Below are 112465 nucleotides of genomic sequence, written 5' to 3'. Positions count from 1 at the left end.
AAAAGGCCGTGCGCGGCGCCAAGGGCGCGGTCAAGATGGTCAAGATCGACGTCGACGCCAACCCGGCCTATGCGGGCCAGCTGCGGGTCCAGTCGATCCCGACCGTCTACGCCTTCGTCAACGGCCAGCCGGTCGACGGCTTCCAGGGCGCCGTGCCCGAGAGCCAGATCAAGGCCTTCATCGACAAGCTCACCGGCGGCGCCGGCGTCAACACCGACGTCGAGCAACTGCTGTCGCTGGGTGAGGAATCCCTTGGCCTCAACGACTTGGGCGGCGCGGCCCAGGCCTTCGCCCATGTCCTGACCATCGAGCCCGAGAACCCCAAGGCCATCGCCGGCATGGCCCGCGTCTATCTGGCCGAGGGCGACACGGAACAGGCGCGCCAGACCATCGCCATGGCCCCGGCCGACTCCACCGACCCCATGGTGCAGAGCGTCCGCGCCCAGCTGTCGCTGGCCGCCTCGGCCCCGACCGGCGCGACGGCGGAACTGGAAGGCAGGATCGCCGCCGATCCCAACGACCATCAAGCCCGCTACGACCTGTCCCTGGCCCTGGCTTCGGCGGGCGATCTGGGCGGGGCGGTCGATCAGCTGCTGGCCATCGTCAAGGCCGACCGCGAGTGGAACGATCAGGCGGCGCGCAAGCAGCTGCTGGTCGTCTTCGACGCGGCCGGCGGCGCCAGCGAGATCGCCCGCGACGGTCGCCGGCGCCTGTCCTCCATCCTGTTCGCCTGATCGGAGAGCGGCGATGGCCCAGGGCTATATCAAGGCGATTGAACTGCCCCAGGTGATCCCGGTCTTCCCTCTGCCGGGGTCGATCCTGCTGGCGCGCGGCCAGTTGCCGCTGAACGTGTTCGAGCCGCGCTATCTGAACATGGTCGATGACGCCATGGCCGGGGACCGGATCATCGGCCTGATCCAGCCCCTGACCGGGCTGGACAACCCCCAGCCGCCGCTGGCCCGCGTCGGCTGCGCCGGTCGCATCACCAGCTTCAACGAGACCTCGGACGGCCGCTATCTGATCACCCTGACCGGGGTGTGCCGGTTCCGCGTAAGCAGCGAGCTTCCCGTCAAGACGCCCTATCGTCAGGTCCACGCCGACTTCGCCCCGTTCGAGGCCGATCTGCGCGCGCCTGACCCCGCCGCCGACTTCGACCGCGACCACTTCCTCGACGCCCTGCGCCCCTATCTGGAGCATCGCGGCCTGAACGTGGACTGGGACACCGCCGAGATCGCGCCTCAGGAAGCCCTGATCAACAGCCTGGCCATGGCCCTGCCCTTCGAACCGCCCGAAAAGCAGGCCCTGCTGGAGGCCCCTTCGCTGGAAAATCGCGCCGAGGCCCTGACCGCCCTGCTCCGCATCGACGCCGCGGACCCTGGCGACGACGACGGCCCGGCGATGCAGTAGGCGCCGGTGCTCAAGTAGCGCGAAGCGCGATAGCCCCCTAAGAAGCCACTTCCTCAAGCAGCGAGCGCCCGCGGCGCGAGCGATAGGAAACAAAGATGATGAGCGACGCCTTCAACACCCCCGTTTCTGTCGATCCCCGCCTGCTGGAGGTCCTGGTCTGCCCGGTCACGCGCGGTCGCCTGACCCTTGACCGCGAACGCAACGAGCTGATCTCCGCCGGCGCCAAGCTGGCCTTCCCCATCCGCGACGGCGTGCCGATCATGCTGGTCGAGGACGCCCGCCCGCTGGACTGAGGCGAGGGGAACCGAGTTTACGCCGCGCTTAGGCGGGCGCCCGCTTTCCTCATCGCGCCCTTATGCGTTTTGGGCGTCTTCTTCAGCCTCTGAAGGAGACCTCCCATGAGCCGCCGCGCCCTGCTGAACCAGTCCCTCAACCGCGCCGCCCCGCCTGGAGCCACAGCCAGCGTCTGGCGCATGACCCAGACCGTTCTGACCCTCTATCTCGGCTGCACCCCGCGCGACCCCGCCGACCGGAGCCGCTCGCGATGATGAGCGGCTATCCCGACGCCGGCGTCCCTGAAATTCAGGCCGAGGCCGTGCCCCACAGCAGCCGCACCTATGGCGTCGTCGCTCGCGACGGCGGCTGGTGCGTCACCCTGGACAGCTGCGCCACGCGGCCCTTTCCTGACCGCGAGGCGGCGCTGCGCATCGCCCGCCAGCTTCAGCGTCAGGCGGACCGCCTGAACCACGCCGAGCCCAGGTCATGACCGCCCAGCCTTTGGCCTCGCCGCCCCGTCCCGTCCTGTTCGAAATCCAGAGAGCGGGCCGGGTCTGGCGCCTTGCCTCCTCGGACGGCCTCTTCTTCGGCCTGTTCCAGACCCGCGCCTCGGCCCTGCGCTGCGCCGTCGAGGAAGCCGACCGCCGCGACGGCGGCGACGTCCTGCTGCACACTCACGACTGATCATCTGCTGCGCCGACCTGCCCTCAAGCAGCGAGCGCCCGCGGCGCGAGCGATAGGGCCTCTTCGCTTTAGAGGCTCTCGCCTCGCAAGAGGCGAGGCAAATCCCCCGTCGCCCCGCCCGCCTCGTGCATGAAGGCGCGGCGCAGGGGGGCGATGCGGTTGACCGCCGCCATGCCCAGATCGCGCGCCAGCCGCACCGGCGCCAGGTCGTTCGAGAACAGCCGCACGAAGCCGTCGAAGCCTGCCGCAAGCGCCGCATTGTCGAAGCGGCGCCAGCGAGCGTAGCGCTCCAGCACCAGCTCCGAGCCGATGTCTTCGCCGATCCGCACGGCGTCGGTCAGGACCTCGGCCAGGGCGGCGGCGTCCTTCAGCCCCATGTTGAGCCCCTGCCCCGCCACCGGGTGCACCCCGTGGGCGGCGTCGCCCAGGATGGCGATGCGCGGCGCGGTCAGCTTCTCGGCCAGCTGCAAGGACAGCGGATAGACAAAGCGCGGCCCGACGACCTCGACCCCGTCGAGGAACTCGCCGAAGCGCCGCATCAGATGGGCGTGGAAAGCCTCGTCCGAGGCGGCCTTCAGCGCCTCGGCCCGGCGCGTGCTCTCGGTCCAGACCAGGCTGGCGCGCTGCTCCGTCAGGGGCAGGATGGCGAAAGGCCCGTCGGGCAGGAAATATTCATGGGCGACATTGCCGTGGTCGCGACCCAGCCTGACCGTGGCCACCACGCCGCTCTGACCATAGCCCCAGCCGAAGGTGTCGATGCCGGCGGCACGGCGCACGGTCGAGCCGCGCCCCTCGGCGCCGACGACCAGAGGCGCACTGATGGTCGCGCCGTCCTTCAGCGTCACCGTCGCCAGGCCCGGCCCGACCTCGACGCCATCCACCGAAGCCGGCGCCCGGACCTCGATCCCGGCGGCGGTGACGGCCTCGGCCAAGGCCGTACGGATGCGGCGGTTCTCCAGCATATAGCCCAGGGGCTCGCCGCCGTTGCGGTCGCCGATCTCGTCGGCGTCGAAGCGGATATAGGCCGGCGACGGCGGGCGGCTGGCGGCGCCCGGTCGCTTGCCGTCCGTCACCAGAATGCGATCCATGCGGCAGGCGTGGGGCCGCAGGCTCTCGCCCAGGCCAAGCGCATCCAGCATGCGGAAGGTGGAATAGGCGATGGCGGTCGAGCGCCCGTCGAAGGTCGGCGCCAGCTGGGCGTCGAAGGGTTGGGGATCGACCAGCACCGGCTTCAACCCGCCCTGCGCCGCCGCCAGGGCGAAGGTCGCCCCCGCCAGTCCCGCGCCCGCGATGATGATGTCGTAGTCGGTGTCAGCCATGGGTCTTCTGTCGCGCCGATCAGGGCTCGCGTCCAGTGGGACAAAGTGGCGAGTGAGGGGTGGCGGGTGACGAAAAGGTCCCGCCGCGACTGTCGACATCCCTCGCCACTCGTCACTAACCACTCGCCACTAGGCTGCTGGTAAACAGCCCCTTAACCCTGTCGCGCGACAAGGGAGGCCTAGTCTTCTGAGGTTCGCCTTCATGTCCGCCGCCCTCGCGCTCGGCCAACGCGCCTGGTCCACCGCCCGCATCGTCTGGGGCGCGCCCTTCGCCGTGCGTTTCCGCGGCGTGCTGCAAGCCCTGCTGTCGACCCTGTTGCTGGTCGCCATGATCTCGTGGAACCCGGCGGACCCCAGCTGGAACGCCGCCTCGACGCAGGGACCGACCAACTGGCTGGGCGGAACGGGCGCGACCCTGGCCGACCTGATGATGCAGTCTCTGGGCCTGGCCGCCTGGCCCGCCGTCCTGCTGCTGATCGCCTTCGGGCTGGCCACAGCCATCGGCGACGCCCTGCAACACCGACTTCAGCCCACGGCCTTCAAGGTCTTCTGCGCGATCTCCGGCGTCCTGCTGCTGTCGGCGGCGCTGTCGGCCTTGGCCGCGCCCGCCAAGTGGCCGCTGGCCGCCGGTCTGGGCGGCCTGTGGGGCGACGGCGTCTCGGGCCTGTCGGCCCAAGGCCTCGCCGCCCTGCATATTCCCGGCGGACGCTGGATCGCCGGCGGCCTGTTCCTGATCCTGGGCCTCTGGGCCCTGGGCTACGCCGTGGGCCTGCGCCTGCGCGACTTCACCGACACCGCCGGCTGGGCCGCCGAAAAGCACGCCGCCCATCGCGCCGACCGCCCCGCCAAGGTCAAGACGCCTTCAAAAGCCGGCCTCAAGGGCGACGCCCGCATCGTGGCCGAGGCCGCCGCCGCTCCCTCTGCACGCAAGCCTCGCCGCGCGCCTGAGCCGGAAGCCGCACCCGCCGCCTATGCGCCCGAGGACAATCCCTACGCCGCCGATCCCTATGCCGACGACGAGGCGCCCGGAGCCTCGGTCCCGCCGTGGGAGGACGCCGCCCCTGTCGCCCCCATCGCGCCGCCGTCCGCGCGCGGCGCCACCCGCGCCGCCGAGCCCAAGGTCGCCGCCGTCAAGGCGCCCCGTCCCGCCCGCGACGCCGACCAGCAGACCTTCGAGTTCGAACCCAGCGACGGCTTCGACCTGCCCTCGCTCGGCATCCTGTCCAAGCCTCAGCAGCGCGTCGGCGCGGTCGACGAGGAATCGCTGAAGCAGAACGCCAAGATGCTGGAGGGCGTGCTGCAGGAGTTCGGCGTGCGCGGCGCCATCGATCAGATCCGCCCCGGCCCCGTCGTCACCCTGTACGAACTGGTCCCCGCGCCGGGCGTGAAGCATGGCCGCGTCGTGGCCCTGGCCGACGATATCGCCCGCTCCATGTCGGCCCGCGCCTGCCGCATCGCCGTGGTTCAGGGCCGAAACGCCATCGGCATCGAACTGCCCAACGCCAAGCGCGAGACGGTTTACTTACGCGACCTGCTGGCCTCCGGCGAATACGACAAGAAGAGCCATCTGCTGCCGCTCGCCCTTGGCGAAACCATCGGCGGCGAGCCTTACGTGGCCGACCTGGCGCGCATGCCCCACCTGCTGATCGCCGGCACCACCGGCTCGGGCAAGTCAGTCGGGGTCAACGCCATGATCCTGTCGATCCTGTATCGCCACACGCCGGCCGAGTGCCGCTTCATCATGATCGACCCCAAGATGCTGGAGCTGTCGGTCTATGACGGCATCCCGCACCTGCTGGCGCCGGTCGTGACCGATCCCAAGAAGGCGGTCGTGGCCCTGAAGTGGACCGTGCGCGAGATGGAGGACCGCTATCGCCGGATGTCCAAGCTCGGCGTCCGCAACGTCGCCAGCTACAACGAGCGCGCCCGCGAGGCCCAGGAAAAGGGCGAGCATTTCGAGCGCACGGTCCAGACGGGCTTCGACGAGCAGGGCCGTCCGGTTTACGAGAGCGAGAAGATCCGCCCCGAGCCCATGCCCTATCTGGTCGTGGTCATGGACGAGATGGCCGACCTGATGCTGGTCGCCGGCAAGGACGTGGAAGGCGCGGTCCAGCGTCTGGCCCAGATGGCCCGCGCCGCCGGCATCCACCTGATCATGGCGACGCAACGCCCGTCGGTGGACGTCATCACCGGCACCATCAAGGCCAACTTCCCGACCCGGATCTCCTTCCAGGTCACGTCCAAGATCGACAGCCGCACCATCCTGGGCGAGCAGGGCGGCGAGCAGCTGCTGGGTCAGGGCGACATGCTCTACATGGCCGGCGGCGGCCGCATCACCCGCCTGCACGGCCCCTTCGTCACCGACCAGGAAGTCGAGGAGGTGTGCAAGCACCTGCGCAGCCAGGCCGAGCCCGACTATCTGGACCTGATCACCGACGAGCCGGACGGAGACGGCGACGGCGCCTTTGACGAGGACGGCGGCGGGTCCGGGGACGACCTCTACGACCGGGCCCTGGCCGTGGTCACCCGCGACCGCAAGGCCTCGACCTCCTACATCCAGCGCCGCCTGCAGATCGGCTACAACCGCGCCGCCACCCTGATCGAACGCATGGAGCAGGAAGGCGTCGTCAGCCCCGCCAACCACGCCGGGAAGCGGGATATCCTGGCCGGTCCTCCTCCTTGACCTCGTCGGCTGCGCCGAAGCGGCAACTTCGCTGCCGGGCGCTATCGCTCGCGACGCGGTCGCTCGCTGCTTCAGCGCCGAAGTCAGCTCGGTTGAACGGAACTACACGCGACCTACGCCCGTTGAACGCCCTCGTCCTCAAGCAGCGAGCGACCGCGTCGCGAGCGATAGGACCCCTAAGACAATGAACACCGCTTCATCGGAGCGCCGAAATATGGTCAGGCTGGGGTCATGGGGTCGCCGTCTGCCTGCGGCTTGATGACCATCCGAACCCTCATCCCGAACGGGAGAAGACAAGACATGACGATTTCACGCCGCGCTTTCGGTTTCAGCGCCGCCGCATTGGCCATCGTGGCCGCCGCGCCCGCCTCGGCCCAGTCCAACCTGTCCGCCGCGGACCAGGCCACCCTGCGTCAAGCCCAAGCCTATCTGACCGGCCTGACGGCGGCGCAAGGGAACTTCATCGAGACCGGACCGGGCGGCCAGCAACGCACCGGTAAGTTCTGGCTGCAACGCCCCGGCAAGATGCGGTTCGAATATACCGAGCCGGCGGGCCTGCTGGTCGTGGCCGACGGCAACAACGTCAAACGCTATGATCCGCGCCTGAACGTCTTCCGTCAGGTGCCGCTGGCGGCCACGCCGCTGTCGACCTTCCTGGCCCGCGAGGTCCGTCTGGACCAGGGCGTCCGCGTCGACCGCGTCACCCGCATGGCGTCGGGCGCCTTCGCCATCACCGCCCGCGACGCCTCCAAGCCCAACGAGGGTTCGGTCATCCTGGCCTTCGCCGGATCGCCGCTGCGGCTTCAGGAATGGAGCATCACCGACGCGCAAGGGTCGCGCACCCGCATCCAGCTGACCTCGTTGCAGCCGGCCTCGGGTCTGGCCGCCAGCCTGTTCCAGCTGCGCGATCCGACGCGCCGCCCCAGCCGCAACTAAGGCGAGCGTCACGCGGCCTGCACAGCCTTGACGTATTTTGTTGATTTGACTTTTTTCTCGGCTGTGACACTTTAAGCACAGGAACGACGGCGGTCGTTCTGTCCGCCATGGAATCATCCCCTCCCGGCGGCGAGAGAGACGAACTTGTTCAGCGCCCGGACCCGTTCCGGGCGCTTTTTTCTGGTCGCGACCATGCTAAGGCCGGGCCATGAGCCTTCGCATCGTCACCTGGAACATCAACTCGGTCCGCCTGCGCGTCGACCAAGTCGCCCGCTTCGTCGCCGAATACGCGCCCGACGTCCTGTGCCTGCAGGAGATCAAGTGCACTGAGGACCAGTTCCCTCGGGAAGCCTTTGAACAGATGGGTCTGCCCTATCTGAAGATCCGCGGCCAAAAGGGCTGGCACGGCGTCGCCATCGCCAGCAGGCTGCCCATTCTCGACGGTGAAGGCCCTGCGCTCGACGTCTGCCGCGAAGGCCATGGCCGCTGCGTCTCGGGCCTGATCCAGGGCGTCGAGGTGCAGAACTTCTATATCCCCGCCGGCGGCGACATTGCCGACCGCAAGCTGAACCCGAAGTTCGATCACAAGATGGACTTCTATGAGCGGCTGACCGCGGAGATAAAGACCCGCGACCAGCAGCGGCCCCTGATCCTGGCGGGCGACTTCAACATCGCGCCGGGCGACAACGACGTCTTCAATCACAAGTTCATGCTGAAGGTGGTCAGCCACACGCCGGGCGAGATCGAGACCCTGCGTCGTCTGCAAGACGCCGGTGGGTTCGCCGACGTGGTGCGCGATCAGATCCCGGACCCGGTCAAGCTGGCCAGTTGGTGGAGTTATCGCGCCAAGGACTTCCGCGTGTCGAACCGGGGCCTGCGGCTGGATCACCTGTGGACCTCGCCGGGCCTGACGCCCGCCGTGGTCAAGGGCAGCGCCCGCATTCTCGATACGGTGCGCGAATGGGAACGGCCCAGCGACCACGCCCCCGTGGTGATGGACCTGGACGTCTAGAAAAATTCAGATGAGCAGACGACAGGCGGTCGAGGGAGCGACCGCCTGTCGTAAGAGTCTGGCGCGAAGATCTGAGTTCAGATGCGATCGCATCTGAACCGATTTCGCTATACGTCTCAGGCGGCGCCGAGCAGCTTGGCGCCGGCCAAGACGCCCAGCAGGATCAGGGTGACGCTGCCGGTGAAGACGACGACGGCTTCAAACGAGAAGGCGTCGGCGCGGGGGTGCACGAGTTTCATGTCTTGGTCCTTTCGGCGGGGAGATCCGAATGCACCGAACATGGTCCATCGACCCGCTGTGGACAAACCACGGTTAGGCTGGGTCGAGTGAGTTCAGATCAATCGATGGGGCTGGCGTGGGCCTCGGCTTCGATCCAGTTCAGGAAGCGCCGCAGCTTGGGCTCGTCGGCCCGTTCGGGCAGGACCACGGCCCAGTAGGCCAGGTCGTTGGTCAGGGCGTGGTCGACGGGCTGGATCAGCCGCCCCTCCCTCAGGTCGTCAGCGGCCAGGGGCGCCGAGGTCAGGGCCACGCCGCGTCCCGACAGGGCGGCCTCCAGCGCCAGATGACTGTGGCTGAAGACCGGGCCGCGCAGATTGTGGACCCGCGGATCGACGACGCCCGCGCTCTCGAACCAGGCCTTCCAGCCCATGCGGTCGGCGAAGGGCAGGTCGTGCCAGCTTTCATGGATAAGAACGGCGCCCAGCAGGTCCGCCGGGGTGTGCATCGACCGCGCCGCCGCCAGAGAGGGGGCGCAGACGGGGATCAGGCGTTCGCTCATCAACCGACGCGCGACCTGACCGGGATAGGGGCCTTCGCCGTAGCGGAGCGCCACGTCGGCCTCGCCGTTCGACAGGTCGGCGATGCGGTCCTCGGCGAAGACGATCAAATCGAGGTCAGGGTTGTCCTCGCTGAAACGGTGGAGGCGCGGCGACAGCCACTTGCCCGCCAGCGACGGCAGGGCGGAGATCCGCAGCTGGCGGCTTCGGCCCGGTCGCACGGCCTCCAGCGCGCTTTCCAGCCGTTCAAAGGCGTCGGCCACGCCCTGGGCCAGCCGACGGCCGTCTGCGGTCAGAACCACGGAGCGGTTGAAACGGTCGAACAGACGCAGGCCCAGCCGCATCTCCAGCGCCTTGATATGGCGGCTGACGGCGCCGGGCGTGACGCCCAGCTCCTCGGCGGCCTCGCGGAAGCTGCCGAGACGGGCGGCGGCGTCGAAGGCCCGAAGCGCCACCAGAGGCGGGGTCGGACGACGCTCGCTCATCAGTTCGTCAGGCCAAGGTCAGGGCTGGAGGCGGTAGCCGCCCGCGTCGGTCAGCAGCAGCCGCGCCTGACCGGGCTCGGGCTCGATCTTCTGACGCAAGCGATAGATGTGGGTTTCCAGGGTGTGGGTGGTGACGCCGGCGTTGTAGCCCCAGACCTCGGTCAGCAGCTCCTCGCGCGACACGGGCTTGGCCCCGGCGCGATAGAGGTACTTGAGGATATTGGTTTCCTTCTCGGTCAGCCGAACCTTCTTGCCCTTGTCGTCCAGCATCATCTTCGACGCCGGACGGAACTCGTAGGGGCCGATCTGGAAGACGGCGTCCTCGGACTGCTCGTGGCTGCGCAGATGAGCGCGGATGCGGGCCAGCAGGACCGCAAAGCGGAAGGGCTTGGTGACGTAGTCGTTGGCCCCCGAGTCGAGGCCGAGGATGGCGTCAGAGTCCGACGACTGGGCCGTCAGCATGATGACCGGGGTCGAGACCCCCGCCTTGCGGATCAGGCGACAGGCCTCGCGGCCGTCCATGTCGGGCAGGTCGACGTCCAGCAGGATCAGGTCGGCGCGAACCTCGCGCGCCTGACGCACCCCGTCGGTGGCGGTGGAAGCCTGGACGGGACGGAACTCCTCATGCAGGGCCAGTTGCTCGGCCAGCGCCTCGCGCAGGTCGTCGTCGTCGTCGATGATGAGGATCGTCTTGGGGGTCGCCATGACTAGAGAATGGCGAGGCTTGAGGGGTTCGCCAAGGGTGCTCCGCTATTTCATCGCTTTAAGAGGGTTTTAGGGGCGTATTTCGTTCCCCGAACAGGGCCGAACCGACCCGAACGTGGGTCGCGCCGCAGCGAATGGCGGTTTCATAGTCACCGCTCATGCCCATCGACAGCACCGACAGGCCGTTTCGGGCGGCGATTTCGGCCAGAAGATCGAAATGCGGTTCCGGCGTCTCGTCCGCGGGGGGGATGCACATCAAGCCCTCGACGCTGAGGCCGTGAATATCCCGCGCGGCGGCGATCAGGGCGTCGGCCTCGGCAGGCAGGACGCCGGCCTTCTGCGGTTCGGCGCCGGTGTTGACCTGGACGAGGACACGGGGGCGGCGACCCGTCTTCTTCATCGCCGCGGACAGGGCGACCGACAGCTTCTCGCGGTCCAGGGTCTCGATGACGTCAAAGAGTTCGACCGCCTCGACCGCCTTGTTGGTCTGCAAGGGGCCGATCAGGCGCAGTTCGAGGTCGGGCAAGACAGCGCGGCGCTCGGCCCAGTGGCCTTGCGCCTCCTGCACCCGGTTCTCGCCGAAGACGCGTTGGCCGGTGGCCAGGGCCGCCTCCAGCGCCTCGGACGGCTGGGTCTTGGACACGGCGGTCAGGATCACGGACGCCGGGTCGCGCCGGACCTCGACGCAGGTCTGGGCGATCCGCTGGCGCACGGCGGCGAAGCGATCATGGATGGACGGAACGATGGAAGCGGGATTAGAGGCGGTCATGACCCTGTCCGAAGACGCGCGCACGCTGTGGCAGACAGCGACGGCTCTAGCCCGTGCGGCGGCGGCTGTCAGCCCGCCGAAAAGACCCCTGCCCCCGCTGCTCTTCTTCACCGACCCCGCGCGCACGCCCCGGCCGTGGGAGACTGCGGCCTGCCTGCCGGTCGGCGCGGGCGTGGTGTTCCGGCATTTCGGGGCGGCGGATGCGCTGGAGACCGGATTGCGGCTGCGGGCGGCGACCCAGGCGGCGGGCGTCCGCCTGCTGGTCGGACTGGACGCCGATCTGGCGGAGCGGATCGAGGCGGACGGCGTGCATCTGCCCGAACGGGCGCTGTCGGCGGCCTATGCCCTTTCGGGGCGGCGGCCCGATTGGCTGCTGACGGGGGCGGCGCATTCGGCGGCGACTGTGAAGGCGGCGAGGGATCTGGACGCTCTGGTGCTGTCGCCGGTGTTTCCGGCAGGCGGCGCATCGGGGCGCAAGCCGGTTCTGGGCATCGACGGCTTCAAGGCGCTGAGGACCCACGCCCCCTGCCCCGTCTATGCCCTGGGCGGAATCCGGGCGGGCAATGACGCTGATCTGTTGGGATCAGGCGCATGCGGGATCGCGGGCGTGGACGCCGTGCAGACCGCCTTCAGGCCCTAAGGCCAGACGCGATCAGAATTTGAAGATGGTTTCCAGTCGCACGCGCGGCGCGGCGCGGCGGTCGGCGGCGCTTTCAGGCGCTCGGGCCGGATCAACCTCGGGCGAGGCCAGGTTGGCGGCGGCGCCGACGCGCAGACGCGGGCTGAGGCGGTAATAGGCGCCCGCCTCGACGTCGCCCCAGTCGGTCTCACGACCCACGGGCTGGTTGAGGTTGAAGTTCAGACCCCAGCGGCCGCTGTCGTTCCAGCGCAGGCCGCGACGTTGCGGCGAGGGCGTCGAATTCGAGGCCTGGGCGGCTTCGGTCAGGGACACAGCCGGAGCGCGGCCCCGAGCCTGGGATTGGCCTTGAGCCGAGGCGTCATGAGCCGTCCCGGCGATAGCCAGGGCGCCCACAGTCGCAGCGATGATCGCAACGATACGCATCTTCCAACCCTTGAGCCCGACGTTCAGACGCCGACGCTTGTTTCTATCTGGGCGATTAGACACCGCCGTCACGCCCGGTCAACGCAAGCTAACCATCCACAGGCCCTTTCGCTGCATTTTCACGCGACTCTGGCGAGTCCTGTGGCGCTGACACCACGCCAATTGTTCAGCTTCGGCGTTGCGAACAGCGGTTCGCCTTGTCACGGCCCCTTTTCGCCGTGTTATAGAGCGTGACTGCGGCGCAGACGTGCGCGGATCAATGGGCGTGTGCGCTCAACGTTCCGCTCCACGCCTCGGCCTCGAACCTTTACGGAGACCTCGGAATGGCATTTGTTCGCGGCGCTGCGGTCGCCCTTATCGCGTCGGGACTGCTGCTGGGCGGCTGTTCCAGCCTGCCCTTCGTCGGCAGCAAGGATAAGGCCCCCAAGGCTGACGCCCAACTGGGCATCGGCGTGAACGCCTATCTGTGGCGCGCGACGCTGGACACCCTGGCCTTCATGCCCCTGGCCAGCGCCGACCCGTGGGGCGGCGTCGTCAACTATGACTGGTACGTCAATCCGCAAGCGCCGAACGAGCGTTTCAAGGCGACCGTCTTCATCCTGGATCGCCGCCTGCGCGCCGACGCCCTGAACGTGTCCGTCACCAAGGAAGTCAAGGACGCCGCCGGCGCCTGGACCGCCGCCCCGGTCGCGGCCCAGACGGAAACCGATCTGGAGAACGCCATCCTGACCCGCGCGCGTCAGCTTAATCTCGCCAACGCGGCTCGCTAAGAGCCGCTTCCCGCTTCCGCCACCCCAACGCAGACCTCAGGGCCGCCTCAAGCTTCGCGCCTGAGGCGATACCTCAGGATACGCCGTGGCCACTCGTTACGAGTCCAAGACCGCCGAACCCCGCCAGCAAGCCCGCTGGGCGGCTGCTGACGCCTTTTCCGTGTCGAACGAGGACACCGGGCGGCCCAAATACTATGTGCTGGAGATGTTCCCCTATCCGTCGGGCAACATCCACATGGGCCACGCTCGCAACTATGTGATGGGCGACGTGGTGGCGCGTCACAAGCGGGCGCAGGGCTTCGACGTCCTGCACCCCATGGGCTGGGACGCCTTCGGCATGCCGGCCGAGAACGCGGCCATGGAGCGCGGCGTCCACCCCGGCGACTGGACCTGGTCCAACATCGCCACGATGCGCGACCAACTTAAGCTATTGGGTCTGTCGCTGGATTGGAGCCGTGAGTTCGCCACCTGCGACCCGGCCTATTACGGCAAGCAGCAGGCCTGGTTCCTGGAGCTGTACAAACGCGGTTTAGTCTATCGCAAGGACGGCGTGGTCAACTGGGACCCGGTCGACAACACGGTCCTGGCCAACGAACAGGTCATCGACGGACGCGGCTGGCGCTCGGGCGCCCTGGTCGAAAAGCGCAAGCTGAACCAGTGGTTCCTGCGCATTACTCAGTATGCGGACGATCTGATCGACGGCCTGTCGGAACTGGAAGGCCGTTGGCCCGACAAGGTCCGCCTGATGCAGGAAAACTGGATCGGCAGGTCCAGGGGCCTGCAGATGAAGTGGGCCTTCGCCGCTGACGCCGCCCCCGCCGGTCACGACGCGGTCGAGGTCTATACCACCCGCCCCGACACCCTGTTCGGCGCCAGCTTCGTCGGCCTGGCCCCCGATCACCCCATCTCGAAACAGCTGGCCGAGGCCGACCCGCGCGTCGCCGCCTTCGTCGCCGAATGCCGCAAGGGCGGCGCCTCTCAGGCTGAGATCGAACAGGCCGAGAAGATCGGCTGGGACACGGGCCTGAAGGTCGTCCATCCCTTCACCGGGGCCGAGGTTCCGGTCTGGATCGCCAACTTCATCCTGTCGGAATACGGCACGGGGGCCGTCTTCGCCTGCCCGGCCCACGATCAGCGCGACCTCGACTTCGCTCGCAAATACGACCTGCCGGTGATCCCGGTCGTCCGTCCTGAGGGCGCCGGCGACGACTTCGCCGTGGCCACCGAGGCCTATACCGGCCCCGGATCGCTGTTCCATTCCGACTTCCTGAACGGCCTGGACATCGACACCGCCAAGGCCGAGGCCATCGCCCGTATCGAGGCCGCCGGCCAAGGCGAGGCCAAGACCATCTATCGCCTGCGCGACTGGGGCGTCAGCCGCCAGCGCTACTGGGGTTGCCCCATCCCCATCATCCACTGCGAGGCCTGCGGTCCCGTGGCCGTGCCGACCGAGCAACTGCCGGTCGAGCTGCCCAAGGACGTGACCTTCGACGTGCCCGGCAACCCGCTGGATCGTCACCCGACCTGGAAGCATGTGAACTGCCCGTCGTGCGGCGGTAAGGCGCGTCGCGAGACGGATACGCTCGACACCTTCGTCGATTCCAGCTGGTACTTCGCCCGCTTCGCCGATCCCAAGGCCGACGCGCCGATCAACAAGGCCGCCGCATCGAAATGGCTGCCGGTCGATCAGTATATCGGCGGCGTCGAACACGCGGTCCTGCACCTGCTCTACGCCCGCTTCATCACCCGCGCCCTGTCGGACGCCGGCTTGATGGACGTGAAGGAGCCGTTCGCCGGCCTGTTCACCCAAGGCATGGTGGTTCACGAGACCTACTACGAAGGCCTGGAGCCCAGCGGCAAGCCGCGCTGGGTCGAGCCCTCGGACGTGCGCATCGAGACGGTGGACGGCCAGCGCGTGGCCACCCGCCTGTCCACGGGCGCTCCCCTGACGATCGGCGACATCGAAAAGATGTCCAAGTCCAAGAAGAACGTGGTCGCGCCCCAGGACATCATCGAGGCCTACGGCGTCGACGCCGGCCGCCTGTTCGTCCTGTCCGACAGCCCGCCCGAACGCGACGTCCAGTGGTCCGCCGGGGGCGTCGAGGGCGCCAGCCGCTTCGTCCAGCGCGTCTGGACCGAATTCGACGGCTTCGATCCTGAAGCGGCCGCCAACGCCGATGTGGACGCCAGCCTGATCCGCGAGACGCACAAGACCATCAAGGCGGTCAGCGAGGGCGTCGAGGGCTTCCGCTTCAACTCGGCCATCGCCAAGCTCTACGCCTTCCTGGCGACCCTGCGTCAGCACGACAAGGCCGGCGGGGAGGCGAAGAAGACGGCGCTGTCGACCATGGCCCGCCTGATCGCCCCCTTCACCCCCCACCTGGCCGAAGAAGCCTGGGCGCGCCTCGGCCAGGACGGCATGGTTCTGGACGCGCCCTGGCCCGTCTATGACGCGGCTCTGGCCGCCGACGACGCCGTCACCCTGCCCGTCCAGATCGGCGGCAAGCGCCGCGGCGAGGTCGTCCTGCCCCGCGGTTCGGACAACGCCACGGTCGAGGCCGCCGCTCTCGCCAATCCGACGGTTCAGGCCTACCTTGCCGCCAACAACCTCAGCGTCCGCAAGGTGATCGTGGTGCCCGACCGTATCGTCAATCTGGTGGCCGGCTGATGCGTCGTGTCCTCGCCCTGATCGCCGTCGCGGGCGCCGCCCTGCTGTCCGGCTGCGGCTTCACGCCTCTCTATGGCGAGACGGGCGTGGGTGCGGGCCTGTCGCGCATCGCCGTGACCACGCCGGACAACCGCCTCGGCTATCGCCTGCGCGAGCAGCTGGAGGACGCCTTCGGCCGGGACGGCTCGGTCCAGCCCCTCTATCGCCTGACAACCGATGTGAGTCAGGAACGCCGTCCCCTGGGCCGGCGCATCGACGACACGGCCAGCCGCTATGAACTGACGGTCAAGGCGGACTGGACCCTGGCCCCGGTCAGCGGCGGGGAACCGATCAAGGGTTCCCAGACCACGACCACCACCTATGCCGCCGCGGACCAGCCCTATGCCGCCATCGCCGCCCAGCAGGACGGCGAGGACCGGGCCGCCGCCGATCTGGCGCGCCTGATCCGGCTCGACATGATGCGCGCCCTGGCGGGCCAGTGAAGCCTGTTCTGAAGGGCCTAGCCGAGGGAGTGTCCGCGTGATCCTGGCCAAGCGGCCCGAGGTCGACCGCTTCCTCAGGTCGCCGGACGCCCACATCCGCGCCGCCGTGATCCACGGCAAGGACCGCTCGGGCGTCACCGAGCGCGCCCTGACCCTCTACAAGGCCATCACGCCCGACCTGAACGACCCCTTCAACGTCACCTTCCTGACCGAGGCCGACATCGACGGCGACGCGGTCAAGCTGGAGGAGGCGCTGACGGCCCTGAGCATGATCGGCGGGCGACGCCTGGTGCGCATCCGTCTGTCGGACAGCAAGCCCGGCGTCGACAAGGCCATCGCCGCCGCCCTGACCGTCCACGCCGACGGCGGCTACAACCCTGACGCCATGCTGGTGATCGAGGCCGGAGCGCTGGGCCGCGAATCCGCCCTGCGCAAGGCCGCCGAGAAGTCGCCCGGCGCGGTCGGCATCGCCTGCTACGAGGACGAGGTCGGCGACGTCGCCCGCATGACGCGCGAGGCCCTGAGCGCCGACAAGGTCGGCCTGACCGGCGACGCCCTCGACCGCTTTGTCGCCCGCCTGCCTCGCGAACGCGGCCTGATGCGGCAGGAAATCGAACGTCTGGTGCTCTACATCGGCCCTGGTTCGGGCCGCACCATCGACGTGCCGGAACTGGAAGAGCATCTGGGCGTCGAGCCCGACGCCTCGCTGTCGGACGCCGCCCTGCAAGCCTTTGGCGGACGCCCCGGTCCGGCCCAGTCCGGCCTGAGACGCGCCCTGGCCGAGGGCGAAAGCGCCGTCATGGCGGTGCGCATGGCCGCCATCCACCTAGGAAAACTGCGCCGCATCAACGTCCTGCAAGCCTCCGGCGCCGGCGCCAAGGAGGCCGCCAAGTCCGCCGGCGTCTTCTGGAAGCAGGAAGCGGAAATCCTGCGCCAGGCCAGGGCCTGGCGACTGGAGTCGCTCGACGAGGTTCAGGACAGCGTCAACACGGCCGACATCGCCACCAAGACCACGGGCCTGCCCGAGGCCCTGATCGCTGAACGCCTGCTGCTGGAAATCTCCGCCCGCGCCAAGCGCATGGGGCTTTAATTTAGGGGCCTACCGGCCTTCCGCCTACTTGAGGCTCGCATCCTCTTTCCTCCCCACCTTGTGGGGAGGGGGACCGCGTAGCGGTGGAGGGGGCGACGCAAACGTCAGCCCTCAAGCGCCCCTCCCTCACGGCGCTATCGCGCCGCGCCACCTCCCCATTCTCATGGGGAGGAAGGCTCAAATCAGCCCCGCTTCGAAGCCTTTCGGAAAGCCGGTTTGTTCGCCGCCGCCGCCTGACGCTGCATGGCCTTTTCGGGCGCCTTGCCGACCGTCTTCACGCCGGGCTGACCGCCTGGGCCTCCAGCCTTCTTGGCCGCGAGGGCGCGTTTCAGGGATTCGGTGGCGCTGATCTTATCGGTCTGTTCAGTCATGGCCGCACCCTAGCACGGTCTGATGAGAAAGGCCCGTCAGCCGCGCATCAAGCGTCGGCACAGATCGTCCAGCTGTTCCAAGGTGCCGTATTTGATCGTCAGCTCACCCTTGCCGCCCTTGTCGGACAGCAGGACCTTCAGACCCAGGGCGTCGGCGAGATCCTGCTCCAGGGCGGCGACGTCGGCGGCGCCCTCCCCGCTCAGGACCGGCTTGGCCTTCGTCGGCTTGGGACCGTCTGCGGCCCGGCGGGCCAGGGCCTCGGTCTGTCGCACGTTCAAGCCCTTGGACAGAACCTGTTCGGCCAGGGCCTCAGGGTTGGGGGCCGTGATCAGGGCGCGGGCGTGACCAGCGGACAGCCGGTTCTCCATGACGTGGTTCAGCACACTGTCGGGCAGTTGCAGCAGACGCAGGGTGTTGGCCACATGGCTGCGGCTCTTGCCGACCACCCCGGCCAGAGCGTCCTGGGTCCGGCCGAAACGCGAGATCAGCGAGCCATAGGCCATGGCCTCTTCAACCGGGTTCAAATCGGCGCGCTGGACGTTCTCGATGATGGCGACCTCCATCACCTCCACGTCGTCCATCGCACGTTCGATGATGGGCACGAATTTCAGCCGGGCCGCCTGGGCGGCGCGCCAGCGGCGCTCGCCGGCGATGATCTGCCACATGCCGTCCTGGCCGGGCTGGGCCCGCACCAGGATCGGCTGCAAGACCCCCTTGTCGCGGATCGAGGCGGTCAATTCCTCCAGGTGCTCGGCGCCGAACTGCTTGCGCGGCTGGTCGGGATTGGGCTTCAGGCTCTCGATCGGCACGGCGCGCACGCCCGTCGGCTGAGCGCCGCCGTCGACCGGCGCGCTCTCGGCGACGTTTTCTCCCAGAAGGGCCGAAAGACCCCGGCCCAGACCACGTTGACGTTCGGACAAGATGCTGATTCCGTTCTACTTAATCGGTAAAGCCGCCGATCAGGCGGCGAGCGCCTGACGACGCTGGCGTTCACGCGCCACAAGCTCGCGCGCCAGCTTCAGATAGGCCTGGCTGCCGGTGCATTTCAGATCATAGATCAGCACCGGCTTGCCGAAGGACGGCGCCTCCGACACCCGCACATTGCGGGGAATGACGCTGTCATAGACCTTGTCGCCGAAGTGGGCCCGGACGTCGGCCGCCACCTGACCAGACAGGGCGTTGCGGCGATCATACATGGTCAGGACCAGCCCCTGGATCTCCAGCGCCGGGTTGAGGCTCTGCTTGACCATGTCGATGGTCCGCATCAGCTGGGTCAGGCCCTCCAACGCGAAGAACTCGCACTGCAACGGCACCAGAACGGCGTCAGCGGCGGCCATGGCGTTCAGTGTCAGCAGGTTCAGCGAGGGCGGGCAGTCGATCAAGACATAGTCGTACCGGGTATGGCCATTGCCGCCTTGCGCCGCCAGGGCGTCGCGCAGACGATAGGAGCGGCGATCCGCCTGGCTCAGTTCGATCTCGACCCCCGACATGTCCGCGTCGGCGGGGACGATGAACAGGCCTGGCACGGCGGTTTCCACCGCCGACTGGTCGATGGGGCGACCGTCGACGATAACATCATAGATCGTCGCTCGGCGTGTTTCACGTGGAACACCCAGACCCGTCGAGGCATTGCCCTGAGGGTCCATGTCGACGATCAGCACCTTTTCACCGATGGCGGCCAGGGCGGTGCCGAGGTTGATGGCGGTCGTGGTCTTGCCCACTCCGCCCTTCTGGTTGGAGACAGCCAGGACGCGGGTCTGTTTCTCGCGATCAGCGGACACGGCGAAGACTCCGGATGTGGACGATACGGCCGCGCGGGTCGCTGCGCGAGACGGAGAGGTCGCTTCTAAACTGCCAGACCTTGGCCGCCTCTTTCAACTCAGCTTCGGCCTTCTCGCCCTTGAGGAACAGGCCTTGTGCACCGTGCTGGAAGTAAGGCTGTGCATAAGCCAGCAGTTTCTCCATCGGCGCCACGGCGCGAGCGGTGACGATGTCGACCTCGACGTCCTGCTCCTCGGCCCGGCCGTTGATCACGGTCGCCGGCAGATCCAAGGCTTCGACCACCTGTTCCAGGAACCGGCAACGTTTGCCCAAGCTGTCGATCAGCCAGACGTGAGCGTCGGGTCGATCCTTCAGCAGGATGGCGAGCACCACGCCGGGGAAGCCGGCGCCGGCGCCCAGATCGGCCCAGGTCAGCGCCTCGGGCGCGAGGGCCAGAAGTTGGGCGCTGTCCCAGGCGTGGCGATTCCAGAAGTCAGGAATGCTGTCGGGACCCACCAGGTTCATCACCTCGTTGGCCTCGGTCAACATGGCGAGGAAGGCGGTCAGATCGGCGATCTGGGCTTCACTGGCGCCGGCATGGGCTCGGAAGGCGGCGACGGGGTCCAGGCTCACGCGACAATGGTCTCGACTTCTGCGGCGAGCGACGTCGCCTTTTTCACATGGGCCAGCAGGGCCGTCAGGGCGCCAGGGGTCATGCCCTCGATGCGGCCCGCCTGCCCCAGGGTGCGGGGCTGGACCAGGATCAGCTTCTCGCGGACCTCGTTCGACAGGCCGCCGATGGCGGCGTAATCGAGGCCCTCAGGCAGGGAAAGCCCCTCCTCCCGCCGCAGCGCCTCGGCCTCCGAGGCCTGACGGTCCAGATAGCCGGCGTAGACGGCGTCGATCTCGACCTGCTCGCGCACGGCGGGCGACCAGTCGGCGATCTCGGGTCGGACGGCGATGAACTGGTCCAGGGTCGCATTGGGGAAGGACAGCAGATCACGGATCGACCGACGCTGGCCGTCGGCGTTGACGGTGATACCCAGCGCCCCGGCCTCCTTGGGCGTGAACTGCGTTTCACGTGAAACACGGTTCGCCCGGTCCAACTGGTCCGCCTTCTCCAGCCATACTTTCTCGCGGTCAGAACCGACGATCCCCGCGGCGATGCCGAGGGAGGTCAGGCGCACGTCGGCGTTGTCGGCGCGCAGGGTCAGACGATACTCGGCCCGGCTGGTGAACATGCGATAGGGTTCGGTGACGCCGCGCGTCACCAGGTCGTCGATCATGACCCCGATATAGGCCTGGTCGCGGCCCAGAATGATCGGGTCGGAACCGGCGGCGGCGCGGGCGGCGTTCAGCCCCGCGATCAGCCCCTGGGCGCCCGCCTCTTCATAGCCGGTCGTGCCGTTGATCTGACCGGCCAGATAGAGACCGGGCCGTTTCTTAACCTCCAGCGCCGGGGTCAGTTCGCGCGGATCGACATAGTCGTATTCGATGGCATAGCCGAAGCGGAAGACTTCGACGGCTTCCAGGCCTGGCATGGTGCGTAGGAAGGCCATCTGTGTAGCGTCCGACACCGAGGTCGAAATGCCGTTGGGATAAACGGTCGGATCGTCCAGACCTTCGGGTTCGAGGAAGACCTGGTGGCTGGTCTTGTCGGCGAAGCGGACCACCTTGTCCTCGATCGAGGGGCAGTAACGCGGACCGCGCCCCGACAGCTTGCCGCCATAGACGGCGCTCTCGCCCAGGTTCTCGGCGATGATGCGGTGAGTTTCCTCGGTCGTATGAGTGATGCCGCAAGCGATCTGCGGCACTTCAATCTTGTCGGTCAGGAAGCTGAACGGCACGGGCTGGTCATCGGCCGCCTGCATCTCCAACTTATCCCAGGCGATGGTGCGGCCGTCCAGGCGCGCGGGCGTGCCGGTCTTCAGACGCCCCATCATCAGGCCCGCGCCGTAGAGGTCGGCGGCCAGACCGACAGACGGCGCCTCGCCGAAGCGACCGGCGGCGATGCGCTCCTCGCCGCGATGGATGACGCCGTTAAGGAAGGTGCCGGTCGTCAGGACCACGGCCCCGGCGCCAAGCTCAGTCCCCTCGCCCGTCTTCACGCCGACGACGCGGTCGCCGTTCAGGATCAAGGCCTCGGCCGTGCCAGCCATCAGGGAAAGGTTAAGCGTCTGGGCCAGCTCGGCCTGCATGGCCTCCCGGTACAAACGACGGTCGATCTGGCTGCGCGGACCGCGCACGGCGGCGCCCTTGGAGCGGTTCAGCAGGCGGAACTGGATGCCCGAGACGTCGGCCAGACGGCCCATGACGCCGTCGAGAGCATCGATCTCGCGCACCAGATGGCCCTTGCCCAGACCGCCGATGGCCGGGTTGCAGCTCATCTCGCCAATGGTTTCGAGCTTCTGTGTCAGCAGCAGGGTGCGGGCGCCGGCGCGCGCCGAGGCGGCCGCGGCCTCGCAACCGGCGTGACCGCCGCCGATGACGATGACGTCGAAGGTCGTAGAGGGGGAGGAACTCATGGGCGAGGACATAGTCTATCCCGGCCCAAATCGCCACTAGAACGACGCCGATGTTTCACGTGAAACACCGTGGTTTGGCGGCTATTTGCCGATGCAAAAGGTCGAGAAGACCTCGCCGAGGATGTCCTCGACGCCGATGGCGCCGGTGACACGGGCCAGAGCGTCGGCGGCCCGGCGCAGGTCGTCGCCGGCCATCTCTGGCGCCAAGTCCAGCGCGCGACCTCCCGCCTCGACGGCCGCCAAGGCCTCGACCAAGCGGCGACGATGGCGCTCGCGCGTCACCGCCGGGAAATCGGCGCCCGACAGATCGCGGGCCAGACGGGCGGCGATCCAGTCATGGAGATCGGCCAAGCCCTCCCCAGTCGTCGTACTGACGGACAGAGCCTCAAGCCCGTCAACCGGCGTCGCGGCGCCGAGGTCGGCCTTGTTGAGGATCTGCAGATCCTCAGCCTGGGCGAAGGCCGCGGCGGGGTCATCCCCCTGCCCTTTATCTGGCGCGCGAACCCAGAGGCGCAGGTCAGCCTCTTGCGCTCGCAGCCGCGCGCGTCGTATGCCCTCGGCCTCGACAACATCCTGGCTGTCACGCAGCCCGGCGGTGTCGGACAGGGTGACGGCATAGCCGCCGATCATCAGCTCGGCGTCGAGCACGTCGCGGGTGGTACCGGCGATGGGGGTGACGATGGCCGCTTCACGCGCCGTCAGGGCGTTGAACAGCGACGACTTGCCGGCGTTGGTCTCGCCGATCAGGACGATGCGATAGCCCTCTCGCACCCGGCGCCCACGGTCGGAATCCGCGAGAGCCGTGCGCAGATCGGCGGCCAGCTGGTCCAGAACCGGACCGGCGGTCCGGGCCAGATTGTCGGGGACCTCCTCGTCGGGGAAGTCGATCTCGGCCTCGACCAGAGACAGGGCCTTCAGCAGGTCGCGACGGAAACCGGCGTAAGCAGCGCTGAGAGCGCCGTCCAACTGACCCAGGGCCTGAGACTTCTGTGCGGTCGTCTCGGCGTCGATCAGGTCGGCGACGGCCTCGGCCTGGGCCAGGTCCATGCGCCCGTTCTGGAAGGCGCGGCGAGTGAACTCACCCGGTTCGGCGGGACGAACATTCAAGGCGATCAAGGCGCGGCTGGCGGCCTCGACCACGGCCCGACCGCCGTGCAGATGCAGTTCGGCGCTGTCTTCGCCGGTATAGGAATTCGGCCCCGGAAAGCGCAGGACCAGGGCCTGATCCACCGTCTCGCCGTCATGGCGCAGGGTGCGCAAAGCGGCTAGACGCGGCGTCAGCCCCCCTGCCCCCAGCGCGCTCAACGCCGCGTCCACGCCTGGCCCGGACAGGCGCAGGATGGCGATGGCGCCCCGCCCCGGCGGGGTGGCCAGGGCGAAGATGGTGTCGGCGTTGGAACTCAAGTCGTCAGGCCTTGGGCGCGCCCGCTACGGCGGCTTCCATCAGACGGCGGAACTGGTCCTGAGCCTGAACGCCGAAGCTGGTCCAGGTCTTCATCAGCTCATCGGGCTGCATGGAGGCCATATTGGCGTCCATCCGCTTCTGCATCTCGGCCACCAGGTGGTCGTTCAGCCCGGTGACATCGGGCAGGCCGAGGAAGGCGCGCGCCTCAGCCGGGGTGCAATCGATCTCGATATTCAGCTTCATGACGTCCTCGCGCGTTTCACGTGAAACATGACGGCGCCCCTCAAGCAGCCTCGCGCCGCGCGCGAGGCGTTAGGGGCACAAATCAGGTATTCATGGACTGGAAGAAATCGCCGTTGTTCTTGGACTGGCGCATCTTGTCGAGCAGGAACTCGATGGCGTCCTGCGGACCCATCGGGTTGAGGATGCGGCGCAGGACATAGGTCTTGGCCAGCTGATCCTTCGGCGTGATGAGGTCTTCCTTGCGGGTGCCCGACTTGAGCACGTCGATGGCCGGGAAGATGCGCTTGTCGGCGACCTTGCGGTCCAGCACGATTTCCGAGTTGCCCGTGCCCTTGAACTCTTCGAAGATGACCTCGTCCATACGGCTGCCGGTGTCGATCAGGGCCGTGGCGATGATGGTCAGCGAACCGCCCTGTTCGACGTTACGCGCAGCGCCGAAGAAGCGTTTGGGACGTTGCAGGGCGTTGGCGTCGACGCCGCCGGTCAGCACCTTGCCCGACGACGGGACGGTGGCGTTGTAGGCGCGGCCCAGGCGGGTGATGGAGTCCAGCAGGATCACCACGTCCTTCTTGTGCTCGACCAGACGCTTGGCCTTTTCGATGACCATTTCGGCGACGGCGACGTGGCGGGTGGCCGGTTCGTCGAAGGTCGAGGCGACGACCTCGCCCTTCACCGTGCGCTGCATGTCGGTGACTTCTTCCGGGCGTTCGTCGATCAGCAGGACGATCAGGAAGACTTCCGGGTGGTTGCGCTCGATCGACTTGGCGATGTTCTGCAGCATGACCGTCTTACCCACGCGCGGCGGGGCCACGATCAGGCAGCGCTGGCCCTTGCCGAGCGGGGCGACGATGTCGATGATCCGGCCCGAACGGTCCTTCAGCGTCGGGTCCTGGATTTCCATGTGCAGGCGCTCTTCGGGATAGAGCGGCGTCAGGTTGTCGAACAGGACCTTGGTCTTGACCATCTCCGGATCTTCGAAGTTGATCGTATCGACCTTGAGCAGGGCGAAATAGCGCTCGCCCTCACGCGGGCCGCGCACGGCGCCGTGCACCGTGTCGCCCGAGCGCAGGCCGAAGCGGCGGATCTGCGACGGCGAGACATAGACGTCGTCCGGGCCCGGCAGGTAGTTGGCGTCAGGGCTGCGCAGGAAGCCGAAGCCGTCGGGCAGGATCTCGAGCACGCCCGAGGCGATGATCTCGACTTCTTCGTCGGCCAGGGTCTTCAGGATGGCGAACAGCAGGTCCTGTTTGCGCAGGTTGCCGGCGTTCTCGATCTCCAGGCTTTCAGCGAAGGCGACCAGGTCTTCCGGCGTCTTCTCGTTCAGTTCCTGCAGGGTGATGCGACCGTTGGGCACCATCGGTTCGCCGTCGTCATCCTCATCGTCGGCCGTGGTGTCGACGCCGGTGTCGTCGTTGACGATCTGAGTTTCCTCGGCCTCGACTTCGGGCTCCGCAGGCGCCTCAACCGGCGCCTTGGCGCCGCCCAGGGTCAGTGTCTTGCGCGGACGTTCGGCAACGATTTCAACGGCTTCAGCGGACTGGTCGTTGTTTTCAGGCGTATCGGTCATGGCGTGCTCGCTCGCGCGCTCGGACGCATGGCTGCGTCGAGGCGGTTCGTCTGTCGATGTCGCGGCCTTGCGGCCAGAGGGAGGACGACGGGCTCCCGCAGGATCAATCCGGCAGGCGTCGCAAGAAGAGAGGGACCGCCCTGCGGCCTACGCCGAACGGTTCATCGCCAGCGGAACCACGAATGACCGGGCGCCGTCAAGCAAGGCCGTTCTTTTTGACCGCGATCAAAAGGCTCTGCCTCTTCAACCCGACACGGCCTGGCGTCTCGCGCGCTCAAGCAGCGAGCGACCGTGTCGCTCGAAGTAGCGCCCTAGAACGTCCACTCGAGCGTGACGGAGAGCACCATAACGATAGCCAAAAGGAACGGGATCTCGTTGGTCATGCGCCAGAAGCGGCCCGAATATTTCGACGTCCCGGCGGCAATCTTCTTCCTTTGCCCGGCCAGGAAGCCGTGCCAGCCCGCCAGCAGGAAGACCCCGACCAGCTTGGTGACCATCCACGGCTGATGCGCGAAGCTCCAGTCGGCGCCGTCGCCGCTGCGCAGCCACAGCAGCCAGCCGCCGAAGACGAAGGCCAGGATCATGGCCGGATTGATGATGATCCGCAGCAGACGCGTCTGCCACAGGCGCAGCAGGGCCTGCATTTCGCCGCGCAGGGGCTCCGGCTTGGCGTTCTGCTCGGCGTCATAGGCGAACAGGCGCGGCAGGAAGAGCATGCCGGCCATCCAGGCGATCACCGCCAGGATGTGCAGCCCGCGGGCCAGGTTGTAATAGTCCATCATGCTCCCCTCGGCCGGTCAGGCCGCCTTTGAACACCCGGCGGGACAGGCTTTCAAGCGGGCGCATGGTCCACCCTTGGACGCCCCCTGCGGCGCCACGCCCGGCGTTTCCAGCGCGGCCTCGACGGCCTGGGCCAGAGCGGCGATGAAGGCGGGCTCCACGCCCACGGCAGGCGCGCGCAGATAGGGGGCGCAACCGACCTGCTCGGCCAGTTCGCCATACTCGTGGTCCAGTTCGACCAGGGTTTCGATGTGCTCGGAAACGAAGGCGATGGGCACCACCACGGCGCCGACGCCGTCTCGCCCCGCCTGTTCGATGGCCTGGGGCGTGGCCGGACCCAGCCATTTCAGCGGCCCGACCCGGCTCTGATAGCAGATGGACCAGTCGGTCAGACCCATGCGGGCGACGACGGCGGCGACCGTGGCCTCGACCTGGGCCTGATAGGGATCGCCGGCGACGACCAGCTTCTCCGGGATGCCATGGGCCGAAAACAGCACGCGCACCGGCTGGCCCTCGGCACGATCCATGGTCTCGCGGATCAGTCGGGCCTGGGCCTCGATCAAGCCCTCGGCGTCGGGATAGCAGCAGACGGCGTGAACCTCGCCCGGCCCCTTGTAGGCTTCGCGCCAGACCTTCAGCGAAGACGCCGTCGTGGTGGTCGAAAACTGAGGATAGAGGGGCAGCAAGACCACATGGTCGGGCTGGAACTCCGCGACAGCGCGGGCCGTGTCCTCGGTGAAGGGGTGCCAATAGCGCATGGCGATGAAGACCTCAGTCTCATCACCCGGCGCCGCGTCGGTCAGGCGCTGCGACAGAGCCGCCGCCTGTTTCAGCGTCTCGGGCAGCAGGGGCGAGCCTCCGCCCATCCGGGCGTAGTTGGCCTGGGCCGACTTCTCGCGCCGCGAGGAAATCAGCCGCGCCAGCGGCGTGCGCACGATGCCCGGCAAGCCGATGATGGCCGGGTCGTTGAACAGGTTGAACAGGAAGGGCTTGACCGCGTCCGGCCCGTCAGGCCCGCCGAGATTGGTCAGCACCACCGCCACGCGTCGGCCCGCACGATTGTTTTCGGCGGTCTGGGTCATTGAGCGCCGATCCGACGCAGGACCTGTTCGACATGGGCGATGGGCACGTCCGGCAGAATGCCGTGGCCCAGGTTGAAGATCCACGGCCCCTGCCCCCAGGCCTCCATCAACTGATCGACCCGACGATCCAGCGCGTCGCCGCCAGCCCGCAGCAACAAGGGATCGAGCGCCCCCTGGATCGGCTTGATGGCCTGAACCCGTTTGCCGACCTCCAGAGGACAGGCGGTGTCCAGCGCCACGGCCTGGACGTCGCAATGGTTCGCGTAACGCTCCGCAAGCGCCGCAGAGCCTCTTGGGAAGCCGATGAGCGGCACGGTGACCCCCAGGGCCCGAGCGCGCGCCACAAGCGCCTGGTGAGGCTTCAGGACGAGACTTTCGAACAGATCGTCCGGCAGACCCTCGGCCCAGCTCTCGAAGATCTTCAGCACCTGGGCGCCGGCGTCCTGCTGCATCTTCAGATAATGGGCGGTGGACTCGACCAGAACCTCGAGCAGGGCGGCGACCTTTTCCGGTTCCGCATAGGCATAGGTCCGGGCCGTGGCGCGCTCGCCCTTGCCGATGCTGCGGGCCTCGCCGTCCAGCATATAGGTGGCCACGGTCCAGGGCGCCCCGGCGAACCCGATCAAAGCCTTTGCCGGATCGAGTTCAGCGCGCACCAGGCTCAGGGTATGGCCCACCGACTTCAGGGCTTCCCCAGCCCCGGATGCCAGCTCCCGCATGGACTCCACAGACGGCAGGGCGCCAAGGCGCGGGCCTTCGCCGGCTTCGAACCAGACCTTCTGTCCCAGGGCCCCCGGGATCAGCAGGATGTCGGCGAAGACGATGGCCGCATCGAAGCCGAACCGTCGCATGGGCTGAAGCGTCGCCTCGGCCGCCATCTCCGGGTTCATGCAGAAGGCGATGAAGTCCGGCGCCTTGGCCCGCAGTTCGCGGTACTCGGGCAGGTAGCGCCCGGCCTGACGCATGAACCATACGGGCGGACGGGTCGTGGTCTGGCCCTGGAGAGCCTGGATCAGAAGAGGAGTGCTCATGTCTTGGGCTTTAGGATGCACACCCCCAAGCCTCAATCCCTATTCAAGAATAAGAATTTGAAAGAATTGGAGGATGGAAGCAGGGCGCTGGATCACGGGGATAGAATCCGATCGTCCCGTCCGTCGACAGGTTTCTCCCCGATTTCCGAAGAACGAATTCGGCGGCCCCGGTCATGGTGTGTTGATTACGGGGATAACCGGCTCTGAGTCCGCTGTGGCGGGAGTCCGATCTGGGCGCCGTTGTGGGAAAGGCGCCGGGCGCCAATTCTGGACAAGGCGCCTTATCCCCTGGTGAGGATAATAATTCGGCGCCTGTATGAACGACTCCAGGCGCCGTTCGGCAATCGGCGCCCGTGATCCCCGCTCGCGACCGGGCCGTGAGCTTGCTAGAGGATTCGGCGCCCAGTCGGCGCCCAGGCGATGTCGAACGGCGCCCCGGCTTTTGCACAGGCTGCGGGGAAAGAGTCCGCCGCTATCCAGGCGGTTTGAGGATGAGGAGACGATCAGAGCCATGAGCCCCGCCCGACCCGCGTCGCGTCTCGCCACCTATTTCCACGTCCACCTGGTTTCGGACTCGACCGGCGAGACCCTGAACGCCATGGCCAAGGCCGTGATCGCCCGTTTCGACGGCGTCATCCCCATCGAACACATCTATGCCCTGGTCCGTTCACCCAAGCAGATGGAGCGCGTGCTGGAAGAAGTCGCCGGGGCGCCCGGCGTGGTGCTGCACACCCTGGTCGACCGTGAGCTGCGCGAACAGCTGGAGGAAGGCTGCCGCCGGCTGAAGACGCCGCAGATCGGGGCGCTGGACCCGCTGGTGGGGGCGCTGTCGGGTTATCTGGGCGCCAATATCTCGACCCGCGTCGGGGCTCAGCACGCCCTGGACCACGGCTACTTCAACCGTATCGGCGCCCTGGACTTCGCCATCGCCCACGACGACGGTCAGGGCACGCTGGATCAGCTGGAGCACGCCGACGTGGTCCTGTGCGGGGTCAGTCGGACGTCCAAGACCCCGACCTGCATCTATCTGGCCAACCGCGGCATCCGCGCCGCCAACGTCCCCCTGGTGCCGGGGCAGGAAGACGGAGAGCGGCTGACCCAGTTGAAGCATCCCCTGGTCGTGGGCCTGACGGTGGCGCCGGATCGTCTGGTGCAGATCCGTCGCAACCGGCTGGAGGGGCTGAACGCCGCGCGGGCCTCGGACTATGTCGATCATGACGCCGTACGCGACGAGACGGTCAAGGCGCGTCGCGCCTTCGAACGGCGCGGCTGGCCGACCATCGACGTGACCCGCCGCTCGGTCGAGGAGACGGCCGCCGCCATCATCAACCTTTTGAGCGAGCGGCGCAGCCGCCGTCAGGACATCCCCGGAGCCCCCTCGTGACGACGACCGACGGCGAACGCCTGATCCTGGCCTCCAAGAGCGCGGCGCGGCGCGCCGTCCTGACCGAGGCGGGCGTGCCCTTTACCGTTCACGTCGCCGATGTGGACGAGGACGCATTGAAGACGCCGGGCGTCGATCCGGTCGAACTGGCGGCCGAGCTGGCGCGGGCCAAGGCCCTGGCCGTGTCGCGCCACGACGCCGAGGCCTGGGTCCTGGGCGCCGATCAGACCCTGGCCTTCGACGGCGGCCTGGTCTCCAAGGCCCCGACGCTGGCGGCCGCGCGCGAACGCCTGGTCGCCATGCGTGGCCGGACGCATCAGCTGCATTCCGGCGCGGCCCTGGCCCGCAACGGCCAGGTGGTCTGGTCCGGCGTCGATACGGTCGAAATGAGGATGCGCGACTTCTCCGACGCCTTCCTCGACGCCTATCTGGCGGCGGAGGGCGAGGCCCTGCTGGCCTGCGTCGGCTCCTACAGACTGGAAGGCCTGGGGTCGCAACTGTTCGAGGCGGTCGAGGGCGACTATTTCACCGTCCTTGGCCTGCCGCTGTGGCCGGTGCTGGCCGAACTGCGCCGGGCCGGGGTGATCGTCTCGTGAGCCCCTCCCCTTTTCGCACCAACCGCATCACGGGCGGCGCCCTGCTGGCCGGGATCGCCGGTCAGCCGGTGGCCCATTCGCTCAGCCCGGTCATTCACAACGCCTGGCTGGAGGCCGGGAATATCGACGGGGCCTATATGCCCTTCGCGCCGAAGGACGCCGCCGGGTTCGATATTCTGGTCGCTGCGGGCCGCGCCGGACTGGTTCAGGGTCTGAACGTCACCGCCCCCTTCAAAGAACAGGCCTTCGCCCTGGCGGATGAAGCCAGCAAGGCCGCCCAGGCGACGGGTTCGGCCAATATCCTGGTCTTCGACGAGGGCCGCGTGCGCGCCGACAGTTCCGACGGCCCAGGGGTTCTCTACGCCCTGTCAGAACAGGCGCCGGACCTGGCGCTGAAGGGCGCCGTCGTGGTCATGTTGGGCGCCGGCGGTGCGGCGCGGGCGTGCGCGGGCGCCCTGATCGAGGCGGGGGCGAGCATCGGCATCCTCAACCGTTCGCATGACCGGGCCGAGGCCCTCGCCGCCGATCTCGGTCCCTCGGTCCGCGTCGCCGTGGCGGCTGATCTGGCCGAGGCCGATCTGGTCATCAACGCCCTGAGCGTTCAGCCCGCCATCGACCTGTCGGTTCTGAAACCGGGCGCCGTGGTCATGGACATGACCTACAAGCCCGTCGTCACGCCCTTCCTGGCGGCGGCCCGGGCGCGCGGCCTGACGACCGTGGACGGTCTGGCCATGCTGATCGGTCAGGCGGCGCCTTCGTTCACCGCCCTGTTCCGTCGTCCGCCCCCGCCGCTGGATCTGCGCGCCCTCCTGTTGGCCCATCTGGGAGAGGAGGCGTGATCCTCCTCGGCCTGACCGGCTCGATCGGCATGGGCAAGTCGACGACATCGCGGATGTTCGCCGACGAAGGCGCTCTGGTCTGGGACGCTGACGCCGCCGTGCATCGCCTCTATGCGCGCGGCGGGGCGGCGGTCGAACCTCTGGGCCAGGCCTTCCCCGGCGTAGTTGTGGACGGCGCCGTGGACCGCACCCGCTTGGCTGAGCGCCTGGGCCGTGACGAAGATGCGTTCAAGCGCTTGGAGGCCATCGTCCATCCTCTGGCAGCCCAGGACCGGGCTGATGATCTGGCGGCGGCGAGCGCCAGGGGCGTGCGGTTGGCGGTTCTCGACATCCCCCTGTTGTTCGAGACCGGCGGCGACGCCTTCGTGGACGCCGTGGTCGTGGTCACCGCCGATCCCGAGGTTCAGGCCGCCCGCGTTCTGGCCCGCCCCGGCATGACCCGCGACCGCTTCGAGGCCATCCTGGCCCGCCAGACGCCCGACGCCGAGAAACGCCGCCGCGCGGATTTCCTGGTCGATACGGGGCGCGGACTGGACGCCGCGCGCGATCAGGTGCGCCAGATCGTCGAGACGGTTCTGTCGCCGTGTTGGACCAAGCCCGTCCGCGTCCAGCAATGACGCCGCTAGACCTGCCGGCGGCCTGGGCTATCACCGGGGCTGCGCCTTTGGCCGAAGGGATCGGCGGCCAAGTCTGGCGGGCGCGGCGCCGGAACGGGGAACCGGTGGTGCTGAAACGCGTCAGCCCCCAGGCGGCCTCGGACGCCACTTACGCCACGGCCTATCTGGATTGGCGCCAGGGCCAGGGCGCTGTGCGATTGCTGGCCGTAGATGGCCGCTGGCAGATGCTGGAAGATGCGGGCGACCGAACCCTGACCCAGGTGCTGGATCAGGAAGGGGACGCCGCCGCGACCCTGATCGCCGCCGAGGTCCTGCGGGTTCTGCACGCCCCGGGGACCCATCGTGCGGATGGCCTGCAAACCATGAAGGATCGGTTCGCCGCCCTGACCACCGCGGCCCAGTCGGAAGGCGGCCTGTTCGCTGAGGCCGACGCCTGGCTGAAGACCCTAGCGGGCGGGCCGGTTCAACCGCTGCACGGCGACCTGCACCACGACAACATCCTGTTCGGCGCGCGCGGCTGGCTGGGCATCGACCCGCACGGCCTCATTGGCGATCCGGCCTATGACGCGGCCAACCTGCTCTACAATCCGCTGGAGCGTCAGGACCTGCGCACGGACCCGGAGCGGGCGCGGCGGCTGGCCGAGGTTTTGGCGCCGGCGGTCCAGCGCCCGGCTACGGCGGTTCTCGGTTATGGCTTCTGTCACGCCTGCCTCTCGGCGGCCTGGCATCTGGAGGACGGCGACGTCGCCGAGGCCGAACGCAGCCTAGCCACGGCGCAGGCCATTCAGGCGGCCCTGAAGCCGGCTTGAGCCTTTCGCAAAGGGCCGAAGACCGGCATTAAGGGGCATGGCCCGCGAAATCGTCCTCGATACTGAAACCACTGGCTTCGATCCCAAGACGGGCGACCGTCTGATCGAGGTCGGCTGCATCGAGATCTATGACCTGCTGCCGACCGGGCGGACCTTCCACCGCCTGGTCAATCCCGAGCGGCTGATCCCGCCGGACGCGATCCGGGTCCACGGGATTACCGACGAGCACGTCAAGAACGCACCGAAGTTCCACGAGATCGCCGCCGACCTGCTGGAGTTCGTCGGCGACGCGCCTCTGATCGCGCACAACGCCAACTTCGACCGCAACTTCATAGATTTCGAATACAGCCGCATCGGCCAGAAGCCGCCGCCGCAGGAGCGGTGGATCGACACGCTTCAGCTGGCGCAAAAGCGCTTTCCGGGCATGCCCAACTCGTTGGACGCCCTGTGCAAGCGCTTCAAGATCTCGCTGGTCGACCGCACCCTGCACGGCGCCTTGATCGACTCCCGCCTGCTGGCCGAGGTCTATCTGGAGCTGCGCGGCGGCAAGGAACGCGCGCTGGACCTGACCTCGGTTCGCAGCCCGCAAGCCGTGGCGGCGGCGGCGTCGGTCAGCCACGGGGCGCGGCCCAACCCCCTGCCCTTCCGCTCGACCGAGGCCGAACAGGCGGCGCATCTGGCCTTCCTGAAATCGGCGCTGAAGGACTACAGCCTATGGGCCGGCTACGGCGTGACCGTCGAGGTCGAGGCCAAGGACGAGGCGGCGGCCTAAAGCGCGGGGTCCATCAGGATGTAGGTCCCGGGCTTCTCCTGAAAGGCGTCGATCTGGGGGACCAGGCGGCGGAAATGCTCGCTGGCGCAGTGAGCGTCCAGCGCCGCCTGATCGGGCCATGCCTCGATGAAGATGAAGTGGCCGGGCTGGCGCTGATCCGTGAACAGATCATAGGCGACGCATAGCGGCTCCTCGCGCGTCAGGCGCACCAGTTCGCGATAAAGCGGCATGACCGTCTCGACGTGTTCGGGCTTGATGAAGTCCTCGGCGATGACCTTCAGCACGACAACCTCCCCGCATAGAAAAGGGGACGTCCCAAAGGACGCCCCCAAACCTTCCGCTCAAGCAGCGAGGCGCCGCGCGCCTCGCGTCAGCGGCCTCACTTATGAATTATGCTTGGCCGGTTTCGGCCGGGCCGCTGGCGATCTGCTGCTGGCGAGCGACGTAGATGGCGGCGAAGTCGATCGGGTCGACCATGAAGGGCGGGTAGAAGCCGCCGTCCGAGGTGGCCTGGGCGATGATCTGGCGCGCAAACGGGAAGAGGTAGCGCGGGCACTCGATCAGCAGCAGGGGCTCGATGTCCTGAGGCGAGACGCCGCTCAGCGCAAACAGGCCGCCATAGACGAGTTCCACGTGAAACACTGCGGTCTTGTCGTCGCCGGTCGCCTTGACCGACAGCTTCAGGTCGACTTCGAACAGGCCGTCGGGGCGACCCGAGGCGTTCATTTCCACGCCCATGTCGATGGCGGGCTTGCCTTCGATGCGCAGGCTTTCCGGCGCGCGCGGGTTTTCGAAGGACAGGTCGCGGACGTACTGCGCCATGATGCGGAAACCGGGACCGGCGGGCTGGCCTTGCATCGGCTCGGTCTGGCCGTTGGCGGCGGTGTCGGCAGGGGCGTTGGCGTCGGTCATGAAAATATAAGCCGTCAGTCTGAAACGAGGGACGTCGGACCGCTCCGGGCCCGGCATGAGGGGTCCGCGACTACCACGGCGAGGCTATTGGCCGCAACGGCGAGACCGGCGTTCTGAGCCCCCCTTGCCTTGCGCCCGGCGGGATCGCCCCCTAATCCTCACCATAACAGATGTGCGCCCGCAAAATCCCCCTTGGGCGCGCGCCAATCAGGTGAAGCCCGTGCCCGTCCAATTCCAGATCGTCATGTTCGCCATCGTCGCCGCGGTGCTGCTGTTCATGCTCTACAACGTGCTGGGCAAGAAGGTGGGGCGTCAGCCTCAGGAAGACGCCCGCCTGCCCCAGGCCGCGCCTCAGGGCGGTCCGGCTCCGGCTGCCCTGACGCCCGGCGTGGACGCCGCCACGGCCGCCGCGGTAGCGGGTCTGAAGGCCCGCGATCCCGCCTTTGATCCCGCCCGCTTCCTGGAAGGCGCGCGTCAGGCCTATGAGACCATCGTGCGCGGCTACGCCTCGGGCGACCGTGAAGCCCTGCGTCCCCTGCTGACGCCGTCGGTCATGACCTCGTTCGAGGCCGGCATCGCCGCACGCGAAGCGCGCGGCGAGCGTGAACAAGCCGAGTTCCTGCACACGCCCCGCGCCGATCTGGAGCTGGCCACGGTCAAGGACGACCGCGCTGTCGCCAAGGTCCGCTTCCTGGCCGAGATGCGCAGCACCGTGACCCCCGCCGAGGGCGAGGCCACGATCGAGGAGCGCCGCACCGCCGAGCTGTGGACCTTCGAGCGCACCCTCGGCGCCGCCGATCCCAACTGGGCCCTGGCCCGGGTCGAGCCGGCCAGCGCCTGATGCGCGTCCCCGCCGTGGCGTCTGTCTCGCCGTTCGTACGGCCAGGCGTGACCCGGCCGGGCCTGACAAAACTCGGCGTCCTGTCGCTGCTGCTCTTTGCGGCGGCCTGCGCCTCGACCCCTCGGGTGACGTCGCCGGGCCCGACGGGACCCGGACCTGGGCCGGTCTCCCCGCCGACCCCGGTCGAGGGCCTGAGCCTCAGCGCCCTGCCCGGCTGGGCTGAGGAAGACCATCTGGCGGCGTTCCGGGCCTATGTCGCCGGCTGCGCCCCGGCCCGACGCGGCGGGGCCGACGCTGTCTGTCTGCGCGCGCGCGCCCTGTCGTCTTCGCGCCTGTCGCCCAGCGAGGCCCGCGCCTTTCTCGAAGCCAGCTTCGTCGCCACGGAGGCGCGCACCGACGACGGCCGCGCCGGCCTGTTGACCGCCTATTTCGCCCCGGAGTATTCGGCCCGCCGCACTCCCGACGACGAGTTCGACGCCCCGGTGCTCAGCCGTCCGGCCAATCTGTCGGAGGTGGGCGACCGCAGCGCCATTGAGGCCGGATCGGCCCAGTCGACCGCCCTGGCCTGGATGCGGGCCGAGGACCTCTTCTTCCTGCAGATCCAGGGTTCGGGGACGCTGACCTTCCCGGACGGCGCCCGTCTGCGCGCGGCCTACGCCGCCGACAACGGCGCCAAGTTCGTCGGCATCGCCCGCCCCATGGCCGAGCGCGGGCTGCTGCCGACCAATGGAACCTCGGGAGACGCCATTCGCGGTTGGCTCTCGGCCCATCGCGGGGCCGAGGCGCGCGCGGTCATGGCCCTGAACCCGCGCTACATCTTCTTCACCGTCAGTCCCGACGACGGCAATGAGGCCACCGGCGCCGCCGGCGTCCCGCTGCCCGCCCGGCGGTCCGTGGCCGTGGACCCGTCGCGCTGGACCTATGGCGATGCGGTCTGGATCGAGGCCGACGGCGGCAATCTCATCGGCGCCCGCGCCAGCTATCGCGGCCTGGTCATGGCGCTCGACACCGGCTCGGCCATCCGCGGCCCCGTCCGCGCCGACCTCTACATCGGCCGTGGCGATGCGGCGGGTCAGGAAGCGGGGGCGGTGCGCCATCCGCTCAGGATGTGGCGGCTCGTGCCGAGGGGATAAGGCGAGGAGGTCAGAGTCTGATTTCGATCCGTTGCGGACCTCACCGGGTCGGCCAATCGAACCAACCGTCTGGCCCAATGCTGTCCTCTGGCTGCTCCGGCAATCCAAAAGATTCAGCGAGAAGTAGCGATCGCAGTCGACCTTGCGGACCTACTGACCAAGAAAAGTGCCACCCGCCCCAACGACGCTCACCATGCGTCACATCATATCCAGTGGAAGGCCCGTCAGGTTGGGAGTCACCGCGCCCATTCAAGAGGCGAACTGGCCCATCCAGAAAGCGCGGGGCGACCCACATACATGGGTCAGCAAGGGTCGAGTTCAGCTTCCGCTTGCCTTGGGAGGTCAGGATGACTCGCCGCCATGCGGTCCACTGAGGCTGCCATGGCGGATGAGCAGGCGTCGATCTGGCGTATATTTCCCAACCTGAAGGATTCTGCCTGCCAATGACTTCACGGACCGTAGGATCAGTCGCCAATCCTCCCGGCGAGGTGATGAAGTGAAGGGTAGAGATCGGAGTATCCGTGCTCCATACGTTTCCAGTTTCGCCTTTCGCCCAATTCTCCCAAACGTCTTCGAGCAAGGGGTCTTGCGGGTCATCGTTGAGATGTGTTGGAAGCCCAGCGAAGTCTATGTTTCGCCAGGCGGAGCATTGTTTGGCTGTTACTTCTTCGGGCGCGGGATGCCAGGCCGAGAGTATGGCCGCCCCTATCACCAGCACTGAGGCCAGCCTCATCATCTCTGTGCTCCGACAATCGGTAGATCGAAGCGATATTCCCGTCGAAGGTCAATGTCCGCCAACCACCCTTGGCTGACTCCACCCTACCGCCGCTTTAGGCTGCCCAGGACGCCGCGCAGCAGTTCGCGGGTGATGGTTGTGCCGGCGGTGCGCAGGACGGACTTGGTCAGGGCCTCCATCGGCGTCTGTCGGGATGAGGCGCGGGCGCGCGGCGCGGCGCGTTCACGGGTCGGCGCGGGCGCCGAACGCGCAGCCTTTTCGGCGGCCTTGGCCTCGGCGGCGGCGCTGGCGGTTTCGGCCTCGATGCGGTCGGCCTGAGCGCGGCGGGCCTTCAGGACCTCCTCGGCGGACTCGCGGTTGATCGCCGTGTCATAGGTCCCGCGCACCGGGCTGGCGGCCATGACGGCGGCGCGTTCGGCGTCGGTAGCGGGGCCGAGGCGCGAGTCCGGCGGACGGATTTTCGTCTGGGCCACCACGGTCGGGGCCCCCTTCTCATCGAGCGTCGAGACCAGGGCCTCGCCCACCCCCAGCCCCTGAATGGCCTCGGCGGTGTCGAAGGCGGGATTGGTGCGGAAGCTTTGCGCGGCGGCGCGCAGGCCCTTCTGTTCGGCCGGGGTATAGGCGCGCAGGGCGTGCTGCACCCGGTTGCCCAGTTGGGCCAGGACGGTGTCCGGGATGTCGGCCGGGTTCTGGGTGACGAAATAGACCCCGACGCCCTTGGAGCGGATCAGGCGCACCACCTGCTCCACCTTTTCCAGCAGGCCCTTGGGCGCGTCGTTGAACAGCAGGTGGGCCTCGTCGAAGAAGAAGACCAGGCGCGGCTTCTCCGGGTCGCCGATCTCGGGCAGTTGCTCGAACAGCTCCGACAGCAGCCACAGCAGGAAGGCGGCGTACAGGCGCGGGCTGTTCATCAGCCGGGTGGAATCCAGCACATTGACCTGACCCCGCCCGTCCAGCGAGGTGCGCATCATGTCCTCCAGCCGCAGGGCCGGCTCGCCGAAGAAGGCCTTGCCCCCCTGTTGCTCCAGTTGCAGCAGGGCGCGCTGGATGGCGGCGATGGAGGTGGGCGAGACATTGCCGACCTCGCGGCCGATGGTCTGGGCGTTCTCGCCGACATAGGCCAGCAGGGCGCGCAGGTCCTCGAGGTCCAGCAGCAGCAGGCCCTCCTTGTCGGCGACGTGGAAGGCGACGGTCAGGACGCCTTCCTGCACGTCGTTCAGCTCCAGCATCCGGGCCAGCAGGGTCGGGCCGACGTCGGACACGGTGGCGCGGATCGGGTGCCCCTTCTGGCCGTACAGGTCCCAGAAGACGACAGGCGCGGCCTTGCCGGTCAGGCTCAGCCCTATCTGGCCGGCGCGCTCGGCGAACCGGGCCGTATCGCCGGCCTGGCTGATGCCCGACAGGTCGCCCTTCACGTCGGCGCAGAAGACCGGAACGCCGGCGTCGGAAAAGCCCTGGGCCATGATCTGCAGCGTCACCGTCTTGCCCGTGCCGGTGGCGCCCGCCACCACCCCATGTCGGTTGGCGCGTTTGAACAGCAGGTTTTCAGCGGCGCCCTCGAAGGACTGGCCGAGGAAGAGGGCGGCGGGATTGTCGGTCATTCGGGCGGTCTCCGGCTTCCGACGCATGGTTATCTGACACGACGGGGGCTGCAAGGCGGAACCGCGAGGCTTTACAGCGATTGACGCTCTCCCCGCCGCCGCCGACAGTCCCGCTCATGAAACTGCCCATTACGGTTCCGACCTCCTCGGTCGCGCGCAACGCCCTCGTCCTGATCGCCGTCGTGGCGGGCGGGGCGGCGCTCTATTGGCTGCGGGACATCCTGACCCCGCTGGCCATGGCCATCTTCCTGATGATCATGATCGACGGGATGAAGCGGGCCATCGAGCAGCGCACCCCGGTGCCGTCGCGCTTCGCCGGGGCGGCCGCCCTGATCGTGGTGGTGATCGGCTTCCTGCTGTCGATCTGGATCATCGTCGACGGGGCGGCGGGCTTCTTCACCGACGCCTCGGGCGCCTCAGCCGGCATCGGTCCGCGCCTGGACCATATCATCGCCGACGTCAGCGGCCTCGTCGGGGTCAAGGAGCCCCCGACCCTTCAGGATCTGATCGCCGGCATCGACGTGCGCGGCTGGCTGACCCAGGCGGCGATGCAGGCGCAAGGGGTCGCCTCGGGCGCCTTCTTCGTCATGGTCTATCTGGGCTTCCTGCTGGCCTCTCAGGCAGGCTTCAGGAAGAAGATCGTCGCCATGTTCCCCGACCGGGGCGCGCGCAACGAGGCGCTGGAGGTGTTCAACCGCGTGCGCGGCGGGGTCGAGGGCTATCTGTGGGTCCAGGCCGTCACCGGCGTCATGATCTGCGCCGTGGCCTGGGCCATGATGCGGGCGGTGGGACTTCAGAACGCCGAGTTCTGGACCTTTGTCATCTTCATCGTCGGCTTCATTCCCGTGTTGGGCGGGGCCATCGCCGGCTTGGCCCCGCCCCTGTTCGCCCTGGTTCAGTTCGAGAGCTACTGGCCCGCCCTGATCCTCCTGATCGGTTTGCAGACCCTTCTGTTTGTGGTCGGCAATCTGGTTCAGCCGCGGATGCAGGGCGACAATCAGAACATCGACCCCGTGGTGGTCCTGCTGGCCCTGGCCCTGTGGGGCAAGATGTGGGGCGTGCCGGGGATGTTCCTGTCGACGCCGCTGGCGGTCATGGCCATGGCCATCCTGGCCGAGTTCAAGGGCTCTCGCTGGATGGCGGTCCTGCTGTCCGGCGACGGCGAGCCCTATGCCGCGCGCAAGCCTGAAGCGCGAAAGGACGAAGGGGACGGTTGGTTCAAGCGTCTGTGGAGCCGCGGCAAGACGCCGCACGAAAAAGATCGGAATGAAGGCTGATCCTGCCCTTGATCCGCCATATCTGCCGACTATCTGTCCAATCAGACGACGCGGCCTCCCTCCCCCCCTCCGGCCGCGAAGTCCAGAGGACCGGCGCTCCCTCCCCCTCCTGCGCCGGACCCGAGCAGGCCGTCGAGCGTTTACGTTCGACGGCCTTGTTCGTTCTAGCGCCCGATTCAACCGGCGCGGACGTCCGGTTCAGGGCGGAATTGGGGCGGTTGTTGTCGTCAATGTGGCCTTGTTGAGGAGGAAACACTCATCAGTGGGCCTCGGGCGCAACATGGTGCGCTGCACACAGGAATTCAGGGTCTTAGTCGCCTCTCGCGGCCTAGCCAGTTTCGCCAGCCGCGCTAAGGTGCGCCGGTCAAACCCCTGCGGCCTCTGGCCGTGCTGTCCGAGACTTCACCATGTCCGCCGCTTCGCGCACCGTTTCCGCCACGCCAGCCACCCTGGAGGCGCTGGAGGCGGCCTATGCGCGCATTGTCGACGGCCCGCCGGGCGCTGCCGAAAAGTCCTTCCTGGCTCAGGCCTTCGACGACTACGCCGCCGATGAGACCCCCGAACTGGGCGGCGACGACCTGGCGGCCCTGCTGGCCCAGGTGTGGCGTTCGGCCAAGACGCGTCAGGCCGGCGAACCGGCCCGCGTCACCGTCGGCGCCCTGGCCGGGGCCGACGGCGCGCCGACCGGCTATGACAGCGTCCTGATCCTTCAGGACGACGCCCCCTTCCTGGTCGACAGCGTCCTGGGCGAACTGGCCGACGCGGGCGTCACCGTCCGCGCCCTGTTCCACCCGGTGGCCGAGATCGAGGCCGGTCGTCGCGACTCGCTGATCATCGTCGTCGTCGATCCCCTGCCTCAGGAACGTCGCGACGTTCTGGGCGAGGGCCTGGCCATGGCCATGGCCGACGTGCGCGCCGCGGTCGGAGACCACGCCGCCATGGTCCAGGCGATGCGCGACGCCGTCGAGCACCTGGAAACCGCGCCGCCCGCCGCCGTCGATCCCGCCGTGCTGGAAGAAAACATCGCCTTCCTGCGCTGGGCCAAGAGCGATCACTTCGTCTTCCTCGGCGCCCGCGACTACGCCTATCCGCGCAAGGCCGACGGCGGCTATGCGCCGGAAGCGCCGCTGGAAGTCTCGGATCAGGGCCTGGGCGTCCTGGGCGACCCGGAGCGCCGCGTCCTGCGTCGCGCCTCGGAACCGGCCGTCCTGACCGCTGCCATGCAGCGTCAGCTGGACCTCAGCGAGCCGGTGACGGTGGCCAAGGCCAACATCCGCAGCCGCGTCCATCGCCGCGCCTACATGGACTATGTCGGGGTCAAGCGTTACGGCGCGGACGGCAAGGCCTCGGGCGAGACCCGTTTCGTCGGCCTGTTCACCGCCGAGGCCTATGACAAGATGGCCAAGGAGGTGCCGCTGATCCGGCGCAAGGTGGCCAACGCCCTGGAGCGCGCCGGCAAGGCGCCGGGCAGCCACAACTACAAGCGCCTGAAGAACATTCTCGAGAATTATCCGCGCGACGAGCTGTTCCAGATTAGCGAGGACGAGCTGCTGGAAACGGCGCTCGGCATCCTGCACCTGTACGACCGTCCGCGTATCCGTCTGTTCTCGCGCCAGGACCCGTTCGACCGCTTCGTCTCGGTGCTCTGCTTCATCCCGCGTGAACGCTTCGACGCCGGCCTGCGCCAGCGCATCGGCGGCATCCTGGCCAAGGCCTGGGGCGGCCGGGTTTCGGCCTGGTATCCGCAGCTGTCGGACCAGCCGCTGACGCGCGTCCACTACATCATCGGCGTCGAGCCGGGCGCTCACCTCAACCCCGACCTCAAGGCGCTTGAGGCCGAGGTGGCCGAGGCCGGCCGCAGCTGGATCGACCGTTTCGAAACCGCCCTGCGCGCCGCCGACGTCGATGAGGTCGCCGTCGGTCCGACCAGCGCCAAATGGGCCGACAGCTTCGGCGTCTCCTACCGCGACCGCTATGACGCCGCCGAGGCCGTGGCCGATCTGGAGCAGTTCGACCGTCTGAACGACGGCTCGACGGGCGACGGCGTCCATGCCGAGCCGGTGGCCGTCCGCGCCTTCCGCACGGCGGACGAAAGCGCGCTGCAGTTCCGCTTCAAGCTCTATCGTCGCGGCGCGGCCGTGCCCCTGTCCGACGTCCTGCCGATCCTGGCGGACATGGGTCTGAAGACGCTGGAAGAATCGGACCACGTCGTCCGCACGACCGGCGACGCCCCCATCTATATCCACGACTTCCTGCTGGAAGATCCGCGCGGCGAGGCCCTGACCTTTGCCGACATCAAGGCCCCGTTCGAGGCCGCCTTCTCGGCGGTCTGGACCGGCCGCACCGAAAGCGACGGCTTCAACCGTCTGGTGCTGGAGCTGGGCGTCGACTGGCGCGAAGCGGCCCTGATCCGCACCCTGGCCCGTTATCGACAGCAGACCGGGCTGGACCCGTCGCAGGCGGTGCAGGAAGCGGCCCTGCGCGAATATCCGACCGTGGCCCGCGCCATCCTGTCGCTGTTCAAGGCCAAGTTCGACCCGGCCCACGGCGGTTCGGTCGCGGAACGCGAAGCCTTGGTCGCCGAGCTGAACGACAAGATCGTCGCCCTGCTGCAGGACGTGAAGAGTCTGGACCACGACCGGGTGCTGCGCCGCATCGCCCTGCTGATCGGCGCCGTGAAGCGCACCAACTTCTATCAGGTCGACGCTGAGGGCACGCCCAAGGCCCACATCTCGATCAAGATCGCTTCGCGCGAGCTTGAAGACCTGCCCCTGCCCAAGCCTTTCCGCGAGATCTTCGTCTGGGCCCCGCACATCGAGGGCGTCCACCTGCGCTTCGGCCCCGTGGCGCGCGGCGGCCTGCGCTGGTCGGACCGTCGCGACGACTTCCGCACCGAGGTGCTGGGCCTGGTGAAGGCGCAGCAGGTCAAGAACTCGGTCATCGTGCCGGTCGGCTCCAAGGGCGGCTTCTATCCCAAATGCCTGCCGGTCGGCGGCGACCGCGACGCCATCCAGGCCGAGGCCATCCGCGCCTACAAGACCTTCCTGTCCGGTCTGCTGGACATCACCGACAACATCGTCGGCGAGGGCGCGCCCATCCGCCCGGCCAATGTCATGGCCTGGGAAGGCGACGACCCCTATCTGGTCGTGGCCGCTGACAAGGGCACGGCGACCTTCTCCGACATCGCCAACGGCGTGAGCCAGTCCTACGGCTTCTGGCTGGACGACGCCTTCGCCTCGGGCGGTTCGGCCGGGTATGACCACAAGGAGATGGGCATCACCGCGCGCGGCGCCTGGGAGGCCGTCAAGCGCCACTTCCGCGAGATGGGCAAGGACATCCAGTCCGAGCCCTTCACCGTGGTCGGCGTGGGCGACATGTCCGGCGACGTCTTCGGCAACGGCATGCTGCTGTCCAAGGCGACGCAGGTGGTCGCCGCATTCGATCACCGCGACATCTTCATCGACCCGAACCCGGACCCGGCCAAGTCGTGGGAAGAGCGCAAGCGCCTGTTCGAAACCCCGCGCACCAGCTGGCAGGACTATGACAAGAGCCTGATCTCGGAAGGCGGCGGCGTCTTCTCGCGCGCGGCCAAGACCATCACCCTGACACCGCAGATCAAGGCCCTGCTGGACATCGAGGCCGACACCGTCGACCCGACGACCCTGATGCAGGCCATCCTCAAGGCGCGGGCCGAGCTGCTCTACTTCGGCGGCATCGGCACCTACATCAAGGGCGCGGGTGAGACCAACGCCCAGGCCGGCGACAAGGCCAACGACGCCATCCGCATCAACGGCGGCGAGGTTCGGGCCAAGGTCATCGGCGAAGGCGCCAACCTGGGCATGACCCAGCTGGGGCGCATCGAATCGGCGCGCGCGGGCGCTCGCATCAACACCGACGCCATCGACAACTCGGCGGGCGTGGACTCGTCCGACCATGAGGTGAACATCAAGATCCTCACCGGCGGCGCCATCGCTTCGGGCCACCTTAAGGCCGAGGACCGAAACGCCCTGCTGAAGTCGATGACCGACGAGGTCGCCGACAAGGTCCTGGCCCACAACTACGACCAGACCCTGGCCCTGACCCTGCAACAGGCCGAAGGCGCCGACGCCCTGGACGCCCAGCAGGCCTTCATGCAGCACCTGACGGCCCTGGGTAAGCTGAACCGCGCGGTGGAATACCTGCCCGACGACGCCCGCATGGCCGAGATGAAGGCGCAGGGTTCGGCTCTGACCCGTCCCGAACTGGCGGTGCTGACGGCCTATTCCAAGCTGGAGCTGTTCGATGAGATCGTCGGCTCTTCGGCGCCCGACGACGCCTTCTTCGAGCGCCTGCTGGTTCACTACTTCCCGGCCCCGCTGGCCCAGTTCGAAGAGGACATGAAGGGGCACCGCCTGCGTCGCGACATCATCGCCACGGTGCTGTCGAACGAGATCGTCAACATGGCGGGCGCGACCTTCCCCGACCGCCTGCGCGCGGCGGCGGAATGCGACACGGCGGCCATGGTCACGGCCTTTGAGACCGCGCGTCAGGTCTTCCGTCTGGATCAGGCCTGGAACGCCGTTTCGGCGCTGGACCTCAAGATCCCGGCCGAGGCCCAGACGGCGCTGTATCGCGAGATCGCCTTGGTCCTGCGTCGTCAGACCTATTGGCTGGCTCGTCGTGCGGCCCGCACGGAAACCACGGTCGGCGGCATGATCGCCGCCTATCAACCGGCCGCGGACGCCCTGCGCACCGCTGGTCCCGCCGTGCTGTCGCGCTTCGAGCAGCAACGCTTCGAGGGCCGGGTCCAGGCCTTTGTGGATCTCGGCGCACCGGAAGACCTGGCGCGCGACATCGCCCTGCTGCGGCCCATGGTGGCCACGGCGGACATCGGCGATCTGGCCAATGAACTGGGCTGGAGCGCCCCGGCCATGGCCCGCCTCTATCACCAGGTCGGCGCCGCCTTCGACTTCGACCGTCTGCGCGTCGCCGCCGGCTCGGTGTCGTCGAGCGATCACTTCGATCGTCTGGCCGTGCGTCGCCTGATCCAGGACCTGAGCGCCGAGCAGCAGCAGCTGACCCGCGCCGTGGCCCTGGCGTCGGTCGAGGCGGCGGGCGCGGGAGAGGCCAGCGCCGAACAGGCGGTCGACGCCTGGATCGGCGCGCGCATGGGTCAGGTCGAGGCGCTGCGCGCTGCGGTGGACGAGATCGAAGCTTCGGGCGCCGGCTGGACCTTCGCCAAGCTGACCATCGCCAACGGGGCTATCCGGGAGGTTCTGGGAAGCTAAGAAGCTTCCCAAGAGCGCTAACGCGAGCGACGCGGTCGCTCGCTGCTTGAGCGAGTCTAAGGGCGCTACGCTCGCCGCGCGGCGGCTCGCTGCTTGAGCGCCGCCGCGCAACTTGCCTGAATGAGGCCCGCTCGTTTCGTCGTTCGCGATGAGGCGGGCGGGCCTTGGCGTTTGGGGCGGCTTCGGGCTAGGTGGCGGTTCAGAGATCCGCAAGGCAAGAAGATCCCATGCCCAGGAAGTTTCTCGTCGTCGTCGACGACAGCCCCGAGTTCGGCGCGGCCCTGGGCTATGCCGCGCGTCGAGCCAAGTCGACCGGCGGTCGCGTCGTCCTGCTGCGCGCCCTGCCCGGCGGCTCGGACGAGCACTGGTCCGGCGTCCGTGACGAAATCCGTCGCCAGCAGCGCGAAGAGGCCGAGGCTCTGCTGAACCGCATCGGCGAGGAGGCCGCCGAGAAATCCGGCGCGGCCCCCATCTTCCTGATCGAAGAAGGCGATCCCCAAGGCGCCATTCGCAAGGCCGTCGGCGCCGACCCTGACATCAAGATTCTGGTGCTGGCCGCGGGCTCGGGCTCGCGCGGTCCCGGGCCCCTGGTCTCGGCGGTGCTGAAACAGGGCGGCGCCTTCACCGGCCGCAAGCTGCCCGTAACCATCGTCCCCGGCGAACTGACCGACGCAGACATCGAAGACTTGGCATAATCCTGGGGTCGCTATCGCTCGTCTCACGGAGCTTCGCTGCTTGAGTGACGCGACGCCTCTCCCTCCCCTTCATGGGGAGGGTGGCTGACGCGAAGCGTCAGACGGGTGGGGAGGGCTGGGTGATACGGGACGCGGCGCTTGGTCGATCCGCCCCCACCCGGTTTCGGCCTGTGGCCTCAACCACCCTCCCCGAACGGGGAGGGAGAAGGGTTGCGAACTTGTCCGTTGAGGTCCATCTCCCGCCCATGTTCATCCAGACCGAACCCACGCCGAACCCCAATGTCCTGAAATTCCTGCCGGGCCGCGATGTGGCCCCGGAAGGCGTGCTGGAATATCGCTCCATCGATGAAGCCACGGCCTCGCCGCTGGCCGAGGCCCTGTTCGAGCTGGAGGGCGTCGAGGGCGTCTTCTTCGGCGCCGACTATGTTTCGGTGACGCGGGCCGCCGAGGGGCTGGACTGGAGCCAGATGAAGGCCCCCATTCTGGCGGTCATCATGGATCATTTCGTCTCGGGCGCGCCGCTGACGCGCGGGGTCGAGGCGGTCGTGGACGACGGCGTTGAAGACAGCGAAATCGTCGCCGAGATCAAAGGTCTGCTGGACAGCCGCATCCGCCCGGCCGTGGCTCAGGACGGCGGCGACATCCTGTTCGACCATTTCGACCTTGAAACCGGAATCCTGCGCCTGCGGATGCGCGGCGCCTGCTCTGGCTGCCCTTCCTCCTCCGCGACGCTGAAGGCGGGCGTGGAACAGATGATGCGTCACTACATCCCCGAAGTGACCAGCGTTGAGCAGGTGATTTAAGGGCGGCATCCTTAGAGCGCTATCGCTCGCCGCGCGGCGGCTCGCTGTATTGAGCGCGGGTGGGCGTGCGCGAAGCGGCAGGCCGCGTCGGGTCGAGAAGGCGGAGCCTTCTGACTGCGGCCCACAAAGAATGCTCGCGTCGGGTCGAGAAGGCGGAGCCTTCTGACCGCGGCCCACAAGAATGCTCGCGTCGGGTCGGGAGATCCCGAAGGGTCGACGACCGCGGCCCACAAAAAATGATGTTTCACATGAAACACTATCGTCCGAACGGGCCGTGGGGCATGATCGCCGCATGGCCCGTTTCACATCCGATGATGACGCCGGGGCCGAGGGCCGCGCTCTCGGCGAGGCCCTGTCCGCCCTGCGCCGCGAGCGGGGACTGAGCCAGGCCGAAGCCGGTCAGAGGATCGGCATGACCAGCCAGGGCTGGGGCCTGTATGAGGCGGGCAAACGCCCCGGCCTGTTCCGCCCCGACGTGCAGCGCCGCCTGACCGGCGCCCTGGACGCCACGCCCGAGGATCTGGCCCTCGTGCTGGGCGCAGCCGCTAGTCCATCCCCCTCGCCCGACCCAGGCGCCAAAGCCCTGTCTGCCGGGGTGCAGGCGCGTGGTCGCGCCTATGATCCGGCCCCGGCGAGCGAACGTCGGCGTCTGCGTCTGTCGACGGACGAATTGGCCCCTTGGGCGGCGGCGGGGACGGTGCTGGAATACGCGCCGGGCCGTTGGCCGCGTCGCGATCAGGGCTGCGTCGTCGAGATGGCGGACGGGAGCCTGCGGGTGCGGCTCTATGTGCGCTCGGATGAAGCGGAACTGATCGTGCGCGGCGCCGGAGCTCTGCTGACGCTGGAGCGGATCGCGCGGGGCCAGGCCCGCTCCGTCTCTGCCGTGGTGGCGCGCCTGGATGAGTGATGAAACGAAACAGTTGTGTTTCATCGTCTGATATGAAACCTTGGCGTCGTACTCGCCAGGGAGACGCCGCTCATGACCCGCCGCACTCAGGATATCGACGCCGTCGTCGGATTGCGGATGGCGGCGCGTCGTTCGGCGCTGGGCCTGTCGCAGACCGCCCTCGCCGCGCAACTGGGCGTCAGCTTTCAGCAGGTTCAGAAATACGAAAAGGGCGCCAACCGCGTCTCGGCCTCGCGCCTGCACCAGGTGGCGACGGCCCTCGGCTGTTCGGTGGCCGACTTCTTTCCATCGCGGACCGATCAGGACGATGCGGTCGTCGGCCTGCACGCCCTGACCGCGACCGCGGACGGTCGCGCCCTGGCCGAGGCCTTTCCCCGGATCGTCGACCCGGCGCTGCGTCGTGCAGTGAGCCAGGTGGTCGCGGCGCTGGCGTCGGCCTGACCGCCCCGATAGGAAGACCACGATGAGAGTTCTGATCGTGGATACGGCGCTGGGCGCCTGTACGGCCGGCGTGGTCGAGGACGGGCGCGTGATCGGCCTGCGCTCCGAACTGATGACCAAGGGCCATCAGGAACGGCTGGCCGGTATGGCCCGCGACGCCGTGGCGGACGCCGGCGGCGGCTTTGACGCGCTGGACCGTATCGGCGTCACCGTGGGACCGGGCTCCTTCACCGGCCTGCGCGTCGGTATGGCCTTTGCACAGGGACTGGGCGCGGCGTTGGATCGCCCGGTCGTCGGCGTCTCCACGCTCGACGCTCTGGCGGCTTCCATTGAACCCGCCGGTCTGGTCGCCGCCGTGATCGACGCCCGCCGGGGTCAGGTCTATGCCCGGCTGTTCCGCGACGGCGTCGCGCTGGGCGAGGCTGAGGCCTTGTCGCTGGAAACGGCGACGGATCGCATCCTGGCGGCGGCGGCAGGCGCCGTCCCGACCCTCGTCGGCTCGGGCGCCTTGCTGCTGAGCGAGACCTTCCTCGATCAGTTCTCCGACGTGGTCCTGAAGCCGCTGCCCGCGCCGACGCCCGAAGCCCTGGCCCGCATGACCGCAGCGGCTGATCCGGCGACCGCCCTGCCCCGCCCGCTTTATCTGCGCGCGCCCGACGCCACCCCGCCCAGCCGTCTGCCGGGCCAGCCGCGCCCGCCGCTCGCCTCGTGACCGAGGCCCTCGCCGCGATCCACGCCGAGGCGTTCGAGACGCCGTGGGACGCGGCTTCGCTGTCGGCCCTGCTCGCTTCGCCCGGCGTTTTCGTCGTGGCCGAGGCCGACGGCTTCATCCTGATCCGGGTCGTGGCCGACGAGGCGGAGATCCTGACCCTGGCCGTGCGTCCGTCCGCCCGGCGCGGCGGGCTCGGCGCCCGTCTGGTCGAAGCCGCCGTGGTCCGCGCCGCCGCGCTCGGGGCCGAGCGCATGTTCCTGGAAGTGGCCGAAGACAATGTCGCCGCCCGCGCCCTCTACGCCCGCGCGGGCTTTCATGAGGCCGGGCGTCGGCGCGGATATTATGCGCGTGCGGACGGCCGCCGGGAGGACGCCCTGGTCCTGGCTCTGAACTTTCCTCGACCGCTTCCATAAGTCAGCGGCTCAGCCTATCTTCCGGCGCATGGAACGGATCGAGAAACTTTGCGCCGACCGCGGCATGCGTATGACCGAGCAGCGGCGCGTGATCGCCCGCGTTCTGTCTCAGGCTGAGGATCACCCTGACGTCGAGGAGCTGTATCGCCGCGCCTCGGCCATCGACCCGCACATTTCGATCGCCACCGTCTATCGCACCGTGCGCCTGTTCGAAGAGGCGGGCGTGGTCGAGAAGCATGACTTCGGCGACGGTCGCAGCCGCTACGAAGAGGCCGGCGACGACCACCACGACCACCTGATCGACACCAAGACCGGCGAGGTCATCGAATTCTTCGACGCCGAGATCGAGCGCCTGAAGACCGAGATCGCCAAGCGCCTGGGCTTCGAACTGGTCGGCCACAAGCTGGAGCTCTACGGCCACGCCATTCCCGGCGCCGAGCCCATCGAGCGCGAAGGCCTGATCTACAAACGCCACGCCGCGCGCGTGGAGCCGACCGAGGGCTGATCCCGCGCAGCGGTTCGCCTTGCCGTCGTCGGCTTCGGCGATCATAAGCCGCGCATGACCGATACGCTCGAAAAGCCCATCGAAAAGGCGGAAGGCGCAGTCCCGGACCAAGGTCTGGCGGCGGCGCCCAGACGCCTGTTCATCAAGACCTACGGTTGTCAGATGAACGTCTATGACTCAGAGCGCATGGCCGACGTCCTGCGCCCGCTGGGTTATGCGACCACGGACGCGCCCGAAGGCGCCGACTTCGTCATCCTCAACACCTGCCACATCCGCGAACGCGCCGCCGAGAAGGTCTATTCCGAGCTCGGCAAGCTGAAGCAGATGCGCGAGCGCAAGGTCGCGCGCGGCGACGGCGGCATGACCATCGCGGTCGCCGGCTGCGTCGCCCAGGCCGAGGGCGAGGAGATCATGAAGCGCCAGCCGGCGGTCGATCTGGTGGTAGGACCCCAGGCCTATCACCAGCTGCCGGAACTGCTGACCCGCACGGCGCGGGCGCGCGGTGAGCGCATCGGCGCCGACTTCGCCCCGCATGAAAAGTTCGACGCTCTGCCGGCTACACGCGGCGGCGAAGGCCCGACCGCCTTTCTGACGGTGCAGGAGGGCTGCGACAAGTTCTGCACCTTCTGCGTTGTCCCCTATACGCGCGGCGCCGAGTGGTCGCGCCCGGCGACGGCGGTCCTGGCCGAGGCCCGCGCCCTGGCCGACCGGGGCGTGCGCGAAGTCACCCTTCTGGGCCAGAACGTCAACGCCTACGACGGCGAAGGCCCGGACGGAAAGCCCTTCACCCTGGCGAAACTGGCCTACGCCCTGGCCGAAATTCCCGGTCTGGATCGCATCCGCTATACGACCAGTCACGCCAACGACATGAGCGACGACCTGATCGCGGCCCACGCCGATCTGGACGCTCTGATGCCCTATCTGCACCTGCCGGTTCAGGCCGGGTCCGACCGGGTATTGCGACTGATGAACCGCAAGCACGGGCGTCAGAAATACATCGACCTGATCACCCGCATCCGCGAGGCGCGGCCCGACATGGCCATCGCCGGCGACTTCATCGTCGGCTTCCCCGGCGAGACGGATCGGGACTTCGAAGACACCCTCGATCTAGTGCGTCAGGTCACCTATGCGGGGGCCTTCAGCTTCGTCTATTCGCCGCGCCCCGGCACCCCCGCCGCGACCATGGCGGGCCAGGTCGAGGAGGCTGTGGCGCTGGAACGGCTGCACCGACTTCAGGCCCTGCTGTTCGAGCAGCAGACCGCCTTCAATGTCGCCCAGACGGGCAAGACCCTTAACGTCCTGTTCGAAAAGAAGGGCCGGTATGACCGTCAGGCCATCGGCCGCTCGCCCTATCTCCAGGCGGTTCACGTCGAGGCTGCGGATCATCTTCTGGGCCAGATCGTTCCGGTCGAGATCGTCAGCGGCGCCCAGAACAGTTTGAACGGGCGCCTCGTCGATCAAGGCACTATCTAACTCGACACGCCTCCGACGAGGCCGATTATTGGCACTGTGTCCCTCAAGCAGTCTCGCCCCGCGGGCGAGACGATAGGGACCCTAAAAAGGAAACCTATGGCCCGAGAGTCCGAGTTCCTGTCCCTGAGCGATCAAGCCTTGCGGGCCGTGATCGGCCCCAACAGCCGCCACGTCGCTTTGATCGAAGACGCCTTCAAGGTGCTGGTCGAGGCGCCGGGCGGCGGCGTATCGATCAACGGCTCGGCGCGGGACCGAGCCCAGGCCAAGCGTGTGGTCGTGATTCTGGCGACGCGGGCCGATACGGGCGCCGAGATCACCGAGGCCGACGTGCGCATGGCCCTGGGCGCCGCCGTGGCGCAGCCGCGCGCCGATCAGGGCCGGGTCGTGCCCGACGCCGTCGCCCTGCCGGTCGGTCGGCGCGGCGCCATCGCGCCGAAGACGGCGGCCCAGGCCCGCTATCTGGACCTGCTCAGCCGTTGCGAACTGACCTTCGGCGTCGGCCCGGCGGGCACGGGCAAGACCTTCCTGGCGGCGGCCTACGGCGCCTCTCTGCTGCGGCGCGGACAGGTGGACCGACTGGTCATTACCCGCCCGGCGGTCGAGGCGGGCGAGAAGCTGGGCTTCCTGCCGGGCGATCTGAACGAAAAGGTCGATCCCTATCTGGCCCCGATCTGGGAGGCCCTGAACGACATTCTCGGCGTCGAGGACGTGCGTCGTCGCCGCGAGAAGGGCGAGATCGAAGCCGCCCCCATCGCCTTCATGCGCGGCCGCACCCTGAGCCATGCCTTCATCATCGTCGATGAGGCGCAGAACACGTCGCGCCTGCAGATGAAGATGGTGCTGACCCGCCTCGGCGAAGGCGCCCGCATGGTGGTGACGGGCGATCCGTCGCAGATCGACCTGCTGAACCCGCGCGATTCCGGTCTGCGCCACGCTCTGCGCATCCTCGAGGACGTGAAGGGAGTAGGCGTTCAGGCCTTCAAGGCCGAGGACGTGGTGCGTCACGCCATGGTCGAGCGTATCGTGCGCGCCTATGACGCCGATGCGGCGCGGGGGCGGCCCGCCGCCGATCTTGAGGACGACGAAGACTGATGATCGAGATCGAGGTCGAGGACGCGGCCTGGACGGCTGCGCTGCCTGACGTGGACGCTGTGGTGTTGCGCGCGGCGACGGCGGCGCTGGGCGCGGTCGAGGGCGACGTGGTCGTGCTGCTGACCGACGACGCCGGGGTTCAGGATCTGAACGCCCGCTTCCGTGACAAGGACCGGCCGACCAATGTCCTCTCCTTCCCGGCCGCCGAGAGCGCCTTTCCGCATCTGGGCGACGTGGTGCTGGGCTTCGCCTACTGCGCCGCCGAGGCCGAGACCCAAGGCAAGACCCTCTCCGATCATCTGAGCCATCTGGTCGTCCACGGCGTGCTGCACCTGCTGGGCCGCGACCACGAAGACGACGCCGAGGCCGAGGAGATGGAGGCCGAGGAGCGCGAGATCCTGGCCGCGCTCGGCGTCGCCGATCCCTATGCCGTCGAACACGAGGCTGATGCATGAACGACCGTTTGTCGGCGCAGGGCCTAGGCGCCTTGTGGGGGGGCGTGCTGACGAACCGCTGGGGCCGGATCGCCCTGGCTCTTCTGGCCGGCGCCGCCGCCGCTCTGACGCACCCGCCGTTCGGGGTCCTGCCCGGTTTGCTGGGCTATCCGCTGCTGATGTTGCTGACCGAGCGGTCGCGCACGGTGAAGGGCGGCTTCTGGATGGGGTGGCTGGCCGGCTTCGCCTATTTCTTCATCGGCTGCTGGTGGGTGGCCGAGGCCTTCCTGGTCAACAAGGATCAGGCCTGGATGGCGCCTTTCGCCGCCAGCCTGCTGCCCATGGGGCTGGGCTTGTTCTTCGGCGCGGCCACGGCGCTTTATCGTCGTTTCGCGCCGCGCGAAGCCGTGCGGCGAGTGTTGCTGTTCGCCGCTCTGTTCGCCCTGCTGGAGTGGCTGCGCGGCCATATGCTGACGGGCTTTCCGTGGAATCCGACCGGCGCCAGCTGGCTGGCCGGCTCGGCCATGTCGCAGTTCGCCTCGGTGGCGGGCGTCTATGGCCTGGGGCTGGTGACCCTGGCCGCCGTATCGGCCTTGGGTCTTGTGGCGAGCGGCGGACCCCGTCGTCCGCGCCTGATCGCGGCGGGTCTGGGCGTCGCCGTCCTGGCGGGCCTGTTCGCTTTCGGAACTCTGCGCCTGACCTCGGCCAAGCCGGTCGACGGCCCGACCCTGGTGCGTCTGGTCCAGGCCGACATCCCTCAGGAATCCAAATGGAGCCCGGAGGCCTATCAGGCCATCGTTGACCGCTACGTCGCCCTGACGGCCCAGCCGGGGGCAGCCCTGCCCGACGTGGTGGTCTGGCCCGAGGGCGCCCTGCCCGCCACCGCCAACGACGTGTTCAACTCGTCCGACGCCCAGGCCATCGCCGGCGCCTTGCAGACCGGCCAGACCCTGTTGATGGGCATCAGCCGCGGCGAGGCCGACGCGACCGCCGAGGGCGGGGCCCGCTACTACAACAGCCTGTTCGCCCTGCATGATGAGGGGGCGGCGGGCCTGCGGATCGGGGCCATCTACGACAAGCACCGTCTGGTGCCGTTCGGCGAATATCTGCCGATGGGACAACTGATGAGCCAGATCGGCGTGCGTAGCCTGGTCCACGTCCCGTCCGACTTCAGCGCCGGACCCAAGCCCGCACCGATCAGCCTGGTCAATGCGCCGAACGTCCAGCCGCTCATCTGCTACGAAAGCCTCTATCCGGGCTTCACCCCGGCCAGCGGCGCGGCGCGCCCGGCCTGGATCGTCAATGTCTCCAACGACGCCTGGTTCGGGGCGACCTCGGGTCCGCGTCAGCACCTGAACCTGGCCAGCTATCGCGCCATCGAGACGGGTCTGCCCATCGCCCGCGCCACCCCCACGGGCGTCTCGGCCATGATCGACCCCTGGGGCCGCGTCGTGGACGGCAAGCGGCTGGACCCGGGCCATGCCGGGGTCATCGACGTGCGCCTGCCCGAACCGGCGGCGCCGACCCTCTATGGCCGTTGGGGCGACGGCCTGTTCGGACTGCTGCTGGTTGTGATGCTGGCGGGTGGTCTAGGTTGGGGACGGCGCAAGGCGCCGGCATGACCAAGATGGACGACGAGGAACGCGAAGACCTCAAGCGAACCCGTCACATCGACGAGCCCTTGGGTGCGCGCCTGCGCGCCCTGAGAGAGGATCGCGGTCTTACGCAGGCCCAGATGGGTCATGAGCTGGGGATTTCCGCCAATCAGTGGGGGCGGCACGAAAGCGGCAAGAATCGTGTCCCGGCGGCGCGGCTTTGGCAGTTCTGTAAAGCGATGAACGTCGATGTGGCCGCCATCTACGAGGGGCTGCCCTTCCAGATTCTGCGGGACGGCGAATACAGCGTCGCGGGAATGGGAGAGAGGGAATGGGCCCCGGGCCTGGCCGGGCATCCGGCGGAGGCGGCGCCTCAACCCCTGGTGCAACGGATCGGCGCCGTCGTGCGGCAACTGCCGGAAGCGCGTCAGCGCACGGCGCTCGCGATTGTTCGAGCGTTGAAGGGCGAAGAAGAGGGCTGAGCGGGCTCTAGCGGGGCGCCTACACGCCCAACACGCGAATTGTCGTGACACCGCTGGCTATCCGTCGCATTTCGGGACAATTGAGTAATTGAGTTCAGCGTAGTTTTTAGGCGAGAACGCATGATGGTCAGAGGCTCGGCAGAGGATGGTCCCCATCCCGTGGACCGTCATGTCGGTCGGCGGGTTTGCGAGAAGCGGATCGCCCTGGGTTATAATCAGAGCGATCTGGGCCGGGCGCTCGGTCTGACCTTCCAGCAGATTCAGAAGTACGAGAAGGGCGCCAACCGCGTTTCGGCCTCCAAGCTCTGGGACATCGCCCGCTTCTTCAAGGTCGATATCGGCTACTTCTTCGAGGGCCTGACGACGGCGGCGCCGGGTATGGCCGAAGGCGAGACCGAGCCCTTCGTCCACGACTTCCCGGCGACGCGCCAGAGCATGGAGATCGGTCGTCTGGCGCCGCAGCTGTCGGTACGACAGCAGAAGCTGGTGCTGGACATGATGCGGGAAATGACCAGTCACGAGAGCCCCGCCGACAAGGGCTGACACGGCGAACCGGAATTGAAAAAGGCGCGGATTGCTCCGCGCCTTTCTGCTGTCTGGCGATCCGTGGCGGATCAACCCGCGAGATTAGCCCGCCAGTGCGGCTTCCGAGGCGACGATCCGGCTGGCGGCGTGGACCACGGCGCCGATGCGAAGCGCAGCCTGGACCTGGACGTTGGGCACGCCGTGCTTGCGCAGTTCGCCTTCGTGCGCGTCAAGGCAGGCGCCGCAGCCGTTGATGGCCGAGACGGCGGTGGACCACAGTTCGAAGTCCAGCTTCTCGACGCCGGGGTTGGCGATGACGTTCATGCGCAGCTTGGCCGGCAGGGTCGTGTACTCGTTGTTCTTCATCAGGTGCAGCGAGCGGTAGTAGATGTTGTTCATGCCCATGATGGCGGCGGCGGCCTTGGCTGCGGTCAGGGCTTCGGGCGACAGGATGGTCGCGGCCTGGGCCTCGATGGCCTTGACGACCGGGGCGACGCCGATGGCGTGGGCCGAGGCCAGGAAGCAGCCCCACTTCTGCTGGTCGTTCAGCACGGTCTCATTGGCCAGCGAGGACAGGTTCAGCGAGATGTCCTTGGCGTAGGCCGGGATCATTTCACGCAGGGCGTCGATGGACATGGAAACTTCCTTCAGATCAACGGCGCCGCTTGCGCCGGACACAATATGGGGAGGGCCGACGCGCCCGTCAGGGCAAGGCGTCGGGCATGAAAAAGGCGGCGACAGTCGCCCGCCGCCGCCTCTTCCAGAGGGGGCGGCCCGAACCCTACAAACGCGGTCCGGGCCGTACCTGGGCCAGTACTTAAGCGGCCAGGGTCTCGCCGCCGACCGGGCGGTTGCAGGCGCACAGTTCGTCGGTCTGCAGGGCGTCGACGACGCGCAGCGTGTCTTCCGGCGAACGGCCGACGTTCAGGTTGGTGACATAGACGTGCTGGACGACATTGTGCGGGTCCACGACGAAGGTGGCGCGCAGGGCGACGCCGTTTTCTTCGTCCAGGATGCCCAGGTCGCGGGCCAGCTTGCCGCCGGTATCAGCGAACTGCCAGATCGGCAGCTTGTTCAGGTCGGCATGGTCGCGGCGCCAGGCCAGCTTGACGAACTCGTTGTCGGTCGAACCGCCGAGCACGACGGTGTCGCGGTCTTCGAAGTCCTTGCCCAGCTTGGCGAAGGCGGCGATTTCGGTCGGGCAGACGAAGGTGAAGTCCTTCGGGTAGAAGAAGATGACCTTCCACTTGCCGTCAAAGCTGTCCTGCGTCAGCGTTTCAAACGCCGAGACGCCGTTTTCTTCATGGTCGTTGAAGCCCGGCTTCACGCCAGTGATCTTGAATTCAGGCAGTTTTTGACCGACGCCCAGCATAGTGGAGCTCCATTCTGACAATGTAAGACAGGCGGCGACGCAGGGAGGCGCATCGCCGTTGGGCTTCAGATGGGGGGTGGGGCCGCGGAAGTCAAATCGATGATTTCACAATCACGAATAGATTTTCATTATGGACGGGCGACAGACGCCAAGCGTGGCTGTCCGAGACGACTATAAGTTTTCCTGCTGAATGACCCAAAGTTTATCGATTTTCCTTTGGCGCCGAAGCGGGAGTAGGCTCGCCGCAATAGTCGGCCAACAGGAGGAAAACCATGGACGGACAAGCAGGCGGCCCCACCCCTCTTCACGATCCCAAGAAGGAGCCCGGCGCGCTGCGCTCGCTTCTGGGGCGCACCAACCGCGACTGGTGGCCCAACCAGATGGCGATGGATATCCTGCATCAGCAGGGCCGGTCGGGCGATCCGATGGGCGACGGCTTCGACTACGCCGAGGCCTTCAAGTCGCTGGATCTGGCCGCAGTCAAGCGTGACCTGACCGCCCTGATGACCGATAGCCAACCCTGGTGGCCGGCGGACTACGGCCACTACGGCCCCTTCTTCATCCGCATGGCCTGGCACTCGGCCGGCACCTATCGCACCGGGGACGGGCGCGGCGGCGCCGGCGCGGGGCAGCAGCGCTTCGCCCCGCTCAACTCCTGGCCGGACAACGGCAACCTCGACAAGGCGCGCCGCCTGCTGTGGCCGATCAAGCAGAAGTATGGCGCCAAGTTATCGTGGGCCGACCTGATGATCCTGGCCGGCAATGTCGCCATCGAAAGCATGGGCGGGCCGGTCTTCGGCTTCGGCGGCGGCCGCGCCGACGTCTGGGAGCCCGAGAAGGACGTCTACTGGGGCACGGAAGAGAACTGGGTCGGCGACGAAGCCAACCAGACCCGCATCCAGCCCGATAAGGGCATGGCTCTGGAAGACCCCCTGGCCGCCATCCAGATGGGCCTGATCTATGTGAACCCGGAAGGCCCCGGCGGCGTGCCCGAAGCCCTGGCCTCGGCCCGCGACATTCGCGAGACCTTCGCCCGCATGGGCATGAACGACGAGGAGACGGCCGCCCTGACCGCGGGCGGCCACACCTTCGGCAAGGCCCACGGCGCCGGCGACGCCTCCAAGGTCGGGATCAGCCCCGAGGGCGCCGACATCGCCCAACAGGGTCTGGGCTGGATCTCGGGTCACGCCAGCGGCATAGGCGACGACACCATCACCTCGGGTATCGAGGGGGCCTGGACTCCCACGCCGATCACCTGGGACATGACCTATTTCGACATGCTGCTGGACCACGACTACGAGTTGGTCCGCAGCCCTGCGGGCGCCAAGCAGTGGCAGCCGGTGGGCAATCCGCCGGAGACCCTGGCCCCGGCGGCCCATACGCCGGGCAAGCGCGTGCCGACGATGATGACGACCGCCGACATGGCCTTCAAGATCGACCCGATCTATCGCCCGATCATGGAGCGGTTCCGCGCTGACCCGGCCTATTTCGGCGACGCCTTCGCCCGCGCCTGGTTCAAGCTTTGCCACCGCGACATGGGACCCAAGGCCCGCTATCTCGGCCCGGACGTTCCGGCCGAGGACCTGATCTGGCAGGACCCGATCCCGGCCCACACCGGACCGGCGCTGTCGGACGCCGACATCAAGGTGCTGAAGGACATCATCGCGGCGTCCGGCCTGTCGGTCGCCGATCTGGTGTCCACGGCCTGGGCCTCGGCCGTGACCTTCCGCGGCTCGGACTATCGCGGCGGCGCCAACGGCGGGCGTCTGCGCCTGGCCCCGCAAAAGGACTGGGACGTCAACGAACCGGCCAGACTGGCGCGTGTGTTGAAGGTCTATGAGGACATCAAGGGCGGCCTCAGCCTGAATGTCTCCATCGCCGACCTGATCGTCCTCGGCGGGGTCGTCGGCGTCGAACGGGCGATCCGGGCGGCGGGTCACGACGTAGCGGTCCCCTTCACGCCGGGCCGAACCGACGCCTCGCAGGACCAGACCGACGTGGACGGCTTTGCGGTGCTGGAGCCCCGCGCCGACGGTTTCCGCAACTATCTGCAGGTCCGCTTCAACGTGCCGACCGAGGAGCTGCTGATCGATCGGGCGCAACTCCTGGGGCTGACGGCGCCCGAGATGACGGTGCTGGTCGGCGGTCTGCGTGTTCTCGGGGCCAGCCACGGCGGGTCGAAGCACGGCGTCTTCACCGATCGTCCGGGTCAGTTGACCAACGATTTCTTCGTCAACCTGCTGGACATGAGAACCGGCTGGAAACAGGTCGACGGCGAGGGCGACGAGACCTTCGTCGGCACGGATCGTCTGACCGGCGAACAGCTGTGGACCGCCACCCGCACCGACCTTGTCTTCGGCTCCAACGCCCAGCTGCGCGCCCTGTCCGAGGTCTACGCCTCGGCTGACGCGGGCGAGAAGTTCGTGCGGGACTTCGTCGCCGCCTGGACCAAGGTGATGAACGCCGACCGCTTCGATCTGCACTAGGCGCAAAGGAGGCGCCGCAGCCCGGCGGGCTCGCGGCGCCTTTCTTCATCAATGGTTTCGATTGTCTTTGAAAACACGATAGAGCGCGCCTATGTGGGGCGGATGCTCCCCACTCTGCGACAGCTCCACTATCTCAAGCTCCTGGCCGAACACGCCTCGTTCAGCCGCGCCGCCGAGGCGGCGCACGTCAGCCAGCCGGCCCTGTCGGCGGGGGTGCAGGAACTGGAGAAGATCCTGGGCGCGCCCGTGGTCGAGCGCACGCGCGGCGCGGTGCAACTGACCGCCGTCGGCGCCGAGGCGGTCAAGCGCGCCGAAGACGTTCTGGCCCGCACCGAGGACCTCGTCGAGGCGGCGAAAAACGCGGGCAAGCCCCTGTCGGGCCGCTTCCGCCTCGGCATCATCCCCACCGTCGCCCCCTTCCTTCTGCCCCGCGCCCTGCCCGGCCTGCGCGAGCAATACCCGGCCCTGCGGCTTTTCATCCGCGAGGACCTGACCCCGCGCCTGATCGCCGGGCTGAAGGCGGGGCAACTAGACGCCGCCGTCATCGCCCTGCCCTATGAGGCGCCGGGCATCGACCACGCCCGCATCGGCGACGACGAGATTCTGGCCGCCGCCCCGGTCGGCCACCCCCTGGCGGGTCTGGGCCCCATCCCCGAGGGGATGCTGAAGTCTGACGACCTGATCCTGCTGGAGGACGGCCACTGCCTGCGTGATCAGGCTCTGGCCGCCGTCAACATCGAGGCCCCGCGCGGCGAGGACGTCTTCGCCGCCACCTCCCTGCACACCCTGGTCCAGATGGTGTCCGCCGGCCTGGGCGTCAGCTTCCTGCCGCAGATGGCCGTGACCGCAGGGCTGGCCGACAACCCCGGCGTCGTCGTCCGCCCCATCTCCGCCGACGCCCCCCGCCGCGAGATCGTCGTCGCCTGGCGCGCCGGCTCCAGCCGCGCCGCCGAAGCCCGCCTCCTCGCCGAAGCCCTCAAGCTGGACTGACGCGCTCGGACGGCGAGGCGCCGCGGCCCTTAGGCCGCCAGGCCCTCCGTCGCTCTGCCCCCTCCCCCGCCGTCATCCTCGGGCTTGACCCGAGGATCGGAGGCAGCGGCGCACTCGGCCTTGCCGCCGTCGCGCAGACGGCTATCGACCCGCAGTCATGCGAGTTTGTCTGCCCACCAAGTTCGAACAAGCTTGAGCATCTCGCCGACATGGGTCCATTCGAGATCCGCTGTTGGACACCGCTTTGCCATCGTATGGATGGCTGGCCCGTAAGGTCCGCGCCCGTAAGGTCCGGTTCCATATCCACGCGTGCGTAATCCATCGGTTGCAGCCGCTCTGATCACTTCGACGTTTTTGACCTGGAAGTGCTTGGCTCCGAGCGCGATCTCTCTCAATGCCTCACTATAAGGGCAGTCCGCCCTCATCTCTTCCCATGCAGCAACTTCACTTGCCCAATCGGCAATGTGATGGGCCAGAATACAAGCGGCCAGCGCTTTCGATTTAGAACCAGGGTCGAAAATAGATTCAGAGATAGCTGGGCACGCAACGTCCCTGAAATACTCCACCGCTGACGCAGCCAGACCGTTTATCGGTTGCCGTGCTTCACGCATTTAGAAACCAGACGTCGCGAAGATCATTCTTCCCAAACATCCTGTCGATGCCGTTCATTTAGCCTCCGCTCAATCCGCAGCACCGTGTCCATGGCAACGCTCGCGCGTTTATGGATATCCAGCAACAGCCAGAAAACCGAAATCGCAGCAATCCATTCAGCCTATCCCCAATGCTCGAACATCTTAGCATCTCCTCATTGACTGCCCATCTTAACGGCAAAGGTTTCCTTACATAAACTTGGGCGGGGGTTTGGGAGCGGTTGCAGGGCGATGTCCTGAGTGTTGACGGGACCTACTGTCCGCTTCCACCATCGCGGACTGAATAGACTTCGACCTGCCCACTAAACAAAAAGGCCGGCGGATCGCTCCGCCGGCCTTCTCATTTCAGACGACTGCCTGAGACCTATTCAGCCTCGCCGCGCGCCAGGTTGCGCAGGACGTAGGGCATGACGCCGCCGGCCTTAAAGTAGTCCAGCTCGGTCTGGTTATCGATGCGGCAGCGGACCGGGAAGCGAGCCATCTTGCCGTCCGACGGACGGAACATCTCGACCCACAGGTCCTGACGCGGCTTCAGCTTGCCGATGTTGGCGTCGGTCAGGCCACGGATGGTGACGATCTCTTCGCCGGTCAGGCCCAGCTTGGCCCAGCCGTCCTGCTTGAACTGCAGCGGAACCACGCCCATGCCGACCAGGTTCGAGCGGTGAATACGCTCGTAGCTTTCGGCGATGACGGCGCGAACGCCCAGCAGACGCGTGCCCTTGGCCGCCCAGTCGCGCGACGAGCCGGTGCCGTATTCCTTGCCGGCGAAGACGACCAGAGGACGGCCTTCCGACTGGTAACGCATGGCCGCGTCATAGATCGACATCGTGTCTTCCGAGGGGAAGTGCTTGGTGACGCCGCCCTCGATGTCCGGGGTGATCTTGTTGCGGATGCGGATGTTGGCGAAGGTGCCGCGCATCATGACTTCGTGGTTGCCGCGGCGGGCGCCGTAGCTGTTGAAGTCCAGGGCGTCGACGCCGTGGTTGGTCAGATAGACGCCGGCGGGCGAGGCCTTCTTGATCGAACCGGCCGGGCTGATGTGGTCGGTGGTGATCGAGTCGCCGAAGATGCCCAGGATGCGGGCCTCGACGATGTCGGTGACCGCCGAAGGCTCCATCGACAGACCCTCGAAGTAGGGCGGGTTGGCGACGTAGGTCGACTTGTCGTCCCAATCATAGGTCTGACCGCCCGTGACCTTGATGGCCTGCCAGTGCTTGTCGCCCTTGAAGACGTCCTTGTAGCGCTTGGCGAACATGGCCGGGGTGACGGACTTCTTCTGGATGTCGGCGATCTCTTGCGAGGTCGGCCACACGTCCTTCAGGAAGACGTCATTGCCCTTCTTGTCCTGACCGATCGGGTCCTTGGTGATGTCGATGCGCATCGAACCGGCGATGGCGTAGGCCACGACCAGCGGCGGCGAGGCCAGGTAGTTGGCCTGGACGTCGGGGTTCACGCGGCCTTCGAAGTTGCGGTTGCCCGACAGGACCGAGATCGCGACCAGGCCGTTGTCGTTGATCGCCTTCGAGATGGCCGGGTCCAGCGGGCCCGAGTTGCCGATGCAGGTGGTGCAGCCATAGCCGACCAGGTTGAAGCCCATGGCGTCCAGATCCTTCTGGAGGCCGGCGTCGGTCAGATAGTCGGTGACGACCTGCGAGCCGGGGGCCAGCGAGGTCTTGACCCAGGGCTTGACCTTCATGCCCAGGGCATGGGCCTTGCGCGCCACCAGACCGGCGGCGATCAGGACCGACGGGTTCGAGGTGTTGGTGCAGGAGGTGATGGCGGCGATGACCACGTCGCCGTCGCCGACGGTGAACTTCTGGCCTTCGACGGCCACGCGGCCGGCGTCGTTCACGCGACCGAAGACGTCGGTCAGGGCGGTTTCGAAGGCCGGGGCGGCGGTGGTCAGTTCAACGCGGTCCTGCGGACGCTTGGGACCGGCCAGCGACGGCACGACCGTCGAGATGTCCAGTTCCAGAACGTCGGTGAAGACGGGGTCTTCCGAGGTTTCGTCGATCCACAACCCTTGAGCCTTGGCATAGGCTTCGACCAGGGCGACGCGCGCCTTGTCGCGGCCCGTGGCCGTCAGATAGTCGATGGTGGCTTGGCTGACCGGGAAGAAGCCGCAGGTGGCGCCGTATTCCGGGGCCATGTTGGCGATGGTGGCCTGGTCCTCGATGGTCATGCCGGCGATGGCGGGACCGAAGAATTCGACGAACTTGCCGACCACGCCCTTTTTGCGGAGCATCTGGGTGACGGTCAGGACCAGGTCGGTCGCGGTGGCGCCTTCCGGCATCTTGCCCGACAGCTTGAAGCCGATGACTTCCGGAATCAGCATGGGGATCGGCTGGCCCAGCATGGCGGCTTCGGCCTCGATGCCGCCGACGCCCCAGCCCAGGACGGCCAGGCCGTTGATCATGGTGGTGTGGCTGTCGGTGCCGACGACGGTGTCGGGATAGGCGACGGTCGTCTTGCCCTCGGTCAGGGTCCAGACGGTCTGGGCCAGGTTTTCCAGGTTCACCTGGTGGCAGATGCCGGTGCCGGGGGGCACGACGCGGAAGTTGTTGAAGGCCGACGAACCCCAGCGCAGGAAGTTGTAGCGCTCGATATTGCGCTCATACTCGCGCTCGACGTTCTGGCCGAAGGCCTTGGCGTTGCCGAAGTGGTCGACCATGACCGAGTGGTCGATGACCAGGTCGACGGGGACCAGCGGATTGATCTTGGCGGCGTCGGCGCCCAGCTTGGCCATGGCGTCGCGCATCGCGGCCAGGTCGACGACGGCGGGCACGCCGGTGAAGTCCTGCATCAGGACGCGGGCCGGACGGAAGGCGATCTCGTGCTCGACGGCGCCCTTGTTCTCGATCCAGGCGGCGACGGCCTTCAGGTCGTCTTCCGTGACCGAGACGCCGTCTTCGTTGCGCAGCAGGTTCTCGAGAAGCACCTTCATCGAGCGCGGCAGACGGGAAATCCCGGCCAGACCGGCTTCCTCGGCGGCGGGAAGGCTGTAATAGGCGTACTTCTTGCGCCCGACCGAAAGGTCCTGACGGGTCTTGAGGCTGTCAATCGACGGCATGGAGAGGGTCCTCTGACAAACGCCGCCCGACAATTCGGTTGCGCCTTCGCGCGCTGGACGCCGGGGCGCACAGGTCCCAGGCGCGCGCGGCGAAAGCCTGCTGCGGCGCTTGCGCGTATAGTCCTGTGCGCGGGAGCCGTCCATGTATCCACAACGTCCTCGTGGACATTGAGAGAGGTTCGCAAATCGGCGGGGCCATGCTGAAGGCGGTCGACATCCAGTCCCTGAGCCTGTCGCGCGGCGAGCGCGTCCTGTTCCAGGGCCTGTCGTTGCGGCTTTCGGCGGGCGAGGCCGTGGCTCTGACCGGGGCCAACGGGGCGGGCAAGACCAGTCTGCTGCGGGCCGTGGCGGGCTTTATCCGGCCCGATGCGGGCGCGATCACATTTTCCGGCGGCCCAAATGCCGGACCCGGCTTGGACGGCGAGGCGCTGGAGCCCGAGACCGCGCGACGCGAGGGCGTCCATCTGTTGGGCCACCTCGAAGGCCTGAAGCCGACGCGGACGGCGCGTCAGGAGTTCGACTTTCAGACGGCGTGGCTGGGCGGAAATATTCCGGCGCGGGATGCGGCGGTCACACGGCTGGCGCTGACGCCCCTGCTGGATCTGGAGACGAGGAAGCTGTCGGCGGGGCAGAAGCGGCGTCTGTCGCTGGCGCGGCTGATCGCGGCCCCGCGCGCCCTGTGGCTGCTGGACGAACCCCTGGCCCCGCTGGACGAGCGCTGGCGCGGCGTCGCGGCCGAGCTGATGGCGGCCCATCTGGCCACGGGCGGCATGATCCTGGCGGCGGTGCACGACCCCCTGCCCGTCGCGGCGCGCAATCTCGATCTCGGAGGCCTGTCTTGAGGGCCGTCCGCGTCCTGTTCGGCCGCGAGCTGTCGCTGGCTTGGGGCGGCGGCGGCGGGCCTCTGCTGGCGTGCGGCTTCATGCTGTGCCTGACCGCCATCCTGCCCCTGGCGGCGGGCGGCGATCCGCGCGTCCTGGCCCCGGCGGCCTCGGGCGCCAGCTGGATGGCTCTGGCCCTGGCCTCGCTGCTGTCGCTGGAGCGCCTGTTCGAGCGCGATCTGGAAGACGGCGCTCTGGACCTCTTGGCGCTCGGCCCCCTGCCGCTGGAGGCGACGGTGGCGATCAAGGCTGTGGCGCAATGGCTGGCCACGGGCCTGCCGCTGGCGCTCGCGGCCCCGGTCGCGGCCCTGGCCCTGGGCCAACCGGCCCATTTGATCGGTCTGACGGCGCTGGCGGCGGCCATCGGCGGGCTGGGCTTCGCCTTTACCGGGGCGCTCGGCGCGGCGCTGGCGCTCGGGGCCAGGCGCGGGGGGCTGCTGATCGCCGTGGTGGTCTTGCCGCTGTTCATTCCGCCGGTGGTGTTCGGCGCGGGCGCCCTGACGCGGGCGGCGGACGGCGGCGATCCGCTGTCGGCCCTGGCCTTGCTGAGCGCCTATGTCCTGTTCGCGGTGGTCATCGCCCCGGTCGCCGGCGCGGCGGCGATCCGCAACGCCCAGGGCTAGATATCTCCCTCCGTCATCCCGGACGCAGGCTCGCTGGCGAGCCGAAGATCCGGGACCCAGGCGGTCGCACGCCATGCGGGAGCCGAACCGTCCAGAGCCGCCGTCTGGGTCCCGGATCGGCCTGACGGCCGTCCGGGATGACGAACAACAAGCCAGCGGGGGTCGGGGTTAGCGCGGCTTCAGCGTGACGTAGAGGGCCCCGTCGCCGCCGTGACGCCGGTGGGCGAAGGCGAAGCCGGACACCACGCCGCGCAGATGCGGTCCGGTCAGCCAGTCATGCACCGAACTGCGGATCACGCCGCCGCCGCGTCGTCCCTGACCCGTGATGACCAGAACCGAGCGCAGGCCGCGTGCCTGACAGCCCATCAGGAAGCCGCGCAACTGATCTTCGGCCTCGAAGCGACCGAAGCCGTGCAGGTCGATGCGGGCCTCGATCGGATCGCGTTCGCGCGACAGGCGGCGCTGGCGGCGCGGCTCCAGCTCTTCGGGCGTGGGCCGTGCGCGGCTGGGCGTCGATTTGGCCGGGGTCGTGATCCCGAGCGCCTCGAAAGTCGGCGTCTGATCGGGCGCAATACGCTTCTTGCCCGCGACGCCGCGTGCGGGCTTGGCCGCCGCCGAGGCCTGCAAGGGCGCCGTGTCAGGATCAGGCAGGACGGCGCCGGGGGTGACGCGGGCGGCTTTGCGGCGCGCAGGCGGGGTCACGGTCCCGGTCACGCGGGCCCAGATGCGTTTGTCGTCGTCGGAAGAGGCAGGCGGGCCTTTTCGCGCCACCTCAGTCCCCGGCGTCGTCGAAGGGGGCGCCCATGTCGGAGCCAGGTCCAGGTTCGTGCGCCAGCAGGTCGCCCGGCTGGCAGTCAAGCTCGCGGCACAGGGCGTCCAGGGTCGAGAAGCGCACGGCGCGCGCCTTGCCGGTCTTGAGGATCGACAGATTGGCCACGGTCACGCCGACGCGGTCGGCGAGCTCCGTCAGCGACATGCGTCGTTCGGCGAGGATGCGGTCAAGTTGGACGCGGATGGCCATGGGGTCAGCTTAAGGTTTCCAGATCAGATCGTCAGTTCGGATTCGCGACGCAGGCGCGCGCCTTCGCGGAAGACCTCCGCCAGGACGAAGACGACCAGGATGGAGAAGACGGGGGTGAGCAGGTCGCTGATCCCCTGCGGCTCCATGACGCCGGGAGCCAGGCGGGCGGCGACCAGGCCCTGCGCCACCCAGACGCCGCCGGTCACGATGGCCAGGATCAGGCCGATCTGGCGCAGGCGGCGGACATTGTCGGGCTGGAAGGGATCGCCCAGGGTCAGGGTGCGGAATATCTTTCGCAGACCCCGCAGGATCATCAGGAAGCCGCCGAAATAGGCGGTGATGGCCCCGACGCCGAACAGCAGCAGGGGGCGGGTCAACGGCATCTGACGACCATCGGCGCCGTCGCTGACGGTCACGTTCAGGTTGTCGATGGGAATGAAGATGGAGGCGACCCACAGCAGCAGCAGCACGCCGGTGATCAGGGCCAGAAGGACATAGGCGACGTCCAGCGCGATCTTCAGCAGGCTGGAGACGGAACCTGGGCCCAGAGTCTTGAGGTTGGCGCCTGGCAGGCGCGGCGCTCTTATCCCGATGGCTGGCAGTTTCGGGAGGCGCATGAAGTCAGGTCTCGGGCCGGGTGGTTCAGGGCGCGATCGCCGCGCGGGGTCCGGCAGACCCTCACGCGGCGCTATTCTTCGCGGTGTTCATGCTGATCGTCAAAGCCCCCAATGTGATCCAGCCTTGGATCACAGGCTCTGGATCAGAAGGGCGACGGCGGCGGTCGGCAGGGCGGCCAGCAGAAGGGCGTTGAAGAAGCCGTGGCCGACGCGGTCCATCCAGATCGAGGTTTTCATCGCTTGCATCGTATCTCTCCGTGGTTGCACGATTTTCGTGCGTTTCCGTGGTGTCGCTGGGTGAACGTTGCGTTGTTTTCGCTCCGTTTGAACGGTGCGACCCCCGTTCTTGAGATTTAAGATAGGGGCGACCCCGTCGAAAAGCACGTTACATATCGTTTAACGATGTTAAACTTCCGCAATGCATCGGACGGGACTAAGGTGACCGCATGAATCTCAAGCTGATCAAGGGGATGCGGCTGGTGGCCGCGACCCACAACCCGGGCAAGGCGCGCGAGATCGAAGCGCTGCTGGACGGAAATTACAGGATCGTCACGGCCGGCAGCCTCAACCTGCCCGAACCGGACGAGACCGAGAGCACCTTCGTCGGCAACGCCATGCTGAAGGCCCGCCACGCGGCCGAGGCCTCGGGCGAGGTCTCGCTGGCCGACGACTCCGGCCTGTCGGTTGCGGCGCTCGACGGGGCGCCCGGCATCTTCTCGGCGCGCTGGGCCGGACCGGGCAAGGACTTCGCCCTGGCCATGAAGAAGGTCGAGGAGCGGCTGGAGGAAGTCGGTTCCACGGATCGTCGCGCCTGGTTCACCTCTGCCCTGGCTGTGGCCTGGCCCGACGGTCCCTGCGTGGTGGTCGAGGGCCGCATCGACGGCGACCTGGTCTTCCCGCCGCGCGGCGACGGCGGGCACGGCTATGATCCCATCTTCCGGCCCGAGGGCTCGGACAAGACCTTCGCCGAGATGGAAGACGCCGAGAAGGACGCCATCAGCCACCGCGCCCGCGCCTTCGCCCGGCTCAAGGCGGCGCTGATTGACTGACTGAATACGGCCCTTCTCCCCTCCGGGGGAGAAGGTGGCTGCCGAAGGCAGACGGATGAGGGGGACGTCGGCTTTCTCTGCTACGAAGGCCCAAGATGCCCAACCCGCCCCCTCATCCGAGCGGCTCCGCCGCCCACCTTCTCCCCCGAGGGGAGAATGGAGGATTGAGCGACGCCCTCGCCCTCTACGTTCACTGGCCCTACTGCGCCCGCATCTGTCCCTATTGCGACTTCAACGTCGTGCGCGACCGAGGCCGGGTCGAGGAGCAGGCCGGGCTGGTCCAAGCCATCCTGGCGGACATGGAGGCGCAAAGCCTGCTGGTCGGCCCGCGCCGTCTGGTCTCGATCTTCTTCGGCGGCGGCACCCCGTCCCTGATGCCGCCCGAGGCCGTGGCGGCGGTGATCGCGCGGGCCAAGGCGCTGTTTCCACCGGCGGGCGACATAGAGATCACGCTGGAGGCCAACCCCACCGACGCCGAGGCGGGCCGCTACGTCGCCCTGGCGGAGGCCGGGATCAACCGCCTGTCCATGGGGGTGCAGTCCTTCGATGACGCCGCCCTGACCTTCCTTGGCCGCGACCACTCGGCGGCGGAGGCCCGGCGCGCGGTTCAGACGGCGGGCGAGGCCTTCCCGCGCCTGTCCATTGACCTGATCTACGCCCGTCCCGGGCAATCCGTAGCCGACTGGACGGCAGAGTTGACCACGGCGCTGGACCTCGGCTTCGAGCACGTCTCGCCTTATCAACTGACCATTGAGCCGACGACGGCCTTCGGTCGGGCCTTCGCGCGCGGAACCCTGACCCCGCCCGACGAGGATCTGGCGGCGTCCCTCTATGAAGCCACGCAAGAGGTGCTCGAGGGCGCCGGGTTCGAGGCCTATGAGGTGTCCAATCACGCCCGCGACGTGGCGGCGCGGTCCAGCCACAACCTGCACGTCTGGCGCGGCGGCGACTATCTGGGTCTCGGTCCCGGCGCCCACGGACGACTGACGCTCGAGGGCGAGCGCACCGCCACCGTCGCCCATCGCCGCATCGCCGACTATGTCGCGGGCGTCGCCAAGGGCGCGCCCTGGGCCGAGCGCGAGACGCTGGATGCGCCGGGCGCCGCAGAGGAACTCGTCCTGCTGGGCCTGCGCACCGTCGAGGGCGTGCCGCTGACGCTGCTCCACACGCTCGGCCTGTCGGAGACGACCGGGCCGCTGGCCGAGCTGATCGCCGACGGCTTCCTTACGTCCCAAGCCGGTCGCGTCGCCGCCACGGCGCGAGGACGGCCCCTGCTCGACGCCGTGCTGAAAGCCCTGCTGACCTAGGCGCCCGACCTAGACCCGAAGGGCCGGGGCTGGCAGGGTCACGCCGATGTCAGACGCCTCCCTTTTCCCGCCGACCGCCCCGCCCGCGCGCTCTGTCGCGCCCGGCCTCTATCTGGTGGCCACGCCCATCGGCAACCTGCGCGACATGACGCTGCGGGCGCTGGATGTTCTGGCCGCCGCCGACCTGGTTCTGGCCGAGGACACCCGCGTCACCGCCAAGCTGCTGACCGCCTATGGCCTGCGCGCCAAGCTGGAACGCTGCGACGACCATGCCTCGGCCCGCGCCGCCGAGATCGCCGTCGAGCGGCTGAAGGCGGGCGAGGTCGTGGCCCTGGTCTCGGACGCCGGCACGCCTCTGGTGTCGGACCCCGGCTACGTCGTGGCCCGTGCGGTCATCGCTGAGGGCCTGCCTGTCCATCCCATTCCCGGCGCCTCTAGCCTGCTGGCCGCGCTGTGCCTGGCTGGGCAACCCGCTGACCGGGTCCTGTTCGCCGGCTTCCTGCCGCCCAAGTCGGGGGCGCGAAAGACCATGCTGGAGGAGCTGCGCACCGGGCGTCAGACCCTCGTCTTCTTCGAAAGCGGCCCGCGCTTGAAGGACAGCCTGACCGACATGGCCGAGGTGCTGGGCGACCGCCCCGCCGCCGTGACCCGGGAACTGACCAAGCTCTATGAGGAGGCCGTGCGCGGCACCCTGGCTGAACTGGCCGCCGACCCGCGCTGCGATGCGCCCAAGGGCGAGATCGTCGTCGTCATCGGGCCGGGCGAGGCCGAGGTCGCTAGCGCCGCTGACGCCGATGCGGCCCTGACCGAGGCCATGACCCGCCTGCCGCCCGGCGAAGCCGCCGCCGAGGTGTCCAGGGCGCTGAACCTGCCCCGCAAGCCCCTCTACAAGCGGGCGTTGGAAATGCAGGGCCGGTGAAGCCCCGCCTGCGGCCCTCCCCGTCGCCGCGTCGCCCGAAAGCAGGCTGGCGTCAGGCGCTGGGCGGACGGTCGCACCGCGAGGGCCACGCCGCCGAATGGATCGCCGCTCTATGGCTGATGCTCAGGGGCTATCAGATCCTGGCCTTTCGCCTGAAAGGGCGCGGCGGCGAGATCGACATCCTGGCCCGGCGCGGCCGCATCCTGGCGGTGGTCGAGGTCAAGCGGCGGCGCACGATCGAGGCCGCCATCCTGTCGCTGGGGCCGGAACAGCACGCTCGATTGGCCGCCGCCGGTCAGGCGCTGGCCCGCAGCCGGCCCTCGCTTCAGGGCCTGAACCTGCGGATTGATATGGTGGCGCTGGCTCCCGGACGATTTCCGCGTCATCTTCGCGGGGTGACGACCACAGGAACGGACATCGCGTGACGCGCGACGAAGCCGAGATCATTCTGGCCCAGGCGGGAACCGCCGAGGACGACGGCTTTCCGCTGCTCGAATGCGCCATCGCCTGCGCCATTCACGACTATCCCTTCCGCGATCCCGAGCCGGTCCGCCTGCTGGCCGATCAGGCCGCCCAGAGGGTCAAGGAGCGCGCCGCCAACGAAGGCCCCGACGACGCCCTGGCCGAGACCATGGCCTCGGACCTGCGGCTGAACGGCGACCTGCTGAACTACGACCATCCCGGCAACACCGACGTCATCGACGTGGCCGAACGGCGTCGCGGCCTGTCGGCGGCCCTGGTGGTCTTCTATCTCGACGCCGCGCGCCGGGCGGGGCTGAAGGCGGCGGCGGTGGACTTCCCCGGCCACGTCCTCTTGCGCGTCGAGACGCCCGAGGGGCCGGTAGCGCTGGACCCCTTTAGCCAAGGGCGTCTGGTCCTGCCCAGTGAACTGACGCGGCGCGCCCTGCTGGCCGGTCTGACGCCGCACGTGGCCGACCGTCTGGACCTGCTGATGGCGCCGGTCAGCGACCGCAAGGCCCTGATCCGGTTGCAGAACGTCTTGTTCGCCCGCGCCCTGCTGATCGAGGATTACGACGGCGCCGAACGCTCGGCCCTGCGCCGCGCCCTGCTGGACCCCGAGGATCACCGTCCCTGGCTGGACGTCGCCGCCGCGCGCGAAAAGCAGGGGGCCCTGACCGGCGCGCTGGAGGCCCTGTCGCGCGCCCGCGCCGTCGACGGCCCCGCCGACGCCCATCGCGCCAGCATGGACCGGGTGCGGATGCGGTTGAACTAGCTCCGCTCGCTCCGCCGTCATCCTCGGGCTTGACCCGAGGATCGAGTGATGTGGCGGGCTCGATTTGCCTGGCGTCGCGCAGACGGACGGCCCGATCCTCGGGTCAAGCCCGAGGATGACGCTGAAAAGGCAAGGCGATGGTAAAGAGCGGCGCACGCCCTTGCGTCTGGGCTCCTCGCCGCGCATCTGCAAAGCTCAGACGCGTGAAAGGACCTCCATGCTGAACGTCGCCATCCAGATGGACCCGCTCGAGGCGGTGAACGTCGAGTCCGACACCACCTTCCTGATGGCGCTGTCCGGTCAGGCGCGCGGCCACAAGCTGTGGATCTACGACTTCCGCACCCTGGCGCTGGACGAGGGCCGCCTGTTCTGCCGCGCCCGTCCGGTGACGGTGAACACGGTCCAGGGCGAGCACGCCGACTTCGGCCCCGAGGTCGTCCTCGACCTGGCCGAGGATGTCGACGTCATCCTGATGCGTCAGGACCCGCCCTTCGACATGGCCTATGTCACCGCCACCTATCTGCTGGAGCGGGTGCATCCCAAGACCCTGGTGGTCAACAACCCGGCCGAGGTGCGCTCGGCACCCGAGAAGCTGATCGCCACCCTCTTCCCCGGCCTACAGCCGCCGACCCTGGTGTCCTCGGACCCGGTCGCCCTGGTCGATTTCCACCGCCGCCACGGCGACGTGGTGCTCAAGCCCCTGCACGGCGCCGCCGGTTCGGGCGTGGTGCGCTTAAAGGCCGACGATCCCAATCTGGAAGCCCTGATCGAGATCCACGCCGCCGGGTCGCGCGATCCCCTGGTGATCCAGAAATTCATCCCCGCCGTGTCCAAGGGCGACAAGCGCATCATCCTGGTCGACGGCGAGCCGGTCGGCGCCATCAACCGCATCCCGGCCAAGGATCAGGTGCGCTCCAACCTGCGCGTCGGCGGCACGGCGGCGCCGGTCGAACTGACCCCGCGCGACCTGGAAATCTGCGCCGCCATCGGCCCCTACCTGAAGGAGCGCGGCCTGATCTTCGTCGGCATCGACGTGATCGGCGACTATCTGACCGAGATCAACGTCACCTCCCCCACCGGCGCCCAGCAGATGCTGCAATTCAACGGCGTCGATGCGACGGCCCTGATGTGGGACGTGATCGAGCGCAAGAAGCGCGACGCCTGCTGAGGCGCGCTCATAACGGGAGGGGACCCATGACAAGAACGACGACGATGGCGGCGCTGGCCGTCCTGATGCTGCTGACCGCCGCGCCCGCGACGGCCCAGGACGTCGCGCCGAAGCGCCCCTCGCTGGAGGTGCTGGAGCGGATCATCGAGACGCGCACGCCGCAGACGCGCGTCGAGGCTCCGGATCACGACCGCATCACCGCCCGCCGCATCGACATCGTCGACGCCGACGGGACCATCCGCATGACCCTCTCGGGCGCCACGCCCGCGCCGATCATCGACGGCATCCAGTACAAGCGCGCCTTCAACGTCGCCGGCCTGATCCTCTATGACGACAAGGGCAGCGAGCGCGGCGGCTTCGGCACCGCCGACGTGGACGGCGGCATGGCGGTGCTGGCCCTGGATCACCCGGCCATGGACGCCATCGGCTGGCGCGTCTCGCCCGACGGCGCGGTCAGCTTCGTCATCAACCAGGCCCCGCCGCTAATCCGCGAGCCGGGTCTGGGCGACGCCCTGGTGCCGGGCGTGCAGACGCCGACCCGGATGCGCCTGTCGGTCGCCGCCGACGGCACGCCCGCCGTCGCCCTGTCCGACAGGAACGACAAGCCGCGCGTGCGCATGACGGTGACGGAGGAGGGCTTCGGCGCCATTCAGTTCCTGAACGCTGCGGGCGACGTGATCCACACCCTGGCGCCCGAGGCCGATCTGCCCTGATCTAACTTAAAGAACAGCGCTCTTGCAGTTTGATTGAGTTCGTGATTTGTTCTCTTTCGGGCTGAGGGAGTGAGGGCATGGTCGCGCGGGTGGTGACGGTCGCATTCGACGGGGTCGAGGCGCGACGGGTCGATGTCGAGGTGCAGCAGGTGGCGACGCCCGCCGGCGCCTTCGCCATCGTCGGTCTGCCGGACAAGGCGGTTGCCGAGAGCCGCGAACGGGTGCGCGGGGCCTTTGCGGGCATCGGTCTGGCCCTGCCGCCCAAGAAGGTCATCGCCAACCTGGCCCCCGCCGACCTGCCCAAGGAAGGCAGTCATTTCGACCTGCCCATCGCCCTGGCCCTGCTGGCCTCCATGGGGGTGATCGCCCCCGACGCCCTGGACGGCTGGGCGGCGGTCGGCGAACTAGGACTGGACGGTCAGATCGCGGCGGTCGGCGGCACGCTGCCGGCGGCGATGGCGGCGGGGGCCATGGGGTTGGGCCTGATCTGCCCCGAGGCCAATGGACCTGAGGCCGCCTGGGCCGGCGACACGGCCATTCTGGCGCCGCGCTCCCTGATCGGCCTGATCAATCATTTCCGGGGCACGCAGATCCTGCGCGCGCCTGAACCCGGCCCGGTGACGGCGGGCGGCGCCGTGCCCGACCTGCGCGAGGTCAAGGGTCAGGAAAGCGCCAAGCGGGCGCTGGAGATCGCGGCGGCGGGCGGCCACAACCTGCTGTTCATCGGCCCGCCCGGATCAGGCAAGTCGATGATGGCCCAGCGCCTGCCGGGCCTCTTGCCGCCGCTGACGCCCCAGGAACTGCTGGAGACCTCCATGGTCTGGTCGGTGGCCGGTCTGATCCAGCGCGGCGCCCTGACCCGCGACCGGCCCTTCCGTTCGCCGCACCATTCGGCCTCCATGGCCGCCCTGACCGGGGGCGGGCTGCGGGCCAAGCCGGGCGAGGCCTCCCTGGCCCACAACGGCGTCCTTTTCCTCGACGAACTGCCGGAATATTCGGCCCAGGCGCTCGACAGCCTGCGTCAGCCGCTGGAGACGGGCGAGATCGTGGTGGCGCGCGCCAACGCCCATGTCCGCTATCCGGCGCGGTTCCAGCTGGTGGCGGCGATGAACCCCTGCCGCTGCGGCCTTGGCGGATCGGGACGCGGCGCCTGCGGCAAGGCTCCGCGCTGCCAGCGCGACTACCAGAACCGCATCTCCGGCCCGATGTTCGACCGCATCGACCTGACGGTTGAGACGCCGCCCGTCACCGCCGCCGACATGGCCCTGCCGCCGCCCGCGGAAGGCACGGCCGAGGCCGCCGCCCGCGTGGCGACCGCCCGCGCCCAGCAGGAGGAGCGGGTCAGTGCGGCGGGCTTCGAACCGGTGAAGGCCCGCGATCAGGCCATCAACGCCCGCGCCTCGGGCGAGACCCTGGATCGCTTCGCCACGCCCGACGACGCGGGCCGCGCGCTCTTGATGCGGGCGGGCGAGGCAGGGGGTCTGACCGCGCGCGGCTGGACCCGAACCTTGCGGCTGGCGCGCACCATCGCCGATCTCGACGGTTCGACCGGGGTGCTGCGCCGCCACGTCGCCGAGGCCCTGATGTATCGCCGCACGACGCTCGGGGCCCAGGGCGATTTCGACCGCCAGACGGCGCATCGCAGCGAGGCCCCGGCCTTCTGAGATCTGAAATCCTCGTTCGGCCACGCTTAACCCTTGGGCGCTAGGGTGGTCGCTATGGCCCAGGCACGCAGAACGCACGCACCGACCGAGATCACGCCCGCCGCCCCCCCCGGAGCGCCCTCGGACGCGCCGGAACAGCAGTTCCTGCGGCTGATGAGCCATGAGATGCGCACCCCTCTGAACGGGGTGATCGGCATGCTGGGCCTGCTGTCGCGGACCAAGCTTGACGGGGCGCAGCGCGCCTATGCCGAGGCGGCGCAGAAGTCGGCGGAGCACCTGCTGGGCCTGGTCAACGATCTGCTCGACTTCGCCCGGCTGGAGGCTGGGGCGCTGGAGTTCGATCCGGCCCCCGTCGATCTGGAAGGCCTGACGCGCGGCGTGGCCGAACTGCTCAGCCCCAGGGCCCACGACAAGGGGCTGGAGATCGCCTGGTCCGTCGCCGCCGACGCGCCCGACATCATCGCCGACGAGGGGCGGCTGCGTCAGGTCCTGTTCAATCTGGCCGGCAACGCCGTGAAATTCACCGACCGGGGCGGGGTGCGTCTGACGGTCGAGCGCGCCGGCGGAACCGCCGCGCGTCCGCGTCTGGCCTTCGTCGTCGACGACACCGGCCCCGGCGTGCCGGAAGAAGCGCGAACCCGTATCTTCGACGAGTTCGGCCACGCCGACGCCTCCGACGCCGCCCGTTTCGACGGCGCGGGTCTGGGCCTGGCCGTGGTCCGTCGCCTGGCTCAGGCCATGGGCGGGACCGTGACCGTCGCCGACCGCCCCGACGGCCCCGGCGCCCGCTTTCGCTTCGAGGCGCCCTTCCCGACCGCCGGAACCGAACCGCGCGCCCGTCCTCTGGAGGGCGTCGTCGTGGCGGTGCGCACGCCCGATCCCTTCGTGCGACAGGCGGCGACGGCCCAGATCGAGGCCTCCGGCGGCCGCGTCGCGCGCCAGGCGGGCGTGACCCTGATCGATCACGCCATGGCCGAGGACGGCGCCCTGATGGTGCGCCCGTCGCAGGGCGAGGCCATCATCCTGCTCAAGCCCAGCGAACGCGATCTGGTGGATCGATATCGCGCCGCGGGTTTCCACGGCTATCTGATCAAGCCGCTGCGCCGCGCCTCATTGGCCGAGCGGGTGCTGGCCGCTGCCGGGCGCCGCAAGGGCCTGACCGTCGCCGTGGGGCGGGCTCAGGACGACGACCGCGTCACGCCTGTGGCCTTCAAGGGCCTGCGGGTCCTGCTGGTCGAGGACAATCCGGTCGGCGCCCTTCTGGCCAAGACCCTGCTGCGGCGCGAAGGCTGCGTGGTCCAGACCGCCGCCGACGGCCATGAGGCCCTGTTGACGCTCAAAGAGGCCCGCTTCGATCTGATCTTCATGGACATGCGTATGCCGCGCATGGACGGCCCCGCCGCCGTTCGCGCTTTGAGAGCGCGCGGCGAGCGCACCCCCATCGTGGCCCTGACCGCCAACGCCTTCGCCGAGGACCGCATCGCCTGTCTGGAGGCCGGCATGAACGACCATCTGACCAAGCCGCTGGAGGCTGACGCCCTGCGCGCCGCCCTGACCCGCTGGACGAACGTCGGCAACCGCGCCAAGGTCGGCGCTCAGTAACCACGACCGCCCGTTTTCCGGCGGCGTCCGCCGGAGACCTGCATGACCGATACGAAGACGCCCGCTTCCGAGGTTGCGGCCCTGCAGCCGTCGCCGAAAGGCCTGGGCGTTCTGAAGGCGGCGTTTCACGAGCGACGCACCCTGGCCATGCTGCTGCTGGGCTTTTCCGCAGGCCTGCCCTTCGCCATGCTGTTCGGCACCCTGAACGCCTGGCTGTCGGATGCCGGCGTGTCGGTGGCCACTATCGGCATTCTGTCCTGGGTCGGCCTGTTCGGCGCCTTCAAATTCCTCTGGTCGCCTTCGGTCGGCCTGACGCCGCCGATCATCGGCAAGATGGGGCGGCGTCGGTCGTGGCTGATTCTGTGTCAGGTCGTTGTGGTGGGCGCGCTGCTGACCATCGCCTTGTCGCATCCGGGCACGGGCGCGATCGCCCTGCTGGCGGGCGCGGCGGCGCTCGGCGCCTTCGCCTCGGCCACACAGGACATCGTCATCGACACCTGGCGGATCGAGGTCGCCGACGAACGCGTGCCAGTGGACCTGCTGTCGACGGTCTATCAATTGGGTTTCCGCACGGCGGCCCTGATCGGCGGTGCGGGCGCCCTGGTGTTGGCGGACACGCTGGGCTGGTCCACGACCTTTGTCATCGGCGCGGGCCTGATGGGCCTGGGGCTGTTGGGCACGCTGATCGCGCCCGAGCCCAAGCCGGCGCCCAGGCAGGCCATCGCCCGCGAACGCATCGGTTCGCCGCGTCTGCGCATGATGGCGCTGGCCGCCACCCTGCTTGCCTGGGCCTGGGCCGCCTTCATGCTGATCCGCTTCATGGTCACGGCGCTAAGCGTCACTCCTGCGCCGAGCGCGGGCGAGTTCACCGCCACCTGGGGCCCGTGGATCGTCGGCGGCGCCGTCATCCTGCCCGCCGCCCTGGCCGGGCTGATTGTCTGGCGGGGCGGCAAGACTGGGCCGGTTCAGGGGGAACGCGACGCGCCGCCGTTCTTGAACACCCTCTACGACGCCATTCTGGCGCCTCTGGTTGAGTTGATGGGACGTCTGGGCTGGGGGGCGATCATCGTCCTGGGCCTGATTCTGACCTACCGCATCACCGACGGGGTCTGGGGGCCGTTCGCCTTCCCCTTCTACATGGGCGACACAGGCGGAGCCCTGGGGCACACCAAGACCGAGATCGCCCTGGCCTCCAAGACCTTCGGCGTGGTCATGACCATCCTCGGCATCGGGCTGGGCGGTTGGGCCCTGCTCGTTATTGGGCGGATGGCCAGTCTGCTGCTGGGCGCCGCGTTGTCGGCGGCCACCAATCTGCTGATGATGGATCTGGCGCTGGGCGCGCCGGTCATCCACGGTTTCATGCAGATCAGCAGCCTCTACAAGCTGTTCGGCCTGTTCCACGTGGGCGAGCCTCTGGCGCGTTTGATGCTGGCCATTGCGGGCGAGAACATCGCCGGCGGTTTCGCGGGCGCGGCCTTCGTCGCCTATCTGTCGGCCTTGTCGAACAAGATGTTCGGCGCCGTCCAATTCGCGGTGTTCACTTCGCTGGCCCTGCTGATCGGGACTCTTGGTCGGGGGGCTCTGGGCGAATTGATCGAGCATCAGGGCTATGCCGCCATGTTCGTCATCGCCGCCTGGCTGGGCGTCATCGCCGTCGTCTTCTGCGCGATGGAGTGGGTGCGTCTGACGGCCGAGCGTCGCCGTCTGAACCTGGAAACCTGACGCCCAAACGCAAAGAGGCGGCCCGAAGGCCGCCTCTCAACGTCTTGTCGGCTTTGAGCGGTCAGTCCTCGACCGATGCCCCCTCGGCGTAGGCGGCGAAGGTGGCGGCGGTGATGATCTCGTTGACCGAGGCGCCCAGGGGCACGATCTGCACCGACTTCTCCAGGCCGACCAGCAGCGGGCCGATCACCGTGGCGCCGCCCAGCGACTGCACCAGGCGGGTCGAGATGGCCGCCGAATGGATGGCCGGCATGACCAGGACGTTGGCGTCGCCGGTCAGGCGCATGAAGGGATAGTTGGCGCGCGCCTCGGGGTTCAGCGCCAGTTCGGGCGGCATTTCGCCTTCGTATTCGAAGTCGACGTCCATGGCGTCCAGGATGCGGATGGCCTCGCGGACCTTCTCGCCGCGATCGCCGGGGGGATCGCCGAAGGTCGAGTAGGACAGGAAGGCGACGCGGGGCTTGCGGCCCAGCTTCTTGACCGTGGCGGCGGCCTTGATGGCGATCTCGGCCAGTTCGGCGGCGTTGGGCAGTTCATGGATCGAGGTGTCGGCCACGAACAGGGTGCGGCCCTTGGCCAGCAGGATCGACAGGCCGATCATGCGGTCCGTGACGTCGAGGACACGGCGGACTTCCTTCAGGGCCATGTTGAAGTTGCGGGTCACGCCTGTGACCATGCAGTCGGCCTGACCGCGCGCGATCATGGTGGCGCCGAAATAGTTGCGGTCCTGATTGATCATGCGCTGCACGTCGCGACGCAGATAGCCGCGACGGTTCAGGCGCTCGTACAGCCAGTCGGTGTATTCGGCGTTGTGACCCGAGGTGCGGGCGTTGACGATCTCGATGCCCAGTTCGTCGAAGTTCAAACCCGCCTCGGCGGCGTTCTGACGGATCAGGTCCTCGCGCCCGACCAGCAGGGGCGTGCCCAGCTCGGCCTGCTTGAAGGCCCAGGCGGCGCGGATGACCGACTGCTCCTCGCCCTCGGCGAAGACCACCCGCTGCTTGGGTCCGGAGCGCACGGCCGAGGAGATCTTCTGCATCAGGGCGGCGGACGGATCGACCCGCTGCTTCAGCGCGATGCGATAGGCGTCCATGTCCTCGATCGGCCTGCGGGCCACGCCGGTGTCCATCGCCGTCTGGGCGATGAAGGGCGGAATGTACCAGATCAGGCGCGGATCGAACGGGGTCGGGATGATGTATTCCGGGCCGAACTTCAGCTTGCGACCGCGATAGGCGGCGGCGACTTCGTCCGGCACGTCCTCGCGGGCCAGCGCCGCCAGGGCGTGGGCGCAGGCGATCTTCATCTCGTGGTTGATCTGGCGCGCGCGCACGTCCAGCGCGCCCCGGAACAGATAGGGGAAGGCCAGGACGTTGTTGACCTGGTTCACATAGTCCGAGCGGCCGGTGGCGATGATGGCGTCCGAACGCACCGATTTGACGTCTTCCGGGGTGATTTCCGGGTCGGGGTTGGCCATGGCGAAGATGATCGGCTTGGGCGCCATGGAGGCGACCATCTCCTTGCTGATCGCGCCCTTGGCGGACAGGCCCAGCACCACGTCGGCGCCGACCATGGCCTCGGCCAGGGTGCGCAGGGGCGTGTCGGTGGCGTGCGCCGCCTGCCATTGCGAGACGTTGTCGCGGCCCTTGTAGATGACGCCCTGACGGTCGCAGATGACGGTGTTCTCGGCCTTGACCCCGGCGGCCTTCATCAGGGCGATGGACGACAGGCCTGCGGCCCCGGCGCCCGACAGAACCACCTTGACGTCTTCCAGCTTCTTGCCGGCGACATGGCAGGCGTTGATCAGGGCGGCGGTCGAGATGATGGCCGTGCCGTGCTGGTCGTCATGGAAGACGGGGATGTCCAGCAGGTCTTGCAACTGCGCTTCGATCTCGAAGCATTCCGGGGACTTGATGTCCTCCAGGTTGATGCCGCCCCAGGTGTCGCCGATGTTCTTGACTACGGTGACGAACTCGTCCGGGTCGGTGGTCTTCACCTCGACGTCGAAGCTGTCGACGTCGGCGAAGCGTTTGAACAGGACCGACTTGCCCTCCATCACCGGCTTGGAGGCCATGTGACCGAGGTTGCCCAGGCCGAGGATGGCCGTGCCGTTGGAGATGACGGCGACCAGATTGCCCTTGGCGGTATAGTCGTAGGCCTTGTCCGCATCGGCGGCGATGGCCAGGACCGGCACGGCCACGCCCGGCGAATAGGCCAGCGACAGGTCGCGCTGTGTCGCCATCGGCTTGGTGGGGGCCATGGAGATCTTGCCCGGCGTCGGCGTGCTGTGGAACTCCAGAGCGTCGTCGTCGGAGAAGGTCTGTTTGTCGGTCAATTCGGGCATTTCGATCTCGGGAAGGGCAGGCGCCCGTCGTTCCTAGATCGTGGGAGGGGTGGGGACAACCGTTGACGCAGCGTCAGGCCGACGATTGCTCAGCTTTGTGGCAATAGCCCCGTACGCTCGATCTCGACGGGGCCGGTCATGAAGACGTGGCCGGACGCCTCGTCCCAGTCGATGGTCAGCGTCCCGCCGTCGACCACGACGGTCGCCTTGCGGTCGGTCAGGCCGCGCCGGGCGGTCGCCACCAAGGCGGCGCAGGCGCCGGTGCCGCAGGCCAGGGTCAGCCCCGCGCCGCGCTCCCAGACCCGCAGCCGGATATGATCGCGGTCAATGACCTTGGCGAAGCCGACGTTGACGCCTTCCGGGAACAGCGGGTGATGCTCGATCAACGAGCCCGAGCCGCGCACGAAGGCGTCGTCCTGCTGGTCGGTGAAGAAGACCACGTGCGGATTGCCCATGGAGACCGCGCCGGGCGTGTGCAGCAGCGGCGCATCAATTGGTCCGACCTGAAGTTCGATGCCGCGCGTGTCCATCTCCTCGGACAGCGGCACTTCGGTCCAGTCGAGGCGGGGTCGGCCCATGTCCACCGTCACCTGATGATCGCCCGCCCGCCGCGCCGTCGTCGGTCCGGCGAGGGTGTCGATGATCACCTCTTCCTTGTCGGTGGCTTCCAGCAGCAGCCAGCCGACGCAGCGCAGGGCGTTGCCGCAGGTCTGCACCATCGAGCCGTCGGCGTTCCACACCCGCATGAAGGCGTCCGCCGTCTCGGACGGCTCGACGCCGATCAGCTGGTCGCAGCCCCCGGTCGGCGACGCTGGGTCGCACAGGGCGCGCACCTGATCCTCGGTCGGATGAAAGCCCTCCTCGAAGGCCTGGACGACGATGAAGGCGTTTCCGGCGCCGTTCATGCGGATATAGGGGCGGGGCGTGTGGCTCATGACGGCCTTCATATAGGATTTCTCGCCAGTTCATGTATCGCTGGCGTCGATGACGTCCGAACACAGCGACAGCGGCAAACACCAGGGTCTGAGGCTGAGGGCGCGGCTACGCTATCTCTATCACGGGACCCAGCCCAAGGCGGTCAAGTTCCGCCTGATGGTCATCGTCATCGACATCGCCATCATCGGCTTCTTCCTGGCCACGCCGATCCTGAAGGAGGCGGGCTGGGTCTTCTACGTCGCCGACTATGTCGTCGCCACCATCCTCGGCCTGGACCTGGCGGCGCGGGCCTATGCCTATTCCGACATCAGGGACTGGCTGAAGCGGCCGATTGTCTGGATTGATCTGTTCGTCCTGGCGACCCTGCTCTTCCCGGTCTGGCTGGCCAACCTCGGCTTCCTGCGGCTGCTGCGATTGTGGAGCCTGCTGAACAGCGACCTGTTCTGGCGCACCATCGGCCGCCGCTTCGACGACACGCGGGTCGAGGAAATCACCCGAGCCCTGGCCGCTCTGATCACCTTCGTCTTCGTCGTGACCGGCTTCGTCTATGCCTATTTCCGGGGCAAGGCCGAGCACATCAACGGCTATCTGGACGCCCTCTATTTCACTGTGGCGACGCTGACGACCACAGGGTTCGGCGACATCACCCTGCCGGGCAACGGAGGGCGGGTCGTCTCCATCATCGTCATGCTGGTGGGCATCACCCTGTTCATCCGCCTGGCCCAGACCCTGATCCGGCCGCACAAGGTCAAGTTCCCCTGCCCCGTCTGCGGCCTGCAGAAGCACGACCCCGACGCTGTCCACTGCAAGGCCTGCGGCGAGATTCTGTGCATCCCGGACGACGGCGCCTGATCGCCCTGCGACCAAAGATGACAGGCTTGTAAGATTTCCGCCGCTTGCCGCCGCCGTCGCCTCTCGCCAAGGTGCCGACAAATTTCGTTGGGGCCCAATTCTGTTGGGAATGAAAACATGATCCGCACTCTGGCGTCCGCCGCCGCCCTTCTTCTCGCCGCCGGAGCCGCACCCGTCGCCATGGCCCATTCGTCTGAAACGCCCGCCGCCGCCGCATCCACGCCGGGCTTTGCGACCAGCGAGGCGACCGACCCCTATATCTGGCTGGAAGAGGTCGAGGGCGAGCGCGCCATGGACTGGGTCAAGGCCCACAACGCGACCTCGCTGGGCACGCTGCAAGGCGACCCGCGCTACGAGACCTTGCACCAGCAGGCCCTGGACATCGTCCAGTCGCGCGACCGCATCCCCTCGCCGGGCTTCACCCACGACGGCCACGTCGACAACTTCTGGCAGGACGCCGAGCACGTGCGCGGCATCTGGCGCCGCACGACGCTGGACTCCTATCGCACCGACGCCCCGACCTGGGAGACCATCCTCGACATCGACGCCCTGTCGGCGACCGAGGGCAAGAACTGGGTCTATAAGGGCGCGACCTGCCTGGCGCCCGAGGAACGCTACTGCCTGCTGTCCCTCTCCGACGGCGGCAAGGACGCGGTGACGATCCGCGAGTTCGACAGCGTGACCAAGACCTTCGTGGACGGCGGTTTCAACCTGCCGGAATCCAAGGGCGGCGTGACATGGATCGACAAGGATACGGTCCTGATCTCGCGCGACTTCGGCGAGGGCTCGCTGACGGACTCTGGCTATCCGCGCACCGTGCGCCTGATGAAGCGCGGCCAGAGCGTCGATCAGGCGGTCGAGGTCTTCGCCGGCCAGAAGACCGACGTCTCGGTCTCCGGCTACACCCTGCGCGACGCGGACGGCGTGGTTCAGGCGGTGCTGCTGAACCGGGGGATCAACTTCTATGAGAGCGAGACCTGGCGCCTGAACGCCGACGGCTCGACGACCCAGCTGGCCCTGCCGCTCAAGTCCAGCATCAACGCCCTGGTCGCCGGCCAGATGGTGGTGACGACGGATCAGGACTGGACCGCGCCCTCGGGTCAGGAATTCAAGACCGGCGACGTCATCGCCTGGAACCTGCAAGCCTGGCTGGCCGATCCCAAGACCCCGGCGCAACTGGTCATCCGTCCGGGCGAGCGCGAGGCGATCGAGGGCATCAACGCCACCCGCAACACCCTGGTCGTGGCGCTTTATGAAAACGTGCGCGGCTCGGTCTATGTCTATCGTCCGAACCCTGCTGGCGAATGGGCGCGCACCCGCCTGGACCTGCCGCAGAACGTCACCGTCGGCGTCGGCTCGGCCTCGGAACAGGACGACAAGATCTTCGTCAGCGTCGCCGGCTATCTGAACCCGTCTAGCCTCTATCTGGCCGATGCGGCGACCGGCGCGGTCAGCCTGACCAAATCCCTGCCCGCCAAGTTCGACGCCACGGGCATGAAGGTGGATCAGTTCGAGGCCCGTTCGGCCGACGGCACCATGATCCCCTATTTCGTCGTCCATAAGGACGCCATGGCCATGGACGGGTCTAACCCGACGCTGCTCTACGGCTACGGCGGCTTCCAGTCGTCGCTGCTGCCGGGCTATTCGCCGACGGTGGGCAAGCTGTGGCTGGAGCGCGGCGGCGTCTATGTCATCGCCAATACGCGCGGCGGCGGCGAGTTCGGCCCGAAATGGCACCAGGCGGCCCAGCAGGAAAACCGCCAGCGCGCCCACGAGGACTTCCAGGCCGTGGCCCAGGACCTGATCACGCGCGGCGTCACCAGCCAGCCGCACCTGGGGATCATGGGCGGGTCGCAGGGCGGCCTGTTCATGGGCGCCATGCTGACCCAGCGCCCGGACCTGATCAACGCCGCCGTCATCCAGGTGCCCCTGTTCGACATGCTGCGCTTCCACAAGCTGCTGGCCGGCGCCTCGTGGATCGGTGAATACGGCAACCCGGACATCCCGGAACAGCGCGCCTGGATCGAGCAGTATTCGCCCTACCAAAAGCTGGCGGCGGGCCAGCCCTATCCCGAGGTCTTCATCCACACCTCGACCAAGGACGACCGTGTCCACCCCGGCCACGCCCGCAAGGCGGCGGCGCGTCTGGAGGAACTGGGCTATCCGGTCCTCTTCTATGAAAACACTGACGGCGGCCACGCCGCCGGCGCCAACCTGCGAGAAACTGCCCGCCGCATCGCGCTGGAATACACCTATCTGACGCGCCGCCTGATGGACGAACCGGCGAAGCAATAGTCGGTATCTGATCCTCCCCTGTGAGCCTTGGCGAACGGGGGAGGGGGACCACGAAGTGGTGGAGGGGGCGACCCTGGACGCCGAGGCTGGTTCCTCCCCCTCCACCGCCTGACGGCGGTCCCCCTCCCCCGCTGACGCAGGGGAGGATTCCGAAAGCGGAGTTTGCCTTCATGAAGTCCCTGTTCTTGTCCGCCGCCCTGCCGGTGCTGATCCTCGCCGCCGGCCCGGCCCTCGCCCAGGCCCCTGCCGACCCGGTCGCCGCCTCTGCGACCACGCCCCCGCCCCACTTCCCGCGCGACCTGTCGCCCGAGGGGGTCAAGGCCGCCGATGATCACCTGGCGCTGGAAGAGGTGGACGGAGCGGAGGCCCGGGCCTTCGTCGCCGCCTCGAACGAGAAGGCGTTGGCCGCCCTGACCGGCGACCGCCGTTACGAGCCCTTCCGCCAGCAGGCCGAGGCCATCCTGACGGCCACCGATCGCATCCCCGGCGTCAGCTTCCTCGGCGAAGGCCTCGGCAACTTCTGGCAGGACGCGGCCAATCCCAAGGGCGTCTGGCGCCGCACGACTCTGGACAGCTATCGCACCGCCCAGCCCCAGTGGGAGACGCTGATCGACATCGACGCTCTGGCCAAGGCTGAGGGCCGCGACTGGGTGTTCAAGGGCGCCGACTGCCTGGCCCCGGACGAGACCCGCTGCCTGATCAACCTGTCGGACGGCGGCAAGGACGCCGTAACGGTCCGCGAGTTCGACCTGACCACCAAGACCTTTGTCGAGAGCGGTTTCATCATCCCCGAGGGCAAGCACCGCCTGGCCTGGCTGGATCGCGACACCCTGCTGATCGCCACCGACTTCGGTCCCAACACCATGACGGAGTCGGGCTATCCCTTCATCGTCAAATCCCTGAAGCGCGGCCACCCGTTGGCCCACGCGACCGAGGTCTATCGCGGCCAGCAGTCCGACGGCGGCTACGGCGTCTCGCCCATGGTCTTCCGTGATAAGGCCGGCGCGGTCGAAGCCGTCCTGTTCAGCCGCCCGCTGGACACCTTCCGCTCGGAAATCTGGCGTCTGGTGGACGGCAAGCCGGTCAAGCTGAACCTGCCGGAACGCGTCGCTGTCGAAGGCGTCAGGGCCGGCAATCTGATCTTCTCGCTGGATCAGGCCTGGAGCTTCGACGGTCAGGACTATGCCGCCGGTTCCCTGCTGTCCCTGCCGCTCGGGGTTCTGGGACCTGTCCGGCTCGATATCGCCATCGGCGCCCAGCGGGCGACCGTCTTCACGCCTTCGCCGCGCCAGTCGCTGCAAAACGTGACGGTCTTCTCTGACAGCATCGTCGCGGTGATCGCCGACAACGTCGTCGGCACGCTGAAGCGCTTCACCCCGAGCGCGAACGGCTGGACCGTGACCGAACTGGCCGTCCCCGCCAACAGCGCTGTGGGTCTGGGCGACAGCTCCAAGTCGAAGGGCCAGGTCTTCGTCTCGACGCAGGGCTTCCTGACACCGCCGACCCTCAGCCTGGCCGACGTCGCCGCCGGCGCCCTGACCGAGCTGAAGGCGGCCCCGGCCAAGTTCGACGCCTCGACCCATGTGGTCGAGCAGTTCGAGGCGACCTCGAGCGACGGGACGAAGATCCCCTACTTCGTCACCCGGCCCAAGGACCTGGCGATGGACGGGACCGGCCCGACCATCCTGTTCGGCTACGGCGGCTTCCAGGCCAGCTTCCCGCCCGCCTACAAGCCCGAGATGGGCAAGCTCTGGCTCGAGAACGGCGGCGTCTTCGTCCAGGCCAATATCCGTGGCGGCGGCGAGTTCGGTCCCGCCTGGCACCAGGCGGCCCTGCGTGAAAACCGCCAGCGCGCCTTCGACGACTTCGCCGCCGTGGCCCGCGATCTGGAACAGCGCAAGATCACCAGCCCGCGCCACTTGGGCATCTATGGCCGCTCGAACGGCGGGGTCCTGACGAGCGTGTCGATCACCCAGCATCCGGAACTGTTCAATGCGGCGGTGATCGAAAGCCCGCTGATCGACATGCTGCGCTATCAGGACCTGCCCGCCGGCGCCTCGTGGATCGGCGAATACGGCGACCCGCGCATCCCTGCCGACGCCGAATTCATCGCCCGCTACTCGGCCTATCAGCAGCTGCGGCCCGAGACGAAGTACCCGCGCGTCTACATCACCACCAATACGCGCGACGACCGCGTCCACCCCGGCCACGCCCGCAAGTTCGCCGCGCGCCTGGCCGATCAGGGTCACGATCACCTCTATTTCGAGGACACGGCCGGCGGTCACTCCAACGACGCCGACCCGGTCGCCAACGCTCGCCGCTGGGCCCGGCACTACGTCTATCTCAGCCAGCAGTTGATGGACTAGCCCTGCGCGTTATCCCGGAAGCGGCGCAGCCGCGATCCGGGACCGCCAGGGGCGCTGACGTCTGCGTCTTGGGCGGTCCCGGCTCTCCGCTTCGCTGCGGCCGGGATGACGTGAAGGCGGCGCGGCCTCAAGCAGCCCGAAGGGCGATAGGCCAAGGATAATGTCCTTCACGGTTTTATGAGCGGCGCAGACGGATCGAGGGGCTAGGATCGCCAGATGACGGCACGGGGTTCGATCAGGTTTGGGGTGACGGCGGCAGCCCTCGCGGGCGTCGGCCTTCTCACCGCCGCGGCCTCGCCGCCGCGCGAGCGCGACGCGACCGTCCAGCCGGTGGTGGTCGAGCTGTTCACGGCCCAGGGCTGCTCCGGCTGCCCGGACGCCAATCGCACCCTGGAGGCGGTGGCCAATGAGCCAGGCGTCATCGCCCTGACCTACGGCGTGGGCTACTGGGATTATCTCGGCTGGTCCGACACCTTCGCCAAACCCGAGTTCGCCGCCCGTCAGCAGGCCTATCGTCAGGCGCTGAGGTTGAGGAACGTCTCGACGCCCCAGGTGGTGATCGACGGTCGTCGTCACCTGTCGGGGGCCCGCCCGCCTGAGCTTCAGGCCGCCATCGACGCCGAGGCCGCCGCCCGCCTGTGGCCGCCCGAGATCGAGTTCCGCGAAACCGGCGACCGGGTCGGCGTCGGCTCGGGTCGCCCTCCCGTCGGCGGCGCCGAGGTCATGGCCGTGGTCTATCAACCCGGCCTGCAGACGGTCGAGGTCAAACAGGGCGACAATCGCGGCCAGGCCGTGCGTCACGTCAATGTGGTGCGCGAAATACGACGACTGGGCGACTGGACCGGGCGTCCGGTTCTTTTTGCTCTTCCGGCCGATTCCGCCTCTGAAGACAACGTCGTAGTGCTGGTTCAGGCCAAGACGGACCGGCGCATTCTGTCGGCGGCTCGTCGGTCGGAACCGAGGGCCGATTGAACCGCTGACGGAAAGCGGTTAAAGGCCCGCCGCTCTTGATGGGCGCGCCCTTCGCGCGACCCGGAGGTTATGCATGGCTGGGGACACGCCCCGTGGCGACGTGAACGCGTCCGCCGCAAACGCTTCCGAACAACCGAACGCCGGGACTCCCTCTCCGCCCCACCAGGGCGCAGGGCACGGCAAGGCGACGCATCGCGCCCTGATTTTGGGCGCCATCGGCGTGGTCTTCGGCGACATCGGCACCAGTCCGATCTACGCCCTGCGCGAGGCCATCGGCCACGCCCAGAAGGGCGTCGGCGGCGAACTGGCCATCATCGGCGTGGTCTCCCTAGCCTTTTGGGCCCTGATGATCGTGGTGACGTTCAAATACGTCATGTTCCTGATGCGGGCCGACAACAAGGGCGAGGGCGGCACCCTGTCGCTGATGGCCCTGGCCCAGCACGCGGTCGGCCGACGCAGCGCTTGGCTGTTCATTCTCGGCGTCTGCGGCGCGGCCCTGTTCTACAGCGACGGCGTCATCACCCCGGCCATCTCGGTGCTGTCGGCGGTCGAGGGTCTGAAGGACGCGCCGGGCCTGAACGGCGAGCTGGACCCCTTCATCCTGCCGATCTCGGCGGGCATCCTGATCGCCCTGTTCATGGTCCAGTCGCGCGGCACCGCCGGTCTGGCCAAGTTCTTCGGCCCCATCACCGCCGTCTGGTTCCTCAGCCTGGGCGTGATGGGTCTGGTGCACATCTTCGACGACATCTCGATCCTGCGCGCCCTGTCGCCGACCTATGGCGTCCAGCTGCTGCTCAAGGACGGCTTCCTCGGCTTCGTCATCCTCGGCAGCGTCTTCCTGGCCGTCACGGGGGCCGAGGCCCTCTATGCGGACATGGGCCATTTCGGCAAGGCGCCGATCCGTCAGGGCTGGCTGTTCGTGGTCCTGCCCTGTCTGACGCTCAACTATCTGGGCCAGGGCGCCTTCCTGCTGGCCAACCCCGGCGCGGCCGACAACCCGTTCTGGAATATGGTGCCGCAGATGGTCTACTGGCCCATGCTGATCCTGGCCACGGCGGCCACGGTCATCGCCAGCCAGGCCGTCATCACCGGCGCCTTCTCGGTGACGCAACAGGCGGTCCAGCTGGGCCTGCTCCCGCGCATCGACATCCGCAACACCTCCGAGACCCTGGCCGGCCAGATCTATGTCCCGGCGGTCAACAGCCTGCTGATGATCGGGGTGCTCTTCCTGCTGCTGACCTTCCAGTCGTCGCATAATCTGACGGCGGCCTACGGCGTGGCCGTGACCGGCACCATGCTGGTCAACACCCTGATGGCCTGGTCGGTGGTGACCAAGAAGTGGAAGTGGCCGATGTGGGCGGTGCTGGGCACCCTGGTTCCCTTCGGCTTCATCGACGGCGTCTTCCTGACCTCCAACCTGCTCAAGATCCCGGACGGCGCCTGGATGCCGCTGGTCCTGGGCGGCGGCCTGGTGCTGATCATGTGGACCTGGGTGCGCGGCACGCAGATCCTGACCGAGAAGACCCGCAAGGACAGCCTGCCGCTCACCGACCTGATCGAGATGCTGAAGGCCCGTCCGCCGCACCGGGCGCCGGGCACGGCCATCTTCCTGACCTCGGACCCCGAGGTCGCGCCGGTGGCCCTGATGCACAACCTGAAGCACAACAAGGTGCTGCACGAGAAGAACGTCATCCTGACGGTCCACACCGCCGACCGCCCGCGCGTGTCCGACAGCCAGCGGGTGACGATGGAGCCGATCAGCGACGACTTCAAACGGCTGACCATCACCTACGGCTTCATGGAGACGCCGAACGTGCCCCGCGCGCTCGGCCTGTGCCGCAAGCAGGGGCTGAAGTTCGACATCATGTCGACCAGCTTCTTCCTGGGCCGTCGTTCCGTGGTCGCCTCCGCGCGTCAGGGGATGCCTCTCTGGCAGGACAAGCTGTTCATCTTCCTGATGCGCAACGCCGCCAATCCGACCGACTTCTTCCATATCCCGCCCGGCCGCGTGGTCGAGCTGGGCACGCAGGTTTCCGTATGAGTGGTGGTACGCCCAAGGGTAAGAGTTCGGCGGCGCGCGGTCGCCGCATGGCCGAGAAATCGCGTCCGCGTCGCGAGGCCCAGCCCGAGATCGTCACCGATGATCCCCACGCCGACATCGGCGTCGAGGCTCGCCTGGTCGCGGGCATCCTGCTGAACGCCGCGCTGGAGAAGCGCACAGGTCTGGACGAGGCCCTGTCCCAGTCTCCGGCCAAGGATCTGGCGGGCCCCGACCGGGCCTTCGCCCGCGCCGTGGCCATGGCCGCCCTGCGTCGTCTGGGCGAGATCGACCAGATTCTGGACCGCCGCCTGCAAAAGGCGCCGCCGGCCCCGGTCCGCACCATCCTGCGCGTCGCCCTGGCCCAGACCCTGGTCCTGGGCACGCCCGCCTTTGCCGCCGTCTCGACCGCCGTCAAGCTGGCTGAGCGCGACGCCAAGACCCGCCCTTACAAGAACCTGGTCAACGCCGTGCTGCGCGGCGTGGACCGTGACGGTCCCGGCCTGACCACGGCCGAATCCAACCTGCCCGACTGGCTGGCCGCCCGCTGGAAAGCCACCTATGGCGAGGCCAACCTCATCGGTCTGGCCCTGGCTACCCGCGACGAGCCCGCCACCGATCTCAGCGCTAAGCCCGGCGTCGATCTGGACGCACTGGCCCAGGACGTCGAGGGCGAGGTCCTGCCCGGCGGCACGGTCCGCACCGGCAAGCGCGGCGACGTGGCCGGCTGGCCTGGCTTCGAGGCCGGCGACTGGTGGGTCCAGGACGCCGCCGCCGCCGTCCCCGCCCGCCTGCTGGCCGCCAAGGCCGGCGAGACGGTTCTGGACATGTGCGCCGCCCCCGGCGGCAAGACCCTGCAACTGGCCGCCGCCGGCGCTGACGTTGTCGCTCTGGACCGTTCGCCCGCGCGTCTGAAGCGCCTGAAACAGAACTTCGACCGCACCCGCCTGCCGGTCGAGGTCGTGGCCGTTCCCGCCGAGGACTGGGAAGACGAGCGCACCTTCGACGCCGTCCTGCTGGACGCCCCCTGCACCGCCACCGGCACCTATCGCCGCAACCCCGAAGTCCTGCGCGCCACCCGCCCCGCCGAGGTGGCCAAGCTGGCCGACGTGCAGCACCGTCTGCTGGACGTCGCCGCCGAGAAAGTGAAGCCCGGCGGCCGTCTGGTCTATTGCGTCTGCTCGCTGGAACGCGAAGAGGGCGAAACCCAGATCATCGCCTTCCTGCGCCGCAACCCCGCCTTCCGCACCGTCGCCGCCGTCCCAGCCGAGATCGGCGCCCCGGGCGAGGCCCTGACCCCCGAAGGCTGGCTGCGCATCCTGCCCTCACAATGGGCCGAACGCGGCGGCGTCGACGGCTTCTTCGTCGCCAAGCTGGAGCGGATCGAGGGCTAAGCGCCGTCGAGCCGTTTCAGGAATGGGTCAAGGCCCTCTCCCTCTTCGTCATCCTCGGGCTTGACCCGAGGATCGGGCGCCAGTCCGAACAGGCTGGGATAGAGGTCTTGCCACTCGGGGTTGGTCTTCTCGACCAATTCCAGCTTCCACGTGCGTTTCCAGCGTTTGAGCGCCTTCTCGCGCCGGATCGCCTCGGTGACGAAGCCGTGCGTCTCGTACCAGACGAGGGTCTTACAACCGTAGCGTTGGGCGAAGCCTTCGACCCTGTCCTCGCGATGCTGGCGGATGCGTTCGTAGAGGTTCGACGTCATGCCGACGTAGAGGACGCCGAGCGGACGGCTGGCCAGGATATAGGCGGCGATGAAGGGGCGGCGCTCATTCATGGAACGTCGAGTGGCGGACAACTCGATCCTCGGGTCAAGCCCGAGGATGACGGTGTGTATGGCGCCAAGGGCTGACGCCGGGTCCCGATGGTGCTAGAGCGCGCGCCATCTCCCCGCCCCAGCTGTTAACGGACGCCGCCCATGCCCGCCGCTCCCGACTTTCCGCCTGCCCCGGACGCGATCAAACCTGTCCGCGCCCTGATTTCATTGTCGGACAAGGCGGGGCTGGAGGATGTCGCGCGCACACTGGCCGGTCTAGGCGTCGAGCTGGTCTCGACCGGCGGCACCAAGGCGGCGATCGCGGGCTATGGCCTGCCGGTCAAGGACGTGGCCGATCTGACCGGCTTCCCGGAAATGATGGATGGTCGGGTGAAGACCCTTCACCCCGTCGTGCACGGCGGCCTGCTGGGCGTGCGCAACGCCCCGGCCCATGCCGCCGCCATGACCGAGCACAATATCGGCGCCATCGATATCGTCTGGATCGACCTCTATCCGTTCGAGAAGACGGTCGAGGACGGCGGCGGCTTTGAAGCGGCCATCGAGAACATCGACATCGGCGGCCCGGCCATGATCCGTTCGGGCTCGAAGAACCACGGCCACGTCGCCGTCGCCGTGGACGGCGAAAGCATCGGCCTGATCCTGGAGGCCCTGAAGGCCGACGGCGCGACCACGCTGAGCCTGCGCAAGCAGCTGGCCGCCCGCGCCTTCGCCCGCACCGCCGCCTATGACGCCGCCGTGTCGTCGTGGTTCGCCGGGCAACTGAACGACGCCGCCCCGGCCCGAAAGTCGATCGCCGGCTCGCTGGCGCAAACCCTGCGCTATGGCGAGAATCCGCATCAGACCGGCGCCTTCTACCGCACCGGCGAACGCCGTCCGGGCGTGGCCTACGCCGAACAGGTCCAGGGCAAGGAGCTGGGCTACAACAACATCGCCGACGCCGACGCCGCCTATGAGCTGGTGGCCGAGTTCGAAAGCCCGGCCTGCGTCATCGTCAAGCACGCCAACCCCTGCGGCGTGGCCGTCGGCGCCACTCTGTCGGAAGCCTACGTCCGCGCGCTGGAATGCGACGCGGTCTCCGCTTTTGGGGGCGTCATCGCCGTCAACCGCCCGCTGAACGGCGACGATGCCCGCGCCATCACCGGCATCTTCACCGAGGTCGTCATCGCCCCCGGCGCCGACGAGGAAGCCAAGGCCGTCTTCGCCGCCAAGAAGAACCTGCGCCTGTTGATCACCGACGGCCTGCCCGACCCGCACGGCGCCGGCGAGGTCTTCCGCTCGGTGGCCGGCGGCTTCCTGGTGCAGTCGCGCGACCGTTCGCTGATCAAGCCGTCCGACCTGAAGATCGTCACGCGCCGTCAGCCGACGCCCACCGAGATTCAGGACATGCTGTTCGCCTTCACCGTGGCCAAGCACGTCAAGTCCAACGCCATCGTCTACGCCAAGGACGGCCAGACGGCAGGCATCGGCGCCGGCCAGATGAACCGCCGCGACAGCGCCCGCATCGCCGCCATCCGCGCCAAGGAAGCCGGCGAGGCCAAGGGCCTGGCCCATTCTCTGGCGCAAGGGTCCGCCTGCGCCAGCGAAGCCTTCTTCCCCTTCGCCGACGGCCTGCTGGAAGCCATCGCCGCCGGCGCCACGGCGGTGATCCAGCCGGGCGGTTCGATGCGCGACGCCGAGGTCATCGCCGCCGCCGACGAGAACAACATCGCCATGGCCTTCACCGGCGTGCGCGTCTTCCGGCATTAAGCCGGAGGTCCCTCTCCCTTCTGTCATCCCGGGGCGCGCAGCGAACCCGGGACCCAGGCGGCGGCTTCACGCGCGGCGTTTTCGGTCGCGGGCGGGCCGCTGAACCGCCTGGGTTCCGGGTCGGCTAGCGCCGCCCGGAATGACGGCTGGGTTGGGCGCTCAGTCCTCGATTACCTCGTGCGCGCCCGCGCGGCCCAGGCGCCAGTAGCCGGCCACCTTCATCCATTTCGGATTGAAGGCGCGTGCGGCCAGCAGGGCGGCGCGCATCGAGCGGGCGACCGAGGTTTCGCAGGCCACCCAGATATAGGCGTCGCTCGGGTCGATCCGCCCCGCCGCCGCGACCGCCGCCGCCGTCAGGGCCTCAGGCCGACCGCGCGCGCCGCCGTTGCGATGCACCCAGACGATCTCGACCTCGGCGGCGCTGGTCAGAGCCAGTTCGCCCGAGGCGTCGGCCACCTCGATGCAGGCGACAGCCCGCGCTCCGGCGGGCAGTTCCTCCAGCCGTCGGGCGATGGCGGGAATGGCCGCCTCGTCGCCGACCAGCAGATGCTCGGCGAAGCTGGTGGGGACCAGAAACGAGCCCCGCGGCCCGCCCAGCCCCAGTTCGTCTCCGACCTGCGCGTCCTCGGCCCAAGCCGTCGCCGGCCCGCCGTGACCGACGGCGAAGTCGAGGGTCAGTCGCCGGTTCGCGGCGTCAAAGGCGCGCGGAGTATAGTCGCGCGCCACAGGTTTCGGCTCGGCGAAGACCGGCCCGTCCGCCCCCACGGTCGGCAGGACCACCGCCTGACCGCGCGGCGCCGGGAAGATCTTCACATGATCGTCAAAGCCGGGGCTGAAGAAGCCCTCCAGTTCGTCGCCGGTCAGGACGATGCGCTTCAGCACCGGCGTCAGTTGCTCGACCGCCTCGACGCGGGCGCGACGGAATTTCAGCTCGTGCCGAACCCGGCGCGGCTGGCGCAGATGGGTCTCGCTCATGCCTGCCGCACCTTCTCGGCGGCGGCCTCCAGCAGGTCGGCGATGGCCTCGACCTCGGCCTCGGTCAGAGGCGGCTCCTGGGTCAGGCGTTGATGCGTCGCGGTGCGCAGGGCCTCGATGGCCTGGGCGATGCGCGCGGGGCGGTCGGGGCGTCCCCGCAGAGCCCTCATCTTCATCTCGATGTGGGCCAGGGCCTCGGTGTTCTCCGTCAGCAGACGGCGGCCCTCGTCGGTGATCGCATAGCGTTTCTTGCCGCCCTCGGCTTCGACGCTGACCGCGCCCATGTCTTCCAGCAGGGCCAGGCTGGGATAGATGACGCCGGGGCTGGGGGCATAGGTCCCGCCCATGCGGCTCTCGATGCCCTTGATCAGTTCATAGCCGTGGCTCGGCTTGTCGGCGATCATCGACAGCAGCACCCAGCGCAGGGCGCCGTGCTCGAACATACGCCCGCCGCCGCGCCGCCCGTGGCGCTCGCCGCGCATCCGGCCTTCGCCGCCCATGCCGGGGCCGCGCCCGCCTTCAGGGCGCATAGGACGGCCGTGACCGCCCCTGTCGAAACCGTGGCCGCCGTGACACCCGCGTCCAAAGCCGCCGCCTGTGTTCTCGATCCTCTTGGAGCCTCTCATATCGCTCTCTCGTCTTTCATTTAGATATATCGAACTGCCACATAGATATATCGATATATCGAAACCGCAAGACCCCTTTCCTCGAAAACGCGAACCTCTAAGCTGGGCCGATGGATACGCTCGACGCCCGCTGGGCCATGCTGGAACCGCACACGACCGTCGTCGGACCCGAGGACGACCTGCCGCGTCCAGCGGTGCTGCTGTTCCACGGCTGCGGCGGTCTGCGCGATCACCTGCCGCGCTACGCCGAGGCGGCCAAGGCGGCGGGCTGGCGCGCTTTCATCGTCGATTCCTACGGCCCGCGCGGCTGGAACCGGGCCTTCACCCTGACCACGGTCTGCACCGGACTGGTGCTGCGCGGCTATGAGCGGGCGGGCGACCTGCTGGCGGCGATCAAGGGCATCTCACAGCGCCCCGACGTCGATCCGACGATGCTGTCGCTGGCCGGCTGGAGCCACGGCGGCTGGTCGATCATGGAAATGATGAGCGAGGACCCGCAACCGGGCCGCATGGGCGTGGCCGACCCGGCGTCCTGTGACCTGTCGGGGGTCAAGGCGGTGTGGCTGGCCTACCCCTATGTCGGGACCTGGGCCTTCAACAAGATGAAGCCCTGGCGGCACTGCCCGCGCGTTCTCGCCATGACGGCCAGGCGCGACCACCTGACCACGGTGTCGAACGCCGAGCGGGTCAACGCCATGATCCGCGACTGCGGCTCCGAGGTCGAAAGCTGGATCGCCGAGGGCACCCACGCCTTCGACGAGCCGACCAGCAACGGCCCCATGCGCCACCACCCCGAGCTGACGCTGGAGGCCCTGCGCCGCTTCACCGCCTTCCTCAGGGACGTGGCCCCGGAGGCCTAGCCCAGACGGGCTGTGACCGTGATCTCGGACCGCACCGAATGGGCCATGTCGCAGTGCTCGTGCGCGGCGTGGTGCAGGGCGTCCAGCTCGGCCTGGTCGGGCTGGCGGCCTGTGAAGGTCGTCACCGGCTTCAGGGCGACGCGCGCCAGATAGCGCTTGCCCGCCTCGTTCTTGTCCAGCTCGCCCGAGGCCTCGTCCAGATAGCGATCGACCACCAGGCCCGCATTGGCGGCGAAGGCCAGGAACCACAGCATGTGACAGCTGGACAGGGAGGCGACCATGGCCTCCTCAGGGTCCACGCCCGCCGGGTCCGACATCGGTACGGGCACGCCCGAGGGCGCCGACGACCCCGGCACCACCGCCCCGCCGTCGAAGCGCCAGACGTGGGCGCGGCTGTATCGCTTGTCGACGAAGGCCTGGTCGCCCCGCGTCCATTCCACTGTTGCGCCGTGACCGCTCATGTCGCTCTCCCGTTCAGGTTTCCGCCGAGCCTAACATCCTCATCGCCATTTCGCTGCGCACCTCGAAACCCAGGGCGCGATAAAGGGCGATGGCCCCGGCGTTGTCGGCGTAGGAATGCAGGAAGGCCGTCTCCCCACGCGCCAGGATCTGTTCGATCACCGTCCGCATCAGGGCCCCCGCATAGCCGCGCCCTCGCGCGTCGGGGTGGGCGCAGACGCCCGAGACCTCGGTGAAGCCGTCGGGCTTCATCCGCTCGCCGGCCATGGCCATCAGCCGACCGTCCTGCTTGACGCCGAAGAAGCCGCCCAGCTGATGCGTCCGGTCGAAGAAGGGACCGGGCTCGGTCAGGGCGGCCAGCGCCCGCATGGCCGGAGCGTCGGCCTCGGTCAGAGGCTCGATCATGATGTTGCGCGCCTTGGCGGGCGTCAGCTCGACCAGCACCATCTGCGCCAGCGTCGCTTCCTTGAGCGCGACCAGACCCGGCGGCACGGGCGGCGCGACCGCCTCGACCGTGGCGATGATCCCCTCGGGGCGCTCCAGCACGGCCATGGCCGCCAGGCTCTCGGGCGACTGATCCACGCTGGCGGCGAAGACGCCGTAGCCGGGGGCGAAACGCAGCGCCCCGTCGGCGCCGACCGCCAGAGACGCCTGGCGCTCCGAGGTCAGCGCGCTCCAGACAGGACGGTCGAGCGGGTGGCTCACGGCCTCAGCCCCGCCAGAAGCCGACGATCTTCTTGACCTCGTCCACCACCGGCTGAGCTGTCTCGCGGGCGCGCTCGGCGCCGACGGCCAAGGCGCGGTCGATCTCGGCCGGGTCGGCCATCAGGCGGCGCATCTCGGCCGTGACCGGGGCCATTGACGTGACGGCCAGCTCCGCCAGCCTGGGCTTGAACGACCCAAAGCCCTGACCGCCGAACTCGGCCAGAACGGCCTCGCGCGTCGTGTCCGACAGGGCCGCATAGATGGCCACCAAGTTCTTGGCCTCAGGCCGCCCGTCCAGACCCTCGACCGTGTCGGGCAGGACATCCATGTCCGACTTGGCCTTCTTGATCTTGGCCGCGATGGTGTCGGCGTCGTCGGTCAGGTTGATGCGCGACAGGTCCGACGGATCGGACTTCGACATCTTGGCCGCGCCGTCGCGCAAGGACATGACGCGCGTGCCCGGTCCCTGGATCAGCGGCTCCGGCTGGGGGAAGAAGCCGGGAACCCCGAAGTCGTTGTTGAACTTGGCGGCGATGTCGCGGGTCAGTTCCAGATGCTGCTTCTGGTCCTCGCCGACCGGCACCTCGGTCGCCTTGTAGAGCAGGATGTCCGCCGCCTGCAGCACCGGATAGGTGTAGAGGCCGACGCTGGAGCGTTCCTTGTGCTTGCCCGACTTCTCCTTGAACTGGGTCATCCGGTCCAGCCAGCCGAGGCGGGCGACGCAGTTGAAAATCCAGGCCAGTTCGGCGTGGGCCGGCACCGCCGACTGCGGGAAGATGGTCGCCTTGGCCGGGTCCAGCCCCGCCGCCAGATAGGCCGCCGCGATCTCGCGCGTCTGGGCCGCCAGCTTCTCCGGCTCCTGCCAGACGGTGATGGCGTGCATGTCGGCGACGAAGACGAACAGGGGCGCGCCGGTGTCCTGAAGTTCGGTGAAGCGCTTCAAGGCGCCCAGATAGTTGCCCAGGTGCAGGGCGCCGGAAGCCTGGATGCCGGACAGGATGCGGCGCGGGCCGGCATAGGCGGGCGCAGCCGGAGCGACGGAGGCCGGGGTCTGGTCAGTCATGGGATTTTCTCGGGAAGCGTAAAGGCTGGAATTCGGCGCACGCGCAGGCGTGCGGAGGCAGGCGGTGAACAGTCAGCCGCGCCATCGCCGGGCGATAAAGGGATGTCCCGAATAAGCCATGCCCTCGCGCTTATCGCCTCGGGGCGCGAAGGGCAAGCTTACCGACCCTTGCGGATCAGCCCCTTGATCTCGCCCACGGTGATCGCGCGGGTGGCGAAGGCCAGGACGACATAGGTCAGGCCCCCCGCCGCCACGACGGCCAGCAGGGTCAGCTCCTTGGCGCCGTGGTCCGCGCCGATCACGCCCAGCAAGGCTTCAACGGGCGCTTGCAGCAGGGGCCGGGCCCAGGAGGCGAGGCCGACCACCAAACCCAGACCGACGCTGGCCAGCAGGATGCGAACCAGACGCGAGGCCGCCGCCGGGCTGGGCCGATAATGCCCCCGCCGCCACAGGGTCGCGCCGAGCAAGAGGGCGTTGGTCCAGGCCGCCGCGCTGACCGCCGCCGCGATGCCGGAAATTCCCATGCCCAGGTTGAACAGGCCGATGGCCAGGGCGGCGTTGACCGCTACGGAGACCAAGGCGAAGGCCATGGGCCGCCGCGTGTCGCCGCGCGCGAAGAAGGCCGGGGCCAGGATGCGGATCAGGACGAAGGCCGGCACGCCCCAGCCGAACTGGAACAGGGCCTGGGCCGTGTTGACGGCGTCGATCTGAAGGAATGCGCCGCGCGTGAACAGGGCGTCGATCAGGAAATAGGGCATGGCCATCAGGGCCGCCGCCGCCGGCAGGGTCAGGGCCATGGACAGGGCCACGGCCTCGTCCATCGAGGCCTGCTGCTGGCTGTGATCCTTGGACGCCACCGCCGCCGACAGCTTGGGCAGCAGGGCGATGCCGATGGCCACCCCGACCAGGCCGAGCGGCAGTTGATACAGCCGGTCCGCCGTGGCCAGCCAGGTCCGCCCGCCGGCCACGAAGCTGGACAGGTTGCCAGAGATGAAGACGTTGATCTGGGTCGCGCTATTGCCGATGGCGGCGGGCACGGCGGTGATGATGATGGCCTTCACCGCCGGGGTCAGTTTCGGCATGGTCAGGCGGATATTGGCGCCCGCCTTCCTCGCCGCCCACCAGCACAGGCCCGCCTGGGCCACGCCGGCGACCAGCACCGCCCACGAGGCGGCGTAGGCGGCGCCGATCTGATCGCCCTGGGCCGGGATGACGGCGGCCAGCATGATCAGGTTCAGCAGGATGGGATAGGCCCCCGAGACGATGAAACGCCCGCGCGCGTTCAGCACGCCGCTCAACAAGGCCGCGACGGCCATGCAGGGCAGGTAGGGCATGGTGATCTGGGTCAGGATCACGGCCAGCTTGAAGCGGGCCGGATCGTCCAGGAAGCCGATGTTGATGACGGTCATCAACCACGGCATGGTCAGCTGGGCCAGGATGGTCAGGACCACGGTGACGGCGGCGACGGCGGCCAGGGCGTCGGTGGCGACCTGATCGGCCACGGCCTGCCCTTGCGTCTTCAGCGTCTTGGCGTAGGCCGGCACGAAGGCGGCGGCGAAGGCCCCTTCGGCGAAGATGCGGCGGAACAGGTTGGGGAAGTTCAGGGCGGTGTTGTAGGCGTCCGCCGCCGGGCCCGCCGAGGCCCCCAGCGCCGCCGAGATCACCACGTCGCGCGCGAACCCGGCCAGACGGCTGAGCAGGGTCATGGCGCTGAAGATGGCGGAGGAGCGCATGACGCCGCCGCCCTTGGGGGCCTTGCCGTCAAGGGTCGTCGAGGCGGCGGGCGGCTGAACCATCGGCTCCACCGTAGCATTGGCGGCTGAAATCGGCGCAGCCGGTTCGATGGGGTCGGTCTTGTCGTTCACGGCTGTTCCTGCGCTCGCCCGACCATCGCCTTAGCGCGCCCGCGTCGCGCTGGATACGGGCTTGCGCCCGACCTCGCCTTCCAGATCGGAGACGTCGCGCACGCTGGCCCGCACCGGCACGATGCGGCGCCCGGCCGGACCCTGCGGCGCGCGGTCCAGAACCGCGATCAGCGCGGTCTTCAGCGCCGCCAGCCGGGCCGCGTCGCTCGGCTTACGGCCGTCGGCGTCGGTGATGTAGAAGCCGTCCACCGCCCGCTCGCCGAAGCTGGCCACGTGGGCCGAGCGGGTCGAATAGCCATGCTCTGAAATCGTCCGCGCCAGATCGGCCAGAAGGCCCGGCCGGTCGGCGCCCGAGACCTCGACCACCACGGCGCTGGTTCCGGCCTCCATGTCGATGCGGACCACCGGCCGGACCTCGAACACGGCGCGGCGCGCACTGACGCGCGGCGTCTCGACCGCCGAGGCCCGCGCCCCCTTCTGCGCCGCCCGCTCCAGCGCCTTGACCAGGATGGCCAGGCGACGCGGTTCGCGCCGGCCATAGGCTTTTCCCGCCCCGTCCTGGATCTCGAACACGTCCAGCGCCGTACCGTCCTCGGCGGTGGCCAGGCGCGCTCCGACCACGTCGGCCCCCGCCTTGGCCAGGGTCGCGGCCAGGTCGGCGAACAGGCCGGGTCGGTCCACCGCCGCCACCGCCACCCGCGCCGTGGATTCCAGCAAGGTTTCCGGCGGCAGGGCCTCGACCGCCGCCCCTTCGCGTCGGGCGCGCTCGACCAGGGCCGGGTGGTCGATCAGCGGGTCCTCGCGCGTCACGGCGTCGCCGCGGAACAGGGCCTCCGTCGCCTCGAACAGGGCGCGCATCAACTGCCCCTTCCAGCCGTTCCACACCCCCGGCCCCACGGCGCGGATGTCGGCCACGGTCAGGACCATCAGCATCCGCAGACGTTCCGGGTCGCCCACCGCTTCCGCAAAGGCCCGCACCGTCGAGGGGTCGGACACGTCGCGTTTCTGCGCATAGTCGCTCATCAGCAGGTGATGGCGCACCAGCCAGACCACCAGCTCGATCCGGCGCGGATCGACGCCCAGCCGTTCGCAGGCCCGGCGCGCAGCGATGGCCCCGTCTTCCAGCTGCCCCCGGTCGCCGCCCTTGCCCACGTCGTGCAGCAGCATGGCCAGCATCAGCACCTCGATGTCGGCGATGCGGGGGATGATGGCGGTCGAGGCCGGGTGTTCGGCCTCCAGCTTGCCGCGCGCGATGTCGTTGATGACGCCCACGGCCTGAAGCGTGTGCTCGTCCACCGTATAGGCATGATACATGTTGAACTGGGTCTGGCCGACGATCCGGCCCCATTCGGGCAGGAACCGGCCCAGCAAGCCGGTCTCGTTCATGATCGACAGGACGCGGTAGGGTCGTTGGCCATGGGCCAGCACCGTCAGCAGGGCCTCGGCCGCGCGCGGGTCGCGCCGCAGGGCCGGCGTCACCAGCGACAGGGCGCGGATCACGGCGGCGAAGGCGTCCGGGTGCAGGTCCAGATCCAGCCGGTCGGCCTCGACGAACAGCAGCAGCAGCCGCACCGGATCATGGGCGAAGACCCCGCCCCCCGTCACCGTCAGCCGCCCGCCCTCAACCGCCAGACCGTCAAAGGCCAGCTTGACCCGGCGCCGGGGGATCAGCCGCGACAGGCCGCGCGCCAACCCTTGCGCCTTCTTCTGCTGCCGCGCCTCTAACTGGGCCGAGACGGCGCGGGTCAGGGCCCCGACTTCGCGCGCGACCTGGAAATAGCGGCGCATGAAGCGCTCGACCGCCAGTTCGTCGCCGCGCCCACGCCAGCCCATGCGCCGGGCGATCTCGGGCTGGTAGTCGAAGGTCAGCTTTTCTTCGGCCCGCCCCGCCGCCAGATGCAGGTGGATGCGCACGCTCCACAGAAAGCCGATGGCCTCGCGGAAGCTGCGCAGCTCGCGCGCGCTCAGCAGGCCCTCTAGCGCCGCCTGCCCGCGTTCGCTGTCGGGCGCCAGGGACCGGGCGATCCAGAACAGGGTGTTCAGGTCGCGAAGCCCGCCCTTGCCGTCCTTGATGTTGGGCTCGACGCGATAGCGCACCGCGCCTGTTTTTTGCAGGCGAACGTCGCGCTCTTCCATCTTGGCGGCGATGAAGGGGCGGGGATCGGCCTTGGCGACCTCGGCGCGGAACCGCCGCAGCAGGTTCTCGCCAAGGGCCGTGTCGCCGGCCAGCACCCGCGCTTCCAGCAGGGTGGTGCGCACCGTCATGTCGTCGCGCGCCAGCGCCAGGGCTTCCCCGACCGAACGCGAGGCCGAACCGACCTTCAGCCCCAGATCCCACAGGACGTAGTGGACGAATTCAATCACCGCCTCGGCGCGGGCGCTGGCGCTCTGGCCGGGCCGCAGAAACAGCAGGTCGAGATCGGAAAAGGGCGCCAGGACGCCGCGCCCATAGCCGCCGACGGCCAGCAGCGACAGGCGGTCCTGCGGCGCCGGATGCAGGATCTCGGTCGCCACCCGCCACAGGCTGGCGAGCATGGCGTCGGCCGCGGCGGCGTAAACCCGCGCGGCCTCGGCCCCGTCGATCCCGCCCTCCAGTCGCCGGGCCACGCGGGCGCGCTCGATGGCGAAGCTCTCGCGCAGAACAGCGGTCACGGCGGCGCGCGCATCGGACGCCGAGGCGGCCTCGACCAGACGCGGATCAAGAGGGGCTGAAGGGGTCACGTCCACAGTCATAACACGCCCCTTCCTTTTCGCTCATCCCGGCGTCCGCCGGATGAGCGGACTTCAGGCCTTCGCCAAGCCCTTCAGCCGATACAGCGCCTCCAGAGCCTCGCGCGGGGTCAGCTCGTCGGGATCGATGCCGGCCATGGCGTCATCCAGCGCCGAACTGATCGGCGCCGGCGCCGGCTCGGCCACGGCGGCGAACAGGGGCAGGTCGTCCAGACGCGCCGCCGCCGCCTTCTCGCTCTCCAGCCGCTCCAGCACCTCGCGGGCGCGGCCCACGACGGCGCTCGGCACCCCCGCCAGCTTGGCCACCTGCACCCCGTAAGAGCGGTCCGCCGCGCCGGGCGCCGCCTCGTGCAGGAAGACCAGATCGCCGTTCCACTCGCGCGCCTTCATCGACAGGTTGCAGACGTGGTCCAGCCGTTCCTCCAGCCGCGCCAGCTCGTGATAGTGGGTGGCGAACAGGGTGCGGGCGCGATTGGTCTCATGCAGGGCCTCGGCCGTGGCCCAGGCGATGGCCAGACCGTCATAGGTGGCGGTGCCGCGCCCGATCTCGTCCAGCACGACAAAGCTGTGCGGCGTGGCCTGGGTCAGGATGGCGGCGGTCTCGACCATCTCCATCATGAAGGTGGAGCGCCCGCGCGCCAGATCGTCGCCGGCCCCGACCCGGCTGAACAGCCGGTCCACCACGCCCAGCCGCATGGCGCGCGCCGGCACGAAGGCCCCGGCCTGGGCCAGGACCACCAGCAGGGCGTTCTGGCGCAGGAAGGTCGACTTACCGGCCATGTTGGGACCGGTGACAATCGACAGCCGCGACGCGCCCTGACCATCCCCGGCCAGGCGGCAGTTGTTCGGGGTATAGGGATCGCCTTGCGCCGTCACCGCCGCCTCGACCACCGGATGCCGCCCGGCCTCGACGTCGAAGCACAGGCTGTCGTCCACCACGGGGCGCACGGCGCCGACCTCTTCGGCCCATTCCGCCAGGGCGGCGTGGGCGTCCAGTTCGGCCAGGGCCTCGGCCACGCCCTGCAACGGCCCGGCCAGCCGCGCCACTTCGCGCCGCCAGGCTTCGAAGGTCTCGCCCTCCATGGCCAGGGCGCGATGCCCGGCCTGGCTGATCTTGGCGTCCAGTTCCGACAGCTCGACCGTGGTGAAGCGCACCTGATTGGCAAGGGTCTGACGGTGGATGAAGGGGCTGTCGGGTCCCGCGCGCAGCAGGCCCTCGGCGGCTTTCGCGGAGGTTTCGAGGAAATAGCCCAGCACGGCGTTGTGGCGCACCTTGAAGGCCACGCCGCTCTCGGCCACCGCTCGGGCCTCAAGGTCGGCGACCACGCGGCGGCTGTCGTCGCGCAGGGTGCGGGCGGCGTCCAGTTCGGGCCGATGGCCGGGGTTCACGAAGCCGCCGTCGCGCGCCAGATGCGGCGGCTCCTCGATCAGGCCGTCGCCCAGATCGGCCAGCAGATGCGACAGCTCGGCGTCCAGCGTCAGCCGGTCGAGACAGGCCAGCACCCGCGCGGGCGGCCCCGCCAGAGGGTCGCGCGTCGCGGCGGCGAACAGCCCGGCCAGTCCCTGCGCCGTCGTCAGGCCCGAACGGATGGCCGCCAGGTCGCGCGGTCCGCCGCGCCCCAGCGCCAGCCGCGACGTCGCCCGCGCCACATCGGCCGAGGACCGCAGCCCGTCTCTCAGATCGCGGCGCAGGTCGCGCCGCTCCAGCAACCATTCGACCGCATCCAGCCCGGCGTTGATCGCCGCCGGATCGCGCAAGGGCCGCGAGATGCGTTCCGCCAGCGCCCGCGCCCCGCCCGACGTCACGCTGCGGTCGATGCAGTGCAGCAGGCTTCCGTCGCGCTCGCCCCGCTGCGTCCGGTCGATCTCAAGGCTCAGGCGCGTCGCCGGGTCGATGGCCAGAAACCCGCTCTCGCCCGAGCGGCGCGGCGGGGCCAGGGCCGGAATCTTGCCGGCCTGGGTCGTCTCCAGATAGGCGGCGATCAGGCCCAGCGCCGAGACCTCGGCCTCCTCGAAGGCGCCGAAACCGTCGAGCGCCGACACCCCATAGAGCCGCTGCACCCGGTCGCGCGCCCCGACCGGCTCGGCCAGGGCCTGGGGCATGGCCTGAACCACCCCGCCGGAGCCGTCCAGCGCGCCCTTCAGCGTCTCGTCCGAGAACAGACGATCGGGGACCAGAACCTCCGACGGCCGGAACGCCGCCAGCGCTGCGCCCAGATCGCCGAGGTCGCAGGCCACCGAGTCCACCGCCCCCGCCGACAGTTCGACCACGGCCACGGCGGCCCGGCCCTTGCGGATCGCCACGGCGGCCAGACGATTGGCCCCGCGCGCGTCCAGCAGGCTGTCCTCGGTCAGGGTGCCGGGCGTCACCACCCGCACCACCCCGCGATGCACCACCGCCTTGTGACCGCGCTTCTTGGCCTCGGCGGGGGCTTCCAGCTGCTCGCAGATGGCGACCTTGAAGCCCATGCGGATCAGCCGCGCCAGGTAGCCGTCCAACGCATGGACCGGCACCCCGGCCATGGGAATGTCCTCGCCCTGGTGCTTGCCGCGCTTGGTCAGGGTGATGCCCAGGGCCGCCGCCGCCTTCACCGCGTCGTCGAAGAAGAGCTCGTAGAAGTCGCCCATGCGGAAGAAGAGGATGGCGTCGGGCTGATCGGCCTTGGCCGCCAGGAATTGCGCCATGACCGGCGTGGTTCCGGCTTCGGGCTTCAGATCAGCTTGCGGGGGATGGGCGAGGGGCGCGTTCATACGCGGCGCAAGGTGACGGATCGGGGCGCCCGCCTCAAGCAGGATCGGCGGCGATCATGCACAGGCGGGCGTAGAAGACCGCCGCGCCTGTGGATCAGGCGGCGTTGCTGACGTGTAGGCGCAGACGCGAGGCGACGGCGGCGGGGGCTTCGTCCAGGGCCAGGGCGTCCCAGTCGATGTCCGGCTTGGCCGCGTGCGAGGCGGCGACGATGGCGCGCAGCTCGGCGGCGGAGGCCACGCTGGCGATCACCGAGGCCACGCCGGGCAGGTTCAGGGCATAGGCCAGGGCCGCCTGCATCGGATCGACCCGCGCCTCGGCCAGACGTCGGCGCGTGCGCGACAGGGCCATGCCGTGCGCCGCCATTTCGGGCGGCAGGCTGTCGCGGTTGGCGAACAGCAGACCCTGAGCGAAGACCGAGGCCAGATGCACCTCGACGCCCTGTCCGGCCAGGGCCTCGATGACCCCGCTGCGCGCGGCGCGCTGGTCCAGAATATTGCAGGCGACCTGCACCACGTCGGGCTGGAAGCGGCGGGCGATCAGGGCCGGGCCGTCCTCGACGGTGGCGACGAAGCCGATCTTGCGGAAGATCCCCCGCTCCTTCAGCGTCTGCAACCGGCCCCACAGGGCGCGGCCCTCGGCCCCGGCCAGATCGGCGGCGTTCTGCACCAGGACGGCGTCGCCACGCGGCAGGCCCATGCGCTCCAGCGAACGCCGGGCGCGGGCCTCGACCCGGTCCAGACCGTCGGCCAGGGGCACGGTGCGCGCGGTGACGCGGAAGGGCGAGGGGAACGGCCAGGCCTGACCCAGCAGACGCTCGACGTCGCCCTCGGGCCGGGTCGCGACCAGACCGACGCCCGCGTCGCCCGCCGTTTGCAGCAGATGGCGCATGGCGTCCTCCCGCTGGCCGGGGGGCAGCGGTCGGGACCGTTCGGGCTCAGTCACCACAGCGATGGCGAGCCGGTCGGCTGGAGAGGGCGGGACGGCGAATCTCACGACGCCGATATTCCGCGCCAAAGCTTAAGGGAGATTGACTGAAATCAATGCCGTTGGTGAACGAACAGGCTTAATCCGCATCCGGCTGATTATCAGGATGCGCCACGATGAAGGCCGGATGCAGGTCCGCCCGCATCTCGATCTCCAGCAGACGCGGAAATGCGGTCAGATCGACGTTGAAACGCCGCGCCGAATAAATCTGCGGGATCAGGTAGCAGTCCGCGAATGTCGGGGCGGCGCCGAAGCACCAGCCCTCGCCGTGGCGCACCACCAGGGCCTCCAGCGCCGCAAAGCCGTCCGTGATCCAGCGCCCGGCCCAGGCGTCCACCCCCGCCTGATCGGCCCCCAGTTCCCGCACCGCCTTTAGCACCCGCAGATTGTTCAGCGGATGAATGTCACAGCCGATCAGGGCCGCCATGGCGCGCACCACGGCCCGGTCAGCGGCGTTCGAGGGCAGCAGGGCCGGGGTCGGATGGGCCTCCTCCAGCCACTCCAGAATGGCCGGGCTCTGGGTCAGGACCAGGCCGTCATCGGTCTCCAGGGCCGGGACCAAGCCCTGCGGATTCAGCCCCAGATAGGCGTCGGACTTCTGTTCTCCCGTGCGTAGATCGACCGGCGCCGTCTGATAGGTCAGCCCCTTCAGATTCAGGGCGATGCGGGTGCGATAGCTGGTGCCCGAGCGCCAGTAGCCGTGCAGGATCATGGCTGCACCGTGAAGCTGAGCGGGGCCAGACCGTCGATGGTCGCCTCGACCCGGTCGCCGGGAACCAGAGGCCCGACGCCCTCGGGCGTGCCGGTGAAGATCAGGTCGCCGGGCTGCACGGTCCACAGCGCGTTCGCTTGGGCCAGAATGCCCGCCGGGTCCCAGATCATGTCGGACAGACGGCCCGACTGGCGCGTCTCGCCGTTGACCTTCAGTTCGATGATCGCGTCGGGGTCAGGCAGGACGCCCAGCGTCAGGGCGCCGCAGGGCGCCGACTGGTCAAACGCCTTGCCGGCCTCCCACGGTCGCCCCTTGGCTTTCGCTTCCGATTGCAGATCGCGCCGCGTCAGATCGACGCCGACAGCCCAACCGACGATGGCGCCGCCCTCGCCTACGGCGACGACCAGTTCGACCTCATGATGCAGGTTGGCCGTGGCCGACGGATAGGCCGGATCGGCCCCGTCCACGACCAGGGCGTCGGCGGGCTTGGAAAAGAAGAAGGGCGCGGGCTTGTTCGGATCGGCGCCCATTTCGCGAGCATGGGCGGCGTAGTTCTGGCCGACGCACAGGACGCGGCGAACGGGGAAACGACGCGCCTCGCCGAAGATGGGCAGGGAAGGCGTCGGCGCGGGAGGGAACAGCCATTGGGTCATGACGTTGTTCTAGGACGACGCCCTGTCCGACGCCAGAAGACGGCGTGCGCCGCGACCCGATCCTTGCTGCCTTGCAGGAACCTTGGTCGTCGGTGTGGCGTTCGGGGCGGGGGTTCTCTATTTAATCGTCAAGCTTTCAAACGCAGCGGAGCGCGCATCATGGCCACCACCAAGGCTCGGGAAGACATCAAGAACGACCTGAAGACCCTCAAGGAGGATCTGAAGACCGGCGCGCGCGAGGAAACGCAGCGCCTGAAGGAAAAGGCCGCCGAGGCCGAAGCCCGCCTGCGCGAGCAGGGCGAGGAACTGCGCGAAAAGGCCCGCGGCTACTATGACGACGCCCGCGTGCGCGGTCGTGAATATTACGACGACGCCGCCGAGCGCTTCGAAGAAGCCCAGCGCTATGTCGTCGAGCGCGTCCAGGAACGTCCGGTGCAGTCCACCGCCATTGCTCTGGGCGTCGGCTTCGTGCTGGGCCTGCTCATCGCCGGTCGCCGCCGCTGATGTTCGGGCGGGGGCTCGTCAATCGCGCGGTCGCGACCTTCGTCGCCGCCGGCGCGGGTTTCGTGGCCATGGTCGCCCTGGGGGCCACGGTCTATTATCTGCTCGCTCTGGTCGTCCTGCCTCTGGCGGCGGCGGCCATCACCTCGGCCCTCTTTGCACTGATCGCCCTGATCATCGCCCTCGTCTTCGTGCGCCGGGCACAGGGTGAAGAGGACGAAGAGGATCATGAGCCGGAAGGCCTGGGCATGCGCGCCCTGCACCTGTTCCAGCAGCGCCCCGTGCTCGGCACGGTCGCGGCCCTGGCCGGCGGCTGGATCTTTCTGCGCAATCCGGCCCTGGCGACCATGGTGGCGGCGGCCTTTACTGAAAAAAGCCGTCCGCGCCGTCGATAAAAAGAACGGAACGGCCAAGCCTCCGGGGCGTTGTTAAGTCAGGCGGAACGATCGACGGGAGGGGTCGATGGTTTTGCTCCCGTCAACAACGTTTCGGAGGGTCGTCCATGCTTCGCTGGGCCATCATTTTCTTTATCGTCGCCTTGGTCGCTGCTGTTCTCGGCTTCGGCGGTATCTCGGGCATGTCGTTCGAGATCGCGAAATTCATCGCCATCATCGCCGTCATCCTGTTCGTGGTTTCGCTGGTCGTCGGCGGGATGCGCGGTCGCGGACCGCGAATCTGACGCAGCCTTTCGGCTGCACAAGACAAGGCCCCGGTTATCGCCGGGGCCTTTTCGTGCTTGGCGTTCAGGTGTCGGCGGCTTCCATCTGGCCCGGCGTGGCGGGATCGGGCGCCGTCTCGGCCCGGCGCGTGTCCTGACGACGCGGCAGGCGCCAGATCTGATGATCCTCGAACCTCTGCCCGGTCCAGGCCACCGCCGTCACCACGATCTCGTGCGCATCCCATTCGATGCGGTTGAAGCTCGGCGGCGCCCCGCGCTCGCGGTGCGACAGGGTCCCGCAGCCAATGGCGTAGGAACAGCGATCCGACAGGTCGATGCCCAGCGCAAACGGCACATGGACGTGGCCGGTGGTGATCAGGTCCACCCCCGCCTCGGCGAAGATCAGCGCCGCCTTGTCGCCGCGCTTGACCTCGCCGGTCATCGGCGCGCCGATCATCTCGATCAGCGGATGGTGGCAGGCCAGGATGCGCAGCGCCCCGATCGGCGCATGGCGCAGGGCCTCGGCGGCCCGCCGGGTCTGGTCCAGGTCGATGACCCCCTTTGACCAGTTGGGCCGGGCCTGCCATCCCCGCGCCGTGGTCACGCCGCGCACCATCAGATTGTCCCGGCGGAACTCATGGTCGTGGGCCGGGTGGCCGGTCGCCCGCTCGAAGGCCCGCCACGGCCAGAACAGCCGCGCCATCACGTCCCAATAAGGCACGTCGTGATTGCCCACGGTGACGAAGACCGGCTGCGGCATGGCCCGGATCCATTCGCCCGCTGCGGCGAATTCTGCGGGAAAGCCCTGCTGGGTGATGTCGCCGGTGATCAGCACCAGGTCGTGCGGCGTCGCGTGGGCGTAGTCGAGCGCGGCGGCCACGGCGTGAACATGCTCGCAACCGAAATGCACGTCCGAGAACTGGAGCACCCGCCCCATCAGATGCTGTCTTCCGCCGCCGGGGGCAGGGGGACGAGGGCCATGAAGGCTCGCGGCAAGAAGCCGATGCTCGCGTTGCGCCCCAGCAGCATGGGTTCGCCGTCGATCACCGCAGGGATTTTCGAGCGGGCGGAAACCGTGATCCAGCGCGCCGCCTGTGTGGTCACATTGGGATCATGACGCCAGTCGTCGAACAGGGCGTGGGCCGCCAGTCTGAAGGCCTGGGCCGCATCGGCGGTGTTCATCGCGGCGGCTTCCAGACCCACGGGCTCGTCCATGGCCTTGGAAATCATCGGACTGATCAACACCAGGGCCTCGGCCCGACGCTTGGCCCTGCCATCCAGGCTGAAGCGGATATGGCCGCTGAAGGCGCGGTTCAACGCCCGGCGGCTATAGAGCCACGCCAGCTTCAGCTTGCCTGTACGCATGGCCTCGCGCGCCGGCGCCCACAGGGCGGGCGCCCCCAGGATGGCGGCGCAATAGAAGGCCTCGCCCTCGACCACGCCGCCCGATACGGCCTGCGGCGCGCCCTCTTCCAGCGCCCGCTTGAGCGCCAGCTTCCAGTCGCCTGTGCCGTAGAGGGCCTTGGGCAGCATGTTCATGGTCCCGCCCGGCAGGGGCGCGATCAGCGGCCCCTTGGCCCCGGCTCGGGTCGCCACCGACCGCGCGGTGCCGTCGCCGGCCAGCACGAACAGCACGTCCGGCTTGGCCGCCAGGGCTTCACCGATCTGATCCTTGATCCGGGGGCCTTCCAGCGTGACGACGGTCGCCTCGAGCGGATAGGTCGACAGAATGGCTTCGGCCTCGGCGGCGGCCTGGGGCCCGACCCCGCCGGACAGCGGATTGACCAGAATCGTCACCCTGTTCATTGCGACATGAGGGCTGAGGCGTGGCGTTGCAGAAGGCTCGGCAGGCGCGGTGGCGTCGGTCATGGGCGGCGAACGCCTCGTTTCACGGCCCGGTTCCGTCCAACCCGGGCTCTTCGAACAAAATAATGCAAAGCTTGGTCCTTGGCCTCGGAACCGTCGCCTTTGCCCTGCGTTCTGTGGACTTCAGGGGAGCCCCCTCGGGATGAAGGACAGATCCATGAACAAGGCGATTATCGCCATCGCCGGCGCCGGCCTTCTGGTCACCGCCTGCGCCAGTGACCCGTACTACGGCGGCGGCAACAACGACCAGGCCGTGCGCCAAGGCGCCATCGGCGCCGGCATCGGCGCGGTCGCCGGCGCCATCATCGGCAACAACGTCGGCGGCGGCAATGCCGCCACCGGCGCCGCCATCGGCGCTCTCGCCGGCGGCGCTGCGGGCGCCATCCGCGGCTCCAACTCGGACCGCAACAACCAGCAGCGTTACCGCGACAACCAAGGCCGTTATTACTACTGCTACGATAACCGCCAGACCGAGTGCTACTGGGAGAACGGCCAGCGCCGCTACTAGAGCGAAATCGGTTCGGACGCGGTCGCGCCCGAACCCAGATATTCGCTCCAGCATCGTGCAGGAGCCTGATTCACGGCGTCAGAGAAACCGCAAAGCGGTTTCTCCTCAACCGATCAGGCTCCGAGGCGACTGGCGCCCGGAGGTTTTTCGGGTCAGGTTCAAGGGGCGGTCCGTTGGCGCGGGCCGCCCTTTTTTCTTGCTGCGTCTGTTTTTGCGCCCGGGGCTGGGCGTTGTTCTGAGGGCTGAATAATGAAAACGATCCTCCCTGTTGTCGCCGCTGGACTGACCCTGACGCTGCTGGCCGGCTGCGCCGCACCCGACGTCTACAAGACGCGCAGTGATCTCGTCAGCAATCCCGCCGCCTGCGGCGCCAAGCGGTTCGAGGTCTATTTCGATCAGGACCAGGCCCGCCTGACCAACGCCGCGCGCGAGGCCATCAGCCTGACCGCCACCCAGCTTCAGGGCTGCGACGTCACCAAGGTTCAGGTCCTGGGCCTGGCCGACGCCCGCAGCGGCACGGCGGCGGCCAATCAGACCCTGTCTGAACAGCGCGCCCGTTCGGTGGCTGAGGCTCTGACCGTGGTCGGCCTGCCCGCCCCCGCCTTCGAAGTCACTGGCGCCGGCGCCGAGGGGGCCAAGGTCAATGGCGTCAACGATCCCCTGCGCCGCCGCACCGAAGTGCTGATCGAGGCTAGGCCGAGGACCTAAGCTTCCCACGAAGGTTGCGTCAGTCGGTCTCGCGCCGCCGCCCACGTCGGCGGTGGCTGTCAGGACGCGCGGCGGCTAAGGTCTCGGTCCGTTCTCAACCGCCTGGTCCTCCGCCCCTTGCGCCTGCTCGCCGCCCTCCTCGTCTGGCTGACCTTAGCCGCCTCGGCCGCCGCTGCGCCCTCCGCCCTGGACGAAGCCCTCAAGGCGGGCGCCGTCGCCCCATCGGCCGGGCCGCAACGCACCGAGCGGATCGAGGCTGAACTGGTCCCGATGAGCGCCTGGGCCGCCCCCGGCTCGACCGCCATCGTCGCCGTACGCCAGAAGATTCAGCCCGGCTGGCACACCTATTGGCGTAACCAGGGGGATTCCGGCGGCCCCACCACCCTGGACTGGACCCTGCCTGCCGGGGTCAAGGCCGGCCAGATCGTCTGGCCCCTGCCCGAGCGTCAACGCCTGCAAGGCCTGATGAACTACGGCTATTCCGACGCCGTCTTCCTGCCTGTTCCCGTCGACATCCCCGCCGACGCTCGCCCCGGTCAGACGCTGCGGCTCAAGGTCGTCGCCCACGTCTTCGTCTGCAGCGACCAGATGTGCGTGCCCGAAGACCTCGATCTGGCGCTGGACCTCCAGGTTCAGGACGGCGCCGCCCCGCTGGACCCGCGCCATGGCGCGGCCAT

General features: G+C 68.4%; 108 protein-coding genes (1 of these 108 cut by a window edge). 65 read left to right on the top strand and 43 right to left on the bottom strand.

What is annotated here, in order from left to right; all coding sequences use genetic code 11:
* The 6 genes from trxA to HX774_RS08135 form a co-directional block, all read left to right on the top strand.
* Positions 1-734 carry the 3' portion of a thioredoxin gene (gene trxA, locus HX774_RS08160; protein ID WP_178825824.1) on the top strand. The gene continues 166 nt to the left of window position 1, outside the view, so only the last 734 of its 900 coding nucleotides appear in the window; its start codon lies off the left edge, out of view; it ends in the stop codon at positions 732-734.
* Positions 735-747: 13 nt separating this feature from the next.
* Positions 748-1407, top strand: a complete 660-nt coding sequence (locus HX774_RS08155; protein WP_178825822.1) for an LON peptidase substrate-binding domain-containing protein — start codon at positions 748-750, stop codon at positions 1405-1407.
* Positions 1408-1505: 98 nt separating this feature from the next.
* Entirely contained in the window at positions 1506-1700 is a 195-nt protein-coding gene (locus HX774_RS08150; protein ID WP_114818212.1) for a Trm112 family protein, read from the top strand.
* 105 nt (positions 1701-1805) lie between these two features.
* Entirely contained in the window at positions 1806-1955 is a 150-nt protein-coding gene (locus HX774_RS08145; protein WP_178825820.1) for a hypothetical protein, read from the top strand.
* On the top strand, positions 1952-2173 hold the full coding sequence (locus HX774_RS08140) for a hypothetical protein (protein ID WP_114818213.1): 222 nt from the start codon (positions 1952-1954) through the stop codon (positions 2171-2173). The genes HX774_RS08145 and HX774_RS08140 overlap by 4 nt, the downstream gene beginning before the upstream one ends.
* Complete coding sequence (locus HX774_RS08135; RefSeq protein WP_178825818.1) at positions 2170-2367, top strand: hypothetical protein; 198 nt, start codon at positions 2170-2172, stop codon at positions 2365-2367. Before HX774_RS08140 ends, HX774_RS08135 begins: the two co-directional genes overlap by 4 nt.
* 68 nt (positions 2368-2435) lie before the next feature.
* Here HX774_RS08135 and HX774_RS08130 read toward each other — a convergent pair whose 3' ends face one another.
* Positions 2436-3686 carry a UbiH/UbiF/VisC/COQ6 family ubiquinone biosynthesis hydroxylase gene (locus tag HX774_RS08130; protein ID WP_178825816.1) on the bottom strand — a complete coding sequence of 417 codons (1251 nt, stop codon included), beginning with the start codon at positions 3684-3686 and terminating at the stop codon, positions 2436-2438.
* A 202-nt stretch (positions 3687-3888) separates the two neighbouring features.
* On the opposite strand from HX774_RS08130, the gene HX774_RS08125 reads away from it, so the two are divergent.
* The 3 genes from HX774_RS08125 (at position 3889) to xth (ending at position 8317) form a co-directional block, all read left to right on the top strand.
* On the top strand, positions 3889-6369 hold the full coding sequence (locus tag HX774_RS08125; RefSeq protein WP_178825814.1) for a DNA translocase FtsK: 2481 nt from the start codon (positions 3889-3891) through the stop codon (positions 6367-6369).
* A 300-nt stretch (positions 6370-6669) separates the two neighbouring features.
* Complete coding sequence (locus HX774_RS08120; protein WP_178825812.1) at positions 6670-7305, top strand: outer membrane lipoprotein carrier protein LolA; 636 nt, start codon at positions 6670-6672, stop codon at positions 7303-7305.
* 208 nt (positions 7306-7513) lie between these two features.
* Positions 7514-8317, top strand: a complete 804-nt coding sequence (gene xth, locus HX774_RS08115; protein ID WP_178825810.1) for an exodeoxyribonuclease III — start codon at positions 7514-7516, stop codon at positions 8315-8317.
* 116 nt (positions 8318-8433) lie between these two features.
* On the opposite strand, the gene HX774_RS20035 is transcribed toward xth, so the two are convergent.
* The 4 genes from HX774_RS20035 to HX774_RS08100 all read right to left on the bottom strand — a co-directional run bounded on the left by HX774_RS20035 (position 8434) and on the right by HX774_RS08100 (position 11052).
* Positions 8434-8556: a hypothetical protein gene (locus HX774_RS20035; protein WP_255500235.1), complete on the bottom strand. Its 123-nt coding sequence runs from the start codon at positions 8554-8556 to the stop codon at positions 8434-8436.
* 98 nt (positions 8557-8654) lie between these two features.
* A complete protein-coding gene (gene gcvA, locus HX774_RS08110; RefSeq protein WP_178825808.1) occupies positions 8655-9578 on the bottom strand; it encodes a transcriptional regulator GcvA in 924 nt (307 codons plus the stop codon).
* An 18-nt stretch (positions 9579-9596) separates the two neighbouring features.
* A complete protein-coding gene (locus HX774_RS08105) occupies positions 9597-10283 on the bottom strand; it encodes a response regulator transcription factor (RefSeq protein ID WP_114818220.1) in 687 nt (228 codons plus the stop codon).
* A 58-nt stretch (positions 10284-10341) separates the two neighbouring features.
* Positions 10342-11052: a YggS family pyridoxal phosphate-dependent enzyme gene (locus HX774_RS08100; RefSeq protein ID WP_178825805.1), complete on the bottom strand. Its 711-nt coding sequence runs from the start codon at positions 11050-11052 to the stop codon at positions 10342-10344.
* Here HX774_RS08100 and HX774_RS08095 point away from each other — a divergent pair.
* Complete coding sequence (locus tag HX774_RS08095) at positions 11051-11692, top strand: thiamine phosphate synthase (protein ID WP_255500234.1); 642 nt, start codon at positions 11051-11053, stop codon at positions 11690-11692. The two genes, HX774_RS08100 and HX774_RS08095, sit on opposite strands and share 2 nt — an antisense overlap.
* Positions 11693-11704: 12 nt before the next feature.
* On the opposite strand, the gene HX774_RS08090 is transcribed toward HX774_RS08095, so the two are convergent.
* Complete coding sequence (locus HX774_RS08090; RefSeq protein WP_178825801.1) at positions 11705-12115, bottom strand: NtrZ family periplasmic regulatory protein; 411 nt, start codon at positions 12113-12115, stop codon at positions 11705-11707.
* 323 nt (positions 12116-12438) lie between these two features.
* Here HX774_RS08090 and HX774_RS08085 point away from each other — a divergent pair, with 323 nt between their 5' ends.
* The 4 genes from HX774_RS08085 to holA all read left to right on the top strand — a co-directional run bounded on the left by HX774_RS08085 (position 12439) and on the right by holA (position 17125).
* Positions 12439-12885, top strand: a complete 447-nt coding sequence (locus tag HX774_RS08085; protein WP_114818224.1) for a DUF3576 domain-containing protein — start codon at positions 12439-12441, stop codon at positions 12883-12885.
* A gap of 85 nt (positions 12886-12970) precedes the next feature.
* On the top strand, positions 12971-15553 hold the full coding sequence (gene leuS, locus HX774_RS08080) for a leucine--tRNA ligase (protein WP_178825799.1): 2583 nt from the start codon (positions 12971-12973) through the stop codon (positions 15551-15553).
* Positions 15553-16035 (top strand): LPS assembly lipoprotein LptE, encoded by a 483-nt coding sequence (gene lptE / locus HX774_RS08075; RefSeq protein WP_178825797.1) that lies wholly within the window; start codon positions 15553-15555, stop codon positions 16033-16035. Before leuS ends, lptE begins: the two co-directional genes overlap by 1 nt.
* Before the next feature lie 37 nt (positions 16036-16072).
* On the top strand, positions 16073-17125 hold the full coding sequence (gene holA / locus HX774_RS08070) for a DNA polymerase III subunit delta (protein WP_178825795.1): 1053 nt from the start codon (positions 16073-16075) through the stop codon (positions 17123-17125).
* A gap of 182 nt (positions 17126-17307) precedes the next feature.
* Here holA and HX774_RS08065 read toward each other — a convergent pair whose 3' ends face one another.
* The 11 genes from HX774_RS08065 to hemE form a co-directional block, all read right to left on the bottom strand.
* Positions 17308-17496: a hypothetical protein gene (locus HX774_RS08065; protein WP_114818228.1), complete on the bottom strand. Its 189-nt coding sequence runs from the start codon at positions 17494-17496 to the stop codon at positions 17308-17310.
* 36 nt (positions 17497-17532) lie between these two features.
* Positions 17533-18417, bottom strand: coding sequence for a ParB/RepB/Spo0J family partition protein (locus HX774_RS08060; RefSeq protein ID WP_211306031.1), 885 nt, complete (start codon positions 18415-18417; stop codon positions 17533-17535).
* Between the two features lie 39 nt (positions 18418-18456).
* Positions 18457-19278, bottom strand: a complete 822-nt coding sequence (locus tag HX774_RS08055; protein ID WP_114818229.1) for a ParA family protein — start codon at positions 19276-19278, stop codon at positions 18457-18459.
* Complete coding sequence (gene rsmG / locus HX774_RS08050) at positions 19268-19891, bottom strand: 16S rRNA (guanine(527)-N(7))-methyltransferase RsmG (protein ID WP_370523379.1); 624 nt, start codon at positions 19889-19891, stop codon at positions 19268-19270. The genes HX774_RS08055 and rsmG overlap by 11 nt, the downstream gene beginning before the upstream one ends.
* Positions 19888-21783, bottom strand: a complete 1896-nt coding sequence (mnmG, locus tag HX774_RS08045; RefSeq protein ID WP_255500233.1) for a tRNA uridine-5-carboxymethylaminomethyl(34) synthesis enzyme MnmG — start codon at positions 21781-21783, stop codon at positions 19888-19890. Before mnmG ends, rsmG begins: the two co-directional genes overlap by 4 nt.
* An 81-nt stretch (positions 21784-21864) precedes the next feature.
* Positions 21865-23187: a tRNA uridine-5-carboxymethylaminomethyl(34) synthesis GTPase MnmE gene (gene mnmE / locus HX774_RS08040; protein WP_178825791.1), complete on the bottom strand. Its 1323-nt coding sequence runs from the start codon at positions 23185-23187 to the stop codon at positions 21865-21867.
* A 4-nt stretch (positions 23188-23191) separates the two neighbouring features.
* Positions 23192-23431, bottom strand: coding sequence for a DUF6489 family protein (locus HX774_RS08035; protein ID WP_178825789.1), 240 nt, complete (start codon positions 23429-23431; stop codon positions 23192-23194).
* A gap of 82 nt (positions 23432-23513) precedes the next feature.
* Positions 23514-24998, bottom strand: coding sequence for a transcription termination factor Rho (gene rho / locus HX774_RS08030; RefSeq protein WP_178825787.1), 1485 nt, complete (start codon positions 24996-24998; stop codon positions 23514-23516).
* 311 nt (positions 24999-25309) lie between these two features.
* A complete protein-coding gene (locus HX774_RS08025) occupies positions 25310-25777 on the bottom strand; it encodes a CopD family protein (RefSeq protein WP_178825841.1) in 468 nt (155 codons plus the stop codon).
* An 18-nt stretch (positions 25778-25795) separates the two neighbouring features.
* Entirely contained in the window at positions 25796-26860 is a 1065-nt protein-coding gene (gene hemH / locus HX774_RS08020) for a ferrochelatase (protein WP_178825785.1), read from the bottom strand.
* The gene (hemE, locus tag HX774_RS08015) at positions 26857-27891 is read right to left on the bottom strand and encodes a uroporphyrinogen decarboxylase (protein WP_178825783.1); all 1035 of its coding nucleotides are present in this window, start codon (positions 27889-27891) and stop codon (positions 26857-26859) included. Before hemE ends, hemH begins: the two co-directional genes overlap by 4 nt.
* 511 nt (positions 27892-28402) lie before the next feature.
* Between hemE and HX774_RS08010 the strand changes: the two genes are divergently transcribed.
* The 6 genes from HX774_RS08010 to dnaQ are packed head-to-tail and all read left to right on the top strand — an operon-like array spanning position 28403 to position 32908.
* On the top strand, positions 28403-29275 hold the full coding sequence (locus HX774_RS08010) for a pyruvate, water dikinase regulatory protein (RefSeq protein WP_114818237.1): 873 nt from the start codon (positions 28403-28405) through the stop codon (positions 29273-29275).
* The gene (locus tag HX774_RS08005) at positions 29272-29871 is read left to right on the top strand and encodes a nucleoside triphosphate pyrophosphatase (protein WP_178825781.1); all 600 of its coding nucleotides are present in this window, start codon (positions 29272-29274) and stop codon (positions 29869-29871) included. Before HX774_RS08010 ends, HX774_RS08005 begins: the two co-directional genes overlap by 4 nt.
* Positions 29868-30710, top strand: a complete 843-nt coding sequence (locus tag HX774_RS08000; RefSeq protein WP_211306033.1) for a shikimate dehydrogenase — start codon at positions 29868-29870, stop codon at positions 30708-30710. The genes HX774_RS08005 and HX774_RS08000 overlap by 4 nt, the downstream gene beginning before the upstream one ends.
* Positions 30707-31327: a dephospho-CoA kinase gene (coaE, locus tag HX774_RS07995; protein ID WP_178825779.1), complete on the top strand. Its 621-nt coding sequence runs from the start codon at positions 30707-30709 to the stop codon at positions 31325-31327. Before HX774_RS08000 ends, coaE begins: the two co-directional genes overlap by 4 nt.
* The gene (locus HX774_RS07990; protein WP_178825777.1) at positions 31294-32136 is read left to right on the top strand and encodes an aminoglycoside phosphotransferase family protein; all 843 of its coding nucleotides are present in this window, start codon (positions 31294-31296) and stop codon (positions 32134-32136) included. The genes coaE and HX774_RS07990 overlap by 34 nt, the downstream gene beginning before the upstream one ends.
* Before the next feature lie 37 nt (positions 32137-32173).
* The gene (gene dnaQ, locus HX774_RS07985; protein ID WP_178825775.1) at positions 32174-32908 is read left to right on the top strand and encodes a DNA polymerase III subunit epsilon; all 735 of its coding nucleotides are present in this window, start codon (positions 32174-32176) and stop codon (positions 32906-32908) included.
* On the opposite strand, the gene HX774_RS07980 is transcribed toward dnaQ, so the two are convergent.
* The gene (locus HX774_RS07980) at positions 32905-33192 is read right to left on the bottom strand and encodes a putative quinol monooxygenase (RefSeq protein WP_178825773.1); all 288 of its coding nucleotides are present in this window, start codon (positions 33190-33192) and stop codon (positions 32905-32907) included. The two genes, dnaQ and HX774_RS07980, sit on opposite strands and share 4 nt — an antisense overlap.
* 106 nt (positions 33193-33298) lie before the next feature.
* The gene (gene secB / locus HX774_RS07975; RefSeq protein ID WP_114818242.1) at positions 33299-33820 is read right to left on the bottom strand and encodes a protein-export chaperone SecB; all 522 of its coding nucleotides are present in this window, start codon (positions 33818-33820) and stop codon (positions 33299-33301) included.
* 220 nt (positions 33821-34040) lie between these two features.
* On the opposite strand from secB, the gene timA reads away from it, so the two are divergent.
* Both timA and HX774_RS07965 read left to right on the top strand, forming a co-directional pair.
* Positions 34041-34661: a TIM44-related membrane protein TimA gene (gene timA, locus HX774_RS07970; RefSeq protein WP_370523378.1), complete on the top strand. Its 621-nt coding sequence runs from the start codon at positions 34041-34043 to the stop codon at positions 34659-34661.
* Positions 34661-35794 carry an MltA domain-containing protein gene (locus HX774_RS07965; protein ID WP_178825771.1) on the top strand — a complete coding sequence of 378 codons (1134 nt, stop codon included), beginning with the start codon at positions 34661-34663 and terminating at the stop codon, positions 35792-35794. Before timA ends, HX774_RS07965 begins: the two co-directional genes overlap by 1 nt.
* Positions 35795-36613: 819 nt before the next feature.
* On the opposite strand, the gene HX774_RS07960 is transcribed toward HX774_RS07965, so the two are convergent.
* A complete protein-coding gene (locus tag HX774_RS07960; protein ID WP_178825768.1) occupies positions 36614-38131 on the bottom strand; it encodes a helicase HerA-like domain-containing protein in 1518 nt (505 codons plus the stop codon).
* Positions 38132-38247: 116 nt separating this feature from the next.
* Between HX774_RS07960 and HX774_RS07955 the strand changes: the two genes are divergently transcribed.
* From HX774_RS07955 to HX774_RS07885, 15 genes are all read left to right on the top strand, one after another.
* On the top strand, positions 38248-39408 hold the full coding sequence (locus HX774_RS07955; RefSeq protein WP_114817054.1) for an AI-2E family transporter: 1161 nt from the start codon (positions 38248-38250) through the stop codon (positions 39406-39408).
* Positions 39409-39815: 407 nt separating this feature from the next.
* The gene (locus HX774_RS07950; protein WP_178825766.1) at positions 39816-44675 is read left to right on the top strand and encodes an NAD-glutamate dehydrogenase; all 4860 of its coding nucleotides are present in this window, start codon (positions 39816-39818) and stop codon (positions 44673-44675) included.
* Positions 44676-44902: 227 nt separating this feature from the next.
* Positions 44903-45370: a universal stress protein gene (locus HX774_RS07945; RefSeq protein WP_178825764.1), complete on the top strand. Its 468-nt coding sequence runs from the start codon at positions 44903-44905 to the stop codon at positions 45368-45370.
* 245 nt (positions 45371-45615) lie between these two features.
* The gene (locus HX774_RS07940; protein WP_114817057.1) at positions 45616-46173 is read left to right on the top strand and encodes a NifU family protein; all 558 of its coding nucleotides are present in this window, start codon (positions 45616-45618) and stop codon (positions 46171-46173) included.
* A 292-nt stretch (positions 46174-46465) separates the two neighbouring features.
* Entirely contained in the window at positions 46466-47080 is a 615-nt protein-coding gene (locus HX774_RS07935) for a helix-turn-helix transcriptional regulator (RefSeq protein WP_178825762.1), read from the top strand.
* A 72-nt stretch (positions 47081-47152) separates the two neighbouring features.
* Positions 47153-47521 (top strand): helix-turn-helix domain-containing protein, encoded by a 369-nt coding sequence (locus HX774_RS07930; protein WP_178825760.1) that lies wholly within the window; start codon positions 47153-47155, stop codon positions 47519-47521.
* 22 nt (positions 47522-47543) lie between these two features.
* Positions 47544-48233 (top strand): tRNA (adenosine(37)-N6)-threonylcarbamoyltransferase complex dimerization subunit type 1 TsaB, encoded by a 690-nt coding sequence (gene tsaB, locus HX774_RS07925; RefSeq protein ID WP_178825758.1) that lies wholly within the window; start codon positions 47544-47546, stop codon positions 48231-48233.
* A complete protein-coding gene (gene rimI, locus HX774_RS07920) occupies positions 48230-48646 on the top strand; it encodes a ribosomal protein S18-alanine N-acetyltransferase (RefSeq protein ID WP_178825756.1) in 417 nt (138 codons plus the stop codon). Before tsaB ends, rimI begins: the two co-directional genes overlap by 4 nt.
* 28 nt (positions 48647-48674) lie before the next feature.
* Positions 48675-49151, top strand: coding sequence for a Fur family transcriptional regulator (locus HX774_RS07915; RefSeq protein ID WP_178825754.1), 477 nt, complete (start codon positions 48675-48677; stop codon positions 49149-49151).
* Positions 49152-49205: 54 nt separating this feature from the next.
* Positions 49206-50624: a tRNA (N6-isopentenyl adenosine(37)-C2)-methylthiotransferase MiaB gene (miaB, locus tag HX774_RS07910; protein WP_178825752.1), complete on the top strand. Its 1419-nt coding sequence runs from the start codon at positions 49206-49208 to the stop codon at positions 50622-50624.
* Positions 50625-50720: 96 nt separating this feature from the next.
* Positions 50721-51716: a PhoH family protein gene (locus HX774_RS07905; protein ID WP_178825750.1), complete on the top strand. Its 996-nt coding sequence runs from the start codon at positions 50721-50723 to the stop codon at positions 51714-51716.
* On the top strand, positions 51716-52171 hold the full coding sequence (gene ybeY, locus HX774_RS07900) for an rRNA maturation RNase YbeY (RefSeq protein WP_178825748.1): 456 nt from the start codon (positions 51716-51718) through the stop codon (positions 52169-52171). Before HX774_RS07905 ends, ybeY begins: the two co-directional genes overlap by 1 nt.
* Complete coding sequence (gene lnt, locus HX774_RS07895) at positions 52168-53772, top strand: apolipoprotein N-acyltransferase (protein WP_178825746.1); 1605 nt, start codon at positions 52168-52170, stop codon at positions 53770-53772. The genes ybeY and lnt overlap by 4 nt, the downstream gene beginning before the upstream one ends.
* Positions 53769-54227: a helix-turn-helix domain-containing protein gene (locus HX774_RS07890; protein ID WP_178825743.1), complete on the top strand. Its 459-nt coding sequence runs from the start codon at positions 53769-53771 to the stop codon at positions 54225-54227. Before lnt ends, HX774_RS07890 begins: the two co-directional genes overlap by 4 nt.
* Before the next feature lie 123 nt (positions 54228-54350).
* On the top strand, positions 54351-54770 hold the full coding sequence (locus HX774_RS07885) for a helix-turn-helix domain-containing protein (RefSeq protein ID WP_178825837.1): 420 nt from the start codon (positions 54351-54353) through the stop codon (positions 54768-54770).
* Between the two features lie 84 nt (positions 54771-54854).
* Here HX774_RS07885 and HX774_RS07880 read toward each other — a convergent pair whose 3' ends face one another.
* Positions 54855-55388, bottom strand: a complete 534-nt coding sequence (locus HX774_RS07880; RefSeq protein WP_178825741.1) for a carboxymuconolactone decarboxylase family protein — start codon at positions 55386-55388, stop codon at positions 54855-54857.
* A 181-nt stretch (positions 55389-55569) separates the two neighbouring features.
* Positions 55570-56124 carry a peroxiredoxin gene (locus HX774_RS07875; RefSeq protein ID WP_114817069.1) on the bottom strand — a complete coding sequence of 185 codons (555 nt, stop codon included), beginning with the start codon at positions 56122-56124 and terminating at the stop codon, positions 55570-55572.
* Between the two features lie 272 nt (positions 56125-56396).
* On the opposite strand from HX774_RS07875, the gene katG reads away from it, so the two are divergent.
* Both katG and HX774_RS07865 read left to right on the top strand, forming a co-directional pair.
* Positions 56397-58610: a catalase/peroxidase HPI gene (gene katG / locus HX774_RS07870; protein ID WP_178825739.1), complete on the top strand. Its 2214-nt coding sequence runs from the start codon at positions 56397-56399 to the stop codon at positions 58608-58610.
* 102 nt (positions 58611-58712) lie between these two features.
* On the top strand, positions 58713-59600 hold the full coding sequence (locus tag HX774_RS07865; protein ID WP_114817071.1) for a hydrogen peroxide-inducible genes activator: 888 nt from the start codon (positions 58713-58715) through the stop codon (positions 59598-59600).
* 155 nt (positions 59601-59755) lie between these two features.
* Here the strand turns inward: HX774_RS07865 and HX774_RS07860 are convergent, their stop codons facing one another.
* A complete protein-coding gene (locus HX774_RS07860) occupies positions 59756-60211 on the bottom strand; it encodes a hypothetical protein (RefSeq protein WP_178825737.1) in 456 nt (151 codons plus the stop codon).
* Between the two features lie 403 nt (positions 60212-60614).
* The gene (acnA, locus tag HX774_RS07855; RefSeq protein ID WP_178825736.1) at positions 60615-63320 is read right to left on the bottom strand and encodes an aconitate hydratase AcnA; all 2706 of its coding nucleotides are present in this window, start codon (positions 63318-63320) and stop codon (positions 60615-60617) included.
* A gap of 197 nt (positions 63321-63517) precedes the next feature.
* Here acnA and ccmA point away from each other — a divergent pair, with 197 nt between their 5' ends.
* On the top strand, positions 63518-64162 hold the full coding sequence (gene ccmA, locus HX774_RS07850; protein WP_178825835.1) for a heme ABC exporter ATP-binding protein CcmA: 645 nt from the start codon (positions 63518-63520) through the stop codon (positions 64160-64162).
* Positions 64159-64824 carry a heme exporter protein CcmB gene (gene ccmB, locus HX774_RS07845; RefSeq protein ID WP_178825734.1) on the top strand — a complete coding sequence of 222 codons (666 nt, stop codon included), beginning with the start codon at positions 64159-64161 and terminating at the stop codon, positions 64822-64824. Before ccmA ends, ccmB begins: the two co-directional genes overlap by 4 nt.
* Before the next feature lie 168 nt (positions 64825-64992).
* Here ccmB and HX774_RS07840 read toward each other — a convergent pair whose 3' ends face one another.
* The 3 genes from HX774_RS07840 to HX774_RS07830 all read right to left on the bottom strand — a co-directional run bounded on the left by HX774_RS07840 (position 64993) and on the right by HX774_RS07830 (position 66462).
* A complete protein-coding gene (locus HX774_RS07840) occupies positions 64993-65526 on the bottom strand; it encodes a Smr/MutS family protein (protein ID WP_370523376.1) in 534 nt (177 codons plus the stop codon).
* Positions 65527-65596: 70 nt separating this feature from the next.
* Positions 65597-65845, bottom strand: coding sequence for a helix-turn-helix transcriptional regulator (locus tag HX774_RS07835; protein ID WP_178825730.1), 249 nt, complete (start codon positions 65843-65845; stop codon positions 65597-65599).
* A 23-nt stretch (positions 65846-65868) separates the two neighbouring features.
* On the bottom strand, positions 65869-66462 hold the full coding sequence (locus tag HX774_RS07830; protein ID WP_114817078.1) for a DUF2975 domain-containing protein: 594 nt from the start codon (positions 66460-66462) through the stop codon (positions 65869-65871).
* 446 nt (positions 66463-66908) lie between these two features.
* Here HX774_RS07830 and rdgB point away from each other — a divergent pair, with 446 nt between their 5' ends.
* From rdgB to HX774_RS07780, 10 genes are all read left to right on the top strand, one after another.
* Positions 66909-67511: an RdgB/HAM1 family non-canonical purine NTP pyrophosphatase gene (rdgB, locus tag HX774_RS07825; RefSeq protein ID WP_178825728.1), complete on the top strand. Its 603-nt coding sequence runs from the start codon at positions 66909-66911 to the stop codon at positions 67509-67511.
* A gap of 164 nt (positions 67512-67675) precedes the next feature.
* Positions 67676-68818, top strand: coding sequence for a radical SAM family heme chaperone HemW (gene hemW / locus HX774_RS07820; RefSeq protein ID WP_255500228.1), 1143 nt, complete (start codon positions 67676-67678; stop codon positions 68816-68818).
* A 46-nt stretch (positions 68819-68864) separates the two neighbouring features.
* Positions 68865-69737: a 16S rRNA (cytidine(1402)-2'-O)-methyltransferase gene (gene rsmI, locus HX774_RS07815; protein ID WP_178825723.1), complete on the top strand. Its 873-nt coding sequence runs from the start codon at positions 68865-68867 to the stop codon at positions 69735-69737.
* Positions 69734-70162, top strand: coding sequence for a YraN family protein (locus HX774_RS07810; protein ID WP_178825721.1), 429 nt, complete (start codon positions 69734-69736; stop codon positions 70160-70162). The genes rsmI and HX774_RS07810 overlap by 4 nt, the downstream gene beginning before the upstream one ends.
* On the top strand, positions 70159-70971 hold the full coding sequence (locus HX774_RS07805) for a SirB1 family protein (RefSeq protein WP_114817083.1): 813 nt from the start codon (positions 70159-70161) through the stop codon (positions 70969-70971). Before HX774_RS07810 ends, HX774_RS07805 begins: the two co-directional genes overlap by 4 nt.
* Before the next feature lie 217 nt (positions 70972-71188).
* Positions 71189-72139 carry a glutathione synthase gene (gene gshB, locus HX774_RS07800; RefSeq protein WP_178825719.1) on the top strand — a complete coding sequence of 317 codons (951 nt, stop codon included), beginning with the start codon at positions 71189-71191 and terminating at the stop codon, positions 72137-72139.
* Between the two features lie 26 nt (positions 72140-72165).
* Positions 72166-72852, top strand: a complete 687-nt coding sequence (locus HX774_RS07795; protein ID WP_218650321.1) for a hypothetical protein — start codon at positions 72166-72168, stop codon at positions 72850-72852.
* A 77-nt stretch (positions 72853-72929) separates the two neighbouring features.
* Positions 72930-74516 (top strand): YifB family Mg chelatase-like AAA ATPase, encoded by a 1587-nt coding sequence (locus tag HX774_RS07790; protein ID WP_178825717.1) that lies wholly within the window; start codon positions 72930-72932, stop codon positions 74514-74516.
* Positions 74517-74570: 54 nt separating this feature from the next.
* Positions 74571-76118 carry a response regulator gene (locus HX774_RS07785; protein WP_178825715.1) on the top strand — a complete coding sequence of 516 codons (1548 nt, stop codon included), beginning with the start codon at positions 74571-74573 and terminating at the stop codon, positions 76116-76118.
* Between the two features lie 42 nt (positions 76119-76160).
* A complete protein-coding gene (locus HX774_RS07780) occupies positions 76161-77840 on the top strand; it encodes a beta-lactamase induction signal transducer (RefSeq protein WP_178825713.1) in 1680 nt (559 codons plus the stop codon).
* Positions 77841-77901: 61 nt separating this feature from the next.
* On the opposite strand, the gene HX774_RS07775 is transcribed toward HX774_RS07780, so the two are convergent.
* Together HX774_RS07775 and dapF are read right to left on the bottom strand one after the other, a co-directional pair.
* The gene (locus HX774_RS07775; protein ID WP_114817089.1) at positions 77902-80181 is read right to left on the bottom strand and encodes an NADP-dependent malic enzyme; all 2280 of its coding nucleotides are present in this window, start codon (positions 80179-80181) and stop codon (positions 77902-77904) included.
* Between the two features lie 89 nt (positions 80182-80270).
* Positions 80271-81116 carry a diaminopimelate epimerase gene (gene dapF, locus HX774_RS07770; RefSeq protein ID WP_255500226.1) on the bottom strand — a complete coding sequence of 282 codons (846 nt, stop codon included), beginning with the start codon at positions 81114-81116 and terminating at the stop codon, positions 80271-80273.
* Positions 81117-81165: 49 nt separating this feature from the next.
* On the opposite strand from dapF, the gene HX774_RS07765 reads away from it, so the two are divergent.
* From HX774_RS07765 to HX774_RS07740, 6 genes are all read left to right on the top strand, one after another.
* Positions 81166-81969, top strand: coding sequence for a potassium channel family protein (locus tag HX774_RS07765; RefSeq protein ID WP_178825709.1), 804 nt, complete (start codon positions 81166-81168; stop codon positions 81967-81969).
* A gap of 117 nt (positions 81970-82086) precedes the next feature.
* Positions 82087-84264, top strand: a complete 2178-nt coding sequence (locus HX774_RS07760) for a prolyl oligopeptidase family protein (protein WP_178825707.1) — start codon at positions 82087-82089, stop codon at positions 84262-84264.
* A gap of 170 nt (positions 84265-84434) precedes the next feature.
* A complete protein-coding gene (locus HX774_RS07755; RefSeq protein ID WP_178825705.1) occupies positions 84435-86630 on the top strand; it encodes a prolyl oligopeptidase family protein in 2196 nt (731 codons plus the stop codon).
* Positions 86631-86846: 216 nt separating this feature from the next.
* Positions 86847-87602: a thioredoxin family protein gene (locus HX774_RS07750; protein WP_178825703.1), complete on the top strand. Its 756-nt coding sequence runs from the start codon at positions 86847-86849 to the stop codon at positions 87600-87602.
* 73 nt (positions 87603-87675) lie between these two features.
* Entirely contained in the window at positions 87676-89643 is a 1968-nt protein-coding gene (locus HX774_RS07745) for a potassium transporter Kup (protein WP_178825701.1), read from the top strand.
* The gene (locus tag HX774_RS07740; protein WP_178825699.1) at positions 89640-91034 is read left to right on the top strand and encodes an RsmB/NOP family class I SAM-dependent RNA methyltransferase; all 1395 of its coding nucleotides are present in this window, start codon (positions 89640-89642) and stop codon (positions 91032-91034) included. Before HX774_RS07745 ends, HX774_RS07740 begins: the two co-directional genes overlap by 4 nt.
* Here the strand turns inward: HX774_RS07740 and HX774_RS07735 are convergent.
* On the bottom strand, positions 91031-91417 hold the full coding sequence (locus tag HX774_RS07735) for a GIY-YIG nuclease family protein (protein WP_178825698.1): 387 nt from the start codon (positions 91415-91417) through the stop codon (positions 91031-91033). The genes HX774_RS07740 and HX774_RS07735 overlap by 4 nt on opposite strands.
* A 141-nt stretch (positions 91418-91558) precedes the next feature.
* Here HX774_RS07735 and purH point away from each other — a divergent pair, with 141 nt between their 5' ends.
* On the top strand, positions 91559-93163 hold the full coding sequence (purH, locus tag HX774_RS07730) for a bifunctional phosphoribosylaminoimidazolecarboxamide formyltransferase/IMP cyclohydrolase (protein WP_178825696.1): 1605 nt from the start codon (positions 91559-91561) through the stop codon (positions 93161-93163).
* A 159-nt stretch (positions 93164-93322) separates the two neighbouring features.
* Here the strand turns inward: purH and HX774_RS07725 are convergent, their stop codons facing one another.
* Positions 93323-94138 (bottom strand): siderophore-interacting protein, encoded by an 816-nt coding sequence (locus HX774_RS07725; RefSeq protein WP_178825694.1) that lies wholly within the window; start codon positions 94136-94138, stop codon positions 93323-93325.
* The gene (locus HX774_RS07720) at positions 94135-94764 is read right to left on the bottom strand and encodes a PadR family transcriptional regulator (RefSeq protein ID WP_178825692.1); all 630 of its coding nucleotides are present in this window, start codon (positions 94762-94764) and stop codon (positions 94135-94137) included. The genes HX774_RS07725 and HX774_RS07720 overlap by 4 nt, the downstream gene beginning before the upstream one ends.
* 110 nt (positions 94765-94874) lie before the next feature.
* On the opposite strand from HX774_RS07720, the gene HX774_RS07715 reads away from it, so the two are divergent.
* The gene (locus HX774_RS07715; protein WP_114817101.1) at positions 94875-95624 is read left to right on the top strand and encodes a dienelactone hydrolase family protein; all 750 of its coding nucleotides are present in this window, start codon (positions 94875-94877) and stop codon (positions 95622-95624) included.
* Here the strand turns inward: HX774_RS07715 and HX774_RS07710 are convergent.
* The 9 genes from HX774_RS07710 to HX774_RS07670 all read right to left on the bottom strand — a co-directional run bounded on the left by HX774_RS07710 (position 95621) and on the right by HX774_RS07670 (position 107547).
* On the bottom strand, positions 95621-96085 hold the full coding sequence (locus HX774_RS07710; protein WP_178825690.1) for an OsmC family protein: 465 nt from the start codon (positions 96083-96085) through the stop codon (positions 95621-95623). The genes HX774_RS07715 and HX774_RS07710 overlap by 4 nt on opposite strands.
* Before the next feature lie 13 nt (positions 96086-96098).
* Positions 96099-96788, bottom strand: a complete 690-nt coding sequence (locus HX774_RS07705) for a GNAT family N-acetyltransferase (RefSeq protein WP_178825688.1) — start codon at positions 96786-96788, stop codon at positions 96099-96101.
* Positions 96789-96792: 4 nt separating this feature from the next.
* Positions 96793-97851, bottom strand: a complete 1059-nt coding sequence (gene trpS, locus HX774_RS07700) for a tryptophan--tRNA ligase (RefSeq protein ID WP_178825686.1) — start codon at positions 97849-97851, stop codon at positions 96793-96795.
* A 158-nt stretch (positions 97852-98009) separates the two neighbouring features.
* Entirely contained in the window at positions 98010-99716 is a 1707-nt protein-coding gene (gene murJ / locus HX774_RS07695) for a murein biosynthesis integral membrane protein MurJ (RefSeq protein ID WP_178825685.1), read from the bottom strand.
* A gap of 30 nt (positions 99717-99746) precedes the next feature.
* Complete coding sequence (gene glnD / locus HX774_RS07690; RefSeq protein WP_370523375.1) at positions 99747-102437, bottom strand: [protein-PII] uridylyltransferase; 2691 nt, start codon at positions 102435-102437, stop codon at positions 99747-99749.
* A gap of 63 nt (positions 102438-102500) precedes the next feature.
* A complete protein-coding gene (gene mutS, locus HX774_RS07685) occupies positions 102501-105197 on the bottom strand; it encodes a DNA mismatch repair protein MutS (RefSeq protein ID WP_178825681.1) in 2697 nt (898 codons plus the stop codon).
* Between the two features lie 94 nt (positions 105198-105291).
* Positions 105292-106191 carry an aldo/keto reductase gene (locus HX774_RS07680; protein ID WP_178825678.1) on the bottom strand — a complete coding sequence of 300 codons (900 nt, stop codon included), beginning with the start codon at positions 106189-106191 and terminating at the stop codon, positions 105292-105294.
* 70 nt (positions 106192-106261) lie between these two features.
* Positions 106262-106894: a maleylacetoacetate isomerase gene (gene maiA / locus HX774_RS07675; RefSeq protein WP_178825676.1), complete on the bottom strand. Its 633-nt coding sequence runs from the start codon at positions 106892-106894 to the stop codon at positions 106262-106264.
* Positions 106891-107547 carry a fumarylacetoacetate hydrolase family protein gene (locus HX774_RS07670; RefSeq protein WP_178825674.1) on the bottom strand — a complete coding sequence of 219 codons (657 nt, stop codon included), beginning with the start codon at positions 107545-107547 and terminating at the stop codon, positions 106891-106893. Before HX774_RS07670 ends, maiA begins: the two co-directional genes overlap by 4 nt.
* 159 nt (positions 107548-107706) lie before the next feature.
* On the opposite strand from HX774_RS07670, the gene HX774_RS07665 reads away from it, so the two are divergent.
* The 3 genes from HX774_RS07665 (at position 107707) to HX774_RS07655 (ending at position 108727) form a co-directional block, all read left to right on the top strand.
* Entirely contained in the window at positions 107707-108051 is a 345-nt protein-coding gene (locus tag HX774_RS07665; protein WP_178825672.1) for a YqjD family protein, read from the top strand.
* Positions 108051-108443 (top strand): hypothetical protein, encoded by a 393-nt coding sequence (locus HX774_RS07660; RefSeq protein WP_178825671.1) that lies wholly within the window; start codon positions 108051-108053, stop codon positions 108441-108443. The genes HX774_RS07665 and HX774_RS07660 overlap by 1 nt, the downstream gene beginning before the upstream one ends.
* A gap of 107 nt (positions 108444-108550) precedes the next feature.
* Positions 108551-108727: a DUF1328 domain-containing protein gene (locus HX774_RS07655; protein ID WP_105562042.1), complete on the top strand. Its 177-nt coding sequence runs from the start codon at positions 108551-108553 to the stop codon at positions 108725-108727.
* 64 nt (positions 108728-108791) lie between these two features.
* Here HX774_RS07655 and HX774_RS07650 read toward each other — a convergent pair whose 3' ends face one another.
* Positions 108792-109643, bottom strand: coding sequence for a metallophosphoesterase (locus HX774_RS07650; protein WP_178825669.1), 852 nt, complete (start codon positions 109641-109643; stop codon positions 108792-108794).
* The gene (locus tag HX774_RS07645) at positions 109643-110575 is read right to left on the bottom strand and encodes a diacylglycerol kinase family protein (RefSeq protein ID WP_255500221.1); all 933 of its coding nucleotides are present in this window, start codon (positions 110573-110575) and stop codon (positions 109643-109645) included. The genes HX774_RS07650 and HX774_RS07645 overlap by 1 nt, the downstream gene beginning before the upstream one ends.
* A 154-nt stretch (positions 110576-110729) precedes the next feature.
* Here HX774_RS07645 and HX774_RS07640 point away from each other — a divergent pair, with 154 nt between their 5' ends.
* The 3 genes from HX774_RS07640 to HX774_RS07630 form a co-directional block, all read left to right on the top strand.
* Positions 110730-111080 carry a YMGG-like glycine zipper-containing protein gene (locus tag HX774_RS07640; protein WP_114817114.1) on the top strand — a complete coding sequence of 117 codons (351 nt, stop codon included), beginning with the start codon at positions 110730-110732 and terminating at the stop codon, positions 111078-111080.
* 249 nt (positions 111081-111329) lie between these two features.
* Entirely contained in the window at positions 111330-111788 is a 459-nt protein-coding gene (locus HX774_RS07635) for an OmpA family protein (RefSeq protein WP_178825667.1), read from the top strand.
* Between the two features lie 117 nt (positions 111789-111905).
* The coding region (locus HX774_RS07630; protein WP_255500219.1) for a protein-disulfide reductase DsbD domain-containing protein at positions 111906-112465 on the top strand (560 nt) is incomplete at its 3' end.

The organism is Brevundimonas sp. P7753, assembly GCF_013386595.1.
Lineage (GTDB): Bacteria > Pseudomonadota > Alphaproteobacteria > Caulobacterales > Caulobacteraceae > Brevundimonas > Brevundimonas bullata.
Note: the sequence above shows the minus strand (reverse complement) of the source record. Positions and strands in the feature narration are given on the sequence as shown.

Bases quoted from the DNA above. Each gene is read 5' to 3' on its own strand.
- HX774_RS08155 (WP_178825822.1), top strand. From the start codon at position 748: ATGGCCCAGGGCTATATCAAGGCGATTGAACTGCCCCAGGTGATCCCG.
- HX774_RS08150 (WP_114818212.1), top strand. From the start codon at position 1,506: ATGAGCGACGCCTTCAACACCCCCGTTTCTGTCGATCCCCGCCTGCTG.
- HX774_RS08145 (WP_178825820.1), top strand. From the start codon at position 1,806: ATGAGCCGCCGCGCCCTGCTGAACCAGTCCCTCAACCGCGCCGCCCCG.
- HX774_RS08140 (WP_114818213.1), top strand. From the start codon at position 1,952: ATGATGAGCGGCTATCCCGACGCCGGCGTCCCTGAAATTCAGGCCGAG.
- HX774_RS08135 (WP_178825818.1), top strand. From the start codon at position 2,170: ATGACCGCCCAGCCTTTGGCCTCGCCGCCCCGTCCCGTCCTGTTCGAA.
- HX774_RS08130 (WP_178825816.1), bottom strand. From the start codon at position 3,686: ATGGCTGACACCGACTACGACATCATCATCGCGGGCGCGGGACTGGCG.
- HX774_RS08125 (WP_178825814.1), top strand. From the start codon at position 3,889: ATGTCCGCCGCCCTCGCGCTCGGCCAACGCGCCTGGTCCACCGCCCGC.
- HX774_RS08120 (WP_178825812.1), top strand. From the start codon at position 6,670: ATGACGATTTCACGCCGCGCTTTCGGTTTCAGCGCCGCCGCATTGGCC.
- xth (WP_178825810.1), top strand. From the start codon at position 7,514: ATGAGCCTTCGCATCGTCACCTGGAACATCAACTCGGTCCGCCTGCGC.
- HX774_RS20035 (WP_255500235.1), bottom strand. From the start codon at position 8,556: ATGAAACTCGTGCACCCCCGCGCCGACGCCTTCTCGTTTGAAGCCGTC.
- gcvA (WP_178825808.1), bottom strand. From the start codon at position 9,578: ATGAGCGAGCGTCGTCCGACCCCGCCTCTGGTGGCGCTTCGGGCCTTC.
- HX774_RS08105 (WP_114818220.1), bottom strand. From the start codon at position 10,283: ATGGCGACCCCCAAGACGATCCTCATCATCGACGACGACGACGACCTG.
- HX774_RS08095 (WP_255500234.1), top strand. From the start codon at position 11,051: ATGACCCTGTCCGAAGACGCGCGCACGCTGTGGCAGACAGCGACGGCT.
- HX774_RS08100 (WP_178825805.1), bottom strand. From the start codon at position 11,052: ATGACCGCCTCTAATCCCGCTTCCATCGTTCCGTCCATCCATGATCGC.
- HX774_RS08090 (WP_178825801.1), bottom strand. From the start codon at position 12,115: ATGCGTATCGTTGCGATCATCGCTGCGACTGTGGGCGCCCTGGCTATC.
- HX774_RS08085 (WP_114818224.1), top strand. From the start codon at position 12,439: ATGGCATTTGTTCGCGGCGCTGCGGTCGCCCTTATCGCGTCGGGACTG.
- lptE (WP_178825797.1), top strand. From the start codon at position 15,553: ATGCGTCGTGTCCTCGCCCTGATCGCCGTCGCGGGCGCCGCCCTGCTG.
- HX774_RS08065 (WP_114818228.1), bottom strand. From the start codon at position 17,496: ATGACTGAACAGACCGATAAGATCAGCGCCACCGAATCCCTGAAACGC.
- mnmG (WP_255500233.1), bottom strand. From the start codon at position 21,783: ATGAGTTCCTCCCCCTCTACGACCTTCGACGTCATCGTCATCGGCGGC.
- HX774_RS08035 (WP_178825789.1), bottom strand. From the start codon at position 23,431: ATGAAGCTGAATATCGAGATCGATTGCACCCCGGCTGAGGCGCGCGCC.
- rho (WP_178825787.1), bottom strand. From the start codon at position 24,998: ATGACCGATACGCCTGAAAACAACGACCAGTCCGCTGAAGCCGTTGAA.
- HX774_RS08025 (WP_178825841.1), bottom strand. From the start codon at position 25,777: ATGGACTATTACAACCTGGCCCGCGGGCTGCACATCCTGGCGGTGATC.
- hemH (WP_178825785.1), bottom strand. From the start codon at position 26,860: ATGACCCAGACCGCCGAAAACAATCGTGCGGGCCGACGCGTGGCGGTG.
- hemE (WP_178825783.1), bottom strand. From the start codon at position 27,891: ATGAGCACTCCTCTTCTGATCCAGGCTCTCCAGGGCCAGACCACGACC.
- HX774_RS08010 (WP_114818237.1), top strand. From the start codon at position 28,403: ATGAGCCCCGCCCGACCCGCGTCGCGTCTCGCCACCTATTTCCACGTC.
- dnaQ (WP_178825775.1), top strand. From the start codon at position 32,174: ATGGCCCGCGAAATCGTCCTCGATACTGAAACCACTGGCTTCGATCCC.
- secB (WP_114818242.1), bottom strand. From the start codon at position 33,820: ATGACCGACGCCAACGCCCCTGCCGACACCGCCGCCAACGGCCAGACC.
- HX774_RS07965 (WP_178825771.1), top strand. From the start codon at position 34,661: ATGCGCGTCCCCGCCGTGGCGTCTGTCTCGCCGTTCGTACGGCCAGGC.
- HX774_RS07960 (WP_178825768.1), bottom strand. From the start codon at position 38,131: ATGACCGACAATCCCGCCGCCCTCTTCCTCGGCCAGTCCTTCGAGGGC.
- HX774_RS07955 (WP_114817054.1), top strand. From the start codon at position 38,248: ATGAAACTGCCCATTACGGTTCCGACCTCCTCGGTCGCGCGCAACGCC.
- HX774_RS07950 (WP_178825766.1), top strand. From the start codon at position 39,816: ATGTCCGCCGCTTCGCGCACCGTTTCCGCCACGCCAGCCACCCTGGAG.
- HX774_RS07945 (WP_178825764.1), top strand. From the start codon at position 44,903: ATGCCCAGGAAGTTTCTCGTCGTCGTCGACGACAGCCCCGAGTTCGGC.
- HX774_RS07940 (WP_114817057.1), top strand. From the start codon at position 45,616: ATGTTCATCCAGACCGAACCCACGCCGAACCCCAATGTCCTGAAATTC.
- HX774_RS07935 (WP_178825762.1), top strand. From the start codon at position 46,466: ATGGCCCGTTTCACATCCGATGATGACGCCGGGGCCGAGGGCCGCGCT.
- HX774_RS07930 (WP_178825760.1), top strand. From the start codon at position 47,153: ATGACCCGCCGCACTCAGGATATCGACGCCGTCGTCGGATTGCGGATG.
- tsaB (WP_178825758.1), top strand. From the start codon at position 47,544: ATGAGAGTTCTGATCGTGGATACGGCGCTGGGCGCCTGTACGGCCGGC.
- HX774_RS07915 (WP_178825754.1), top strand. From the start codon at position 48,675: ATGGAACGGATCGAGAAACTTTGCGCCGACCGCGGCATGCGTATGACC.
- miaB (WP_178825752.1), top strand. From the start codon at position 49,206: ATGACCGATACGCTCGAAAAGCCCATCGAAAAGGCGGAAGGCGCAGTC.
- HX774_RS07905 (WP_178825750.1), top strand. From the start codon at position 50,721: ATGGCCCGAGAGTCCGAGTTCCTGTCCCTGAGCGATCAAGCCTTGCGG.
- ybeY (WP_178825748.1), top strand. From the start codon at position 51,716: ATGATCGAGATCGAGGTCGAGGACGCGGCCTGGACGGCTGCGCTGCCT.
- lnt (WP_178825746.1), top strand. From the start codon at position 52,168: ATGAACGACCGTTTGTCGGCGCAGGGCCTAGGCGCCTTGTGGGGGGGC.
- HX774_RS07890 (WP_178825743.1), top strand. From the start codon at position 53,769: ATGACCAAGATGGACGACGAGGAACGCGAAGACCTCAAGCGAACCCGT.
- HX774_RS07885 (WP_178825837.1), top strand. From the start codon at position 54,351: ATGGTCAGAGGCTCGGCAGAGGATGGTCCCCATCCCGTGGACCGTCAT.
- HX774_RS07880 (WP_178825741.1), bottom strand. From the start codon at position 55,388: ATGTCCATCGACGCCCTGCGTGAAATGATCCCGGCCTACGCCAAGGAC.
- HX774_RS07875 (WP_114817069.1), bottom strand. From the start codon at position 56,124: ATGCTGGGCGTCGGTCAAAAACTGCCTGAATTCAAGATCACTGGCGTG.
- katG (WP_178825739.1), top strand. From the start codon at position 56,397: ATGGACGGACAAGCAGGCGGCCCCACCCCTCTTCACGATCCCAAGAAG.
- HX774_RS07865 (WP_114817071.1), top strand. From the start codon at position 58,713: ATGCTCCCCACTCTGCGACAGCTCCACTATCTCAAGCTCCTGGCCGAA.
- HX774_RS07860 (WP_178825737.1), bottom strand. From the start codon at position 60,211: ATGCGTGAAGCACGGCAACCGATAAACGGTCTGGCTGCGTCAGCGGTG.
- acnA (WP_178825736.1), bottom strand. From the start codon at position 63,320: ATGCCGTCGATTGACAGCCTCAAGACCCGTCAGGACCTTTCGGTCGGG.
- ccmA (WP_178825835.1), top strand. From the start codon at position 63,518: ATGCTGAAGGCGGTCGACATCCAGTCCCTGAGCCTGTCGCGCGGCGAG.
- HX774_RS07835 (WP_178825730.1), bottom strand. From the start codon at position 65,845: ATGGCCATCCGCGTCCAACTTGACCGCATCCTCGCCGAACGACGCATG.
- HX774_RS07830 (WP_114817078.1), bottom strand. From the start codon at position 66,462: ATGCGCCTCCCGAAACTGCCAGCCATCGGGATAAGAGCGCCGCGCCTG.
- rdgB (WP_178825728.1), top strand. From the start codon at position 66,909: ATGAATCTCAAGCTGATCAAGGGGATGCGGCTGGTGGCCGCGACCCAC.
- rsmI (WP_178825723.1), top strand. From the start codon at position 68,865: ATGTCAGACGCCTCCCTTTTCCCGCCGACCGCCCCGCCCGCGCGCTCT.
- gshB (WP_178825719.1), top strand. From the start codon at position 71,189: ATGCTGAACGTCGCCATCCAGATGGACCCGCTCGAGGCGGTGAACGTC.
- HX774_RS07795 (WP_218650321.1), top strand. From the start codon at position 72,166: ATGACAAGAACGACGACGATGGCGGCGCTGGCCGTCCTGATGCTGCTG.
- HX774_RS07790 (WP_178825717.1), top strand. From the start codon at position 72,930: ATGGTCGCGCGGGTGGTGACGGTCGCATTCGACGGGGTCGAGGCGCGA.
- HX774_RS07785 (WP_178825715.1), top strand. From the start codon at position 74,571: ATGGCCCAGGCACGCAGAACGCACGCACCGACCGAGATCACGCCCGCC.
- HX774_RS07780 (WP_178825713.1), top strand. From the start codon at position 76,161: ATGACCGATACGAAGACGCCCGCTTCCGAGGTTGCGGCCCTGCAGCCG.
- HX774_RS07775 (WP_114817089.1), bottom strand. From the start codon at position 80,181: ATGCCCGAATTGACCGACAAACAGACCTTCTCCGACGACGACGCTCTG.
- dapF (WP_255500226.1), bottom strand. From the start codon at position 81,116: ATGAGCCACACGCCCCGCCCCTATATCCGCATGAACGGCGCCGGAAAC.
- HX774_RS07765 (WP_178825709.1), top strand. From the start codon at position 81,166: ATGACGTCCGAACACAGCGACAGCGGCAAACACCAGGGTCTGAGGCTG.
- HX774_RS07760 (WP_178825707.1), top strand. From the start codon at position 82,087: ATGATCCGCACTCTGGCGTCCGCCGCCGCCCTTCTTCTCGCCGCCGGA.
- HX774_RS07755 (WP_178825705.1), top strand. From the start codon at position 84,435: ATGAAGTCCCTGTTCTTGTCCGCCGCCCTGCCGGTGCTGATCCTCGCC.
- HX774_RS07750 (WP_178825703.1), top strand. From the start codon at position 86,847: ATGACGGCACGGGGTTCGATCAGGTTTGGGGTGACGGCGGCAGCCCTC.
- HX774_RS07745 (WP_178825701.1), top strand. From the start codon at position 87,676: ATGGCTGGGGACACGCCCCGTGGCGACGTGAACGCGTCCGCCGCAAAC.
- HX774_RS07740 (WP_178825699.1), top strand. From the start codon at position 89,640: ATGAGTGGTGGTACGCCCAAGGGTAAGAGTTCGGCGGCGCGCGGTCGC.
- HX774_RS07735 (WP_178825698.1), bottom strand. From the start codon at position 91,417: ATGAATGAGCGCCGCCCCTTCATCGCCGCCTATATCCTGGCCAGCCGT.
- purH (WP_178825696.1), top strand. From the start codon at position 91,559: ATGCCCGCCGCTCCCGACTTTCCGCCTGCCCCGGACGCGATCAAACCT.
- HX774_RS07725 (WP_178825694.1), bottom strand. From the start codon at position 94,138: ATGAGCGAGACCCATCTGCGCCAGCCGCGCCGGGTTCGGCACGAGCTG.
- HX774_RS07720 (WP_178825692.1), bottom strand. From the start codon at position 94,764: ATGAGAGGCTCCAAGAGGATCGAGAACACAGGCGGCGGCTTTGGACGC.
- HX774_RS07715 (WP_114817101.1), top strand. From the start codon at position 94,875: ATGGATACGCTCGACGCCCGCTGGGCCATGCTGGAACCGCACACGACC.
- HX774_RS07710 (WP_178825690.1), bottom strand. From the start codon at position 96,085: ATGAGCGGTCACGGCGCAACAGTGGAATGGACGCGGGGCGACCAGGCC.
- trpS (WP_178825686.1), bottom strand. From the start codon at position 97,851: ATGACTGACCAGACCCCGGCCTCCGTCGCTCCGGCTGCGCCCGCCTAT.
- mutS (WP_178825681.1), bottom strand. From the start codon at position 105,197: ATGAACGCGCCCCTCGCCCATCCCCCGCAAGCTGATCTGAAGCCCGAA.
- maiA (WP_178825676.1), bottom strand. From the start codon at position 106,894: ATGATCCTGCACGGCTACTGGCGCTCGGGCACCAGCTATCGCACCCGC.
- HX774_RS07670 (WP_178825674.1), bottom strand. From the start codon at position 107,547: ATGACCCAATGGCTGTTCCCTCCCGCGCCGACGCCTTCCCTGCCCATC.
- HX774_RS07665 (WP_178825672.1), top strand. From the start codon at position 107,707: ATGGCCACCACCAAGGCTCGGGAAGACATCAAGAACGACCTGAAGACC.
- HX774_RS07660 (WP_178825671.1), top strand. From the start codon at position 108,051: ATGTTCGGGCGGGGGCTCGTCAATCGCGCGGTCGCGACCTTCGTCGCC.
- HX774_RS07655 (WP_105562042.1), top strand. From the start codon at position 108,551: ATGCTTCGCTGGGCCATCATTTTCTTTATCGTCGCCTTGGTCGCTGCT.
- HX774_RS07650 (WP_178825669.1), bottom strand. From the start codon at position 109,643: ATGGGGCGGGTGCTCCAGTTCTCGGACGTGCATTTCGGTTGCGAGCAT.
- HX774_RS07645 (WP_255500221.1), bottom strand. From the start codon at position 110,575: ATGACCGACGCCACCGCGCCTGCCGAGCCTTCTGCAACGCCACGCCTC.
- HX774_RS07640 (WP_114817114.1), top strand. From the start codon at position 110,730: ATGAACAAGGCGATTATCGCCATCGCCGGCGCCGGCCTTCTGGTCACC.
- HX774_RS07635 (WP_178825667.1), top strand. From the start codon at position 111,330: ATGAAAACGATCCTCCCTGTTGTCGCCGCTGGACTGACCCTGACGCTG.